General features: G+C 62.2%; 113 protein-coding genes, 1 tRNA gene and 1 pseudogene (1 of these 115 running past the window's edge). 60 read left to right on the plus strand and 55 right to left on the minus strand.

Going from position 1 to position 111,149, the window contains the following annotated elements; all coding sequences use genetic code 11:
* The 13 genes from AC1RNN_RS16590 to AC1RNN_RS16650 form a co-directional block, all read left to right on the plus strand.
* On the plus strand, positions 1–93 hold a 93-nt coding region (locus tag AC1RNN_RS16590; protein WP_020653549.1), incomplete at its 5' end, for an EF-Tu C-terminal domain-related protein.
* Between the two features lie 23 nt (positions 94–116).
* Positions 117–431 carry a 30S ribosomal protein S10 gene (gene rpsJ, locus AC1RNN_RS16595; protein WP_086919619.1) on the plus strand — a complete coding sequence of 105 codons (315 nt, stop codon included), beginning with the start codon at positions 117–119 and terminating at the stop codon, positions 429–431.
* A 195-nt stretch (positions 432–626) separates the two neighbouring features.
* Complete coding sequence (gene rplC, locus AC1RNN_RS16600) at positions 627–1,301, plus strand: 50S ribosomal protein L3 (protein ID WP_493090335.1); 675 nt, start codon at positions 627–629, stop codon at positions 1,299–1,301.
* Positions 1,301–1,921: a 50S ribosomal protein L4 gene (rplD, locus tag AC1RNN_RS16605; RefSeq protein ID WP_493090336.1), complete on the plus strand. Its 621-nt coding sequence runs from the start codon at positions 1,301–1,303 to the stop codon at positions 1,919–1,921. The genes rplC and rplD overlap by 1 nt, the downstream gene beginning before the upstream one ends.
* Positions 1,918–2,244 carry a 50S ribosomal protein L23 gene (gene rplW, locus AC1RNN_RS16610; protein WP_294770336.1) on the plus strand — a complete coding sequence of 109 codons (327 nt, stop codon included), beginning with the start codon at positions 1,918–1,920 and terminating at the stop codon, positions 2,242–2,244. Before rplD ends, rplW begins: the two co-directional genes overlap by 4 nt.
* A gap of 2 nt (positions 2,245–2,246) precedes the next feature.
* Complete coding sequence (gene rplB / locus AC1RNN_RS16615) at positions 2,247–3,071, plus strand: 50S ribosomal protein L2 (RefSeq protein WP_294770334.1); 825 nt, start codon at positions 2,247–2,249, stop codon at positions 3,069–3,071.
* An 11-nt stretch (positions 3,072–3,082) separates the two neighbouring features.
* Entirely contained in the window at positions 3,083–3,361 is a 279-nt protein-coding gene (gene rpsS, locus AC1RNN_RS16620; protein ID WP_294770333.1) for a 30S ribosomal protein S19, read from the plus strand.
* Between the two features lie 9 nt (positions 3,362–3,370).
* Positions 3,371–3,700, plus strand: a complete 330-nt coding sequence (gene rplV / locus AC1RNN_RS16625; RefSeq protein WP_075585605.1) for a 50S ribosomal protein L22 — start codon at positions 3,371–3,373, stop codon at positions 3,698–3,700.
* 16 nt (positions 3,701–3,716) lie between these two features.
* Positions 3,717–4,601 (plus strand): 30S ribosomal protein S3, encoded by an 885-nt coding sequence (rpsC, locus tag AC1RNN_RS16630; RefSeq protein ID WP_493090340.1) that lies wholly within the window; start codon positions 3,717–3,719, stop codon positions 4,599–4,601.
* 2 nt (positions 4,602–4,603) lie between these two features.
* Entirely contained in the window at positions 4,604–5,020 is a 417-nt protein-coding gene (gene rplP, locus AC1RNN_RS16635) for a 50S ribosomal protein L16 (protein WP_068836220.1), read from the plus strand.
* A gap of 16 nt (positions 5,021–5,036) precedes the next feature.
* Complete coding sequence (gene rpmC / locus AC1RNN_RS16640; RefSeq protein ID WP_294770322.1) at positions 5,037–5,246, plus strand: 50S ribosomal protein L29; 210 nt, start codon at positions 5,037–5,039, stop codon at positions 5,244–5,246.
* Between the two features lie 10 nt (positions 5,247–5,256).
* The gene (rpsQ, locus tag AC1RNN_RS16645) at positions 5,257–5,526 is read left to right on the plus strand and encodes a 30S ribosomal protein S17 (protein ID WP_493090342.1); all 270 of its coding nucleotides are present in this window, start codon (positions 5,257–5,259) and stop codon (positions 5,524–5,526) included.
* Between the two features lie 113 nt (positions 5,527–5,639).
* Complete coding sequence (locus AC1RNN_RS16650) at positions 5,640–6,146, plus strand: peroxiredoxin (RefSeq protein WP_493090344.1); 507 nt, start codon at positions 5,640–5,642, stop codon at positions 6,144–6,146.
* A 20-nt stretch (positions 6,147–6,166) separates the two neighbouring features.
* Here the strand turns inward: AC1RNN_RS16650 and AC1RNN_RS16655 are convergent, their stop codons facing one another.
* Positions 6,167–6,649, minus strand: coding sequence for a GNAT family N-acetyltransferase (locus tag AC1RNN_RS16655; RefSeq protein WP_493090346.1), 483 nt, complete (start codon positions 6,647–6,649; stop codon positions 6,167–6,169).
* Positions 6,650–6,673: 24 nt separating this feature from the next.
* The gene (locus AC1RNN_RS16660) at positions 6,674–7,336 is read right to left on the minus strand and encodes a cytochrome b/b6 domain-containing protein (protein WP_493090348.1); all 663 of its coding nucleotides are present in this window, start codon (positions 7,334–7,336) and stop codon (positions 6,674–6,676) included.
* Positions 7,337–7,513: 177 nt separating this feature from the next.
* Here AC1RNN_RS16660 and AC1RNN_RS16665 point away from each other — a divergent pair, with 177 nt between their 5' ends.
* Positions 7,514–7,966, plus strand: coding sequence for a c-type cytochrome (locus AC1RNN_RS16665; RefSeq protein WP_493090350.1), 453 nt, complete (start codon positions 7,514–7,516; stop codon positions 7,964–7,966).
* Positions 7,967–7,984: 18 nt separating this feature from the next.
* On the opposite strand, the gene AC1RNN_RS16670 is transcribed toward AC1RNN_RS16665, so the two are convergent.
* Positions 7,985–8,482 (minus strand): TlpA family protein disulfide reductase, encoded by a 498-nt coding sequence (locus AC1RNN_RS16670; RefSeq protein WP_493090351.1) that lies wholly within the window; start codon positions 8,480–8,482, stop codon positions 7,985–7,987.
* Positions 8,483–8,497: 15 nt separating this feature from the next.
* Here AC1RNN_RS16670 and AC1RNN_RS16675 point away from each other — a divergent pair, with 15 nt between their 5' ends.
* The 6 genes from AC1RNN_RS16675 to ptsP all read left to right on the plus strand — a co-directional run bounded on the left by AC1RNN_RS16675 (position 8,498) and on the right by ptsP (position 13,563).
* The gene (locus AC1RNN_RS16675) at positions 8,498–9,202 is read left to right on the plus strand and encodes a DUF4197 domain-containing protein (protein WP_493090353.1); all 705 of its coding nucleotides are present in this window, start codon (positions 8,498–8,500) and stop codon (positions 9,200–9,202) included.
* Positions 9,199–9,726: a hypothetical protein gene (locus AC1RNN_RS16680; protein WP_493090354.1), complete on the plus strand. Its 528-nt coding sequence runs from the start codon at positions 9,199–9,201 to the stop codon at positions 9,724–9,726. The genes AC1RNN_RS16675 and AC1RNN_RS16680 overlap by 4 nt, the downstream gene beginning before the upstream one ends.
* Positions 9,723–10,952, plus strand: a complete 1,230-nt coding sequence (locus AC1RNN_RS16685) for an MFS transporter (protein ID WP_493090356.1) — start codon at positions 9,723–9,725, stop codon at positions 10,950–10,952. The genes AC1RNN_RS16680 and AC1RNN_RS16685 overlap by 4 nt, the downstream gene beginning before the upstream one ends.
* A gap of 24 nt (positions 10,953–10,976) precedes the next feature.
* Entirely contained in the window at positions 10,977–11,423 is a 447-nt protein-coding gene (locus AC1RNN_RS16690; RefSeq protein WP_493090358.1) for a PTS sugar transporter subunit IIA, read from the plus strand.
* Positions 11,392–11,661 carry an HPr family phosphocarrier protein gene (locus AC1RNN_RS16695; protein ID WP_493090360.1) on the plus strand — a complete coding sequence of 90 codons (270 nt, stop codon included), beginning with the start codon at positions 11,392–11,394 and terminating at the stop codon, positions 11,659–11,661. Before AC1RNN_RS16690 ends, AC1RNN_RS16695 begins: the two co-directional genes overlap by 32 nt.
* Positions 11,662–11,775: 114 nt before the next feature.
* Positions 11,776–13,563: a phosphoenolpyruvate--protein phosphotransferase gene (gene ptsP, locus AC1RNN_RS16700; RefSeq protein ID WP_493090362.1), complete on the plus strand. Its 1,788-nt coding sequence runs from the start codon at positions 11,776–11,778 to the stop codon at positions 13,561–13,563.
* 59 nt (positions 13,564–13,622) lie between these two features.
* On the opposite strand, the gene AC1RNN_RS16705 is transcribed toward ptsP, so the two are convergent.
* The 29 genes and pseudogenes from AC1RNN_RS16705 to AC1RNN_RS16845 form a co-directional block, all read right to left on the minus strand.
* On the minus strand, positions 13,623–14,459 hold the full coding sequence (locus tag AC1RNN_RS16705; RefSeq protein ID WP_493090363.1) for a DMT family transporter: 837 nt from the start codon (positions 14,457–14,459) through the stop codon (positions 13,623–13,625).
* A 63-nt stretch (positions 14,460–14,522) separates the two neighbouring features.
* Positions 14,523–15,212: a helix-turn-helix domain-containing protein gene (locus AC1RNN_RS16710; RefSeq protein WP_493090365.1), complete on the minus strand. Its 690-nt coding sequence runs from the start codon at positions 15,210–15,212 to the stop codon at positions 14,523–14,525.
* A 13-nt stretch (positions 15,213–15,225) separates the two neighbouring features.
* A complete protein-coding gene (gene mgrA, locus AC1RNN_RS16715) occupies positions 15,226–16,272 on the minus strand; it encodes an L-glyceraldehyde 3-phosphate reductase (RefSeq protein WP_493090367.1) in 1,047 nt (348 codons plus the stop codon).
* Between the two features lie 78 nt (positions 16,273–16,350).
* A pseudogene (locus AC1RNN_RS16720) lies at positions 16,351–16,679 on the minus strand (DMT family transporter).
* 16 nt (positions 16,680–16,695) lie between these two features.
* A complete protein-coding gene (locus AC1RNN_RS16725; RefSeq protein ID WP_493090369.1) occupies positions 16,696–17,754 on the minus strand; it encodes an ABC transporter ATP-binding protein in 1,059 nt (352 codons plus the stop codon).
* Between the two features lie 19 nt (positions 17,755–17,773).
* Positions 17,774–18,571 carry an ABC transporter permease gene (locus AC1RNN_RS16730; protein WP_493090371.1) on the minus strand — a complete coding sequence of 266 codons (798 nt, stop codon included), beginning with the start codon at positions 18,569–18,571 and terminating at the stop codon, positions 17,774–17,776.
* Complete coding sequence (locus AC1RNN_RS16735; protein ID WP_493090373.1) at positions 18,568–19,461, minus strand: ABC transporter permease; 894 nt, start codon at positions 19,459–19,461, stop codon at positions 18,568–18,570. Before AC1RNN_RS16735 ends, AC1RNN_RS16730 begins: the two co-directional genes overlap by 4 nt.
* An 89-nt stretch (positions 19,462–19,550) precedes the next feature.
* A complete protein-coding gene (locus AC1RNN_RS16740; protein WP_493090375.1) occupies positions 19,551–20,663 on the minus strand; it encodes an ABC transporter substrate-binding protein in 1,113 nt (370 codons plus the stop codon).
* 174 nt (positions 20,664–20,837) lie between these two features.
* Positions 20,838–22,508: a choline dehydrogenase gene (gene betA / locus AC1RNN_RS16745; protein WP_493090377.1), complete on the minus strand. Its 1,671-nt coding sequence runs from the start codon at positions 22,506–22,508 to the stop codon at positions 20,838–20,840.
* Positions 22,509–22,529: 21 nt separating this feature from the next.
* Entirely contained in the window at positions 22,530–23,990 is a 1,461-nt protein-coding gene (betB, locus tag AC1RNN_RS16750) for a betaine-aldehyde dehydrogenase (RefSeq protein ID WP_493090379.1), read from the minus strand.
* A gap of 21 nt (positions 23,991–24,011) precedes the next feature.
* Entirely contained in the window at positions 24,012–24,872 is an 861-nt protein-coding gene (gene purU, locus AC1RNN_RS16755; protein WP_493090381.1) for a formyltetrahydrofolate deformylase, read from the minus strand.
* Between the two features lie 10 nt (positions 24,873–24,882).
* Positions 24,883–25,824, minus strand: a complete 942-nt coding sequence (locus AC1RNN_RS16760) for a choline ABC transporter substrate-binding protein (protein WP_493090383.1) — start codon at positions 25,822–25,824, stop codon at positions 24,883–24,885.
* 244 nt (positions 25,825–26,068) lie between these two features.
* The gene (locus AC1RNN_RS16765; RefSeq protein ID WP_493090385.1) at positions 26,069–27,157 is read right to left on the minus strand and encodes a GlxA family transcriptional regulator; all 1,089 of its coding nucleotides are present in this window, start codon (positions 27,155–27,157) and stop codon (positions 26,069–26,071) included.
* Between the two features lie 31 nt (positions 27,158–27,188).
* On the minus strand, positions 27,189–28,061 hold the full coding sequence (locus tag AC1RNN_RS16770) for an ABC transporter permease (RefSeq protein WP_493090387.1): 873 nt from the start codon (positions 28,059–28,061) through the stop codon (positions 27,189–27,191).
* Positions 28,054–29,091 (minus strand): quaternary amine ABC transporter ATP-binding protein, encoded by a 1,038-nt coding sequence (locus tag AC1RNN_RS16775; RefSeq protein WP_493090389.1) that lies wholly within the window; start codon positions 29,089–29,091, stop codon positions 28,054–28,056. Before AC1RNN_RS16775 ends, AC1RNN_RS16770 begins: the two co-directional genes overlap by 8 nt.
* A 211-nt stretch (positions 29,092–29,302) precedes the next feature.
* Positions 29,303–30,406: an FAD-binding oxidoreductase gene (locus tag AC1RNN_RS16780; protein ID WP_493090391.1), complete on the minus strand. Its 1,104-nt coding sequence runs from the start codon at positions 30,404–30,406 to the stop codon at positions 29,303–29,305.
* Positions 30,407–30,441: 35 nt separating this feature from the next.
* Positions 30,442–31,698 carry an aromatic ring-hydroxylating oxygenase subunit alpha gene (locus AC1RNN_RS16785; protein WP_493090393.1) on the minus strand — a complete coding sequence of 419 codons (1,257 nt, stop codon included), beginning with the start codon at positions 31,696–31,698 and terminating at the stop codon, positions 30,442–30,444.
* A 19-nt stretch (positions 31,699–31,717) separates the two neighbouring features.
* Positions 31,718–32,470: a hypothetical protein gene (locus AC1RNN_RS16790; protein WP_493090394.1), complete on the minus strand. Its 753-nt coding sequence runs from the start codon at positions 32,468–32,470 to the stop codon at positions 31,718–31,720.
* Positions 32,467–33,579 (minus strand): electron transfer flavoprotein subunit alpha/FixB family protein, encoded by a 1,113-nt coding sequence (locus AC1RNN_RS16795; RefSeq protein ID WP_493090395.1) that lies wholly within the window; start codon positions 33,577–33,579, stop codon positions 32,467–32,469. Before AC1RNN_RS16795 ends, AC1RNN_RS16790 begins: the two co-directional genes overlap by 4 nt.
* Positions 33,576–35,468, minus strand: a complete 1,893-nt coding sequence (locus tag AC1RNN_RS16800) for a DUF3483 domain-containing protein (RefSeq protein WP_493090397.1) — start codon at positions 35,466–35,468, stop codon at positions 33,576–33,578. Before AC1RNN_RS16800 ends, AC1RNN_RS16795 begins: the two co-directional genes overlap by 4 nt.
* A 1-nt stretch (position 35,469) precedes the next feature.
* Positions 35,470–37,530, minus strand: a complete 2,061-nt coding sequence (locus AC1RNN_RS16805) for an oxidoreductase (RefSeq protein ID WP_493090398.1) — start codon at positions 37,528–37,530, stop codon at positions 35,470–35,472.
* 24 nt (positions 37,531–37,554) lie between these two features.
* Complete coding sequence (locus AC1RNN_RS16810; protein WP_493090400.1) at positions 37,555–38,088, minus strand: DUF5943 domain-containing protein; 534 nt, start codon at positions 38,086–38,088, stop codon at positions 37,555–37,557.
* Positions 38,089–38,112: 24 nt separating this feature from the next.
* Positions 38,113–38,985: a glycine betaine ABC transporter substrate-binding protein gene (locus AC1RNN_RS16815; protein ID WP_493090402.1), complete on the minus strand. Its 873-nt coding sequence runs from the start codon at positions 38,983–38,985 to the stop codon at positions 38,113–38,115.
* A gap of 67 nt (positions 38,986–39,052) precedes the next feature.
* Positions 39,053–40,024 (minus strand): dipeptidase, encoded by a 972-nt coding sequence (locus tag AC1RNN_RS16820; RefSeq protein ID WP_493090404.1) that lies wholly within the window; start codon positions 40,022–40,024, stop codon positions 39,053–39,055.
* A gap of 12 nt (positions 40,025–40,036) precedes the next feature.
* Positions 40,037–41,305, minus strand: coding sequence for a serine hydroxymethyltransferase (gene glyA / locus AC1RNN_RS16825; protein WP_493090406.1), 1,269 nt, complete (start codon positions 41,303–41,305; stop codon positions 40,037–40,039).
* A gap of 15 nt (positions 41,306–41,320) precedes the next feature.
* Complete coding sequence (locus tag AC1RNN_RS16830) at positions 41,321–41,962, minus strand: sarcosine oxidase subunit gamma (protein WP_493090408.1); 642 nt, start codon at positions 41,960–41,962, stop codon at positions 41,321–41,323.
* Complete coding sequence (locus tag AC1RNN_RS16835; protein ID WP_493090409.1) at positions 41,955–44,957, minus strand: sarcosine oxidase subunit alpha family protein; 3,003 nt, start codon at positions 44,955–44,957, stop codon at positions 41,955–41,957. The genes AC1RNN_RS16830 and AC1RNN_RS16835 overlap by 8 nt, the downstream gene beginning before the upstream one ends.
* Positions 44,954–45,262, minus strand: a complete 309-nt coding sequence (locus AC1RNN_RS16840) for a sarcosine oxidase subunit delta (RefSeq protein ID WP_493090410.1) — start codon at positions 45,260–45,262, stop codon at positions 44,954–44,956. The genes AC1RNN_RS16835 and AC1RNN_RS16840 overlap by 4 nt, the downstream gene beginning before the upstream one ends.
* 14 nt (positions 45,263–45,276) lie before the next feature.
* A complete protein-coding gene (locus AC1RNN_RS16845; protein ID WP_493090411.1) occupies positions 45,277–46,536 on the minus strand; it encodes a sarcosine oxidase subunit beta family protein in 1,260 nt (419 codons plus the stop codon).
* Between the two features lie 205 nt (positions 46,537–46,741).
* On the opposite strand from AC1RNN_RS16845, the gene AC1RNN_RS16850 reads away from it, so the two are divergent.
* Entirely contained in the window at positions 46,742–47,218 is a 477-nt protein-coding gene (locus AC1RNN_RS16850; RefSeq protein ID WP_493090412.1) for a hypothetical protein, read from the plus strand.
* Positions 47,219–47,287: 69 nt separating this feature from the next.
* Here AC1RNN_RS16850 and lipA read toward each other — a convergent pair whose 3' ends face one another.
* Genes lipA through AC1RNN_RS16865 form a run of 3 tightly spaced genes read right to left on the minus strand, consistent with a single transcriptional unit; the run spans position 47,288 to position 49,331 of the window.
* The gene (gene lipA / locus AC1RNN_RS16855; protein WP_493090414.1) at positions 47,288–48,298 is read right to left on the minus strand and encodes a lipoyl synthase; all 1,011 of its coding nucleotides are present in this window, start codon (positions 48,296–48,298) and stop codon (positions 47,288–47,290) included.
* Positions 48,299–48,335: 37 nt separating this feature from the next.
* Entirely contained in the window at positions 48,336–49,034 is a 699-nt protein-coding gene (gene lipB, locus AC1RNN_RS16860; protein WP_493090415.1) for a lipoyl(octanoyl) transferase LipB, read from the minus strand.
* 3 nt (positions 49,035–49,037) lie between these two features.
* Entirely contained in the window at positions 49,038–49,331 is a 294-nt protein-coding gene (locus tag AC1RNN_RS16865) for a YbeD family protein (protein WP_493090417.1), read from the minus strand.
* Between the two features lie 133 nt (positions 49,332–49,464).
* On the opposite strand from AC1RNN_RS16865, the gene AC1RNN_RS16870 reads away from it, so the two are divergent.
* From AC1RNN_RS16870 to AC1RNN_RS16930, 13 genes are all read left to right on the plus strand, one after another.
* Positions 49,465–49,965, plus strand: coding sequence for an ATP synthase subunit I (locus AC1RNN_RS16870; protein ID WP_493090418.1), 501 nt, complete (start codon positions 49,465–49,467; stop codon positions 49,963–49,965).
* 13 nt (positions 49,966–49,978) lie between these two features.
* Positions 49,979–50,857: a F0F1 ATP synthase subunit A gene (atpB, locus tag AC1RNN_RS16875; protein ID WP_493090419.1), complete on the plus strand. Its 879-nt coding sequence runs from the start codon at positions 49,979–49,981 to the stop codon at positions 50,855–50,857.
* 57 nt (positions 50,858–50,914) lie between these two features.
* The gene (gene atpE / locus AC1RNN_RS16880) at positions 50,915–51,163 is read left to right on the plus strand and encodes a F0F1 ATP synthase subunit C (RefSeq protein ID WP_058933479.1); all 249 of its coding nucleotides are present in this window, start codon (positions 50,915–50,917) and stop codon (positions 51,161–51,163) included.
* Positions 51,164–51,198: 35 nt separating this feature from the next.
* Positions 51,199–51,669 carry a F0F1 ATP synthase subunit B gene (locus AC1RNN_RS16885; RefSeq protein ID WP_294770244.1) on the plus strand — a complete coding sequence of 157 codons (471 nt, stop codon included), beginning with the start codon at positions 51,199–51,201 and terminating at the stop codon, positions 51,667–51,669.
* A gap of 10 nt (positions 51,670–51,679) precedes the next feature.
* Positions 51,680–52,210: a F0F1 ATP synthase subunit delta gene (locus AC1RNN_RS16890; RefSeq protein WP_493090421.1), complete on the plus strand. Its 531-nt coding sequence runs from the start codon at positions 51,680–51,682 to the stop codon at positions 52,208–52,210.
* A gap of 50 nt (positions 52,211–52,260) precedes the next feature.
* On the plus strand, positions 52,261–53,814 hold the full coding sequence (atpA, locus tag AC1RNN_RS16895; protein ID WP_493090423.1) for a F0F1 ATP synthase subunit alpha: 1,554 nt from the start codon (positions 52,261–52,263) through the stop codon (positions 53,812–53,814).
* A 29-nt stretch (positions 53,815–53,843) separates the two neighbouring features.
* Positions 53,844–54,722: a F0F1 ATP synthase subunit gamma gene (gene atpG, locus AC1RNN_RS16900; RefSeq protein WP_493090425.1), complete on the plus strand. Its 879-nt coding sequence runs from the start codon at positions 53,844–53,846 to the stop codon at positions 54,720–54,722.
* A 47-nt stretch (positions 54,723–54,769) separates the two neighbouring features.
* Positions 54,770–56,185, plus strand: coding sequence for a F0F1 ATP synthase subunit beta (gene atpD / locus AC1RNN_RS16905; RefSeq protein ID WP_493090427.1), 1,416 nt, complete (start codon positions 54,770–54,772; stop codon positions 56,183–56,185).
* Between the two features lie 3 nt (positions 56,186–56,188).
* Positions 56,189–56,605 carry a F0F1 ATP synthase subunit epsilon gene (locus AC1RNN_RS16910; protein ID WP_294771829.1) on the plus strand — a complete coding sequence of 139 codons (417 nt, stop codon included), beginning with the start codon at positions 56,189–56,191 and terminating at the stop codon, positions 56,603–56,605.
* 72 nt (positions 56,606–56,677) lie between these two features.
* A complete protein-coding gene (locus AC1RNN_RS16915; RefSeq protein ID WP_493090429.1) occupies positions 56,678–57,418 on the plus strand; it encodes a hypothetical protein in 741 nt (246 codons plus the stop codon).
* A gap of 19 nt (positions 57,419–57,437) precedes the next feature.
* On the plus strand, positions 57,438–57,893 hold the full coding sequence (locus AC1RNN_RS16920) for a YybH family protein (protein ID WP_493090431.1): 456 nt from the start codon (positions 57,438–57,440) through the stop codon (positions 57,891–57,893).
* Between the two features lie 21 nt (positions 57,894–57,914).
* Positions 57,915–58,922, plus strand: coding sequence for a YheT family hydrolase (locus AC1RNN_RS16925; RefSeq protein WP_493137481.1), 1,008 nt, complete (start codon positions 57,915–57,917; stop codon positions 58,920–58,922).
* Between the two features lie 6 nt (positions 58,923–58,928).
* On the plus strand, positions 58,929–59,471 hold the full coding sequence (locus AC1RNN_RS16930) for a DUF2946 family protein (RefSeq protein ID WP_493090435.1): 543 nt from the start codon (positions 58,929–58,931) through the stop codon (positions 59,469–59,471).
* A gap of 104 nt (positions 59,472–59,575) precedes the next feature.
* Here the strand turns inward: AC1RNN_RS16930 and AC1RNN_RS16935 are convergent, their stop codons facing one another.
* Positions 59,576–60,109 (minus strand): c-type cytochrome, encoded by a 534-nt coding sequence (locus AC1RNN_RS16935; RefSeq protein ID WP_493090436.1) that lies wholly within the window; start codon positions 60,107–60,109, stop codon positions 59,576–59,578.
* A gap of 92 nt (positions 60,110–60,201) precedes the next feature.
* On the opposite strand from AC1RNN_RS16935, the gene AC1RNN_RS16940 reads away from it, so the two are divergent.
* Both AC1RNN_RS16940 and AC1RNN_RS16945 read left to right on the plus strand, forming a co-directional pair.
* Positions 60,202–60,277: transfer RNA gene (locus AC1RNN_RS16940), tRNA-Arg, on the plus strand.
* Positions 60,278–60,567: 290 nt separating this feature from the next.
* Complete coding sequence (locus tag AC1RNN_RS16945) at positions 60,568–62,319, plus strand: site-specific integrase (protein ID WP_493090438.1); 1,752 nt, start codon at positions 60,568–60,570, stop codon at positions 62,317–62,319.
* A gap of 26 nt (positions 62,320–62,345) precedes the next feature.
* On the opposite strand, the gene AC1RNN_RS16950 is transcribed toward AC1RNN_RS16945, so the two are convergent.
* Positions 62,346–63,086, minus strand: coding sequence for a hypothetical protein (locus tag AC1RNN_RS16950; RefSeq protein ID WP_493090440.1), 741 nt, complete (start codon positions 63,084–63,086; stop codon positions 62,346–62,348).
* Positions 63,087–63,196: 110 nt separating this feature from the next.
* On the opposite strand from AC1RNN_RS16950, the gene AC1RNN_RS16955 reads away from it, so the two are divergent.
* Entirely contained in the window at positions 63,197–63,574 is a 378-nt protein-coding gene (locus AC1RNN_RS16955) for a helix-turn-helix domain-containing protein (RefSeq protein WP_493090442.1), read from the plus strand.
* Between the two features lie 478 nt (positions 63,575–64,052).
* Here the strand turns inward: AC1RNN_RS16955 and AC1RNN_RS16960 are convergent, their stop codons facing one another.
* Entirely contained in the window at positions 64,053–64,949 is an 897-nt protein-coding gene (locus AC1RNN_RS16960) for a hypothetical protein (protein ID WP_493090444.1), read from the minus strand.
* Between the two features lie 158 nt (positions 64,950–65,107).
* On the opposite strand from AC1RNN_RS16960, the gene AC1RNN_RS16965 reads away from it, so the two are divergent.
* Positions 65,108–66,976, plus strand: coding sequence for an ATP-dependent nuclease (locus AC1RNN_RS16965; protein ID WP_493090446.1), 1,869 nt, complete (start codon positions 65,108–65,110; stop codon positions 66,974–66,976).
* Positions 66,973–68,691, plus strand: a complete 1,719-nt coding sequence (locus tag AC1RNN_RS16970) for a UvrD-helicase domain-containing protein (RefSeq protein WP_493090448.1) — start codon at positions 66,973–66,975, stop codon at positions 68,689–68,691. The genes AC1RNN_RS16965 and AC1RNN_RS16970 overlap by 4 nt, the downstream gene beginning before the upstream one ends.
* 183 nt (positions 68,692–68,874) lie before the next feature.
* Here the strand turns inward: AC1RNN_RS16970 and AC1RNN_RS16975 are convergent, their stop codons facing one another.
* Positions 68,875–69,429 (minus strand): AAA family ATPase, encoded by a 555-nt coding sequence (locus tag AC1RNN_RS16975; protein WP_493090450.1) that lies wholly within the window; start codon positions 69,427–69,429, stop codon positions 68,875–68,877.
* A 377-nt stretch (positions 69,430–69,806) separates the two neighbouring features.
* On the opposite strand from AC1RNN_RS16975, the gene AC1RNN_RS16980 reads away from it, so the two are divergent.
* Together AC1RNN_RS16980 and AC1RNN_RS16985 are read left to right on the plus strand one after the other, a co-directional pair.
* Entirely contained in the window at positions 69,807–70,847 is a 1,041-nt protein-coding gene (locus AC1RNN_RS16980) for a DUF4365 domain-containing protein (protein WP_493090451.1), read from the plus strand.
* A 222-nt stretch (positions 70,848–71,069) separates the two neighbouring features.
* A complete protein-coding gene (locus AC1RNN_RS16985) occupies positions 71,070–71,669 on the plus strand; it encodes an NUDIX hydrolase (RefSeq protein ID WP_493137482.1) in 600 nt (199 codons plus the stop codon).
* A gap of 13 nt (positions 71,670–71,682) precedes the next feature.
* On the opposite strand, the gene AC1RNN_RS16990 is transcribed toward AC1RNN_RS16985, so the two are convergent.
* From AC1RNN_RS16990 to AC1RNN_RS17000, 3 genes are read right to left on the minus strand one after another with little or no spacing between them, the layout of a single operon-like run.
* Positions 71,683–72,336: a DUF7002 family protein gene (locus tag AC1RNN_RS16990; RefSeq protein WP_493090455.1), complete on the minus strand. Its 654-nt coding sequence runs from the start codon at positions 72,334–72,336 to the stop codon at positions 71,683–71,685.
* A 17-nt stretch (positions 72,337–72,353) separates the two neighbouring features.
* Positions 72,354–73,967 carry an adenylosuccinate synthetase gene (locus AC1RNN_RS16995; protein ID WP_493090456.1) on the minus strand — a complete coding sequence of 538 codons (1,614 nt, stop codon included), beginning with the start codon at positions 73,965–73,967 and terminating at the stop codon, positions 72,354–72,356.
* Positions 73,968–73,995: 28 nt separating this feature from the next.
* Positions 73,996–75,306, minus strand: a complete 1,311-nt coding sequence (locus tag AC1RNN_RS17000; protein ID WP_493090457.1) for an ImmA/IrrE family metallo-endopeptidase — start codon at positions 75,304–75,306, stop codon at positions 73,996–73,998.
* A 482-nt stretch (positions 75,307–75,788) separates the two neighbouring features.
* On the opposite strand from AC1RNN_RS17000, the gene AC1RNN_RS17005 reads away from it, so the two are divergent.
* Positions 75,789–76,547, plus strand: a complete 759-nt coding sequence (locus AC1RNN_RS17005; RefSeq protein ID WP_493090458.1) for a PEP-CTERM sorting domain-containing protein — start codon at positions 75,789–75,791, stop codon at positions 76,545–76,547.
* A 52-nt stretch (positions 76,548–76,599) separates the two neighbouring features.
* On the opposite strand, the gene pobA is transcribed toward AC1RNN_RS17005, so the two are convergent.
* Complete coding sequence (pobA, locus tag AC1RNN_RS17010; protein ID WP_493090460.1) at positions 76,600–77,772, minus strand: 4-hydroxybenzoate 3-monooxygenase; 1,173 nt, start codon at positions 77,770–77,772, stop codon at positions 76,600–76,602.
* A 134-nt stretch (positions 77,773–77,906) separates the two neighbouring features.
* Here pobA and AC1RNN_RS17015 point away from each other — a divergent pair, with 134 nt between their 5' ends.
* The 11 genes from AC1RNN_RS17015 (at position 77,907) to AC1RNN_RS17065 (ending at position 89,486) form a co-directional block, all read left to right on the plus strand.
* The gene (locus tag AC1RNN_RS17015) at positions 77,907–78,713 is read left to right on the plus strand and encodes an IclR family transcriptional regulator domain-containing protein (protein ID WP_493090461.1); all 807 of its coding nucleotides are present in this window, start codon (positions 77,907–77,909) and stop codon (positions 78,711–78,713) included.
* Positions 78,714–78,736: 23 nt separating this feature from the next.
* Positions 78,737–79,372, plus strand: coding sequence for a PAQR family membrane homeostasis protein TrhA (trhA, locus tag AC1RNN_RS17020; RefSeq protein ID WP_493090463.1), 636 nt, complete (start codon positions 78,737–78,739; stop codon positions 79,370–79,372).
* A 72-nt stretch (positions 79,373–79,444) separates the two neighbouring features.
* On the plus strand, positions 79,445–80,683 hold the full coding sequence (locus AC1RNN_RS17025; protein ID WP_493090465.1) for a DEAD/DEAH box helicase: 1,239 nt from the start codon (positions 79,445–79,447) through the stop codon (positions 80,681–80,683).
* A gap of 79 nt (positions 80,684–80,762) precedes the next feature.
* On the plus strand, positions 80,763–81,254 hold the full coding sequence (locus AC1RNN_RS17030; RefSeq protein ID WP_493090466.1) for a low molecular weight protein-tyrosine-phosphatase: 492 nt from the start codon (positions 80,763–80,765) through the stop codon (positions 81,252–81,254).
* Positions 81,247–81,552 carry an ATPase with chaperone activity gene (locus tag AC1RNN_RS17035; RefSeq protein ID WP_493090467.1) on the plus strand — a complete coding sequence of 102 codons (306 nt, stop codon included), beginning with the start codon at positions 81,247–81,249 and terminating at the stop codon, positions 81,550–81,552. The genes AC1RNN_RS17030 and AC1RNN_RS17035 overlap by 8 nt, the downstream gene beginning before the upstream one ends.
* A gap of 196 nt (positions 81,553–81,748) precedes the next feature.
* Positions 81,749–82,753 (plus strand): ABC transporter ATP-binding protein, encoded by a 1,005-nt coding sequence (locus tag AC1RNN_RS17040; RefSeq protein ID WP_493090468.1) that lies wholly within the window; start codon positions 81,749–81,751, stop codon positions 82,751–82,753.
* A 62-nt stretch (positions 82,754–82,815) separates the two neighbouring features.
* On the plus strand, positions 82,816–84,117 hold the full coding sequence (locus tag AC1RNN_RS17045) for an ABC transporter substrate-binding protein (RefSeq protein ID WP_493090470.1): 1,302 nt from the start codon (positions 82,816–82,818) through the stop codon (positions 84,115–84,117).
* A gap of 113 nt (positions 84,118–84,230) precedes the next feature.
* The gene (locus tag AC1RNN_RS17050; protein WP_493090471.1) at positions 84,231–85,235 is read left to right on the plus strand and encodes a carbohydrate ABC transporter permease; all 1,005 of its coding nucleotides are present in this window, start codon (positions 84,231–84,233) and stop codon (positions 85,233–85,235) included.
* Positions 85,232–86,404 (plus strand): carbohydrate ABC transporter permease, encoded by a 1,173-nt coding sequence (locus tag AC1RNN_RS17055; RefSeq protein WP_493090472.1) that lies wholly within the window; start codon positions 85,232–85,234, stop codon positions 86,402–86,404. The genes AC1RNN_RS17050 and AC1RNN_RS17055 overlap by 4 nt, the downstream gene beginning before the upstream one ends.
* A gap of 18 nt (positions 86,405–86,422) precedes the next feature.
* Positions 86,423–88,075 (plus strand): alpha-glucosidase family protein, encoded by a 1,653-nt coding sequence (locus AC1RNN_RS17060; RefSeq protein ID WP_493090473.1) that lies wholly within the window; start codon positions 86,423–86,425, stop codon positions 88,073–88,075.
* A 58-nt stretch (positions 88,076–88,133) separates the two neighbouring features.
* Positions 88,134–89,486 (plus strand): MATE family efflux transporter, encoded by a 1,353-nt coding sequence (locus AC1RNN_RS17065; protein ID WP_493090474.1) that lies wholly within the window; start codon positions 88,134–88,136, stop codon positions 89,484–89,486.
* Positions 89,487–89,489: 3 nt separating this feature from the next.
* On the opposite strand, the gene AC1RNN_RS17070 is transcribed toward AC1RNN_RS17065, so the two are convergent.
* The 3 genes from AC1RNN_RS17070 to AC1RNN_RS17080 all read right to left on the minus strand — a co-directional run bounded on the left by AC1RNN_RS17070 (position 89,490) and on the right by AC1RNN_RS17080 (position 91,959).
* On the minus strand, positions 89,490–90,377 hold the full coding sequence (locus AC1RNN_RS17070; protein ID WP_493090475.1) for an SMP-30/gluconolactonase/LRE family protein: 888 nt from the start codon (positions 90,375–90,377) through the stop codon (positions 89,490–89,492).
* Positions 90,368–91,147, minus strand: coding sequence for an SDR family NAD(P)-dependent oxidoreductase (locus AC1RNN_RS17075; RefSeq protein WP_493090477.1), 780 nt, complete (start codon positions 91,145–91,147; stop codon positions 90,368–90,370). The genes AC1RNN_RS17070 and AC1RNN_RS17075 overlap by 10 nt, the downstream gene beginning before the upstream one ends.
* A gap of 77 nt (positions 91,148–91,224) precedes the next feature.
* Entirely contained in the window at positions 91,225–91,959 is a 735-nt protein-coding gene (locus tag AC1RNN_RS17080) for a FadR/GntR family transcriptional regulator (protein WP_493090478.1), read from the minus strand.
* Between the two features lie 72 nt (positions 91,960–92,031).
* Between AC1RNN_RS17080 and AC1RNN_RS17085 the strand changes: the two genes are divergently transcribed.
* Positions 92,032–92,952, plus strand: a complete 921-nt coding sequence (locus AC1RNN_RS17085) for a 2-dehydro-3-deoxygalactonokinase (protein WP_493090480.1) — start codon at positions 92,032–92,034, stop codon at positions 92,950–92,952.
* Positions 92,949–93,581: a 2-dehydro-3-deoxy-6-phosphogalactonate aldolase gene (locus AC1RNN_RS17090; protein WP_493090481.1), complete on the plus strand. Its 633-nt coding sequence runs from the start codon at positions 92,949–92,951 to the stop codon at positions 93,579–93,581. Before AC1RNN_RS17085 ends, AC1RNN_RS17090 begins: the two co-directional genes overlap by 4 nt.
* Here AC1RNN_RS17090 and rsmI read toward each other — a convergent pair.
* Positions 93,578–94,492, minus strand: a complete 915-nt coding sequence (gene rsmI, locus AC1RNN_RS17095; protein ID WP_493090483.1) for a 16S rRNA (cytidine(1402)-2'-O)-methyltransferase — start codon at positions 94,490–94,492, stop codon at positions 93,578–93,580. The two genes, AC1RNN_RS17090 and rsmI, sit on opposite strands and share 4 nt — an antisense overlap.
* Here rsmI and AC1RNN_RS17100 point away from each other — a divergent pair, their 5' ends adjacent.
* From AC1RNN_RS17100 to AC1RNN_RS17110, 3 genes are read left to right on the plus strand one after another with little or no spacing between them, the layout of a single operon-like run.
* Entirely contained in the window at positions 94,493–94,882 is a 390-nt protein-coding gene (locus AC1RNN_RS17100; RefSeq protein ID WP_493090484.1) for a YraN family protein, read from the plus strand. It abuts the gene before it with no gap.
* Between the two features lie 57 nt (positions 94,883–94,939).
* The gene (locus tag AC1RNN_RS17105) at positions 94,940–95,539 is read left to right on the plus strand and encodes a phosphoheptose isomerase (protein ID WP_493090486.1); all 600 of its coding nucleotides are present in this window, start codon (positions 94,940–94,942) and stop codon (positions 95,537–95,539) included.
* Entirely contained in the window at positions 95,536–96,180 is a 645-nt protein-coding gene (locus AC1RNN_RS17110; protein ID WP_493090487.1) for a BON domain-containing protein, read from the plus strand. Before AC1RNN_RS17105 ends, AC1RNN_RS17110 begins: the two co-directional genes overlap by 4 nt.
* 44 nt (positions 96,181–96,224) lie before the next feature.
* On the opposite strand, the gene AC1RNN_RS17115 is transcribed toward AC1RNN_RS17110, so the two are convergent.
* Genes AC1RNN_RS17115 through AC1RNN_RS17125 form a run of 3 tightly spaced genes read right to left on the minus strand, consistent with a single transcriptional unit; the run spans position 96,225 to position 99,357 of the window.
* Entirely contained in the window at positions 96,225–97,151 is a 927-nt protein-coding gene (locus AC1RNN_RS17115; protein ID WP_493090488.1) for an NAD(P)-dependent oxidoreductase, read from the minus strand.
* A gap of 2 nt (positions 97,152–97,153) precedes the next feature.
* A complete protein-coding gene (locus AC1RNN_RS17120) occupies positions 97,154–98,290 on the minus strand; it encodes a PilT/PilU family type 4a pilus ATPase (protein ID WP_493090490.1) in 1,137 nt (378 codons plus the stop codon).
* 23 nt (positions 98,291–98,313) lie between these two features.
* Positions 98,314–99,357: a type IV pilus twitching motility protein PilT gene (locus AC1RNN_RS17125; RefSeq protein ID WP_493090491.1), complete on the minus strand. Its 1,044-nt coding sequence runs from the start codon at positions 99,355–99,357 to the stop codon at positions 98,314–98,316.
* 54 nt (positions 99,358–99,411) lie between these two features.
* On the opposite strand from AC1RNN_RS17125, the gene AC1RNN_RS17130 reads away from it, so the two are divergent.
* Positions 99,412–100,107, plus strand: coding sequence for a YggS family pyridoxal phosphate-dependent enzyme (locus AC1RNN_RS17130; RefSeq protein ID WP_493090492.1), 696 nt, complete (start codon positions 99,412–99,414; stop codon positions 100,105–100,107).
* On the opposite strand, the gene AC1RNN_RS17135 is transcribed toward AC1RNN_RS17130, so the two are convergent.
* The 4 genes from AC1RNN_RS17135 to AC1RNN_RS17150 form a co-directional block, all read right to left on the minus strand.
* The gene (locus AC1RNN_RS17135; RefSeq protein WP_493090493.1) at positions 100,104–100,670 is read right to left on the minus strand and encodes a DUF3617 domain-containing protein; all 567 of its coding nucleotides are present in this window, start codon (positions 100,668–100,670) and stop codon (positions 100,104–100,106) included. The genes AC1RNN_RS17130 and AC1RNN_RS17135 overlap by 4 nt on opposite strands.
* A gap of 89 nt (positions 100,671–100,759) precedes the next feature.
* On the minus strand, positions 100,760–101,233 hold the full coding sequence (locus AC1RNN_RS17140; RefSeq protein WP_493090494.1) for an Lrp/AsnC ligand binding domain-containing protein: 474 nt from the start codon (positions 101,231–101,233) through the stop codon (positions 100,760–100,762).
* 6 nt (positions 101,234–101,239) lie between these two features.
* Positions 101,240–103,255, minus strand: a complete 2,016-nt coding sequence (locus tag AC1RNN_RS17145; protein WP_493090495.1) for a methyl-accepting chemotaxis protein — start codon at positions 103,253–103,255, stop codon at positions 101,240–101,242.
* A gap of 50 nt (positions 103,256–103,305) precedes the next feature.
* The gene (locus tag AC1RNN_RS17150; protein WP_493090496.1) at positions 103,306–105,897 is read right to left on the minus strand and encodes an EAL domain-containing protein; all 2,592 of its coding nucleotides are present in this window, start codon (positions 105,895–105,897) and stop codon (positions 103,306–103,308) included.
* 194 nt (positions 105,898–106,091) lie between these two features.
* On the opposite strand from AC1RNN_RS17150, the gene AC1RNN_RS17155 reads away from it, so the two are divergent.
* The gene (locus tag AC1RNN_RS17155) at positions 106,092–109,118 is read left to right on the plus strand and encodes an L-glutamate gamma-semialdehyde dehydrogenase (protein ID WP_493090497.1); all 3,027 of its coding nucleotides are present in this window, start codon (positions 106,092–106,094) and stop codon (positions 109,116–109,118) included.
* Between the two features lie 16 nt (positions 109,119–109,134).
* On the opposite strand, the gene AC1RNN_RS17160 is transcribed toward AC1RNN_RS17155, so the two are convergent.
* Positions 109,135–111,149, minus strand: the 3' portion of a protein-coding gene (locus AC1RNN_RS17160) for a putative bifunctional diguanylate cyclase/phosphodiesterase (protein ID WP_493090498.1). The gene runs 169 nt beyond the window's last position; only the last 2,015 of its 2,184 coding nucleotides appear in the window; its start codon lies beyond the right edge, outside the window; the stop codon is at positions 109,135–109,137.

Here is a 111,149-nt window from a genome sequence, read left to right on the forward strand (position 1 = left end):
AACCCCATCGCCATGGAAGAAGGTCTGCGCTTCGCTATCCGCGAAGGTGGTCGTACCGTGGGCGCTGGCGTGGTTGCCAAGATCATTGCGTAATTCGCGACACTGAAGGAATTACCATGGCTGCCAAGCAAAAAATCCGTATCCGCCTGAAGGCGTTCGACTACAAGCTGATCGACCAATCAGCTGCTGAAATCGTTGATACCGCCAAGCGTACCGGCGCGATCGTCAAGGGCCCCGTGCCCCTGCCGACCCGCATGAAGCGTTTCGACATTCTGCGTTCACCCCACGTGAACAAGTCCAGTCGCGACCAGTTTGAAATCCGTACGCACCAGCGTCTGATGGACATCGTCGACCCCACGGACAAAACTGTTGACGCTCTGATGAAGCTCGATCTGCCCGCTGGCGTGGACGTCGAAATCAAGCTGCAATAAGCACAAGAGACTCCGGCGCAAGCCGGAGTCCTTTTTTGACGGGTGGGTTGGGGCTTGTGTTCTTCACGGGCTCGCGGTATACTCGTCGGCTCCGCGTATGGCCTTTGGGTCGTGCATGGGGTTTTATTAACAGTCTTCCACGCAAAAACGCTGTTGCCAATTGAAGTTGCAGCGGTGGAAGTTACGGAGAAAACAATGAGTCTTAGCAATCACTTAGGGTTGCTGGGTCGCAAAGTTGGCATGATGCGTCTGTTCACGGACGATGGGGACGCAGTTCCCGTCACCGTGGTCGACGTGTCCAACAACCGTGTGACACAGGTCAAAACCCAAGAGAACGACGGCTATGTCGCCCTGCAGGTGACATTCGGTTCGCGCAAAGCTTCGCGCGTGACCAAGCCCGTCGCCGGCCACCTCGCCAAGGCGGGTGTTGAAGCCGGTGAAATCATTCAGGAATTCCGCGTGACCGCTGATGCCGCTGCCAAGTACGCAGCTGGCGCCACCGTGCCCGTGGGTGATGTGTTCGCCGTGGGCCAAAAAGTGGACGTGCAAGGCACCTCCATCGGTAAGGGCTACGCCGGTACCATCAAGCGCCACAACATGGCGTCGCAACGCGCCTCCCACGGTAATAGCCGCTCGCACAATGTGCCCGGCTCTATCGGTATGGCACAAGACCCCGGTCGCGTGTTCCCCGGCAAGCGCATGACAGGCCATCTGGGCGATGTCACCAAGACCACCCAAAACCTCGACGTGATCCGTATCGACGAAGCACGTCAACTGCTGCTGATCAAGGGTGCAATCCCCGGTGCAGCCGGCGGTTTTGTTTCGGTCCGTCCCGCCGTCAAGGCCAAAGCAGCAAAAGGAGCGAACTGATGCAGCTCGAACTCCTGAATGACCAAGGTCAGGCCGCTTCCAAGGTGGAAGCTCCCGATACCGTTTTCGGTCGTGAATACAACGAAGATCTGGTGCACCAGGTGGTCGTGGCCTTCCAGGCCAACGCCCGCCAAGGTACCCGTGCCCAAAAGGACCGTGAACAGGTCAAGCACAGCACCAAGAAGCCTTTCAAGCAAAAGGGCACCGGCCGCGCTCGCGCTGGTATGACCTCCTCGCCCCTGTGGCGTGGCGGCGGTCGCATCTTCCCGAACATGCCCGATGAAAACTTCGGTCAGAAGATCAACAAGAAGATGTACCGCGCCGGTATGGCTTCCATCCTGTCCCAGCTGGCCCGCGAAGGCCGCCTGGCGGTGGTGGAGTCCCTGACGGTTGAGTCCCCCAAGACCAAGGCTCTGGCTGCGAAGTTCAAGGCCATGAACTTGGAATCCGTGTTGGTGATCGCTGACGAAGTGGACGAGAACCTGTACCTGGCTTCCCGCAACCTGATGAACGTTCTGGTGGTGGAACCCCGTTATGCGGATCCCCTGTCGCTGGTCCACTACCGCAAGGTGCTGGTGACAAAGGCTGCCATGGACACACTCAAGGAGATGTTCGCATGAGCCACGGTCCCAATCTGACCAAATTTGACGAAGGTCGTCTGATGCAAGTGCTCGTCGCTCCCATCGTGTCCGAAAAGGCCACCCTGGTTGCCGAGAAGAGCAATGCCGTGACTTTCAAAGTGCTGCAAGACGCCACCAAGTACGAGATCAAGGCCGCTGTTGAACTGATGTTCAAGGTCGAGGTCAAGGGCGTTTCTGTGGTGAACACCAAAGGCAAGACCAAGCGTTTTGGCAAGTCCGTCGGCCGTCGCGACAACGTTCGCAAGGCCTATGTGACGCTGAAGCCCGGTCAAGAGCTGAACCTCGGTGGGGAGGCTGCGTAATCATGGCTGTCATTAAAATGAAACCCACTTCCCCAGGCCGTCGTGGCGTGGTGAAGGTCTCGCGTGACCACCTGTACAAGGGTGCGCCTCACGCCGCTCTGCTCGAACCCCAGTTCCAGCAAGCCGGTCGTAACAACAACGGCCACATCACCACCCGTCACAAGGGCGGTGGTCACAAGCACCACTACCGTGTGGTGGACTTCGTGCGCAACAAAGACGGCATCCCCGCCAAGGTTGAACGCATTGAGTACGACCCGAACCGTTCCGCGCACATCGCTCTGGTGTGCTACGCCGACGGCGAACGCAAGTACATCATTGCTCCCCGTGGTCTGGAAGTCGGCGCAACCATCCAGAATGGTTCCGAAGCCCCCATCCGCGTGGGCAACACGCTGCCTATCCGCAACATTCCCGTGGGTTCCATCATCCACTGCGTGGAATTGCAAGTGGGCAAGGGTGCGCAGATCATCCGCTCTGCCGGTACCTCTGCCACACTGCTGGCTCGTGAAGGCACATACGCTCAGGTGCGTGTGCGTTCTGGCGAAGTGCGCAAGATCCACATTGACTGCCGCGCCACCATTGGCCAGGTTGCCAACGAAGAACACAGCCTGCGCCAACTGGGCAAGGCCGGTGTGAAGCGTTGGATGGGTATTCGCCCGACCGTTCGCGGTGTGGTGATGAACCCGGTTGATCACCCCCACGGCGGTGGTGAAGGCAAGACCGGCGAAGGCCGTCATGCAGTCGATCCTTGGGGTAATCTGACCAAGGGTTACCGTACCCGTAACAACAAGCGCACGCAGGTCATGATCGTGTCGCGTCGCAAGAAGTAAGGGGTAGGTAAATGACTCGTTCACTGAAAAAAGGTCCCTTTGTAGACCACCACTTGGTTGCCAAGACCGAAAAGGCCGTGGCTACCAAGGACAAGAAGCCGATCAAGACCTGGTCGCGTCGCTCCATGATCCTGCCCGAGTTCATCGGTCTGACGATCGCCGTGCACAACGGCAAGCAGCACGTCCCTGTCTACATCACCGACCAAATGGTTGGCCACAAGTTGGGTGAGTTCGCTCTGACCCGTACTTTCAAGGGCCATCCTGCGGACAAAAAAGTCCAGAAGAAATAAGGAGGCACCATGGAAACTCGTGCAACCCTTCGTGGCGTCCGTCTGTCTGTTGACAAAGGCCGTCTGGTCGCGGATCTGATCCGCGGCAAAAAAGTTGACCAGGCTCTGAACATTCTCCAGTTCACGCAGAAAAAAGCTGCCGTGATCATCAAGAAGGTTCTGGAATCTGCCATTGCCAATGCTGAGCACAACGATGGTGCTGACATCGACGAACTGAAGGTCAAGACCATCTACGTCGAGCAAGGCGCTTCCCTGCGTCGCTTCACTGCCCGCGCCAAGGGCCGTGGCAACCAAATCCGCAAGCCCACGTGCCATGTGTACGTGACGGTCGGTAACTGATAGAGGCCAGGAAGATATGGGACAAAAAATCCACCCAACCGGCTTTCGCCTGGCGATCAGCCGTAACTGGTCTTCGCGCTGGTATGCCAGCAACCGCGATTTCGCGGGCATGTTGGCCGAAGACATCAAGGTGCGTGAATACCTGAAGACCAAGCTCAAGAGCGCTTCGGTTTCCCGCATCCTGATCGAGCGTCCTGCGAAGAACGCACGTATCACCATTTTCTCGGCTCGTCCGGGAGTGGTGATCGGCAAGAAGGGCGAAGACATCGAAAACCTCAAGCGTGACCTGGGCAAGCAACTGGGCGTGCCAGTGGCAGTGAACATCGAAGAAGTGCGCAAGCCCGAAATCGATGCCAAGCTGATCGCTGACAGCATCACCCAGCAGCTCGAAAAGCGCATCATGTTCCGCCGTGCCATGAAGCGCGCCATGCAAAACGCCATGCGTTTGGGCGCCCTGGGCATCAAGATCATGTCGTCTGGTCGTCTGAACGGTATTGAAATTGCTCGTACCGAGTGGTACCGCGAAGGCCGTGTGCCCCTGCACACCCTGCGCGCTGACATCGATTACGGTACTTCCGAAGCCAAGACCACATACGGTGTGATCGGCGTGAAGGTCTGGGTCTACAAGGGTGACACGCTGGGTCGTAACGACCTGCCGGCTGCTGTTGAGCCCCGTGCCGAAGAAGAGCGCCGCCCTCGCGGTCCCCGCCGTGATGGCCGCCCTGCTGGTGACCGTCCTGCGGCCCCCCGCGGTGCACGCCGTCCTGCCGGTGCCGCTGGCGCCCCCGCTGATGGCAGCGACAAACCCGCTGAAGCACTTGGTGCTGACGCTAAACCCGCCGTTAAGCGCGTTCGCAAAGTCGCCGCGCCAGCTGCAGCAGCTGACGGTAAAGGAGAATAACCATGTTGCAACCCGCTCGCCGGAAATACCGCAAAGAGCAAAAAGGCCGTAACACCGGCGTCGCTACCCGAGGCAGCTCGGTGGCGTTTGGTGATTTCGGTCTGAAGTGTACCGATCGCGGCCGCCTGACGGCTCGCCAGATCGAGGCTGCACGTCGTGCCATTTCCCGTCACGTCAAGCGTGGCGGCCGTATCTGGATCCGCGTGTTCCCCGACAAACCGATTTCCCAAAAGCCTGCTGAAGTGCGTATGGGTAACGGCAAGGGCAACCCCGAGTACTACGTGGCTGAAATTCAGCCCGGCAAGATCGTGTTCGAAATCGTCGGCGTGCCCGAAGAACTCGCTCGCGAAGCTTTCCGTCTGGCCGCTGCCAAGCTGCCGCTGCGTACGACCTTTGTCAGCCGCATGATCGGCCAGTAATTCAGGAGAAATCGATATGACGAAAGCTGCTGAACTGCGCCAAAAAGACGTTGCTGGCCTGCAAACCGAAGTCAAAGCGCTGCAAAAAGCCCACTTTGGCCTGCGTATGCAAAAAGCCACGCAACAACTCAATAACACCGCTACGCTGCGTACTGCTCGCCGCGATATTGCTCGCGCCAAGACCATTCTTGTCGAGAAGCAAAGCGCTGAAAAGTCCGCCAAATAAGGAGCGATAAATGACGGAAGCTAAAAAATCCCTCAAGCGCACCTTGATTGGCAAGGTGGTCAGCGACAAGCGTGCCAAGACAGTCACTGTGCTGATCGAACGCCGCGTTAAGCACGAGCTCTACGGCAAGATCGTTGCCAAGTCCAGCAAGTACCACGCCCATGACGAAAAGGGCGAGTACCACATGGGCGACATCATCGAAATCACCGAGAGCAAGCCGATTTCCAAGACCAAGAACTGGGTTGCGACCCGCTTGGTGGAAAAGGCTGCTGCAGTCTAAGCCTTTGCGCTTCGCGTACTGCACGTGACCCCAAAACGGCCCACAATGTGGGCCGTTTTCATTGGTGCCCACCCTTGCGGGGCAGCACTTTCTTTTCATTGATAGGAGCACACATGATCAAAGTCGGAGACACCCTGCCATCGGCCACTCTGATGGAATATTCGGAAGTGGAAGGCGAGGGTTGCAGCATCGGCCCCAATCCCGTGGATGTCAGCAAGGCCACAGCCGGCAAGACCATTGCGCTGTTCGCCCTGCCTGGCGCCTTCACTCCCACTTGCTCGGCCAAGCATGTGCCTGGCTATGTGGAACAAGCCGCCGCCTTTCAGGCTGCCGGTGTGGACGAAATCTGGTGTGTGAGCGTGAACGACGCTTTTGTGATGGGCGCCTGGGCACGTGACCAGAAGACCGCCGGCAAGGTGCGCATGCTGGCCGATGGCAGCGCTGCCTTTGCCCAGGCTACCGGTCTGACGCTGGACCTCACCAGCAAGGGCATGGGCCTGCGCAGCAACCGTTATTCCATGCTCGTCAAGGATGGCAAGGTGGTTTCCCTCAACGTGGAAGGCCCTGGCAAGTTCGAAGTGAGCGACGCTGGCACGCTGCTGGCCCAAGCCAAAGGCTAAGCACCCCGCGGGCGCCTACCTCAGAGCGTGGCTTTGAGGTAGTGCGCCCCGGCGATCGGGTTGAAGTAGTAGGGCGGTATTTCTTCAAAACCCAGCTCCTCATAGAGCGCCCGCGCGGCCTCCATATCGTCCAGCGTGTCGAGCAATACGCAGTCATAGCCGCCTTGACGTGCGGCATCCAGAATTCCTTCGGCCAGTAAACGGCCCAGTCCCAGTCCCCGGTAGGCTGGGCGGACATAAAGACGTTTCATCTCGGCCGCATTCGGATAGTCCGCTGTGTCCAGCGGGCGCAGCGCACAGCAGCCTGCAAATGCACCGTCCACGCACGCCAGCAGCAGGGCCCCGCGAGGGATGGCGTACTCCCCGGGCAGATCGCGCAACTCCTGCGCGAAGTTTTGAAAGCACAGATCCACGCCCAACTGGGCCGCATATTCCTGGAAGAGGGTGCGAACAGCATCCAGTTCGGCCGCAGACGCAGGGACGGACAGTTCGGGAGTCTCCATAAGGGGGGAAGCTGAATCCATGGTTCAGGCGGCCCATCGCAACAAAGCCGCCACGCTTCCGGCACAGCCCAGCAGCAGCACCAGTGCCAGCAGGCGCGTCCCTGCGGTGTCGCGTGCATGGGTAATGCCGGTTTCAGTTTGCTTGTCTCCATGGACCATGGGGGCCACGAGGTTCTGGCCCTTCTTTATCTTGTAGACCACGATGGCCACGATGTGCAGTATGACCAAGGCCAGCAAGATGAATTTGCCGACCTTGGTGTGGTAATCGGTGGCGCGGCTCACCCAGTCGCCACTGGCGAACTTGGAGAGTGGCCCGTTGTTGGCAATCTCGTCGTCGCTGAAGAGGCCTGCCGCAACCTGCAGCGCCGTAAAGCCTAGGAGCCCCAGCACGGAGAGAAAGCCCAGCGGGTTGTGGCCCACGCCATGCTCGGGTTTGCCTTCGCCCCGCAGGTAACGCCAGACGGTGACCGGGCTGTAAAAAAAAGTGGCAAAGCGCGACCAGTAGCCGCCCACAAAACCCCAAACCAAGCGGAACAACAGGAGGGTGAGCACGCTGTAGCCCAGGCGAAAGTGCCACTCCATCCAGCTGCCTCCGATCTGCCCCGTCAGTACCAGCCCGATCACTGCTGCTGCCAGCAGCCAGTGGAACAGGCGGGTGGGCAGGTCCCACACACGGGTTGTTTGCATTGCGCGCTCCTTGCGAAACCAGGCACCGCCGTGGCGGTGCGAACGCGCAATGTATCACCGAGCTGCGACAACAGGATGGGCTTGGTGTTTACCCTAGGCTCCGTCATCCGGCAGAACCAAAACCCTGCGGGGCGTTCAAACTACGGTCTGCCCTTACCAACCCAAAGAGGATGTCCCATGAAGAAAAGCATCTCCCTGATCCTGTGCAGTGCCGCCCTCACCGCTTCTTTGCCGGCCTTGGCCCAGTTTGCCAAGCCCGAAGACGCCATCAAATACCGCCAGAGCGCGCTGTTCGTGATGCAGCAGAACTTCGCCCGCGTTGCTACCATGGCGGCTGGTCGGGCGCCTTTCGATGCGAAGGTGGCTGCGGAAAGCGCCGAAGTGGCCGCCTACATGAGCAAGCTGCCCTGGGCCGCCTTTGGTGAGGGGACGGACAAGGGCGCGCCCACCAAGGCCAAGGCCGAGATTTGGGCTGACAAGGCTAAGTTCGGTGAGTACGCGGAAAAGATGCAGGCTGAAATGGCCAAGCTCAACGCCGCTGCCAAGACCGGCAATCTGGACAGCATCAAGGCTGCAGTGGGGGCAGTAGGCGGTGCCTGCAAGACCTGCCATGACGCCTTCCGCTCCTGAGGTACGGAGCACCCCTGCTCAGGATTCCTTGAGCAGGGTTTCGATGAGCTGGTGCAACTCCTGCAGATTGGGTTCGCCCACATAGCGCTTGACGATCTCGCCGCGCTTGTTCACCAAGTAGCTGGTCGGGGTGATGCCCACCTCGCCCCAGGCATTGGCCACGGCGCCAGTGTTGTCAATGGCCACCTCAAAGGGAAGCTTGCGGGTTTCGGCGAAGTTCACCACGTAGCTGGGCGGGTCGTAGGCCATGGCCACAGCGACAGTTCCGTAGCCTTGGGACTTGTACTTCTCGAAGGTGGAGACCAGCTTGGGCATCTCGGCAACACAGGTCACGCAGCTGGTGGCCCAGAAGTTCACCAGCGTGACCTTGCCCTTGAGCTCGGCGCTGGCCTTGCGGGTGCCGTCCAGCAGCACGAAGGTGGACTCGGGGGCCGCATTGCGCTGCGTCAGCAAGGCTGCGCCTGCGGCGAGCGCGACACCCGCTACGATGCTGGCAACGACAATGTGTTTTTTCATGAATAGGTATTCCCCATGGACCGCCGACAGTTTAATTCCTTCTCCATAACCGCTGCAGCCCTGTGGACTGCTGCATCCCTGCACCCCGCCCATGCGCTGAGCCTGGCCGACCTGAGCAACGCAGACGCCTCGAAGGGGCTGAAAACTGCGCTGGAGAAGGGCGCCTTGGCCGCAGTCGGGATTCTCGGTGTGCAGGATGGATTCCTCGGCAACGAAAAAGTTCGCATTCCTTTGCCCGGATATCTGGAAGATGCGGCCAAGCTGCTGCGCACCTTTGGCCAGGGGGCCAAGGTGGACGAGCTCATCACCTCCATGAACCGGGGCGCCGAAGCGGCTGTGCCCATGGCCAAGGATCTGCTGGTCAAGACGGTACAGGGCATGACGGTGAACGACGCCAAGACGATTCTGGGCGGCGGCGATACGGCGGTGACCCAGTTCTTTGCCGAAAAAACGCGCAGCCCGCTGGGCGTGAAGTTTCTACCCATCGTCACCAAAGCTACTGAAAAAGTGGGCCTGGCTGACAAGTACAACCAGCTCGCCGGCAAGGCGTCTGAAGTGGGGCTGATGAAAAAGGAAGACGCCAACATCCAGCAGTACGTCACCGGCAAGGCGCTGGATGGCCTGTTCTTCATGATTTCCGAAGAGGAAAAGAAGATCCGCCAGAACCCCGTGGCCTATGGCAGCTCCATCCTGACCAAGGTTTTCGGCGCGCTCAAGTGAGCGCACGCTACGCACTTATGCGCCTGATGGCGCTACTACTGCTTCTGACGGCCTGCAGCCCGGCGTTGAACTGGCGCCAGATAGCGCTGGGCGGACTGCGTTTTTCCCTCCCTTGCAAACCGGACAAGGCCCAGCGGGAGGTTACGCTGGCAGGCCGTGCCGTGGCGTTGGAAATGCAGGGCTGCGAGGCGGATAGTGCGCTGTTTGCCATCAGCCGCGCCCAGGTGGGCGATGCCACCGCCGTGCCGGGCGTGCTGGCGGCCTGGCGGGCGTCGGCGTTGGCCGCCTTGCAGGCCGCACCGGAAAGCACCCGCGCTTTGCCCGTGCCCACGCTTGCGGCGGCGCCCGGTGTGGCCACCGCCTCCTGGCTGGCTGCCAACGGGCAGCGCCCGCAAGGCGGGGTGGTGCAGGCCCATTTGGGCTGGCTGGTGCAGGGCAGCGATATCTACCACCTTGCGGTCTATGCCGACCAGCTGCGGCCGGAACAGATCGAGCCTTTCTTCAGCGACATCTCCCTTCCATGAGCCTGCTGCCTGCCCGCAAAGCGGTCCTCGTGTTCAGCGCCTTTGCGCTGGCCTACTTTCTGTCGGCCCTGATCCGCGCCATCACCGCGACGCTGGCGCCCACGCTGGTGCAGGAGTTCAGTCTGCATGCGCGCGATCTGGGCCTGCTGGCCGGTGGTTACTTTCTGGGCTTCTCGGCTACCCAGCTGCCGCTGGGGCGCTGGCTGGACCGCCTGGGCCCGAAGCGGGTGGAGCTGATGTTCCTGGCCGTGGCTCTGGTGGGCTGCCTGGCCTTTGCGCTGGCGCAGAGCTTCTGGGGCCTGCTGGCGGCGCGCGTGCTGTGTGGTGCCGGCGTGAGTGCCTGCCTCATGGCGCCCCTGACCGGTTACCGCCGTTGGTACGCGCCCGAGCAGCAGATGCGCGCCAACTCTTGGATGCTGATGGTGGGGGCGCTGGGCATGGTGGCGTCCACCCTGCCGGTGCAGTGGCTGATGCCGCTGGTGGGCTGGCGCGGAATTTTCGTGTTGCTGGGTGTGCTGGTAGCGGTGTCCATGTTTGCCATCGCCTGGCAGTCGCCAGCCTGGCACACCGATGCCGCCCCGGCGCAGGGGCCTGAGCAGGAAGGCGTGCTGGCCAGCTACCGCGAGGTCTGGTGCCACCCCTACTTCCGCAAGCTGGCGCCGTTGGGCTTCTTCAACTACGGCGGGCTGGTCGCCCTGCAAACGCTGTGGGCCGGGCCTTGGATGGTGAAGGTGGCGGGCTACACCTCGCTGCAGGCGGCCACGGGGTTGTTCTGGCTCAATGTGTCCATGCTGGTGGCCTACCTGCTGTGGGGATGGGCCAACCCCTGGCTGGCGCGCAAGGGCCATACCGCCACGCGCCTGATTGCGCTGGGCCTGCCCTTGAACTTCGTGCTGTTTGCTATTCTTTTGCTAGCTGGTGGCGCAATTTCCACGGGGGCTACAGTGCTATTTGCCTTGATTGCGGTGAGCTGCACGGTCTGTGCACTGGCGCAACCGGCGGTGGGCATGGCCTTCCCGTCCGCGCTGGCTGGGCGCGCGCTGTCGGCCTACAACCTGGTTATCTTCAGCGGCGTGTTTGCTGTGCAGTGGGGCATTGGCCTGCTGCTGGACGGCTTCCGGGCGCTGGGCCTGGCCGAGGTGCCGGCCTACCAGGCGGCATTTGGCGTCTATGGTCTGTGCTGTGTCGCGGCCTATCTGTATTTCCTGCGGGCAAAGGCGCCATAATCAAAGCCCACTTCGCTGTACCCCATGAACACCGGCATCCTCATCATTGCCCATGCACCGCTGGCCAGCGCCCTGCGCAGCGCCGCGTTGCATGTGTACCCGGATGCCGCGACAGGGGTGCTGGCTCTGGATGTGGCGGCCAATGAAAACCCCGAACTGACCCGCGCGGCTGCGCGTGCGCTGCTGACCCAGCTGGGCACGCCGCAGGCGCTGGTGCTGACGGATGTGTTCGGGGCCACGCCTTGCAATGTGGCGCAGAAGGTGGTGGATGGCATCAACACCAAGCTGGTGGCAGGGGTAAACCTGCCCATGCTGCTGCGTACCGTGAACTATCGCCATGAGGCCCTGGACATGCTGGTCCCCCGCGCGTTGGCGGGGGGCGCCCAGTGCATCATGCAGGTGGCCGTGACGGCACCTCAAAATCAACATCGAAAAGCCCATGATCAGCACCAACACGACCATAGTCAATAAGCTCGGCTTGCACGCCCGCGCCTCCGCCAAGCTCACCAAGCTGGCTGGCAGCTTTCCCTGCGAAGTCTGGATGGCGCGCGGCGACCGCCGCGTGAACGCCAAGAGCATCATGGGCGTCATGATGTTGGCTGCCGGCATTGGCTCGGAGGTGACGCTGGAGACCAGTGGCGACCGGGAGCAGGAAGCCATGGATGCGTTGCTCGCCCTGATCAGCGACAAGTTCGGCGAGGGCGAATAAGTTGTTGGCCCCCACGCTCCACCGCTGCGCGGGTCGCTGCCCCCCTGGGGGACCCTCGCGCCTTGGGGCGGCCCGGCGGCGCTCACGCCAGCAGGTCATGCAGGTGGTGCCCGCATGACCTTCTCGATCCACGGTTTGGCGGTCTCGCGCGGCATTGCCATCGGGCGTGCGGTGCTGGTGGCGTCCAGTCGCGTGGATGTGGCGCATTACTTCATCAAGCCGGATGAGGTGCTGGCCGAGATTGACCGGGTGCGTGCGGGGCGTGACGCGGTGGTGGAAGAGATTCACCGCCTGCAGGAGAGCATCACGCGCATGGGCCCCAAGGAGGCGCCACATGAACTCTCGGCCCTGCTCGATGTGCACTTGCTGCTGCTGCAGGACGAGGAGCTGGTGGCCGGCGTCAAGCACTGGATCACCGAGCGCCTCTACAACGCCGAGTGGGCGCTGACCACGCAGCTCGAAATCATTGCCCGCCATTTCGACGAAATGGAAGACGCCTACCTGCGCGAGCGCAAGGCGGACATGGAGCAGATCTGCGAGCGCATTCTGCGCGCCATGAAAGGCGCTGCCTCGCCCATGGTGCAGCCGGTGCAGCGCGGCGGGCGCAAAACCTCGCAGCAGGACCTGCTGCTGGACGACACGGTGGACGTGCCGCTGGTGCTGATCGCGCACGACCTCTCGCCGGCCGACATGCTGCAGTTCAAGCAAAGCGTGTTTGCGGGCTTCATCACCGATGTGGGCGGCAAGACCTCGCACACCGCCATCGTGGCGCGCAGCATGGACATCCCTGCCGTGGTGGGCGCGCGCACCTGCAGCCAGCTGGTGCGCCAGGACGACTGGGTCATCATCGACGGCGACGCCGGCGTGATCATCGTCGACCCCTCGCCCATCATCCTGGCCGAGTACGGTTTTAAGCAGCGCCAGGGCGAGCTGGAGCGCGGTCGCCTGCAGCGCCTCTTGCACACCCCTGCCATCACCATGGACGACCAGAAGGTGCAGCTGCTGGCCAATATCGAGTCGCCCGACGACGCGCCGGGCGCACTCAAGGCCGGTGCGCTGGGCGTGGGCCTGTTCCGCAGCGAGTTTCTCTTCATGGGTCGCCAGGGGCGTCTGCCGGATGAGGAAGAGCAGTACCAGGCCTACAAGCGGGCGGTGGAAGGCATGCAGGGCCTGCCCGTCACCATCCGCACGGTGGACGTGGGCGCCGACAAGCCACTGGACGATTCGGTGCGCGACAACGCCCACCTGAACCCCGCGCTGGGCCTGCGCGCCATCCGCTGGAGCCTGGCCGATCCGGCCATGTTCCTGACCCAGTTGCGTGCCATCCTGCGCGCCGCTGCGCACGGCAAGGTGCGCATGCTCATTCCCATGCTGGCGCACGCCAGTGAGATCAAGCAGACGATTGCGCACATCGAGAAGGCGCGTGCCCAGCTGGACCGCCGCGGCGTGGCCTACGGCCCCATCCAGCTCGGCGCGATGATCGAGATTCCGGCTGCGGCGCTGAGCTTGCGCCTCTTTCTCAAGTACTTCGATTTCCTCTCCATCGGCACCAACGACCTGATCCAGTACACGCTGGCGATCGACCGGGCCGACGAGTCGGTGGCGCATCTGTACGACCCCATGCATCCCGCCGTGCTGCGCCTGGTGGCCGACACCATTGCCGAGGGCCGCGCCCAGGGCAAGGACGTGAGCGTGTGCGGCGAGATGGCCGGCGACGTGAGCATGACGCGCCTGCTGCTGGGCCTGGGCCTGCGCAGCTTCTCCATGCACCCGGCGCAGATCCTTGCGGTGAAGCAGGAGATCTTGCGCGCCGACACCGGCAAGCTGGAGGCCTGGGCGCAGGGCGTGTGCGACGCCGAAGAGCCCGGCGAAGAACTCAGCAGTCGCCCCATGCCGCTATAAAAAACGGAGCTACTCGCGCACTGTCTGCGGGGGCTAGCACTTGGTTTCTTGTAAACTGGCTATTTGCCGGCGCGTGAACCCAGTACCGCCGCGCCAATGATCATGGCCGCCGCCAGCACCACCGACATGCTGGGCCACTCCCCGCGCAGCGACAGCAAGGCCAGCGTGGACAGCAGCGGCGTGAGGAAAGACAGCACACCGATCTGCCGCGCATCACCGCGCTTGAGCGCCGCGTCCCACAGGTAGAAGGCACCGCCCAGCGGGCCCAGACCCATGGCCACCAGCAGCGCCCAGTCGTGCGCATTCAGGTCCACCGGGCTTTCCAGCAGCGCGTGGCACAGCAGGGACAGCAGGCCCGACACCAGACCGAACAGGCCAATCGCCGCGCTGGGGAAGGCCGGCACGCGCCGCGTCAGCAGCGAATAGCTGGCCCAAATAAATGCAGAGCCCAGCGCGGGGATGTAGCCCCAGGCAAAGCCGCCCTGCAGATCACGTCCGCCCACGATGGCCAGCGCCGCGCCGGCAAAGCCAAGCAGGGCTGCAGCAATGTGCAGCCCATGCAGGCGCATGCCGGGCAGGAAGAGTGGCGCCATCAGCACAATGCCCAGCGGCCACAGGTAGTTCACCAGGTTGGCCTGCACGGGCGGTGCGTGGCGCAGCGCAATGAACAGAAGAAAGTGGAAGCCGAACAGCCCGTACACCCCCATTGCCAGCGTAGGGGCCGGCACCTTCCACTGTTGCAGCCGGCCCTTGGAAAGCACCAGCCCGATCAGACTGCCGATGAGCAGTCCGCAGCCGGTGAGCAGAAAGGGTGGCACATGGGCCAGCGAGACGCCCAGCGGGGCGAGGGAGCCCCACAGGGCAATGGCGGCGAGGGCGAGTAGGAGGGCTTGCATGGCCGCCAGCTTAGCCGCTGGCGATGGTGCGAAACGCCGGTGCGCTGTCGCGCAACCCCGGTTTCAGTGTGGCGCGTGCTGGCGCAGGGCCGCCGCCATGGCCGAGGCCGACTGGTAGCCGCAGCGCCGCGCAACTTCCGCCAGGCCCAGGCCTTGGGCGCGCAGGGCGCGGGCGCGCTGCAGGCGCAGGTCGCGCAGCCACTGCATGGGGCGCATGCCGGTTTCCTGCTGGCAGCGCACGGCGAATTGGGAACTGCTCAAAAACACCTGCTGCGCCAGATCGGCCACGGTCAGCGGCGTGTGCAACTGGCGTTCGCACCACTGGGTCAGGCCGTGCCAGTCAATGCGGCGCTGGCTGCGCGCGGGGGCAGATTGCGGCGTGCGCCAGCAGTCCAGCAACAGGAGCGGGCCGTAGTGCTGGGCCAGGCTGTCTTCGCGGGTCAGGGCCAGCTGCAGGTAGCGCGCCAAGGCCAAGGCGATGGCGGGTTGTACGGGTGCGCCCACTGCATCTGCCCAGTCGGCTTGCGCCGTGTCCAACACCAGGCAGCGGGCGCTGCCGTCGGCCTCGAAGTCATGCCGCTCGCCCGGCGCGATCACGCAGCCGCCGCCCGCGGCAATGCGCCGACCGCAGCCTTGCACCTCCAGCTCCAGCGTGCCGTCCAGGCCCAGCAGGATCTGGAAATGGTCGTGCGCATGGCTGCCCGGTGACGGGCCGTACTGGCGCAGCGACAGGGAGCCATGGGCGGCGTGCATGGTCGGCAGGGTCTCAGGCCAGGCGCTGGTCGGTGGAGGGGCGCTTCCACAAGTTGATGCCACCGTCCACGGCGTGGCCGTCGATGGTGTCCAGCTCGGCCTGGGTGAAGCTCAAGTTCTTCATCGCACCCACCAGGTCCACGATCTGCTCGGGCTTGCTCGCGCCGATCAGGGCGGAAGTGACGCGCGCGTCGCGCAGGACCCAGGCGGTGGCCATCTGCGCCAGACTCTGGCCGCGCGCCTGGGCGATCTCGTTGAGCGCGCGCACGTGCTTGAGGTTCTGCTCGCTCAGGTGGTCCTGCTTGAAGGAGCCGCCGCCGGGGCGGTTGATGCGGGCGTCGGCCGGCACGCCGTTGAGGTACTTGTTGGTGAGCAGACCCTGGGCCAGCGCGCTGAAGGCGATGCAGCCCATGCCAGTCTCATCCAAGGCGTCCAGCAGGTCTTCCTCGATCCAGCGGTTCATCAAGCTGTAGGAAGGCTGGTGGATCAGCATGGGCACGCCCATGCTCTTAAGGATGGCGGCGGCCTCGCGCGTCTTGGTGCCCGAGTAGCTGCTGATGCCGGCATACAGCGCCTTGCCTTGCTGCACGGCCGTGGCCAGCGCGCCCATGGTTTCTTCCAGCGGGGTGTCGGGGTCGAAGCGGTGGCTGTAGAAGATGTCCACGTAGTCCAGGCCCATGCGCTTCAAGCTCTGGTCCAGGCTGGCGAGCACGTATTTGCGCGAGCCACCGCCCTGTCCATAAGGGCCGGGCCACATGTCGTAGCCGGCCTTGCTGGAGATGATCAGCTCATCGCGGTAGGGCATGAAGTCGCGCTTCAGGTGCTCGCCAAAGTTGGTCTCGGCGCTGCCGTAGGGTGGGCCATAGTTGTTGGCCAGGTCGAAGTGGGTGATGCCCAGGTCAAAGGCGGTGCGCAACATGTCGCGCTGGGTCTGGAAGGGCGTGGCGTCGCCGAAGTTGTGCCACAGGCCCAGCGAGACAGCGGGGAGTTTGAGGCCGCTTTTACCGCAGGTGCGGTAGGGGACACGTCCATCGTAACGGTCAGAGGCAGCGTGGTACATGGTGCGCTTCACAAAAAAGGTGGAACAACAAAGTGCAGCATTGTGGCCTTTTTTGGGCGCGCCAGCAGGCGCAGGGTTTCAGTGCACCACCACCTTGGAAAACAGGTTGATGACCAGCACCCGGCCACGATGAGGCCGATACCAAGGATGGCGGCCGCATCGAGTGCCTGCTGGTACAGCAACCAGCCAGCGATGGACACCAACACCACGCCGGCCCCGGCCCAGATCGCATAGGCAATGCCCACCGGAATGCTGCGCAGCGTGAGGGACAGAAAGAAAAAGGCCAGCCCGTAGCCCACCACCACCAGTGCCGACGGTTGCCAACGTGTGAAGCCTTCCGTGGCCTTGAGGGCCGAGGTGGCCACCACCTCACAGGCGATCGCCATCGCCAGGTACAGCCAGTTCATGCAGGGCGCCCGCTGCTTACTGCAGCACCAGCAGATTCTCGTGCGCGAAGCTCAGGTTCACCGGCGTACCGCGTTGCGGCAGCTGGCGGTGGGGGTCATTGAACACATCGAGTGACACCACCTGGTCGCCGGTGCGCGTGCGGATGCGCACGATGGAGCCCAGAAAGCTCACGTCGTCTACCACCACCTGCAGGTTGTTCTTGCCGGCTTCGGGCGCCGCCAGACTCACGGCCTCGGGGCGCAGGGCCAGCATGCAGGACTGGCCCGCTTGCAAGCCGGTCAGGGGGTGGCTGCTGGTCAGGGTCTGTTCGCCCACGCGCAGGGTACCGGCCTGCACATCGGCCACGGTGGCGTGCACCTGGTTCAGCGTGCCGATGAACGAGGCCACAAAACGCGTGCGTGGGAAGTTGTAAATCTCTGATGGCGTACCGGTTTGCTCCACACCGCCTTCGTTGAGCACCACGATGCGGTCCGAAATGGACAAGGCCTCTTCCTGGTCATGCGTGACGAATACGGTGGTGATGTTGAGGGCCCGCTGCAGCGTGCGGATTTCTTCGCGCAGCGAGATGCGGATCTTGGCGTCCAGTGCCGACAGGGGTTCGTCGAGCAGCAGCACCTTGGGCTTGTTGGCAATCGCGCGGGCCAGGGCCACACGTTGTTGCTGGCCGCCCGACATCTGCCAGGGGTAGCGGTCCGCCAGCTTCTCCAGTTTGATAAGGGCCAGCATTTCTTGCACGCGCGCGTCGATCTGCTCCTGCGGCACCTTGGCCACTTTCAGGCCGAAGCCGATGTTCTGCGCCACGGTCATGTTGGGGAACAGCGCGTAGGACTGGAACACCATGCCCACATTGCGCTGGCTGGTGCGCAGCCGGGTCACGTCTTGTCCATCGAACACGATGCGCCCCTGGGAGGGCGACTCGAAGCCCGCCAGCATGCGCAGGATGGTGGTCTTGCCGCAGCCCGAGGGGCCCAGGAAGGTGATGAACTCGCCCTTCTCGATGGAGATGGAAAAGTCTTTGACGGCGGTTTGGGTGCCGAAGTGTTTTTGCAGCTGGGAGATTTCCAGGAAAGCCATGTCGGAGTTCTCGTAAAAATTATTTTTGGGTACGTGCTGCGGAATTGCGGCCGAAGACCTGGATCAGGCCCATGGAGGCCCAGGTCAGCAGGAAGGCAATCACGGCCAGCGCGGAGGGCTCATAGGCGCGGTTGGCGCCGATGAGCTGCAGGTAGGGGCCAAAGGCCGGGCGGTCCAGCAGGCTGGCCATGGTGAACTCGCCGATGACCACGGCAAAGGTGAGGAAGGCGCCGGACAGGATGGCCGAGGTGATGTTGGGAAAAATCACCTTGAACAGGATGGTGGCGGTGTTGGCGCCCAGCACTTCGGCGGCCTCGGTGAGCGTGCGGATGTCGATGGTGCGCAGCCCGGTGTCCACCGAGCGGTACATATACGGCAGTGCGAGCGTGACATAGCTGCACATCAGCAGAAAGTCAGTCGCCCGATCGCTGCCGGTGAGCGGGATGATGGAGCTGCTGTTGTACATGCGCAGGTAGCCGTAGACGATCACGATGGCCGGGATGACCAGGGGCAGCAGCGTGATGAATTCCACCAGCGGGCGCAGCTTGGGCATGCGCAGATGCACCCAGTAGGCCGTGGGCACCACCAGCAACACGCCCACCAGGATGGTGACGATGGCCATCATGACGGAGTAGCCAAAGGTGGTCTGGAACTGCGGGTCGGCAAACACCACGCGGTAGGCATCGAAGCTGTATTCGCCGCGCCGCATGCGCAGGCTGAATTCGAAGGTAGCAATGAGCGGGATCAGGAAGTAGCTGGCACCGATGGCCATGGCGATCCAGGCACCCAGACGGGACTGGTGGGACTGGCGGTTCATGCGCGGCTCCTTTCGGTCTTGCTGCGCAGGACCATGTAGCCGGCGTTGGCCAGACCGGTGATCACGATCATGCCCAGCGCCATGGCGTAGCCCAGGTTGGGGTTGTGCAGCACGTCACCGCGAATCTGCGCGTACAGGAGGATGGGCACGATGTTGAGCGAGCTGCCCGTAAGCGCGTAGGCCGTGGCAACTGCACCGAAAGCATTGGCGAACAGCAGCAGCATGGCGCCCACCATGCTGGGCCAGAGCACCGGCAAGGCCACGTAGCGCCAATAGTGGAAGGCCGTACCGCCCAGGCAGTCGCAGGCCTCACGCCACTCCTTCTTCAGGCCTTCCAGGGCCGGGGTCACGATCAGCACCATGAGCGGAATCTGGAAGTAGAGGTAGGTGATGGCCAGCCCGACAAAGCTGAGGATGCTGAAGCCGGTGGCGTAGAGGTTGATGTCAAAGTAGGTGCGCAGCAGTACCGTGACCAGTCCCATGCGCCCCAGCGTGGACAGAAAGGCAAAGGCCAGTGGCACGCCCGCAAAGTTGGATGCCACGCCGGAAAACGTCATCAGGGTTGGGCGTATCCATGTGGGCAGCTTGCCCATCACGGCGGCCCAGGCCAGCACAAAACCCAGCAGGCCACCACCCAAGGCGGACGTTGCGCTGATCTTGAAGCTGATCCAGTAGGCCTCCAGCACATTGGGCTCCATCAGCCCACGCACGTTGGCGAGGGTGAAGTGGCCCTGGGCGTCCTGGAAGGCGCCGATCATCAGGTAGGCCGTGGGCAGGATGAGGAACAGCAGCGCAAACAGCATGAAGGGCAGCACGCCCAGCAGGTTGAACGAGGCCAGTTTGGCGGCGGCCGCAGGCGGCGCTTGGGTGGCAGGTGGGGCGACAGGCATGGGCAGATCCGACAGAAGCGTTACCAAACAAAATCGGGCAGGACCGCGGCGTGCGGTCTTGCCCGATTAGCAATGTTCAAGCCAAAGGTTTACTTGACGGTGGCTCCCACCACTTGGTCCCATTGCTTGGTGATGGTTTCCTTGGCGGCGTTCTGTTGCTCCAAGGTGGGGAATGCCGCCTTGGCGTAGGCCGCTGCAGGTGGCAGCTTGTCCAGGGACGCTTTGGTGAACTTGTTCTTGGACACCATGTCGTTGAAACGGATGGGGTGGCAGTAGCCGTTCAGCAGGCCTTGCTGGCCTTCGTCGGAGTACAGGTATTCCATCCACAGCTTGGCGGCGTTGGGGTGGGGCGCGTAGGCGCTGATCGCCTGCACATACACGCCGGCCACTACACCGGTCTTGGGCACGACCACGTCGACCTTGGGATTGCCCTTGAGCGTGTCACGGTCGGCCAACGCGTTGTAGTCCCAGCGGACGATGATGGGTGTGGTGCCCTGGGTGAAGGAGGCTGCTTTGCCGATCACGGGCACAAAATTACCCGCCTTGTTCAGGTCCGAGAAGAACTTCAGGCCGCTGGCGGCGGCTTTGGCAGCATCACCACCCGACAGGCCCAGGCCTGCGGCGTAAATGCCTTGGATGGCCTGGTTGGCGCTGCGGGGGTCACCTGCCAGTGCGACCGCATTTTTGTACTCGGGCTTGAGCAGGTCGGCCCAGTCGGTGGGGACCTTGGAGACCAGGTCGGTGTTCACCTGGAAGGTCAGCACGCCGTAGTAGTCGCCGTACCAGTAGCCTTCGGGGTCCTTGGCGGAGTCGGGAATGGTGGCCCAGGTGGCAACCTTGTAGGGCTGGATCAGGCCGGCGGCCTTGGCAGCGGGGCCGAAGGACAGGCCCACGTCAATCGTGTCAGGAGCCTGGGGGCCCTTGTTGTCCTTGTTGGCCTTGATGGCCTCGATTTCGTCGCCGGAGCCGGCGTCGGGGTTCAGCTCATTGACCTTGATGCCGTACTTGGCCTTGAACGCATCAATGATGGGACCGTAGCCGCACCAGTTGCGTGCCAGGGCGATCACCGTCAGCTGGCCTTCGGCCTTGGCCGCAGCAATCAGTTCGGCAGACTGGGCATGGGCGGCAGGGGCTGCGCAGACAGCCAGAACGGCGGTAGTCAAGGCGCTGAGCGCGGGGCGAACAGAAAAACGAGTTGACATAAAGTTCCCTATAAAAAAGAAAGCGTCGCCAGTGTTCAGGTTCCAAATGACAGTCCTGTGACGTGTGCATGACGGTCATGGCATCTTCCCTCTGAACGCCTGCGTAGCGCAATTGCGCATGTCGCAAGCGGACCAGAAATTGACGCTTTTCTTTTACTTGCGCCCGGTGGCGCTTCAGCGCTGTTGCGTTTCGTACGCAGGGTGTATGAAAAACGGCGCTTGCGAGCGCGGCAGAGGCGCTTTGTTGCGGATGGTGTCGGCCATTTTTTCGGCCAGCATGATGGTGGGGGCGTTCAGGTTGCCGCTCACCACGTCGGGCATGATGGACGCGTCCACCACACGCAGGCCGCTGACCCCATGCACGCGGCCGCTGCCGTCGGTCACCGCCATGTCATCACTTCCCATGCGGCAGGTGCAGGAAGGATGCAGCGCGCTCTCGGCATGTTCGCGGATGTGGGCGTCAATCTCGGCATCGGTTTGCACATCGTTCTTGGGCGAGATGGCCTCGCCCCGAAAGCGGTCAAAGGCCTTTTGGCTGAAGATCTCGCGGGTCAGGCGGATGCCGGCGCGCATCTCCTTGCGGTCCTGTTCGGTGGACATGTAATTGAACAGGATGCGCGGCGCTTCCTTGGGGCTGGCGCTCTTGATCTTGACGAAGCCGCGGCTGGTCGGGCGCATGGGCCCCACGTGCGCCTGGAAGCCATGGAAGCTGGCCGGCGCGCTGCCGTCGTAGCTGATCGCCATGGGCAGAAAGTGGTACTGCAGGTCCGGGTGCTTGACGCCGGCCTCGCTGCGGATAAAGCCGCCGGCCTCGAAGTGGTTGGTCGCCCCCAGGCCCGTGCCCTTGAGCATCCACTCCAGGCCGATCTTCACCTTGGCGATGGGGTTCATCGCGCTGTACAGCGTGATGGGTTCCTTGCAGGCGTACTGCACATAGGTTTCCAGGTGGTCCTGCAGGTTCTCGCCGACCCCGCGCAGCGGGGCCACCACGCGGATGCCCAGCCCGCGCAGCGCATCCGGATTGCCAATGCCCGAGAGCTGCAGCAGCTGCGGCGAGTTGATCGCGCCGCCGCACAGGATCACTTCACGACTGGCCTGGATGCGGTCGGTGCGGTGGCCGTTGACCACCTCCACGCCCGTGGCCTGGGGCGGGCTGGTGTCGGGTGCAAAGGTGACACGGGCCACCAGTGCACGGGTGCGCACCTGCAGGTTGGGGCGCTTCAGCGCGGGGCGCAGGTAGGCCATGGCGGTGCTCCAGCGGCGGCCCTGGTGCACCGTCATGTCCATGGGGCCCAGGCCCTCCTGGCGGTAGCCGTTCATGTCCTCGGTGCGCGCATAGCCGGCCTGCTGGCCGGCTTCGATGAAGGCGTTGTACAGCGGGTTCTTGCAGGCCCCGGTGGACACATGCAAGGGGCCGCTGTCGCCCCGGTAATCGTCCCCGCCTTTGGCCCGCGTTTCAGCCTTGCGGAAGTAGGGCAGGCAGTCGGCATACGACCAATTCTCCAGCCCGGCGTGGGACGCCCAGCCTTCGTAGTCCATGGCATGGCCGCGGATGTACACCATGCCGTTGATGGACGATGAGCCGCCCAGTACCCGTCCGCGTGGGCAGTACATGGCACGGCCGTTCATATACGGGTCGGGCTCGGAGTGGTAGTACCAGTTGTACTTGTCGTTGGCCAGCGGGTAGGCAAAGGCCGATGGCATGTGAATGAAGATGCTCTTGTCGCCAGGGCCGGCTTCGAGCAGCAGCACCGACACGTCCGGGTCTTCGGTCAGGCGGTTGGCCAGCACACAGCCGGCCGAGCCGGCGCCCACGATGATGTAGTCAAAAGTTTCTGGGCGCATGTGGCAAGGCGTGGCGAAGAGTTAGCGGTAGCCGCAGGCCACCTGGCCGAGTTCGACGTAGACCGTTTTGAGCTGGGTGTAGTGCTCTAGCGCGACCATGCTGTTCTCATGGCCGATGCCGGATTCACGCGCACCACCAAACGGCATTTCGATCGGCGTGATGTTGTAGTTGTTGATCCAGCAGATGCCGGCTTTCAGGCCGGCCGCCATGCGGTGGCCGCGCGCGCTGTCGCGCGTGAATACGCCAGCGGCCAGGCCAAAGCGGGTGTCATTGGCGCGGCGCAGCACTTCGGCCTCGTCATCAAATGCCAGGATGGACATCACCGGTCCGAAGATCTCTTCCTGCACGATGCGCATCTGGTCGGTGCAGTCCGCAAAGATGGTGGGGGCCACAAAGTAGCCGCCCTCCATGCCGGGCACGGCCACGGTGCTGCCGCCACAGACCAGTGTGGCACCTTCGTCCTTGCCGATCTGGATGTAGCCCATCACCTTGTCGCGGTGGGCGGCCGAAATCAGTGCGCCGACCTCGGTATCGGGGTGCATGGGGTCGCCGATGCGCAGGAGTGCGGTGCGTTCTTTCAGGCGCGCGATGAAGCGCGGCAGGATGCTGCGTTGCACGAAGACACGGGTTCCGTTGGTGCAGATCTCGCCCTGGGTGTAGAAATTGGCCATCATGGCGGCGGTAACGGCCTGTTCGAAGTCGGCGTCTTCAAACACCACGAGTGCCGACTTGCCGCCCAGCTCCATGGTCACACGCTTGAGCGTGTCGGCGGCGCTGGCCATCACACGTTTGCCCGTGGGCACCGAGCCGGTGACGGAGACCTTGGCCACATCCGGATGCGCGGCCAGCAGGGCGCCGGTGTTGCCACGGCCCTGCAGTACCTGGAATACGCCCGGCGGCACACCGGCCTCCAGGTACACCTCGGCCAGCTTGAGCGCGGTCATTGGTGTCAACTCCGAGGGTTTGAAAATCATGGCGTTGCCCGCGGCCAGTGCAGGGCCGGATTTCCAGCAGGCAATCTGGATGGGGTAGTTCCAGGCGCCAATGCCCACGCACACGCCCAAGGGCTCGCGCCGCGTGTAGGCAAAGGCGTTTTTGAGTGGGTACTGGGCCCCGGCCAGGGTGGCGGCCGCACCGGCAAAGTATTCGATGCAGTCCGCACCGCTGGCCACGTCCACCACCTGGGCCTCCTGCCAGGGTTTGCCGGTGTCCTGCACCTCCAGCGCTGCCAGTTCGTCATTGCGTTCGCGCAGGATCTGCACGGCGCGCTGCAGGATGCGGCCGCGCTCGGTGCCGCTCAGGGCCGACCAGACCGCAAAGCCGCGCTGGGCGGCGGCCACCGCGTACTCGACCTCGGCCTGCGTGCAGTCGTGTACGCCTGCGACCACCTGCCCCGTGGCCGGGTTCAGGGTCTCAAAGCGCGCGCCGGTGCCATGCACGGCGCGACCATCGATAAAACTGGGAATGACAAGATCCGTCACAAGCGTCCTTCGGGCTGCGGCTCAGCGCAGCACCACCGTTTTCTTACCGTTGATAAACACCCGCCGGTCCAGCACAAAGCGCATGGCACGCGAGAGCACCAGGCTCTCGACCAGCCGGCCGGCCTGGGCCAGGTTCTGGGGCGTGTCTGCGTGGTCTACGCGCTCGACGGATTGTTCGATGATAGGACCCTCGTCCAGATCGGTGGTGGCAAAGTGGGCCGTGGCGCCTATGAGTTTGACGCCCCGCTCGAAGGCCTGCAGGTAGGGCTTGCCGCCCTTGAAGCCGGGCAGAAAGGAGTGGTGGATGTTGATGACACGGCCATGTAGGCGGTGGCACAGGTCTTCGCTGAGCACCTGCATGTAACGGGCCAGCACCACGAATTCGGCGCCACTCTCGGTGATGATCTGTTCCAGCTGCGCTTCCTGTTGCGGCTTGGTGTCGGCGCTGATGGGCAGGTGGTGGAAAGGCAGGCCTTCGGCCTGGGCGATGCTGGCCAGGTCGGCATGGTTGGAGGCGATGCCGACGATGTCCATGGTCAGCTCGCCACGGCGCCACTGCGCAATCAGCTCGCGCAGGCAGTGGTCGAACTTGGAAACCATGATCAGCACCTTGGTGGGAACGGCCAAGTCGTGCACCTTCCACTGCGCCTCCGGAAAGGTGCTGGCCAGCGCTGTCAGGGCGGACTCCAGCACCTGCACCGGGCTGCGCAGGCTGAAGACACCGCGCACAAAAAACCGCTCCGTGGTGTGGTCGTCAAAGACGGAGAACTGCTCGATGTAGGCGCCATGTTCGTTCAGCAGGTTCGAGATGGCGGCCACCTGGCCGCGGGCACTCCCGCAGGCCAGATTGAGGCAGTAGTGGGTGGCGCTGTCCAGGCTCATGCAGTCCGGCTCACTTCAGGGACGCCATGACGGCGGGCAGGCCATCCTTGCCATCAAAGGTCTTCACGCCCTTGAGCCAGGTTTCCAGCACGGCAGGGTTCTTTTTCAGATAGTCCTTGGCCGCAGCATTGGGCTTGGTCTTGCCCATGATGGAGAGCATCACGCTGTTTTCCATGTCGGTGCTGAACTGCAGGTTCTTCAGCAGGCTGGCCACGTTGGGGCAGCGGGTCTCGTAGGCCGGCGGGATGGCGGTGAACACCTTGGCCTCGCCCAGGTTGGGGCCAAACACGGCGTCGCCACCTTCCAAGTATTTCATCTTCACCTGCACGTTCATGGGGTGGGGTTCCCAGCCCAGGAAGACGATGGGCTTGCCACTCTTGGCCGAGCGCATCACCTCGGCCAGCATGCCGGCTTCTGAGGACTCCACGATCTTGAAGCCCTTGAGGTTGAAGTCGTTCTTCTTGATCATGTCGATGATCAGCGCGTTGCCGTCGTTGCCGGGTTCAATGCCGTAGATCTTGCCGTCCAGCTCTTTCTGGAACTTGGAGATATCGGCAAAGGTTTTCAGGCCCTTGTCGTACAGGCTGGCGGGCACGGCCAGGGTGTACTTGGCGCCCACCAGGTTGGGCTGGTCCAGCACCTTGATCTGACCGGCTTTCACAAAGGGCTCGATCATGGGGGTCATGCTGGGATTCCAGTAGCCCAGGAAGGCGTCAATCTGCTTGGACTTGATGCCCGCAAAGGTGATGGGCACCGAGGCGATGGTCACCGTGGGCTTGTAGCCCAGGCCCTCCAGTACCACCGAGGCCAGGCCGGTGGTGGCGGCGATGTCGCTCCAGCCCACATCGGCAAAACGCACGGCCTTGCAACTGGCGTCTTCTGCCTGGGCCAGCGGGGCGGTGAGGGAAAGTACAGCGGCTGCGCAAGCCAGCATCGAGTGAGTGAGCTTCATGACCAGGTCCAATCGTGTGAGGTGAGGGGAGTTTCAAACAAAACACCCTGTGACTTTGGCAGGTTGGGCGTGCCCAACTTTGCTCAGAACGACGTGAAATGGCTCCGGTGCGGCATGGGTCTTGAGTGAAAAAAATCAAGGAAAAAGTATCAGTAGCCCCCGCAAATAGTGAGCGAGCAGCTATGAAATAAATAGCAAATGAGCAGACGCAAGAATGCCTGACGTCGGCAGGCTAGTGCCGGTCTCAGGCGTGTGCGCTGGCTTCGAAGCTGCGGGTGCTGGTGCGGCGGCTGGGGGAGGCGTTGCGGGCCTCGGGGGCGGCGGCCTGGTTGCGGCGCTCTTCGCTGGGGGAGTGGCCAAACAGGCTGCGGTAAGCCTTGCAGAAATGCGATGCGGACTGGAAGCCGCAGGCCACGGTGACCTGCATGATGGGCATGCTGCTGTGGGTCAGCAACTCCTGTGCGCGGCGCAGGCGCAGGTTCATGTAGTACTGCGCCGGGTTCATGCTGAAGTAGCGGTGGAACAGGCGCTCCAGCTGGCGCAGCGACACGTGGATGACGGCGGCCAGTTCGGCCAGCGGCAACGGGTCTTCAATATTGGCCGCCATGATCTCGGCAGCCTCGGTCAGGTGCTGGTAGCCCGGGCCTATGCACTCCGGCTGGGGGATGCGCTGGCGGTCATTGCTGGCACGCAGGCGCTCCACAATGAACTGTTCGGAAATGTCCATCACCAGCTTGGCGCCGTGGTGGGCGCGTACCAGGTGCAGCATCAGGTGCAGGGGCGCAGTGCCCCCCGAACAGGTGTAGCGGTCGCGGTCCAGCACAAACACTTCGGTGGAGAACTGCACGCGGGGGAACTCTTCGCTGATGGCAGCCAGGTTCTCCCAGTGGATGGCGCATTTGTAGCCGTCGAGCAAACCGGCACTGGCCAGCGCAAACGAACCGGTACACAGGGAACCCATGGCCACCCCGCTGGCTGCACACTGCTGCAGCAGCTGGCGGACTTTGTCGTCGGTATTGGCGCGAATGTTCACGCCGCCACACACAAACACCATGTCGCAGTCCGACAGTGCCCCGGCGCCACAGCCCGAGGCCATGCACAGCCCGTTGCTGGCCACGGCACCGGCTTGGTCGGTGCTGACCACCGACCAGCGGTACAGGGTGCTGCGGCTGATGTAGTTGGCCATGCGCAGGGTTTCGATGGCGTTGGCGAACGCGATCATCGAGTAGTCCGGTAGCAGGATGAAGCCGACGTGGGTGGGCGCACCATCTACGCGCGATGCGTTCGCGCTCTGGGCCGCGGCCGGGTTCATGTCCTGGGATGTCCGTTGCACGTGATGCTCCTGCTCCTGGTCCGCTTTTGTTTTAGCTGTCGTGGCTCTGGCGTGCCACACCGAAGCTCTCGGTGATGCGGTCCAGAATAATAGCCAGCAAAACTACGGCGAGACCACTCTCAAACCCTAGGCCAATGTCCAGCCGCTGGATGCTGGCCAGCACGTCGTTGCCCAGCCCGCCGGCCCCGACCATGGAGGCGATGATCACCATGGACAGCGCCATCATGATGGTCTGGTTCACGCCGGCCATGATGGTCGGCAGGGCAATCGGCAGCTGCACCTTGAACAGCAGCTGGGCCGAGGTGCAGCCAAAGGCGTTGCCGGCCTCCACCTGCTCGGAACTCACCTGGCGGATGCCCAGGCTGGTCAGGCGCACCACGGGGGGCATGGCGAAGATCACGGTGGCAATCGTGCCCGGCACGCGTCCCAGCCCGAACAGCATGGCTGCGGGAATCAGGTACACAAAAGCGGGCATGGTTTGCATGAAGTCCAAAACAGGGCGAACGCTCGCGTTGATATGGTTGTTGCGGGCACACCAGATGCCCAGCGGAATCCCGAACAGCAGGCTGATCAGGGTGGCGGACAGGGTCAGCGCCAGGGTCACCATGGTCTGGGGCCAGAAGCCGGTCACCACAATCAGCATCAAAGCCAAAGCAACAAACACGCCAAAACCCCAGCCCAGCCGTTTGATGCCCACAAAAGTGGCTACGGCGATGACCAGCCAGAAGGGAATCGCCAGCAAACCCTGCTCGATGGACTGGGCAAAGCCCTCCACCACGACCCCCACGGAGTCGAACACCGATGCACCGTTATCGAGCAGAACCTTCACACCGGCATTCACCCACTGCCCCAAAGGCAGCATGTCGTGCGAGGCTTCGGTCACCGTGGTCAAGAGATCAGACATGGCGGGCTTCCTGAGACATTTTGACAAGCAGGCTGCGCGCGGAGATACAGCCCAGTAGGTGGTCCGCGGCGTCAAACACGCCCACGGGTTCGTCCAGACCCATGACGATCTTCATGGCATCTGGCAAGGGTGTGGACCAGGACAGGCGTGGCCCGCCGTGGTACGAGTGGCCGTTGAGGCTGCTGTCGAGCAGGTCGGCGGCGGTGAGGTAGCGCGAGGTGTCCACGCCTTCAAAGAACCTGCGCACATAGGCGTTGGCAGGCTGCGTGATGATCTGGTGCGCCGAGCCTTCCTGCACCAGCTGGCCGCCTTCCATGATGGCGATGCGGTTGCCGATGCGCAGGGCCTCTTCCAGGTCGTGCGAGACAAACAGGATGGTGCGTTTCTGCTCGCGCTGCAACTCCAGCATCAGGGTCTGCATCTCCACGCGCTTGAGGGGGTCCAGGGCCGAGAAGGCTTCGTCCATCAGCAGGATGTCGGGGTCCACCGCCAGCGCGCGGGCCAGGCCCACCCGCTGCTGCATGCCGCCCGAGAGCTGGTGCGGGTACTTGGCGGCATAGGTGTGCAGGCCGACCTGGGCCAGCACCTCCATGGCGCGCTTCTCGCGTTCCTTGCGGTCGGTGCCCGCCATCTCCAGGCCGAAGGCCGCGTTGTCCAGCACGCTGCGGTGCGGCATGAGGGCGAAGGACTGGAACACCATGGCTACGCGCTTGCGGCGCCACTTCACCAGCTCGGGCTGCGGCAGCTTGGTGATGTTTTGTCCGTCGATGATGATCATGCCGTCGGTGGGCTCGACCAGGCGGTTGATGAGCCGTATCAGCGTGGATTTGCCAGACCCCGACAGCCCCATCAGCACATAGATCTCGCCCTGGTTGACATCGAAGCTGACGCGGTTGACGCCGACGACATGCCCGGTTTTGGCGAACACCTCATCCTTGCTGAAACCTTCGTTGAGCATGTTCAGCGCCGCCGCAGTGTTGTTGCCGAAGATTTTGTAGAGGTTTTTGACACTGATTTTCAGATCCGACATGGAGGTCTCCAAAGTTCATCGCGTGATGACAAAAAGCGCTGCTGAGGTAAGCAAGGGGCGAGCCAGTTGGGCTTGGATTTGAGAGGTGTTTTTCGGGCGCGAAGCCGCGCGCAGCAAGGCTTTTGCACCCTGCACGGCGCAAAGAAAGTGGCGGGAAAAAGGGAGTGCATGGGGCGGTTCATCGACGGTGGGGACATGCACTCCGTAGGGGTCAGCGGTCCAGCGTGACGTCGCTCAAGGGTTTCGAGCAGCAGGGCAGCATCCAGCCCTGGTCGATTTCCCGTTGGCGGATGCCACCTGCGTGCTGCATCTGCACCTTGCCGGCCAGGCTCAGCGATTTGCAGGTACCGCAGGCACCGCTGCTGCATGACGATGGCAGGCGCACACCGGCTGCAAATGCGGCTTGCAGAATGGTCTGGTCGTCTGCGCAGGTAAAGCTCTGTGCGGTCTTCTTCAGGGTGATGGTGTGCAGCACCGCACCGCTGGTGGCGGCTTGCGCCGACTCTGTGGCGGCGGCTGCCGGTGCCACTGTTTCTTCAAACGAGAAACTTTCCTGGCGGTAGCGCGCCATGTCGAAGCCGGCCTGGCCCAGCAAGGTGCGTACCGCGCCCATGAATGGTGCCGGTCCGCAGGTGTAGACATCGCGCTGCATGAAGTCAGGCGCAATGTGCGCCAGGCGTGCAGCATCCATGCGGCCCAGGTGGCCTGCGTAGCTGCTGCCCGCGGTGTGGTGTTCGCACACGACGGCCACGCGGAACTTCGGCATGTTGCGCGCCATCAGTGCCAGCTCTTCGGCAAACAGCACATCGGCCGGTGTGCGTGCGCAGTGCACAAACACCACATCGGCATCGCTGCCCAGATCGTGCAGTGCGCGGGCCATGGACATCAGCGGGGTGATGCCGCTGCCACCGGACATGAGCAGGTAGTGCTTGGTACTTGTGGGGAAGCAGCTGAAGTCGCCAGACGGGCCCATCACGCCCAGTGCCATGCCCACCTGCAGGTGGTCGTGCAACCAGTTGGACACTGCACCGCCGGGCACGCGCTTGACCGTGATGCTGACCACGTCCGGCCGTGTGGGGGACGAGGACAGCGTGTAGCAGCGGTTGATTTTTTGCCCTGCAATCACCAGCTCCAGAGTGATGAACTGGCCCGGCAGGTAGCGGAAGCTGCGTGGTGCATCGGCCGCCAGCACAAAGGTTTTGACGTCGTGCGTTTCCTGGCGAATGTGGATACAGCGCAGGGTCTCGTCCCGGTCCGAAGACCAGGGCTGGGACGGCGCGCCGGCAAAGTCAGGAAAGTGGGCGGGAAGGCTCATGCGGAGGTGGGCAATCGTTCAGTGAGGGGGAAGGGTCAGCGGGTCAGCTCGCGCATGCGGCCCACGTACCAGTTGCAAAACTTCTCGACCAGCCCTTCGGTAAAGGGCGAGTACGGGCCGGGCTCGTAGGCACCGTTGGCAATGCCGATCTGCGACTCTTCCACCAGACGGCGGTCTTGCGCGTTCGTAGCATTCCATACGGCGGTGAGGTTGTCTACGGTGTAATCCACGCCCTCCACCGCATCCTTGTGCACACACCAGGTGGTGCGCACCAGTGTCTTGCCGGCCGAGATGGGCAGCACCGAGAAACTCACGATGTGGTCGCTCATGAAGTGGTGCCATGAGTTGGGTTGAGTCCAGAACGACAGGCCGCCCAGTGCCGGATCCACAAAATTGGCCAGCAGTTTTTTGGAGGCGACTTCGGTGTTCATGGTCTGAGACTGGCCGGTGCGGTCAATCGGCAGGCGCTGGGTGCGAAAGCCGGTCACGCGGTCATCCAGGGTGTCGATCTCCGCCGAGGGCAGGCCCATGCTCTCCCAGCGTGCATGGTTGGCCGCGGTGATGTCCTGAAAGCGCTGCAGGCCCGCGGCGTTGTGTGCGTCGGGTTGGTAGCCAAAGCCGTATTCGTAGAGGGAGATGGTCAGCTCCGGGTGGTTGCCGACACAGTGGTAGCACTCCCGGTTGTTCTCCATGGTGAGCTTCCAGTTGCAGTCTTCGATGATGTCCACCTGGGCCGCCACCTTGCAATCGGCCAGGCCGTGGGGTGCGATATAGGGCGTCATCTCCTTGGCCATCTGCTGAAAGTCGTCCGGCGGGGTCTCGGCCAGGCAGATGAAGATCAGTCCGCCCATGCTGCGCACGTGCACTGGCTTGAGGCCGGAGCCCGAGGGATCAAAGTCATCGCCCATGTGCTTGGCGTGGATCAGCTTGCCGCTCAGGTCATAGGTCCACTGGTGGTAGGGGCAGACGATGTTGCCCACCGAGCCCTGCTGGCTGGCGCACAGGCGCGAGCCGCGGTGGCGGCACACGTTGTGGAAGGCTTTGACCTGCATGTCGTCATCGCGCACGATGAGGATGGAGTGCTTGCCAAAGTCCACCGTGATGTAGTCGCCCGCTTCGCGGATCTGCGGCTCCACCGCGACAAAAATCCAGTGCTTGCCAAAGATGTGCTCCATGTCGGCCGCCAGGATGGTCTCGCTCAGGTAGAAGGGGGCCTCCAGGCTGTAGCCGGGGCGGCGGCGCGCCAGCAACTCGCGGGTCAACAGGGTTTGGGCGGAAATGGTGGGGTGCATGGTGTCTCTTGTACCTTCCCTAAAAATTGACAAGTGCATGGCGGCGCAGGTAGTCCAGCAGGACCTGCGCTTTGTGTTCGGGGGTGCCGGTGCTAACCACGGTGCCGCCGCCGGCGAGCGAGTCGATCGCACCCAGCATGCGGGCATGGCCACTCTGCGCTACCTTGGCTTGCAGCACGGCGCGACGTTTGCCGCGGGGGACCAGTGTGCTGGTAGGGGCGGTGGGTGCTACGGGCACGACCGGTGTGGTCCGGAAAATGCGGCCCGCCGTTTTGTCTGCCAGCGCATAGCGCACGGTGGCCGGTGCCGTCTCGCTGATCGCCAGCACCGCAGGAGCGGTGACCTTCAGGCGGCGGCGCGCACCTTTGGGCAGGGCCTGGGTCACGATCCAGTGGGGGCCATGGTCTTCCATCGCCACCACCTGGGTGATCACCGGACGGCCCAAGGCGGTGCCCAGCTGGAAGGGAAGCAGGTTGCCACCGGCCTCCTCGGCGCTGCGGGTGCCGGTCAGCACCCAAGGCACCTCTTGCAGGGGCACCAGCAGAGCGGTGCACACGTCCGCATTGGTGGCGATCACTTCGATGGACCGCGCACCCTGGGCCAGATAGTCGCGTGCCACATCATCCGTCAGGTTGCCGGCGCTGAGCAGTTGCACATCGCCACCTGGCATGGCCAGCGCCATGGCGACTGCTTTAGCGTCGGCCGGACTGCGGGCGGGTTTGCCACTCACAGGGTGCTGTCTGGCGGCTACCAACACGGTGATGCGGCTCATGCGGACTCCTTGCCTTGGCGCACCAGGTGCAGCAGGGCCCGCATCAGCGCGGCGCTGTCTTCGACCAGGGTAAGGTCGGCGCGTTTGGTCATGGGGGCGGAGGCATCGGTGTTCACGGCAATCACATGGCGGCAATCCTTGATGCCTTGCAAGTGTTGTACCGCCCCCGAAATACCCAGCGCGAGGTAGATCGACGCGCTCACCGTTTTGCCGGTGGCCCCCACCTGCTGTGCGCGGGTGAAGCGGCCATCGTCCACCGCCACACGCGATGCGCCTACGGCCGCACCCAGGCTGCGGGCCAGGTCGTGGAACAGGGCCACGTTCTGCACACCGTTGCCGGCTGCGGCAATGAAGTCCGCTTCTTCCAGCGCCAGAGACTGGGGGTCGCCGGCCTGCACGCCCAGGTCTTCGACTTGGGGGTGGGGCACGTTCACCCATGCCGGGGCTGTCGCCGCCAGGCCCAGGCCCACAAAAGGCAGTTGGGTCGAGGCGATTCCCTTGCCCAGCAGCAGGACGGCCGTGTGGGGTTGCACGTGGTCGTGGGTGGGGCTTGCCGGCGTGCGTGTGCCCTGGGCAGTGATTTCCGCCACGCCGCAGCTGGCGGGCAAGCCAGTGATCGCAGCGAAGCGGCGGCCCAGCTCGCCATCGGCGGCGTGGTCCGCAAAGAACCAGTGGCGTACTGCCATCTGGTTGTGAAGGGTCTGTAGCCAGGCCACGGCTGCCTCTGGCTGGTAGGGACTGGCGTCAAAGCCTGCAGCGCACAGCACGCGGTCGGCACCCAGCGCAGCGGCATCGTCCTTGCAGGGACCCAGGGCCAACAGCACCACTTCGGTGGCGGTATCGGCCAGGATGGCAGCTGCAGCCAGTGCCTGGCGGGCACCATCGCCCAGGGCGCCGCGTTCGGTGTGGGTGACCACCACGTGGGCATGGTTGAAGGGACCTTGGCTGCGCACAGGCTTGGGGGCGTCGTGGGCGGCGTGCAGGCGCGCAGCACCGCGTTCGCCTTCGGTGCTGCCCAACACAATGCGGCGCAGCCCCTGGGGCGTGAGGATGGCGGGGCGGCGTGGGTCGACCCGGCGTATGGCTTGCGCAGATGATGCGGTGTTCATACGGCCTCCACGGCGTGGGCCACGAGTTCGGCAATGTCGCGAACCTCGGGGCGTGGACCCACCACGCCTTCGAGCATGGCGGTGCATTGCGGGCAGGCCACGGCCACGACGGCGGCGCCGGTGGCTTTGGCATCGGCCATGCGGATGTCGGGAATGCGGGTGCTGCCCGGAATGTCGGTGAATGGCGCACCGCCGCCGCCACCACAGCAGCGTCCGCGCACGCCGTGGCGCTCCATTTCCACTACACGGATTCCTATGCCCTTGAGCACAGCGCGGGGAGCGTCCACTTCCTGGCCGTAGCGGCCCAGGTAGCAGGGGTCGTGGTAGGTCAGGCTCTCCACGTCTGCGCTGCGGGTCGCTTTCAAACGGCCCTGGGCCATGAGGTCCGCCAGCAGCTGGGTGTGATGCTGCACCGTGAAGTGGCCGCCCAGCGCGGGGTATTCGTTCTTGAGCAGGTGAAACAGATGCGGGTCTGCAGTCACGATGCCTTTGAAATTGCGCGTCTGCAGCGTGGCCATGAGCTGCCGGGCCAGACGCTGGAAGCCGGCCTCATCGCCCAGACGGCGAGCCAGGTCGCCCCCGTCGGTCTCTGCCGCGCCTAGCAGGGCGATCTTTACACCGGCTTTTTGCAACGTCTTGATGAGGGCGCGCAACGTGCGCTGGTAGCGCATGTCAAACCCGCCTTCACCTACGAGCACCAGCCAGTCGGTCGATTCACCGGCGGCCAGCACCGGTACATTCAGGTCCGCCGCCCAGTGGTGGCGGGCGCTCAGGGGAAAGCCGCCCACGGTGTCGGTGTCGCGCAGGTTGTCCAGCGCTTCGTTGCCCTTGTTGGGTACCACACCGCCTACCAGGGTCATGTGGCGGCGCATGTCGATGATGCTGTCCACATGCTCGATCAGCATGGGGCATTCCTGCACGCAGGCGCGGCAGGTGGTGCAGGACCACAGGGTGTCGCTGCTGATCAGGCCACCCACGATGGGCAGCTGGGGTGCGCCGCGGTGTTGACCAACGGGTTGGCCGGGGTAGGGGCTGCCGGCGTAGGCGGCATCCGACGTGCCACTCATGCCCACCACCAGGTCCTGGATCAGCTTTTTGGGGTTAAGCGGCTGGCCCGCGGCGAAGGCGGGGCAGGCGGCCTCGCACTTGCCGCACTGCACACAGGCATCAAACGACAGCAGCTTGTTCCAGGCAAAGTCGGCGGGCTTGCCCACACCCATGTCATCGGCCGTCAGGGTGAGCGGGCGAAGGGCGGTGGCAAAGCGCTTTTCCGCCGGCGTGCCAAAGCGCTCTGGCCGTGGGTGCAAGCCCAGGTGCAGCAGGCCGGCCACCGCGTGTTTCATGGGGCCGCCCAGGCCGATGCCTAGTGCCAGCTCAGCGGCGCCTGCGGCAAACGCCAGGCTGATGAGGCCAGCCAGCCACGGGGCGAGCGCGGTGCCGGTGAGGGCCACTGCGGAGGTAAGGCTGACGGCCAGAGCAAACAGCAGCAGGCTGAACGGCAGGCGGCTCCAGGGGCCGCGCGAGAGGCGGGCCGGCGCGGCGCGGCGGCGCCAGGCCATGGCGCTGGCGCCCGCCACCATCAGCACACCGGCGAACAGCAGCGCACCATCGAGTACGCGCAGGTACAGGCCCAGGCCGTAGTTCAAGGCGATGAGCGCCAGCGCCAGGATGGCGCCGCCGGCCACACCCACGTGAGCCCGGGCAACGAAGGGTTCACGCGCCACGACATCGTGCAGGTCGACAAAGTAACGCTTCGGAATTTGTAGTAGCCCGCGCATATCTACCGGGGGCTTGCGGCCTTTTTTCCATAAAAGTGCGCGGCGCGCCAGGCCCCAGCCCAGCGCCAGGACTGCCAACCAGAAAACTGCGCTAACGAGCTGGGGCAGCATCTCAGAAGTCCTTGCACAGACGCAGCGCGTCGTAAATGGCGGCGTGGATGTTGTGCATGGAAATGCAGTCGCCCACGCGGTACAGCAGGAACTGGCCGTTGCCGGTGGGCTGGCTCAGTGCTGGTTGGGGCTGGGCGTCAAACAGCGCGTCCAGGTCGGTCTGCCCCTTGTTCAGGGACAAAGGCTTGAGTTGCCAGTACAGGCCGTCGTTCGGCAAGATGCCGTTTTCCACCACGACCTGGTCCACCGCGCGCTCTTCCAGCACCTCGGTGTATTCGTTCTTCAGCACCGCAATCAGCTTGTCGCCTTCGCGGTAGACCTTTTCCAGCCAGTGGTTGGGGGTCTGGATCACGCCGTTGGCATAGAGCTGGCGGTAGAAGATGGGAAAGGTGGTGCCGCCAGTGTCGTCGGCCACTTTCACATCGGGGGTGACGATTTCCACCTGCTTGCCGCGCGCGGCAATGAAGTCGGCCACACCGGTGCCGGCGTGGGTGCTGATGCTGTCGTACACCAGTACGTTCTCGCCGGGTTGCACGGCGCCGCTCAGGATGTCCCAGCCGCTCACGCACAGGCCTTCGGCGGCGCCCCAGGCCGGTGTCTGCCCCGTGTGGGGCACGCCACCGGTGGCCAGCACCACGATGTCGGGGGCTTCGGCCTGGATCATCTCGGCCGTGGCCGCCACACCCAGGCGGCGGTCTACACCCAGGCGCACGGTCTCCATGTCAAACCAGCGGATGATGCCGGCCATCTGTTCGCGCTTGGGGGGCTTGGCGGCCAGGTTGACTTGCCCGCCCACGAGCGTGTTTTTCTCAAACAGCACCACGTCGTGGCCGCGCTCGCGGGCCACGCGGGCCGCTTCCAACCCGGCCGGGCCAGCGCCCACCACCACCACCTTGCGGCGTGGGCCGGTGGTCTTGGCGATGACGTGGGGCATGGTTTGCTCACGGCTGGTGGCGGCGTTTTGCACGCACAGCACGTCCAGGCCGTTGTACTGGCGGTCGATGCAGTAGTTGGCGCCCACGCATTGCTTAATCTGGTCTTCCTTGCCATCGCGGATCTTGATGACCATGTGTGGGTCGGCAATTTGTGCGCGGGTCATGCCCACCATGTCCACCATGCCGGTGGCCAGGATGCGCTCGGCCTGCGAGGCATCGCGGATGCTTTGCGCATGCATCACCGGCACTTTGGACACCGACTTGATGCCGGCGGCCAGGTGCACAAAGGGCTCGGGTGGCAGCGCCATGGGCGGCATGCAGTTGGCCAGGGTGTTGTGCGTGTCGGCGCCCGAGCCGACCACGCTCAGGAAGTCGATCAGGCCGGACTCGCTCATGCCCTGGGCGATGTCTTTGGCCATGTCGTGGCTGATACCGTCTTCATGGAACTCATCGCCGCACATGCGCATGCCCACGCAAAAGTCGCCGCCCACCTGCTCGCGGATGGATTGCAGCACCTCCATGCCGAAGCGCATGCGGTTTTCCAGGCTGCCGCCGTATTCGTCGGTGCGGTGGTTGACGCGGGGGCTCCAAAATTGGTCGATCAGCTGCTGGTGGGCGGCCGAGATTTCAATGCCGTCCATGCCGGCGTCTTTCACGCGTTTGGCGGCGCGGCCATAGTCGGCCACGATGCGGCGAATTTCTTCGATTTCGATGGTTTTGGCATTGCCGCGGTGCACGGGCTCGCGGATGCCCGAGGGGCTGACCAGGTGCGGCCAGTCAAAGCCGTGCCAGGCGTTGCGTCGGCCCATGTGGGTGGCCTGGATCATGATCTTGGCGCCATGCCTGTGCATGGTCTCGGCCAGCTTGGCCAGCGAATCGACCACCGAGCTGTTGGCCAAGTTGATGGAGCTCCACCACGACCAGGGGCTGTCGCGCGACACCGGGCTGGAGCCGCCGCAGATGGCCAGACCCACGCCGCCCTTGGCTTTTTCTTCGTAGTAGCGGATGTAGCGCTCCGACACGTGGCCGCCCTCGGCATACACCTCGGCATGCGCGGTGCTGACGATGCGGTTGCGCACCAGGACCTGGTTCAGACGGATGGGCTCAAACAAGTGCGGGTAACGCATGGCGGGGTGCCTGGCTAGGTGGGTTTAGAGAGGGCGAACGGTGAACACGCAGTGCGCATGGCCTTCAGCGGCACACTGGGTTTCTTCGCTGGTGGTGCGAATGCTGGATCCGCTGGTTTCCAGCACCCAGTCCATGGCGCCGGAGAACCAGCCGGCAAACAGGTAGCAGACCTTGCTGTGGTTGACCGGCACACCGGCAATGCCCTGGGCCAGCACAAACACCGAGTGTTCCAGCTTGACCGTCGCGTGGCCTGTGGTGGCATCTGCCGATGTGAAGGAGAACAGGCCCCAGCCGCGCTGGGACAGGCGCTTGAGGTAATGCTCGTACACCGCCATGCCGGAGAGGCCATGGGTGGCAGCCTCTTTTTGGCACCAGAAGTAAGCCGAGCGGTAGCCGGCCTTGTAGAGCGCTGGGGCATACACCTCCCGACCCACCACGGCTTCGGTTTCCACATGGTTGTTGACGAAGAAGTGCCGCGGCACATAAATCATCGGCAAACCGTCGGTGGTCCAGACGCCGGTGTCTGCGTTGACTTCAATAGGGAGTTGGGGGTGCATGGGCTTACCTCAATCGCTTGCTGCTTACAACCAGCCGGAGACGCGGGCTGCGTTGTCGTTCATCCATTTCTCGGCGGCTTCGGCCGGCTTGGCGCCGCCTTCGACGGCCAGCATCACGGCACCGATTTCTTCCGGCTTCCAGGAGAACTTTTTCAGGAAGGCCACCACCGCAGGCGCCTTGGTGTTCAGACCGGGGTTGATGACGCTGTCCACATGCTCTTCGGCGCCGTAGATGGTCTTGGGGTCAGCGAGGAAGCGCAGCTTGTACTTGGCGAACATCCAGTGCGGGATCCAACCGGTCACGGCAATCGACTTGTTGGCGCGGTAGGCGCGGTCCAGTTCGGCGGCCATGGCGGGGCCGGAGCTGGGTTGCAGGCGCATCTCCAGGCCGTAGGCCTTGATGGCCTCTTCCGTCTTCTTCATCACGCCCGCACCGGCATCGATGCCAACGATGCGGTTGTCAAAGTCGGCACGGTGGGCATTCAGGTCGGCCAGGCTGGTGGCCTTGACGTAGTCGGGCACGATCAGACCGATCTTGGCGCCGGGGTAGTTGGCGCCGACGATCTGCACCTTGTCCTTGAAGTTGGCCAGGTAGGCCTCGTGCGTGACGGGCAGCCAGGCGGAGAGCGTCATGTCGATGTCGCCACGGGCCACGCCTTGCCACATGATGCCGGCCGCCAGAGGCACCAGTTCCACGTTCACGCCCAGCTTGCTGCGCATGATGGCGGCGGCCAGATGGGTGGTGGCCACGCTGTCGGACCAGCCGTCGACAAAGCCGATCTTCAGGGTGGGCTTGGCCTGCGCGAGGGCGGCGGTGCCCGACATGGCCAGGGCGGACAGTCCCAGGGTCTGGGTGAGGAACTCACGTCGTTTGCGGGGAGAGAACGAAACGGTCATAGCGGCTAACTCCTGGTGGGGGTGGACGGGAAGAATGGGGGCGGAACGAGAGATGGGGTGGCCGGGCTTAGGTGCCCCAGACCTGGTCGAAGAACTTCATCCAGTTGGCGCCCAGCACCTTGGCGATGCGGGCATCGGACCAGCCGGATTGCTGCATCGTGGCTGTCAGGTTGGGGAAGTCGCCTATGGTGCGAATGCCTTCGGGATTGATCACCTCACCGAAGTTGGTCAGGCGGCGCCAGCGGCCTTTGTCATGCGTCAGCATGTCGAAGAACTCATGGCCGTGGCCTTGGGTGAAGTCAGAGCCCAGGCCCACGCAGTCTTCGCCCACAATGTTGATGACGTAGTTGATCGCCTCGACGTAGTCGTGCACGGTCGATGCATTGCCGCGCTTGAGGAAAGGCGAGAACATGGTCACGCCGATGAAGCCACCGTGGTCGGCGATGAACTTCAGCTCTGCGTCACTCTTGTTGCGCGGGTGGTCCTTCAGGCCCAGGGGCAGGCAGTGGGTGTAGGCCACGGGTTTGGTGGAGGCCAGGATCGCTTCTTCGGATGTCTTGCTGCCCACGTGCGACAGGTCGACCATGATGCCTACGCGGTTCATTTCTGCGATGACCTCGCGGCCATAGCCGGACAGCCCACCATCGCGCTCGTAGCAGCCGGTGCCCACGAGGTTCTGTGTGTTGTAGCAAAGCTGGACTACGCGCACCCCCATGTCGTGGAAGGCCTCGATGTAGCCGAGGTTGTCCTCAAAGGCATGGGCATTCTGGAAGCCCAGGACGATGCCGGTCTTGCCATCGGCCTTCGCTTGGACGATATCCGCTGTATTGCGCGCCAGGGTCACGAGGTCGCTGTTGTCGCGGATCAGTTGCTTGAGCTGGGCGATGTTGTCCACCGTCTTGGGAAAATCCTCCCACACGGAGACGGTGCAGTTGGCAGCGGCCAGACCGCCTTTTTTCATGTCCTCAAAGACGCTGCGGTCCAGCTTGGCGATGATGAGGCCGTCGATGACGATGGAGTCTTGGTGCAGGGTGCTCATGGTGCGTGTCCTTTATGCGTACAGAGGAAAGCGGGCAGTCAGGGCTTTGACGCGGGCGTAGACCGATGCCTCCAGAGCAGCGTCACCTTCCGGTTTGGTTTTCAGGCTGTTGAACACTTCCAGCATCAGGCGGCCCACTTCTTCAAACTCGGCCACGCCGAAGCCACGCGTGGTGCCCGCAGCGGTACCGACACGGATGCCCGAGGTGATGGTGGGCTTTTCGTCGTCAAACGGAATGCCGTTCTTGTTGCAGGTGATGCCGGCGCGTTCCAGCGCCACTTCGGTGGTGTTGCCCTTGAGGCCCAGCGGGCGCAGGTCCACCAGCAGCAGGTGGTTGTCGGTACCGCCAGTCACCAGGTCCAGGCCGCCGGCCTTGAGTACCGCGCCCAGGGCCTTGGCGTTGGCTACCACTTGCTGGGTATAGGTTTTGAAGGCGGGTTGCAGCGCTTCGCCGAAAGCGACGGCCTTGGCGGCAATCACGTGCATTAACGGGCCGCCCTGGGCGCCGGGGAAGACGGCAGAGTTAATCTTCTTGGCGATCTCGGCGTCGTTGGTCAGGATCACACCACCACGGGGGCCGCGCAGGGTTTTGTGGGTGGTGGAGGTGGTGACATGGGCATGCGGCACGGGGCTGGGGTAGACGCCGGTGGCCACCAGGCCGGCCACGTGGGCCATGTCCACCATGAACAGCGCGCCCACCTTGTCCGCAATGGCGCGGAAGCGCGCCCAGTCGATGGTGCGAGGGTAGGCCGAGAAGCCGGCGATGATGAGCTTGGGTTGGTGCTCAACGGCCAGGGCCTCGACTTCGTCGTAGTCGATCAGCGAGTCTTCGCGGCGCACGCCGTACTGCACGGCCTTGAACCATTTGCCAGACAGCGCCGGCTTGGCGCCGTGGGTCAGGTGGCCGCCAGCGGACAGGGCCATGCCCAGCACGGTGTCGCCAGGTTGTACCAGCGCCAGCATGACGGCGGTGTTGGCTTGTGCGCCAGAGTGTGGCTGCACGTTCGCGAACTCGGCACCGAACAGCTTGCTCAGGCGCTCAATGGCCAGTGCTTCCACCACGTCCACATGCTCGCAGCCGCCGTAGTAGCGCTTGCCGGGGTAGCCCTCGGCGTACTTGTTGGTCAGCACCGAGCCTTGGGCATCGAGCACCGCCCGGGAGACGATGTTCTCGGAGGCGATGAGTTCGATCTGGTCACGCTGGCGTTGCAGTTCGTGGCCCATAGCGGCGGAGACAGCAGGGTCAGACTCCGCGACGCCGGTGGAGAAAAAGTGGTTCATGGGCGTGTCTCGTTCTTATGCGATGAGCAGGGGGGTGAACACCGGATCGGCCACTGCAGTGGGCGCGGCGATGCAGGGGTGGTAGGGCTTGGCGGTGCGCTCGATAAGGCGCCACAGGTAGTCGGCAAAGCTGCGGCGGAACACCAACAGCACGCCCGCGGCATCGGTACGCACCACGGTGACCGAGGTCTTGGACATCACGGTGCTGGCCAGCGTGCCGGTGGCCTGACCCTCGAAGTCGTAAGGGCCGAGTTGGCGCAGCAGCGTCAGATGGTCGGGGCCAGCCAGGCGCAGCGTGGTGAAGCCGCCGCTGTTGTCCACTACCTGCGCGAACAACTCTTGCAGTGCGGCCCTCAGCGCGGCCATCAGGGCGTCGCGCCGGTTGCGGGGGCAGACCAGCAGCCATTCGTCAGGCGAGAGCCAGAGCACCGCACCCTCGGCGGTCTGCAGCACCTGACGGGGCTGCACCGGGACCGTTTGTCCGAGTACTGATGCGACGCCTTGCATAAAGGCCGGGTCATCGGTCTGGCCGCGCAGCACGATGTAGCCCAGATGGGGCAGCTCGCTGAAGATCACGCGGTTCAGGGCCGAAGGAGAGACCGCCTGCGCATCAAGCCCGAAAGCGTGCAGCGGGGATTGCAGGGGGGGCTTAGACATTTTGACGGTCACCTTTCACATCCACAAACACGCTGCCCGACACCTTGACCGGCGTGACCTTGCCGTGGGCATGCACATGCAGGGTCTGGTCCTTGCGCTCCAGTCCACCGGCCACCACCGCCATGGCGATGGAGCGGCCCAGAAAGGCGCTGTAGTAGCTCGATGTCACATGGCCCAGCATCTGGTTCTTGCCATCGGGCTGCGCCACGGCGCTTTCCATGATTTGTGCGCCTTCGATGAGGACCGTGTTGGGGTCATCTGGCAGCAGGCCGACCAGTTGCTTGCGTCCGGCGCGGGCCGTGTCGCTACGCGCCAGCGAGCGCTTGCCCAGGAAGCTGAAAGGCTTCTTCATGCCCACGGCCCAGGCCATGTCCAGGTCCAGCGGGCTCATGGAACCATCGGTGTCCTGGCCGACGATGATGAAACCCTTCTCGGCCCGCAGCACGTGCATGGTTTCGGTGCCGTAGGGGGTGATGTCGAACTCGGCACCGGCGGCCATCACGGCTTCCCACAGGGCCTGGCCGTAGCCGGATTCGACGTTGAGCTCGTAGGACAGCTCGCCCGAGAAGCTGATGCGGAACACGCGGGCCGGCAGGCCGCAGACCGTGCCCGCGCGCCAGTCCATGAATTTGAAGTTCTCGGGCGACAGGTCAATGTCCGGGCACAGCTTGGCCAGCACCGCGCGGGCCTTGGGGCCGACCAAAGCCACGGTGGACCAGTGGTCGGTGACGGAGGTCATCCATACCTTGAGTTCAGGCCATTCGGTCTGGTGCCAGCGCTCCAGCCAGTTCAGCACGCGGGCGGCACCGCCGGTGGTGGTGGTCATGTAGAACTGGTTCTGCTCAATGCAGGCGGTGACACCGTCGTCCATCACCATGCCGTTCTCGTCCAGCATCAGGCCATAGCGGCACTTGCCCACTCCCAGCTGGCTCCAGGCATTGGAGTAGATGCGGTTCAGGAACTCGCGCGCATCCGGACCGTCGATCTGGATTTTTCCCAGGGTAGAGGCGTCCATCACGGCCACGCCGTTGCGTGCGGCCAAGCATTCGCGGTTCACCGCAGCGTGCATATCTTCACCGGGTTTGGGGAAGTACCAGGGGCGCAGCCATTGGCCCACGGGCTCCAGCGCGGCCTGGCGTGCCACATGCGATGCATGGATGGCTGTGTAGCGGCTGGGGTCGAAGCACTCTTCACGCATGGTGCCGGCCAGGGCGCCCAGGCTCACGGGGGTGTAGGCCGGGCGGTAGGTGGTGGTGCCCACCTCGGACACAGGGCGTTTGAGGGCCCGGGCCGTGATGACAAAACCGTTGACGTTGGAGAGCTTGCCCTGGTCGGTGCCAAAGCCCAACGCGGTGTAACGCTTGACGTGTTCGATGGAGTGGTAGTTCTCGCGTACGGCCAGTTCAATGTCGGCCGCGCTGACGTCGTTCTGGTAATCCACAAAGGCCTTGGCGCCTGCACCTTCCGCCTTGCCATCGGGCAGGCGGAACATGGGGCGGGCCGCCAGGCGCAGCGGGGTCGCGCAGGCAGGCACGGTCAGCGTGGCTGACTTGCCCAGCGTGGTCAGCACACTTTGCATTGCTTCGGTGGTTTGGGCGAGTGCATCGGCCAGCTCGAAGGTGCCGGTCACAGCGCCCACACAGGCCACACCCTTGCGGCCGGTGCGCGGCACCACGAAGGCGGCGACGGACTCGTCCCACACGGGGCGACCACCGTCATGGCAGAACAGATGCACCGTGGGCGAAAGACCGCCCGAGCTGAGTACGGTATCGCAGGCCAGTGTGGTGCCGGGGCCGGTGGCTTCGTCACGCTCGGCATGCAGCGGTACCAGACGCACGCTGCGCACTTCATCCCGGCCCAAGGCTTCGGCGATGCCGTGGCCGGCCATCACGGCGTAACGGTTGCTGCGGGCCTTGGCACTGGGGCGTACATCGGCCACCGTGACATGGGCACCGGCGCCGGCCAGCAGTTCGGCGGCGTCGTGCACCAGATCGCTGGTGCCGCACAGCACAATGTTTTTCCCCACCAACACGCCGTAGCGCTGCAGGAAGGTCTGTCCGGCGGACACCGTCATCACGCCAGGCAGGTCGTTGTTGCCGAACACCAGGGGGCGTTCGATGGCGCCCGTGGCCAGCACCACATGGCTGGCGCGGATCTTGTGCAGCCGGTGGCGCGGCATGTCCGCATTGCGTTGGGTGGGGGCCAGGTGGTCTTGCACCAACTCCACCGCTTGCACCAGGTTCTGCTCGTACATGCCGAAGGCCGTGGTACGGGTCAGCACGGTCACATGCGGCATGTCCAGCAGCGCTGTGTGCACTGCGCGTATGTAGGCCTCGCTGTTGCGGCCATCAATCTGCGCTCCGGCGTCCGACAGCAGCCAGCCGCCCAGCTCGCTTTGCTCATCCAGCAGCAGGGTCTTGAGCCCGGCCTGGCCGGCTTGCAAGGCCGCAAGCAGGCCGCAGGCTCCGCCGCCCACGACCAGTACATCCACATGGTGGTGCAGGTGGTCGTAGCGTTCCGGGTCGGCCTCCGTAGGGGCGCTGCCGAAACCGGCGAACTTGCGGATCACGGTTTCATACAGCGGCCAGAGCTTGCGCGGCCACTTGAAGGTCTTGCTGTAAAAACCGGCGGGCATGAAGCGCGAACCCTGGCCCAGCACGGATTTCAGGTCGAAGTCCAACGAAGGCCAGCCCGAGGTGGGGTTAGCGACCAGGCCGTCGTAGAGCTCGGCCTGGGTGGCCTTGATGTTGGGCACAGTAAGGGCGCCGGTACCCAGTTGCACCAGGGCATTGGGTTCTTCGGCGCCGGCGCCGATGATGCCGCGCGGGCGGCCGTACTTGAAGCTGCGGGCCATGCGGCGCACGCCGTTGGCGAGCAGGGCGGAGGCCAGCGTATCGCCGGGGTGGCCGTTGTAGTGGCGGCCGTCGAAGCTGAAGCGGATGGTGTGTGCAGTGTCGATGCGCGTGCCAGCCAGGGAGACGCGGGTGCCGCTCATGACTTCACCTCGCGGGCCATGTCGGCCAGGTACAGGGGCTTGGCCTCGGCCAGGGTCCAGGTACCGGCAATCTCGTAAGTGGCTGTGTTGCGCTTCACAGCCAGCACCTTGCGGCAGGCGGCCGTGTGCTGCCATTGCTCCCAGAACCAGCCTTTGGGGTTTTTGCGGAAGAACACGTAATCGCCCCAGGTGGCGTCGTCCACTGCTTCGGGTTGGGCAGGGCGGGGGATGTAGGCTTCACCGGCGTAGCTGAACTCTTCTTCGTCCCGCAATTCGCCGCAGTGGGGGCAATGCATTAGAAACATGGTGGTCCTGGGGATTAGTGGGCAACGCCGGCAGCGCCGTGCTCGTCAATGAGGTGGCCGGTGTGAAAGCGGTCCACCGAGAAGGCTTTGGACAGCGGACCTGGTTCCCCCTGGGCGAGCATGTCGGCGAACACATGGCCCGAGCCGGGCGTGGCCTTGAAGCCGCCGGTGCCCCAACCGCAGTTGAAGAACAGGCCCTGCACCGCAGTTTTGGAAATGATGGGACAGGCATCCGGCGTCACATCCACAATGCCGCCCCACTGGCGGTTCATGCGCACGCGGGAGAACTGGGGGAACATTTCAATGATGGCCGCCGCGGTGTGTTCGATGACGTGCGGGCTGCCGCGCTGGCCGTAGCCGAGGTAGCTGTCGATGCCGGCGCCGATGACCAGCTCGCCCTTGTCGGACTGGCTCAGGTAGCCGTGCACGGCGTTGGACATGATGACGGTGTCAATCACGCGCTGCATGGATTCGGACACAAAGGCCTGCAGCGGATGGCTCTCCAGCGGCATGCGCAGCCCGGCCATTTTTGCCAGCACCGAGGAGTGGCCCGCGGCAACGCAGCCTACGCGACCGGTCTTCACGTAGCCCAGATTGGTTTGCAGGCCGCGAATGTGTCCGCCCTCAATATCCATGCCGCTCACCTCGCAGCCTTCGATCAGGTCCACCCCCAGACGGCTGGCGGCGCGGGCAAAGCCGCGGGCCACCGCATCGTGGTGAGCTACACCGGCGCGGGGCTGCCAGCTGGCGCCCAGTACGGGGTAGCGGCGGCTGGCGCTGCAATCGAGTTGGGGGATTTTTTCCTGTACCTCTTTGGCATTGAGCACATGGGCGTCAATGCCTTGCAGCGCGTTGGCATTCACGCGGCGCTCGATGTCGCGCATGTCCTGCAGGGTGTGGCCCAGATTGAAAACGCCACGCTGGCTGAACATCACGTTGAAGTTCAGGTCTTCGGTCAGGCTTTCCCACAGTTTGAGGGAGTGTTCATAAATGGCGGCAGCGTCATCCCACAGGTAGTTGGAGCGCACGATGGTGGTGTTGCGGGCCGTATTGCCGCCACCCAGGTAGCCTTTTTCCAGCACGGCGATCTTGCCGATGCCGGGGTGGTTCTTGGCGAGGTAGTAGGCCGTGGCCAGGCCGTGCCCGCCACCGCCCACGACAACCACGTCATACGCGGGCTTCAGGGCCACCCGTTCCCAGGCGGGTTCCCAGGTGGTGTGGTTTTTGAAGCCGTGCTTGAGCAGGCTCCAGAGGGAATAGTGTTGGCCGCGCATGAAGTTTGTGGTCGTCCAGGGAAACTGTCTTGGCGCTATTGTTTTGCTTCAGGTCAATACAACCTTGCGCTTGAAGGACGGACATTTGTCCAAATCCGACATCGCACTTTTGTCGTGCGCAGGCCCAAAATGGCGCATTGCAGCAGTGCACCATCGTGGGCGTTCTGCTGAAAACGCAAGCGCGTGTGCCTGCATACTCTCTGCCATGAACTTGAACGAATCCGACAAGAAAATACAGGAGCCCCGGCTCTGGAGCGGTGACGGCTGGACTGCCGAGGTGGTGAAGAATGAAGATGACGACGGATGGGCGGTGGCCATGACCGCGGATGGCGCTTCCGAGCCGGCACTGGTAGGTCCGTGGACCATGGGGCGCGACAAAAAGAACCCCAAACCCCTGGACCAGAGTGCGTTTTTGACGCTGGTGAAAACCGCCAGTGAATTTGTGCGCCGCAGCGAACAGCAGCTGCACGCCACCCTGCATCAAAGTATCGAGGTCGGGACGGCCCAAGGGCGGGTCACGGTGTTTCTGGACATTGAGCCGGACGAAGATCATCCGAGCGCCATGCTCAGTGCCCGGGATGCAGGGGATGACTTGCTGGCGCAGGTGCGGGTCTCGCCAGGGTTCAAGCTGAACCGGGCCAGCGCGGTCGCCTGGGTCGAGGGCGGCTACGCCAACCCTTGATGCAAAAATAGCCGCCAGCCCACAAGGGGTATGCACGAGCAGCTATCTAATTAATAGCAATTTGGATGTTTAGCCGGCCGGGGTATTCAGCGCGTGCCCGGCTTGCACATCGGCGTGGTACGAGCTGCGCACCATGGCGCCCACGGCAGCGTGCTTGAAGCCCATCTTGTAGGCCTCTTCCTCAAACATCTTGAAGGTGTCGGGGTGCACATAGCGGCGCACGGGCAGGTGGCTGGTGGAGGGGGCGAGGTACTGGCCGATGGTCAGCATCTCGATGTTGTGCGCGCGCATGTCGCGCATGACGTCCAGAATCTCTTCGTCGGTCTCGCCCAGGCCCACCATGAGGCCGCTCTTGGTCGGCACGTCGGGGAACAGGGCCTTGAACTTCTTCAGCAGGTTCAAGGAGAAGTGGTAGTCCGATCCCGGGCGCGCTTCCTTGTAGAGGCGCGGGATGGTTTCCAGGTTGTGGTTCATCACGTCCGGCGGCGCGGCCTTCAGGATTTCCAACGCGCGGTCATCGCGGCCGCGGAAGTCGGGCACCAGCACCTCGATCTGGGTGTGGGGCGAGAGTTCGCGCGTCTTCTTGATGCACTCGACAAAGTGGCCGGCGCCGCCGTCACGCAGGTCGTCACGGTCCACGCTGGTGATGACCACATAGTTGAGCTTGAGCTGGGCGATGGTCTTGGCCAGATTGTCGGGCTCGTTGACGTCCAGCGGGTCGGGGCGGCCGTGGCCCACATCGCAGAAGGGGCAGCGGCGTGTGCACTTGTCGCCCATGATCATGAAAGTGGCCGTGCCCTTGCCAAAGCATTCGCCGATGTTTGGGCAACTGGCCTCTTCGCAGACGGTGACCAGCTTGTTGGCGCGCAGCACGTCCTTGATTTCGTAGAAGCGGGTGCTGGGACTGCCGGCCTTGACGCGGATCCAGTCGGGCTTTTTCAGCACTTCACCTGCTTCCACTTTGATCGGGATGCGCGAGAGCTTGGCCGCCGCCTTTTGTTTTACCAGCGGGTTGTACTCGGCAGCGGACTGCACTTCGCGCACGGTGGGGTTGCTGGTGGTGTGGTCGCTATGGCTCATGGTGTGCGTCGGTTCGGCGGGCGGTGGCCCGTTGCGCCTAGGGCGCGAGGTAGGTGGCGAGCTTGTGGCCCAAAACATCGGCAGCATCCTGCCAGCCGACTTGGACCCCCATTGTAGAAAGGTCCACGGTTTGCAGCTTGGCGTAGCCGCAAGGGTTGATGCGCGAGAAGGGTTCCAGGTCCATGGCCGCATTGAGGGCCACGCCGTGGTAGGTGCAGTGCCGGCTGACCTTGATGCCCAGCGCGGCAATCTTGCCCAAGCCAGTGAAATCGGGGTCGGCCCTGCTGGCGGCGCCCAGCTGCGGGCGCTGGGCCAGTGGGGCGTGGCTGGTGGGGTCGTCCAGGCGCACATAAATACCGGGGGCGCCAGCCACCCGGTGGCCGGTTACGCCAAAGTGGGCCAGGGTCTTGATGACGGCCTCTTCAATGCGGTAGACGTATTCTTTGACGAAGTAGCCTGCCCGCTGCAGGTCAATCAGCGGGTAGCCCACCACCTGGCCGGGTCCGTGGTAGGTCACCTGGCCGCCGCGGTTGCTCTGCACCACGGGAATGTCGCCGGGCAGGAAGATGTGTTCCGGCTTGCCCGCCAGGCCCTGGGTGAAGACCGGTGGATGCTCACAAATCCATAGCTGGTCGCGCACATCCGAAGAGGGCCCGACGGATCTTTGGCTCGTAAACTCCTGCATCGCCGCATAGGTCGGCGCATAGTCCACGCGGCCCAGTTGCCGAATGTCCATGGTTTAGAGGACCACCTTGACCATGGGGTGGGTGGACAGCGTGCGGTACAGCTCGTCGAGTTGCTCGCGGCTGGTGGCGGTGATCGTGATGGTCACGCCCAGGTAGTTGCCGCCCTTGCTTTCGCGCAACTCCACCGTCGACGCGTCAAAGTCCGGGTCGAACTGCTTGGCAATCGTGGTGATGGCGTGGACCAGGCCCTCCACTTTGCTGCCCATGACCTTGATCGGGAACCGCGAGGGGTACTCGATCAGGGAGTCGGTGCGCGGGTTTTCCGGGGGCTGGGTGGTGGTGCTCATGGCTTAATTATCGCAGTCGGGCGCGGACGGGCTTGGCCCTTCCATACGTGTGGTTTGGGAGGTGCCTTCTTTCTACGTATAATCGTAGGCTGTGCATTGAACAGCGGCAGTAACTTGGGCGTAATTTTCAGACATGACAATCACGCCTCAGTCCTACCCGCCCACTGACGCAGAGAACCCACATGGGATCTTTGACGAAGAGTTCAAGCCCCTGACGGCAGAAGAAGCCCAGCAGTGGCGCAGTGCCAATCCCGCAATCTCTCCCTGGTGGGTTGTTGCGTGGCAGCTGATGGCTGGCGTGGTGCTGGCTGGTGTGGCTGCCCTCTGGGGTGGCAAGGTGGCCGCAGTGTCTGCAGCCTATGGTGCCCTGGCGGTGATTGTTCCCGCAGCACTGATGGTGCGGGGGCTGCAGCGCCAGCGCGGTTTGGCCCAGCCCGGTGCCGCCATGCTGGGGTTTGTGATTTGGGAGTCGGTGAAAGTTGCCCTGACGGTTGCCATGTTGCTGGCAGCCCCCAAGGTGGTTTCCCCGATCAACTGGTTGGCCCTGGTGGCCAGCTTTGTGGTGACGATGAAGGTGTACTGGGTGGCCGCGTGGTTGCACTCGCGACGTCGGCGTCTCAACGGTTCGATTTGATATTTGGTGACCTATGTCTGCAGAAAACACTGGAACACATGCCCCCTCCGCTGGTGAATACATCCAGCATCACTTGCAGCATCTGCAGAAGGACTTTTCCTTCCAGAGCGTCAAGCAGACCAGCATTGTCGACTTCAGCCTGTTCAACTTCGACTCGCTGCTGTTCTCTGTGATTCTGGGCGTGATCGGCTGCTTCGTACTCTGGAGTGCTGCCCGCAAGGCCACCTCCGGCGTGCCCGGCCGCTTCCAGGCTGCCGTCGAAATCCTCTCCGAAATGGTGGAGAACCAGGCCAAGGGCGTGATCCACAACGCCAAGAGCCGCAAGCTGATCTCCCCCCTGGCGCTGACCGTGTTTGTCTGGATCTTCCTGATGAACGCCATGGACATGCTGCCCGTGGACCTGATTCCCCAGTTCTGGCACAGCGCCGGCCCCGCGCTGGGCTTCAAGGACTACATGCGCGTGGTCCCCACGGCCGACCTGTCCACCACGCTGGGTCTGTCCTGCTCCGTGCTGTTTGTCTGCCTGGTCTACAACATCAAGATTAAGGGTCTGGGCGGCTGGGCACACGAGCTGATCGCGGCACCGTTTGGTGACCACTGGGCGCTGTACCCCATCAATTTCCTGATGCAGATGATTGAATATCTTGCCAAGACCGTGTCGCATGGCATGCGGTTGTTCGGCAACATGTTTGCAGGTGAGCTGGTGTTCATGCTGATTGCCCTGATGGGTGGCGGCTGGGCCCTGTCCGCCACGGGCGTTGGCTTGGCTATCGGCCACGTCATCGCCGGAACCGTGTGGACCCTGTTCCACATCCTGGTGATTACCTTGCAAGCCTTCATCTTTATGATGTTGACGCTGATCTACACCGGTCAAGCGCACGACGCACATTGATGTAACCGTTTCCCCTTAGTTTCTTTTTCTTTTTCCACTAACTTTTAGGAGCATTTCATGGAAAACATTCTCGGCCTCGTGGCACTGGCTTGCGGCATCATCGTTGGTCTGGGCGCTATCGGCGCCTCTATCGGCATCGCGCTGATGGGTGGCAAGTTCCTGGAATCTTCCGCTCGTCAACCCGAGCTGATGAACGAACTGCAAACCAAGATGTTCATCTTGGCTGGTCTGATCGACGCTGCCTTCCTGATCGGTGTTGCTATCGCCCTGCTGTTCGCATTCGCCAATCCCTTCGTTCTGCGCTAAATAACGGCCCTTCACGTTAGAGAAGGAATCAAACCGTGAACATCAACGCAACCCTGTTCCTGCAGGCTATCGTTTTTGCGATCTTGGTGTGGTTCACGATGAAATTCGTGTGGCCCCCGATCACGAAGGCGCTGGACGAGCGGGCACAGAAGATCGCCGACGGCCTCGCTGCCGCCGACAAGGCCAAGGCCGAACTGGCTTCTGCCAACAAGAAGGTGGAGGCTGAACTGGCTTCTTCTCGCAATGAGACTGCCAGCCTGCTGGCTGACGCCGAGCGTCGCGCGCAGTCCATCGTGGAAGAGTCCAAGGCCCGCGCTACGGAAGAAGGCAACCGCATCATTGCAGCTGCCAAGGCCGAAGCCGAGCAACAGTCCGTCAAGGCTCGCGAAGCCCTGCGCGAACAGGTCGCTGCCCTCGCTGTCAAAGGCGCTGAGCAGATCCTGCGCAAGGAAGTCAATGCCGGTGTGCATGCCGACTTGCTGTCGCGTCTGAAGACTGAGCTGTAAGGGAAGCACCATGGCTGAACTTGCCACCATTGCCCGGCCTTACGCCGAAGCCTTGTTCAAGGCCGCCCAGGCGGATCTGAATGCTGCCTCCGTGTGGCTGGACGAGCTTGCTGAAATTGCCAAGAACGGTCAATTGCAGCAGTTCGCCGGCAACCCCACCGTCACCAACCAGCAGGTCTTCGACCTGATTGCCGGTGTGGTGAAGGCAGCCCTGCCAGAGCAAGGCAAGAACTTCCTGCGCACGGTCATCGACAACGGACGCCTGGAAGTCCTGCCCGAAATCGCAGCACTCTTCCGCGCCCTCAAGAACGCCAAGAGCGGCTTGTCGGACGCCGTTGTGTACAGCGCTTTTCCGATCGACGCAGCCGCGTTGGCCGAAGTTGCTGCCTCGCTCGAAAAGCGTTTTGGCCGCAAGCTCAACGTCACCGTAGAGCTCGACGCCGAGCTGATTGGCGGTATCCGTGTGGTGGTGGGTGACGAGGTACTCGATACCTCCGTCAAGGCCCGTCTGGAACAAATGAAAGTGGCTCTCACCGCTTGAGGCGCAAGCCTCTTGCCGTGAAGCCCAACTAAAGAAAGAAGGAAAGAGTCATGCAACTCAATCCCGCAGAAATTTCTGAATTGATCAAGAGCCGTATCGACGGCCTGTCCGTCAGCGCAGACATCCGCAACCAGGGTACTGTGGTCTCCGTGACCGACGGTATCTGCCGCATCCACGGCCTTTCCGACGTGATGCAGGGCGAAATGCTGGAATTCCCCGCAGGTTCCGACGGCTTGCCCACCTATGGTCTGGCACTGAACCTCGAGCGCGACTCGGTTGGCGCCGTGATCTTGGGTGAGTACGAGCACATCTCCGAAGGCAACACGGTCAAGTGCACCGGTCGCATTCTGGAAGTGCCTGTGGGCCCCGAGCTGCGTGGCCGTGTGGTCAACGCGCTGGGCCAGCCGATCGACGGCAAGGGTCCTATCAACGCCAAGATGACTGACGTGATCGAAAAGGTGGCACCTGGTGTGATCGCCCGCGAATCCGTGAGCCAGCCCATGCAGACCGGCCTGAAATCCATTGACTCCATGGTGCCCGTCGGCCGCGGCCAGCGCGAACTGATCATTGGTGACCGTCAGACCGGCAAGACTGCCGTGGCCATCGACGCCATCATCAACCAGAAGGGTCAGAACATGACCTGCGTGTACGTCGCGATCGGTCAGAAGGCTTCTTCTGTCAAGAACGTGGTGCGCGCCCTGGAACAAGCCGGCGCGATGGAATACACCATCGTGGTGGCGGCTACCGCTTCTGAATCTGCTGCCATGCAGTACGTGTCTGCGTACTCCGGTTGCACCATGGGCGAGTACTTCCGCGACCGCGGCGAAGACGCCCTGATCGTGTACGACGACCTGTCCAAGCAAGCCGTTGCCTACCGTCAAGTGTCCCTGCTGCTGCGCCGCCCCCCGGGCCGCGAAGCCTACCCTGGCGACGTGTTCTATCTGCACAGCCGTCTGCTCGAGCGCGCAGCCCGCGTGAACGCCGACTACGTTGAAGCCTTCACCAAGGGCGCCGTGAAGGGCAAGACCGGTTCTTTGACCGCTCTGCCCATCATCGAAACCCAGGCTGGTGACGTGTCTGCCTTCGTGCCGACCAACGTGATCTCCATCACCGACGGCCAGATCTTCCTGGAAACCTCGCTGTTCAACGCCGGTATCCGTCCCGCGATCAACGCCGGTATCTCGGTGTCCCGCGTGGGTGGTGCTGCCCAGACCAAGCTGGTGAAGAACCTGTCCGGCGGTATCCGTACCGACTTGGCCCAGTACCGTGAACTGGCTGCCTTCGCGCAGTTCGCTTCCGACCTGGACGAAGCCACCCGCAAGCAGCTCGACCGCGGTGCCCGCGTGACCGAACTGCTCAAGCAGGCCCAGTACAGTCCCCTGACGGTCAGCGCCATGGGTGCCACCCTGTTCGCCGTGAACAAGGGCTTCATGGACGACATCGAAGTCAAGAAGGTTCTGGCCTTCGAGCACGGTCTGCACGCCTTCCTGAAGGACAAGCACGCTGCGCTGATGGCCAAGCTGGAAGCCTCCAAGGCCATGGACAAGGATGCCGAAGCCGAATTGAATGCTGCCATCGCAGCTTTCAAGAAGACCTTCGCCTAAGGCCTACCTGACAACGCAAGGAGCCCTCGATGGCAGCAGGTAAGGAAATACGCGGCAAGATCAAATCGGTGGAAAACACCAAGAAGATCACCAAAGCCATGGAAATGGTGGCCGCATCCAAAATGCGCAAGGCGCAGGACCGGATGCGTGCTGCCCGGCCATATAGCGAGAAGGTTCGCAATATTGCTGCCAATCTTGGCAAGGCCCATCCCGAGTACACGCATGCCTTCATGCAAACCAACGACGCGAAAACGTCGGGGTTCATCGTCGTCACGACCGACAAGGGTCTGTGCGGCGGCATGAACACCAACGTGCTGCGTGCCGTGACTGGCAAGCTGCGCGATTTGCAGGCTGCCGGCATGTCGGCACAGGCCGTGGCCATTGGCAACAAGGGCCTGGGTTTTCTGAACCGCGTGGGTGCCAAGGTGGTCTCGCATGCCACCCAGTTGGGTGATACGCCCCACCTGGATAAGCTCATCGGCCCCGTCAAGGTGCTGCTGGACGCCTACGTCAAGGGTGAAGTGAATGCCGTGTACCTGTGCTACACGAAGTTCATCAACACGATGAAGCAGGAACCCGTGGTGCAGCAGCTTTTGCCCCTGTCTGCCGCGCAGATGGAAGCCGAAGCGCAGGCTAGCGGCAGTAACCATGCGTGGGACTACATCTACGAACCTGATGCACAGGCCGTGATCGATGACCTGCTGACACGTTATGTGGAAGCCCTGGTGTACCAGGCGGTGGCAGAAAACATGGCGTCCGAGCAATCGGCCCGCATGGTGGCCATGAAGGCCGCGACCGACAACGCCGGTAGCGTGATTGGTGAACTGAAGTTGGTCTACAACAAGACCCGCCAGGCCGCCATCACCAAGGAGTTGTCCGAGATCGTGGCTGGTGCCGCCGCGGTGTAAGCGGTGCAGCAGAGTTTTTGTTAAAGATTTAATTTTTGGAGCGAAAAATGGCTCAAGCTAACTCCCAAGTTCAGGGAAAAATTGTTCAGTGTATTGGCGCGGTGGTGGACGTCGAGTTTCCCCGTGACCAGATGCCCGGCATTTATGACGCGCTGAAGATGGATGGTTCCACCCTGACGCTGGAAGTTCAGCAGCAGCTGGGTGACGGCGTGGTCCGTACCATCGCCCTGGGTTCTTCCGACGGCCTGCGCCGCGGCATGACCGTGTTCAACACCGAGAAGCCCATCATGGTGCCCGTGGGTCAAGCGACCCTGGGCCGCATCATGGACGTGCTCGGTGCGCCCATCGACGAGCGTGGTCCCGTCGCCGCGGAACTGACTGCCTCCATCCACCGCAAGGCCCCCACCTATGACGAACTCAGCCCCTCGCAAGAGCTGCTGGAAACCGGCATCAAGGTGATCGACTTGGTCTGCCCGTTCGCCAAGGGCGGCAAGGTGGGTCTGTTCGGTGGTGCCGGTGTGGGCAAGACCGTGAACATGATGGAACTCATCAACAATATCGCCAAGGCGCACAGCGGTCTGTCCGTGTTCGCCGGCGTGGGTGAGCGTACCCGTGAAGGTAACGACTTCTATCACGAAATGGCTGACTCCGGCGTGGTGAACCTCGAAGACCTGCCCAAGTCCAAAGTGGCCATGGTGTACGGCCAGATGAACGAGCCCCCGGGCAACCGTCTGCGCGTGGCCCTGACCGGTCTGACCATCGCTGAGTCCTTCCGTGACGAAGGCCGTGACGTGCTGTTCTTCGTGGACAACATCTACCGCTACACCCTGGCCGGTACCGAAGTGTCCGCGCTGCTGGGCCGTATGCCTTCCGCCGTGGGTTACCAACCTACCCTGGCCGAAGAAATGGGCCGCCTGCAAGAGCGTATTACGTCCACCAAGGTGGGTTCCATCACGTCCATCCAGGCCGTGTACGTGCCAGCCGATGACTTGACCGACCCCTCTCCCGCGACCACCTTCGCCCACTTGGACTCCACCGTGGTGCTGTCCCGTGACATCGCTTCGCTGGGTATCTACCCTGCCGTGGATCCCCTGGACTCCACCAGCCGCCAGTTGGACCCCAACGTGGTGGGCGAAGAGCACTACAACACGGCACGCGCCGTGCAAGGTACGCTGCAACGCTACAAGGAACTGCGCGACATCATCGCCATTCTGGGCATGGACGAACTGGCTCCCGAAGACAAGCTGACTGTGGCCCGCGCCCGCAAGATCCAGCGTTTCCTGAGCCAGCCCTTCCACGTGGCTGAAGTGTTCACCGGTTCCCCCGGCAAGTACGTGACCCTGGCCGAAACCATCCGTGGTTTCAAGATGATTGTGAACGGCGAGTGCGATCACCTGCCCGAACAAGCGTTCTACATGGTCGGTACCATCGACGAAGCCTTCGAAAAAGCCAAGAAGGTTTAAGCCATGAACACCATCCACGTTGATGTGGTCAGTGCAGAAGAGTCCATCTTCTCCGGTGAAGCCGTCTTCGTGGCGCTTCCTGGTGAGGCTGGCGAGCTGGGCATCAAGCCCCGCCACACGCCCCTGATCACACGCATCAAGCCCGGCTCGGTGCGCATCCAGAAGGCCGACGGCAGCGAAGAGTTTGTCTTCGTTGCTGGCGGCATCCTGGAAGTGCAGCCCGACTGCGTGACTGTGCTGTCCGACACCGCCATCCGCGGCAAGGATCTGGATGACGAGAAAGCCAACGCTGCCAAGGCCGCTGCGGAAGAAGCCATCAAGAATGCCAAGAGTGATCTGGATCTGGCCAAGGCCCAATCTGAACTGGCCGTCATGGCTGCCCAGATTGCCGCCCTGCGCAAGTTCCGCCAAAAGAAGTAAGCAGCTCCCTGCTTGCAGTGCAAAACCGCCTTTGGGCGGTTTTGTCGTTTCTGGGCCGTACCATCTACTCCCATGACCGTCATCCATGCCCTGCAAGCCGCCCAGCGAGGCCCTGCGCCCGCACCGGCCCAACCTGTAGCCCTGCTGGCAGGGGCGGCCGGTACCTTGGGCGCCGAGGTACTTCGCCGTCTGGCCGGCGGCCACCATTACCGGGCGCTGCATGTGCTGGCGCAGGAAGAGATCATGCCGGCCCTGGCGCGGGTGCATATGTTGGCCGTGCCGGCGGGCGACCCGCAGCACTGGCCCGTGCAGTCGGCGCAGGTGGGTGTGATCGTGTTCGATGCTCCGCGCCTGTACAACGAACGCGAACGGGCGCTCTGGACGCCACAGCCTGCCCAGTTGCAGGCGCTGGCGGGTTGGATGCATCGCTGTGGCGTGCGCACGCTGGCCGTGGTGGTGCCACATGACCAAGGGCGCCTGCCCGAAGCCTTGAAGGCCGGTCTGGCTACGCTGGATGAGCATGCCGTGGCGACCATGGGATTTGAGCGCCTGCTGCTGGTGCGACCTGCTGCGGTGCCGCTGGCGCGGCGCCATGCGCATGTGCTGGAGTGGCTGGCGCACCGCATGCTCTCCATCTTTGCCTACATGATCCCCAATAGCGAGCTGCCGCCGCGCCCCGCAGATCTGGCGGCGCTGGTGGACGTGGCGCTGCGTGAGATTCCACCCGGCGTGCACATCGCGCCGCCCGAGCTGGCCCGCAAAACGCAGGCATCCACGGTGCAGGACAGCGTGCGCGCCTGGCTGGCCCGCTGACTTCGGGGAGAATCGGGTCATGCCCCGACACAAAGCCACCCTGCATGCCGCCCTGGGCGGAACCCCCGACGATGTGGAAGCCGCGTTCTATGAAGCGCTGCAGACCGGTGACATCGAAAAACTGATGGCCTGCTGGGCCGACGAAGACGACATCGCCTGCATCCATCCCGGTGGCCCGCGCCTGCTCGGCGTGCGCGCCATCCGTGCAGCCTTTGAGACCCTGTTTTCCCACGGCGGTGCCGTGCGTGTGCAGCCCGAGCAAATACGCCGCGTGGACTCCCTGGCCAGCGCGGTCCACCATGTGCTCGAAAGCGTGGAGCTGATGGGCGCACAGGGCCTGGCCAAAGCACATGTGCTGGCCACCAACGTGTACCACAAGACCCCGCAGGGCTGGCGTCTGGTGGTCCACCATGCCAGCCCGGGCACGGCCGAAGATGCGGCCCATGTCAGCCAGGGTGCGCAGGTCCTGCACTGAATAAATAGAGCTCCAGCCCTCATGAAATCTGCGCAAGCAGCTATGAATTATGTAGCGCCCCGCTGGCTGCCGGGTGGCAACCTGCAAACCATCTGGCCCGCGCTGTACTCGCGCCGCGTGTTCGGCCCCCACCCCCAGTACCGGCGTGAGCGCTGGGCCACGCCCGATGCCGACTTCATCGATGTGGACTGGTTGCAGGATGAGGCCGCATCGGCGCCCACCGTGGCAGAGCGCCCCTTGCTGGTTCTCTTTCATGGCCTGGAAGGCAGCTCGCGCAGCCACTACGCCGAGGCCTTTGCCGACTTTGCGCACAGCCAGGGCATGGCCTACGCCGTGCCGCACTTCCGCGGTTGCGGCGGCGAACTGAACCACGCGCCGCGCGCCTACCACTCGGGTGACTTTGCGGAGGTCGGCTGGATGCTGCAGCAGTTCCGCGCGCAGCACCGTGGGCCCATCATCGCGGTGGGGGTGTCACTGGGCGGCAACGCGCTCTTGCGCTGGGCGCAGGAGGCGGGCGATAGCGCAGCGCAGACCGTGCGCGGAGTGGCGGCCGTCAGCTCGCCCATCGACCTGGCTGCGGGCGGCTACGCCATCGGCCGTGGCTTCAACCGCCTGGTCTATACGCGCATGTTTCTCAACACCATGGTGCCCAAGGCGCTGCAAAAGTTGAAACAGCACCCCGGCCTGTTCGATGGCGAGGCACTCAAGGCTGCGCGCGACCTTTACGAGTTCGACAACATCTTCACCGCGCCGCTGCACGGCTTCAGTAGCACCGAAGACTATTGGGCCCGTGCATCGGCCAAGCCGCATCTGGCCGCCATCCGCGTGCCTGCGCTGGTGGTCAACGCGCGCAACGACCCCTTTGTGCCTGCCTGGTGCCTGCCTTCGCAGGCCGAGGTGGGGGCGCACGTCACTCTGTGGCAGCCCGCGCATGGCGGCCACGTGGGCTTCCCGCACGGGCCGGTGCCCGGGCACGTACGCACCATGCCCGAAGCAGTGGGCAACTGGCTCGCCCGCCATCTGGACTGAGCGCTCATGGACGACATCGTCAAGCAAGCCATGGCCAAGTGGCCCAATGTGCCGGATTGCTACGGCTGGCTGGGCTTGGATGCGCGCGGCCAATGGTTCATGCGCGACGACGCGGCCCAGGCGTCCGGTGCCTTCGCCAGCGGACGCCCCGGCGCCAGGGGCAGCCGCCTGCAGCACGAAAAGCTGATCGCCTTCATCGAACGCAACTACGCTGCCGACGCGCAGGGACGCTGGTTCTTCCAGAACGGCCCGCAACGCGTATTTGTGGAGCTGGAAGCGACGCCCTGGGTCTGGCGCGTGGCGGACGACGGACAGGTCAGCGCGCACAGTGGCGTGCCCGTGCAAGTGCAGGCAGCATTGCTGGACGAGCAGGGCTGGCTCTATCTGCACACGAACCTGGGCCTGGGCCTGGTGCACACCCAGGACATGGCGCGTGCGGCGCAGGTGCTGGAGCAGGGCGTCTGGCAGTTGCAGGACGTCGTGCGCGCGGAGCTGCCTTTGCGCTTCGCGTATGTGCCCAGCCCACAAGCCTCTGTACTATCAAAATAGTAGCTACTGACGCAAATGCCACGCGGGCTAGGGGTATTTTTGACGCTGATGCAGGCGTAAAAAAGCCGACCCTGGGGTCGGCTTCTTGAAGGGGGCGAAACGGCTTACTTGGCAGCTTCGGGGGCAGCAGCTTTCTTCACGGGTTCGGCAAACTTGCCGCCGCCGTTGTTCGCCATGTAGACCACCGCGCGGGCGACTTCGAAGTCATCCAGATCGCCACCACCCTGGGCACCCATGGCGCCCTTGCCCTTGAGGGCGGAATTCAGCAGCGCGTCGAAGCCGGACTTGATGCGCGGGCCCCAGGCAGACGCGTCACCAAACTTGGGGGCGCCAGCGGCGCCAGTGGCGTGGCAGGCAGAGCACTGGGCCTTGAAGACCTGTTCGCCAGTCTTCATTTCGCGGTTGGCATCGCGGATCTCAACCATGCCGACCTTCTGGATGCGCTCGGCCGTGGCCTTTTCCACATTCACCGAGCCGGCAGCGGGCTTGTTGGCGGAGGTGACGTAATACACCAAGCCGATGATCACGAAGATGGGGATCACAAATGAGAAGAACGCCGCCAGCAGCAATTGCTTGGGAGTCTTGATGGGACCAGTGTGTGCCTCATCGTGCGCGTTCGCGTGGCTGGAGTCGCTCATGGGGATCCTCAAAAATGTCGGGGGCTTCGAAACAGCTGCGGATTATAACGGGGCCCCTCTGTGAAAACACCTACAATGCGCCTTCCCTGAATGCGGCTGTAGCTCAGTGGATAGAGTATTGGCCTCCGAAGCCAAGGGTCGTGGGTTCGATCCCCGCCAGCCGCACCACATCTCAGGAAGTCCTTGATCCAGTTGGATTTTCTCGGCTAAATCGCCTCTGCTGCATCACCCTATAGCAAAAGGGCGATATGCAGAACTTAGAACGGCGTCCCAGCGGCATCTACGTCGCACGGCTTACTATTCCAGTCAGATTGCGCGCTGTGGTGGGGGCTAGGGCCTTTGTAGCAAGCACCGGGTCACGTAGCTTGGCGGTAGCTAAGCTTGTCGCCTCAGAGCAGATAGCGCGCTGGCGTCGTCATCTATTCGACTTGGAACGGCTTTGTCTATACGGATCCTCGATGAACCACGAGAACATTCTCAAAATCGCTGATGGTCATCCGTTGCTCCATACGGGAGGGTTCCTCCCTCTCAGCCAAGCCTCGGCGATTCTTGGACTGACGCCGCATGATCTCTTACGCCAAGCGGCAGAAGGGCGGTTGGTGCTGTACTGCCGTTTGCAGGGGGTCCTAGGCTACAAGGCGCCGTTTTCGTCTTTCGAGCCAGACGATCCAGAGCTTGGAACGGTACTTGTGCCGCGAACTCGCTACAGACCAGTGGGCTCGAAAATCCACCGGGCGTTTGGCATCTTCCACGTTCCGCACGACGAAACCTCTGCTGTGGCAAATCTGCTGTTGACCAAGGGCTCTGCGACAATTTTGGCGCTTGAGGAGCATGGTGCGAGCGATGATGGCTTGGCATTCGTGCCCGAGGAAATATTGGAGCTCACGGATCAGCTTGTGGAATTGTCGGCAAGCGAGGTCGATGTGTTGCGCCGTCAGATGGCCGATGCCATTGCGCCTTCTGCGCTAGTGGCTGCTCGCCAGTCGTTCAAGAGTACGGCCGCTGATGCCGCTACCGCCGCCAAGTCGTCGCTTCTGCTCTCGAATTGCATTGACGAATACACAAAGTCGCATTTGCCGCAGTCCATCAGTTCACCTAAGGAGATCACGAGAATTCGAAATGGACTGCTATTGCTTGCCGAGTTCGAGGGGGACTTGCCAATCCGAGAGTTCAGTCCTGATGTTTTGCGTAACTTCAGAGACGCACATCTCGCCCGGATGCCGGCCAAGGAAAATCAGGTGCGCCAGCAATTTGGCACCAAATCTATGGCGGAATCCATCCGTGCGCTTGACGGCGAGGATTGGCCTCGCATGTCTTCGGGGGAACGTGAGCTCAGGATGCAGTGGCTTTCTCGCATGTTTCGGTGGCTTCATGCGCAAAAATGGATCGTAGATGATCCTTGCACGGGCTTGCGTGGCGAGTCTGTTCTGACCAAGGTCGAGCGCAAGCAGGTTGCTTCAAGTCGTAAGGCCCGACAGGAATTTGCCAAGGACGAGATAACCCGTATCTTCACTGCGCCGGTCTATCAGGTTGAGTCCTGGAAAGCGACTAAGGCAGGGACTTTCAGGACCTTTCAGCCGTTTCACTATTGGCTGCCGTTGCTCGGACAGTTCACAGGAGCGCGCATCGGCGAACTCTGCCAGCTCTATTTAGACGATGTGCGCTGCGAGGATGGTGTCTGGTTCATTGACATTAACGAGCGCACACCTGATAAAAGCCTGAAGAACGCGTGGTCGGCACGGCGCGTGCCTTTGCACCCCAGACTTGTAGAGCTCGGCTTGGTGCAGTGGTGTGAGCAGTTGCGTCAAGAGGGATTCCGCCGTCTTTTTCCAGAGCTCTCGTGGAACGAGACGAACCGATATGCCAAAGAGCCGATTCGTGCGATGTCGCAGTTCTTTGTGAAGCTTGGCATGCCCCGTGATGGAACCAAGGTATTTCATTCCTTCCGACATGGGGTGAACAATCGATTGCAAAAGTATTCGGGAATGCCAGACATCATGAGAAAGCGCATGATGGGACACGAGCCGGGCGAGGGCGTCAATGAGCGCCACTACTTGAGCGATGCCAAGCCAAGCGAGATGCTGGTATTCATTAGTGATCTTGATGCAGGGTTGCCAGCCTTAAGTCCCTTTGATATCGGCGTTGGCTCCATCGCTGTGCGAGACGCACTTCGACGCAAAAAAGCTGGGCGAGGCGCAGACGAGGCATAGAGCTCAGCCCAATAGGCGTCCGCCAACTAGTTTTGCAACAAGCGCGTTCGGGTCCACCCGATGCCTCCTCTCGCATCCGAAATTTTGCCCGCCCAGATTATCTGGACGTACCCTTGCAGATAGCTGTTGATGTATTGCTCGCCGGTATTCGGTTGGACTACACGGACTCGAATTCGAGTGCTTGTCTTTTCGCAGGCGCGCGTCATCAGGAGGATATCGGCATTCGGGTTTAAGAGTGCTCCAGGTGATTTGCACACGATCGATCCCTCCGGGAGGAAGACAGGCAGACTCAGATCCGGCAAATCAGGCAGTGGTTGTCGAGTCATCCAGGCTTGAATAGCCGCATCCCGCTGACGCGTATTCGCGATCTTTTCCGCTGTCGGTGCAGGCTCCTTCTTGTACTTCAGGTCCATATCGCTGGCGGCACTTCGGATCTTGCCTTCGCAGGCATAGGGGCCGGTGCCGCCGTGCCGAGGGTCAAGCTCATTTTCACATTGGCGCAACCAGATGCGAAATTCGGTTCGGCATTCTTGGCCCATGATTGACCACGCATCCGGATATTTCTTGATATCGAACTGGCTGCGAACACAGTCTTGGAGGGGCGCGAATTGGGACGGAGCCGGAAAAGGCTCGTGCGAAGCGAAGACAGAAGAGATTGTGCAGCTCAACAGCAGCACGCCATAGCTGACCTTGGGCACGCGCCTGAGCACGAGCCGCATGCTCGCAAGCACAGTCAAGATCACGAAAGAAAGAATTGGTGCATTCACGGGGGGCTCCTTCTCAGGGGTTGAGGTTGATTGAATTATCAGATCGATTGGATTTTCCGATATTCGATAACTCGATCACTAATGGAGTCCCTTATTCCTTTGCACCGTAATTGCCTTCAAAGACTGATCTCCGCAAAAAGCTGGGAGCGACTCTCGCGCTTCGCCGGCGGGCCAAGTATCGGGGGCAGCGCGAGTTCGCAGCTGAGCTGCAAAGGCCGCAGTCCTACATTTCAAACGTGGAGTCGGGGAGTAAGGAGATTGACCTCTTCGAATTCCTCGCATGGATGCATGCTGCTGGCGCATCGGACGACGAAGTACTGGCTGTAGTGCAGGACTTGGCCTCTTCGTTGCGCAACAAGCGAGTGCTTGATGCCACATTCGGTCGGCGAGGAAGTGGGGTGCAAGATAGTGCGCCTAGCGATAAGCCTGCAAGTCGGCGCGTCCGTGTTGCTGAGGCCACTCCCAAGAGGGTCAGGCTCGCGAAGTAGCCGGAAGCCTTAAATCGGGAATGCACGTCCTGCGCAAGAGGCTAGGTAGAGCCCAGGTTTTGGCAGTAAAAAACCCATCCCAAGCCTTTGTCAACGAGCACGAGCGCATACAAGGGCCTACTAGGAAATGTGCCGAGAATGACTATTGCGAATTTCTAGTGTCCGCCATCCTGGCATTGGAGATAGCTAGGTAGAGTGGCTGGAATTGATTTCTAATCAATCCGCGGGTCAATTGCAAATCGGCTACGGAGCAGCGCCAGAGTTCGATCGGGAGAGATTCTGGGCACTTTCTTCTCGCGAATAACAGTATTTATTTATTCGATCACCCTAGGCAATGGTCTTGCTTACGTGCCAATACAGACTTGAACCAGAGCATAGTTTGACTATTAGAGGTGCTTTCTCTGTAGGCATCTAGCAGCTCGTGGAAAAGTGCTCGGACAATTAACTGGCCATAGCGCTACCATTCCTTCGGGAGGGGCTACGTAGCCGTCTTTCCGGGACAGGCTTCAGTTAGGCGGATGCGGCGAATCTGGGGCGAGCCCTCCTCGTCGCTCCACATGAAGTTGCGAGATGGAGGAAGAGCCCATTCATGGGTGACTCTACTAAATAAACGTGCCGTACGCGTTCCGAATGTAGTCTCCGCGGCCTTCAAGGCCAACGACAGCATATATGCGTTTACTGCACCGCGCGCATTTCCAACACGTCGAATGGTCATGGCCGCGCGATGCTGGTTGGCCGGAGTGCCGAGCGAATTGATAGTCCTAGAGCCTGACATGCCGTTTGCGGCTCTGGACAGTGCATTTTGATCAGGCGATATCCAAAAAGCTAAATGCTGGTTCCAAAAATGACGGTGATCCATCGTGCGCACGGCCGCAACTGTAGATATCTCCGATTTTTCTAAAGCCTTTTTGCCACGCACTCGGTATTCCAAATGAGCGCAAGTGCGGCCATACCAGGGTTTTGATGTGCGGTCCGAATACAGCGCGATCTCAATTCCCTGCCGGATTTTTCGGTTGTAGTAGATCGTATCGTGCTCCGCGGTTATTGTTCTCTTAGATCGCCCCTTAGGCAGCAAGTGTGACTCTAGGTGATCGTGTAGTTGGTCCGCCAAAAGTCCACTTGAGGCGAGTAGATCAAGCGCCACATGGGCTTCAACTAGCGATACCCAGCCCATGCGTTCAAATTTCTCCAGTAGCGCGAAAGCCCCCAGCTGAGGTTGATGAATTATCACGCGAGTGGTGAATCCACCGGGGTACTTAGTGCATTGCTTGATGTATCTCCCATCCCCTAAGAATTTGGCGCCGATCTGCGCGCGGAGTGCTTCAAAGTCTTTTTTAGGAATTAGCTTCTTGAGGTGAACAATAATTGTGTCCACATATGAATATGAGCCAAGGTGCTCGGGTGGGGTAGTGTTCTCCCCATCATGCTTTGGTCTACCGGCTGCCATTGTTAATCTCCGAGGATTGGATTCATAGATATACGGTGGTTTCAAGAAAACAAACGACGAACCCTGCGGATAGGGAGATAACAACAATGCATCTGACCAAACTGGTCATAAAGAACTTCCGCAAGCTCAAGCATGCGGAACTGTCATTTAAAGCCGGCCTAAACGTCCTGGTCGGTGGCAACAACGTAGGCAAGACGGCCGTCGTCGACGCCTTGCGCGCGCTGCTGGCCGGGCACGATGAGCCTTATCCGCGCCTCGGCGAAGAGGATGTACACCGCCCTAAGGGTGGCGCCCCTTCCGGCGATATCGTCTTTGAGTACGTTTTCAGCGGGCTAGACGAGGACGATGAGGCGGACTTCTTGGCTGCTCTGGTGCCCGACGCATCGGGCAAGCTCGAGGCGCACATCAAGATCCGCTACTCTGAAGCCGACAAAGGCGGGCGCCTACGCGCGAAGCGGTGGTGCGGTGAGCACGAAGACGTTGGCCTGACTGCGGACATTATGGAAAATCTGCGTGGCGTCTACTTGCCTCCGCTGCGTGACGCCTCGCAAGGGCTGAAGCCTGGCCGCGCCAGTCAGCTTGCCCGGCTGCTACAACTGCTGGCCGACGATGTCGGCATCGAAGGTATCAACAAGGTACTGCAGAAACTTGATGGCGAGCTGAAGGCGCACCTGCCCATAGTTCACACCCACGAGGCCATCAACACCCGGCATAAGACGATGCTGGGCCCGCAACTCGCACAGATGCTTGAGGTGGGCCTCAGCGCCAGTGACTTCAAGAGCCTGAAATCCAGGCTTTCGCTGGTGGTGGACGACTTCGAGATCGAGCAGAACGGATTGGGCTTCAACAACCTGATCTACATGGCGGTCGTACTGAGCGAGCTAGCCAAGAACCCTGATTCCTGTTACCGCGGCCTGATCGTTGAGGAACCTGAGGCGCATTTGCATCCGCAGCTTCAGGCCGTGCTGCTTCAGTACCTGCAGTCCATCCAGGACGTCAATGGCGAGAAACCCGTCCAACTCTTCGTGACCAGCCATTCACCAAACTTCGCGAGCATTGCCGACCTGGACAGCCTGGTGTGCCTGGTTGACACCGGCGCCGCAGTCGAAACCTTCCTTCCACGCAGCATTACTTTCAAGAAAGGCAAGCGTGAGAAGCTCGAGCGATACCTCGATGTCACGCGCGCCGAGCTCTTCTTCGCTCGTCGGGTCATCTTCGTCGAGGGCGCGGCCGAGCTCATGATGGTCGATGCGCTGGCCAAGCGTATGGGTTACGACTTGCGCCAGCACGGCGTGAGTCTGATTAGCGTTGAGGGACTGAACTTCGATTCTTTCCTCCCCCTCTTCGGGGACCAGGCGCTGAAGATCCCGGTCGCTGTCCTGACCGACGCGGATCCCGTGGCGCGCAAGGTCGATCCCGCGGCCGCCGCTGGAGCCCCCTCGCTAATGGCGGCCTCGGCACCGGCGAATGCTTCCGCCCCGATCGTCGCGCCTGCTGAAGCCGTAAACGATCCTGAAGACGACGAAGAGGACGAGGATGCGGAACCCGTCTATCCAGCGCCAGGAGACACCATCATCATCTCGGCCAACACTGCCAAGATGAAGAAGAACGAAGATAGCCACGTTAAGGTGTTTCATGGCCTCAAGACCTTCGAGTACGACCTGGCTTTGGATTCGGACAACCGCACAGCCATGCTCAAGGCGCTCAAGGAGATGCGGCCGAGGATCGCCAAATCCCTAACGACCACCGTCGCAGCCGAAGTTGGTGATGCAGCGCAGGCCAAAGCGCTGTTCTGCGGAATGTTCGAGCGCAAGCAGAACAACGTCCAGAAAGGCAGTTTTGCCCAATCGCTGGCGCAGGTCATTTCAGACGGCACGGTGGCCTTCAAGGTCCCGGCCTATATCCAAGACGCCATCAAGCACGTTTGCCAAGTGTCAGCGCCCCCCATTCCATGAGCGCGCTTACACCCGAGCAGCAGGACGTCGTCAACGCGCCGATGGTTCCGTTGTGCGTCATCGCTTGCGCAGGTAGCGGCAAGACCAAGACGGCCGTGCACCGCCTTGTCCGCATGCGCCGCAATCTCGGCGAGGCGCGAGGCCGCGTGGCGCTGCTTTCGTTCTCCAATGTGGCTGTCGACACCTTCCGCAAGGCCTATGACGATCTGGCGAGCAGCCTGCCATCGAGCGCCGGCAGGTCTCGGGTTGAGATCGACACGCTGGATGGCTTCATTACCACCAACATCATTCGGTCGCACGGCCATCGGACCATGAAGTCGCCGCGTGCAACGTTCCTGGTGACAGGCAACGAAAGCTTCCTGGACGGCTTCAAATTTTCGACTGCGGCGTTTCCACAATCCATCACAGCGCTGAAGCTGGCGTTCGTGAATGGTGCCGAGCTTTTTTACCACTCCTTTAACGACCAGGTCGAGCAGGTCGACACGGCTATCGCCCGCAATTTGATCACAAAGCTGGGCCGAACCGGTGCGTATACCCATGACCTGGGCCGCTATTGGACCTACCGCGTCCTGAAGGAGAGGCCCGAGCTGCTCGCCACTCTAGCTCGCCGGTACCCGTACATCCTGATCGACGAAGCTCAGGATATTGGTTCGGTGCACCAAGCGATCCTCGAACTGCTCATCGGTGCCGGCGTTTGCGTGACGCTAATCGGTGATCCCAACCAGGGCATCTTCGACTTCGCTGGTGCCAATGGGGAGTTTCTCAGCAGCTACCACCAGCGCGCAGGCGTCAAACAGTATTCGCTGAAGCGAAATTTCCGGTCGGCCCCCAGCATCGTAGACCTTGCTAACGGCCTCTGCGGTCGCGCCGATGTCGCCGAACGGGCTGCGCCCAACATGCCACACGGTGCCTTCTTCACCACCTACAAGAAGGACCAACACCCGCAGCTCATCACCGCGTTCCAGGGGGCAATGTCTGCCGCTGGGTCCGACATCAATCGCTCCGCCATCCTGTGCCGATCCAACGGGTTAGCGCAGACATTGCGAGGCGACAAAGTGTCGGCCGGCCAAGGCTTGGTCAAAGCGTTCGCGGCAGCAGCGCTGCTGCGTGACAGGCGCAAGGATCTATTGAAGTCGTTCCAGCGAGTGACCGTCGCGGTGGTCGCGTTACTAGACAACGCACCCAATGGCCTGGAGAGCCTGATCGCACAACCCAAGGGCGATCCAGTGGTTCGGGAACTGCGCAAAACTATTTGGTCTTTCACCCGCGACGCTGACATCGGCCTTCCATCTTCGACACTCGTTGCCGACACGCATTGGCATCCACAACTCTTGGCACGCGTCAAAGTGCTGCTGGCCAACTTGGAAACGAAATTCGGATTGAAGCCGACTGACAACATCGGACGCAAGCTAGCCAAGACGGCTTTGCCGAACTCGCCACTGGCAAGCGCAGAGGATCTGGCGGACAGCGAAGCAACTGCTCTTCGCGTTGATACCGTGCACAAGGCCAAGGGAGAAAGCCTAGATTCCGTCCTATACATAACCACCAGAGAGCATGCGCAGGCTCTGCTGGACGGCGTCACAACGGAGGTTGGCCGCATCGGCTACGTCGCTGCGACACGTGCCCGGGACCTACTGTGGGTGGCTGTGCCGCATAGTGCCGTGAAGGAGTTGCGGCCCGCGCTGCTGGCTAAAGGTTTCAAGGAAGTTGGATAGCGAATCGAACTCAAGCCACGCGATGTCGGCTTGAGCGTAGAGAATTCAGAGTGGCGAAAATCCGATCTGCGTCGAGAGTGATTGTTTAGCTTGCGCTAGCGCCCTAAATAGCGGTGGTGGTTTCGGGATGCGAACGGCTGGTGGAATTCATGCGAATACTCAAATTGCCCCTATGGAAGCAACTTATGCTTGCGTAGCTGTCACGATGGTTTTTGCAAGTTCTCGAGGCGTTAATGCACTTGCGTCAAGTACAAGATCTGCGACGTGTATGAGGTTTCGAGAGGCTGCTTCATTCGCATGGTTGATGGCAATTTGGTATGGTGTGACATCACTGTTGGCGCTCAGTCTCAATTCATATCGCTGTTGCAAGACGCTTTCAGGTGCGTTAAGGTGAACGTGAAGCACTCTGGGGCCATACGCAATCCGAAAGTGCTCAATCTGGCGCTTCTTTCTGACCGCGTCAACGAGCCAAAGCTTTTGGTCTGGCGATGCAGCAAAACCTGGCTGAGCGACTTGATCCAACACCCACCGGTAGTCAGTTTCTAAATCAAGCTTGTCACCCAAATTCTGAAGGCTCACTCTTTGATCATCTTGCCCATGCTTGTCGGCGATTGCTTTTAAGTAAGCACTGGAGCGAACGTAGTCAAAGCCATGGGCAGTGATCAGCTCTTGTCGAACGCTGGTTTTACCTACCGCAATTGGTCCGCTCAGAAGTACAAGTGCTTCAATTTCCAGCAATTGACAATCCTCCTAGACATATATCTTGCCGGGTGACAGATTCTTATCGAAGCTATTCGATAGGTGCATACTGATGCGCTACCTATCAATAATTGGCTTTCAGCGAATTATGAGGTGTATTCCGACTCCACTTGCCACCAATTCCGGGAAATATTGATCGGTTCAAGCTGTCAGTTCTGGGCTAGTGGCGGGTATAGGCGACAATGGTGAAAGCAGACACCGAAGCGACGTTTGCTTGTTATTGTTATGACCATTGGAACTTTTCCCCAGGTCAAATAACCTTTTAACTCCAAACCGGATTTCGTGTGTTCGTCGTACTTTTTCCGTTTGTCAGGCTTGTTAGTTTGACGTCTATGTCAAGTTAGACCTCACAACCGATGGCTCATCGCGCCCTATCCCAAAAGATCGGCTCACGCGGCCACAAGTGGCTACTCTCGCACGTTGAGAAGCATCCAGACTGGCTTACGCGCGATCTTGGGGAAGACTTTGGTGTGGACATGGAGTTCGAGTTAGCGAGCCCAGAGCTTCTTGGCGAGATTTTGAAAGTCCAAGTCAAGTCCACGACAAAAGCTTTACGCAAGGATGGCAAGGTCCAGTTCCACATTGATCGAAAATACGTTGAATACGCTGCTTCTTGTCGCTACCCGGTTATCTTTGCTCTGGTCGATATCGAGGGTGAAAACGCTTGGTATTTATGGCTTCAAGAGTGGCTCTTGTCCCGTCGAAGCGAGGCGAGTCCATTACGGGTTGACCAAGAATCCTGGGTGGAATGGATACCCGAGACGCGAACTATTCAACATGGTCTGAACGGGGAACTAAAGTCAATTGCGAAATGGGAAGGCCAAACGCAGCTTGTCTTAAGCCTACTAGACGCATTGCACGCAGGGATCGCAACCCAAGATCGAAATATTATCGATGCCCTCACTACGAGCATCGAAAAAGCGTCAACCCAACTCGGAGATGCTGCGCTGAATGTATTGATCGACAAAGCTATTGCACTGGGCAATCGTATGCGCGGCACTTTGGAGGGGAATGCCATTGCCGACCAGTTGTTTTCCCTGGTTAGAAAGCTGGGAAGTCGCGTCTCAATTGACACAGTGGCTGCCTTAGTGCTTCGAGGTGACTCTTACTCACGTGTGGGGCTTTCGGCACTTGCAATTCTCTATGATGAATGGCCTGATCACATCAAGTCACTTGGACTGCCGCCGTTCTTTTCACCACTAGAGCCGCGAGTAGCTTATTATTGTGCGTTCCGAGAAGCCTTCCCTGAAGAGCACTCGTCCAATGTCTTCGCCGATCTCACGGCGTTTACATATGCGGGGCTCAAATACGTTCAGCCGGATAGACATTGGGACAAATATGCCAATAGAGGCCCTTCTGCATTGCTCGACTACTTGGTATTCAAAGACGAGGTCTGACCCTGCAATGCACCGAACACATCTCAGCAAGCCGCGCCGAGCTGGTGATTCTGAGAGTTGAGCGTGTGTTTACTCTACGGCGAGCGGCAGCTATGGGGCGATAGCTACCATGGTCGAGCTGATCTTCACCTATTGGCACTGGTCAGCACAAGCATATTGGTCAGCCTTTGCCGGAATTTCGGTCAGTGTTTTTTGTGATCGCGAGTTTGCGACCGTAATATCATGATGCATATCCGCCAGTACACGCAGGATATTTTTTTACGCTATCTGCGCCATTTTCGAAGTGAGTCTGATCGGTACATGTTGCTGGAGAAGCAACTCAAGTCTGATCAAGACCTTTTTGTCCGTTCAAATATGGACGGACACATTACGTCGAGCGCGGCTGTTCTAAAAGAACACAGCTCGGAAATATTACTTATCCAGCATGCATTTTTGGAGAAGTGGCTGACACCGGGCGGTCATTACGAAGGGCCTGGCAATCTTTTTGATTCGGCTCTCCGGGAAGTCGCAGAGGAAACGGGTGTTGTCAATGCTAGAGCGCATCCATGGACGAGGGCCAATGACATCCCGCTTGATATTGATAGCCACGAGGTCCCTGTTCGCCCGGCAAAGGGAGAGGGACGGCATGTGCACCACGACTTTCTTTTTCTTGCCACGGCACCTGCCAATGTCCGATTGCAGGCCCAACTTTCAGAGGTTCATGAAGTGGCGTGGGTTCCTGTTGAAAATTTGGCTAAGTCTTCAGACAGACGTGTCCGGCGGCTATACGAGAAGCTGTTGACAATTGGCGCGTTGTCTAAAGGTGCCGAGCACCGGAGCTGAGGCTTCTAGACACTCATATGGGTAAGTTTCCGAGCACCTCCTTGCCTTTCATTCGCCGGACTTCGATGACGTGCTTTGCAATGTCAGGGATGGAATAGTCGACCACAACTTCCACAACCTCCTTCAGAGGCGCTCCAGAGGATTTCTTGGTTGGGTAAGCTGAGATACGTTGAAAGTCATTCATTCCGCGTGGATGGGGTACTGGCCACGTGTTTCCCGAGTTCATGCGACAGAGCCAGGCCCTGCTGCTGTATGTTGACATCAGCGCTTCTGTGTCAATGGTCAGTACATCGTGTTCTAGGTTCCGGTAGTGGCGCGCACCGAGGAGTCCGAATAGACGCAATTCCTTCGCCCACATAAAGACCCGACCATTCAAAAATTGGTACCACTGTGCCGGCGTAGTTCCGTCGATGAGTGCGTCTGCGATACGCGACGGAGGCATTGGCTTTTGGTCGCGGATGATGACGCCACTGTCTGCTGAACCGATCAGCATCTTTTCAGGGCGATGGCCCGCCTCAATGCTGACCCGTTTTGCACCATTTACTTTGTATTTATCTAAAATGGCCGTAGTACTGAGTAAGCCATGCGCCTTAATGGACGGCCATGTGTCTTTCTCCGCCATGTGATAGAGCCGTGGATAGCGCGCTATGAGGTCTTTAACTTCCATGCTATTCCTTATGCCGATCACCACATGCGTCGGTCAATGATGTTTCGCTCACTGAAATCAGTGGAAATGAGGGAAACGGGGACACCGCTGACTTTCTCCATTTCTTCAATGAATCGCAAGGTATCGTCCGTCAATTGCTCGTAACGGTAGGCCTTCCGATTCTCTACACCGAAATAGTCAGCAAACGTCAAGGCGATATCAGTGCCGCCATTCAAAAGTAGCGAGCGACGCAGTTGAGCCCAATCGAACTCGGCCACTCGGCGCCTCCTTCCAGAAACGGACCCCACCTCCTTGTTTACCAAGGTGTCCTGCGCAATACCAGACCGTCGCGCAATTTCTTCAAATGAGATCTCCTGGCTCATGTAACCGGAAGTCTTGCCTTCAACCGAGTCGCCCACACGTATCGGATAGGTGCGGCAGACCATCATCACGCGCCGGACGTGTCTGGCAGCCAGGCCGGCTTCGGCCAAGCAACCGGCAGCTGTGGTCGTCCGGGATGTGACGTGCGGATAGTGCCCATGGTGAATGCTGAGAGATGTTCCTTGCGTGCCCTCGAGCATTATTTTCTTGCCCCGCGAAAGGCAATTGGCGAAATACTCGACGGTATCGCCGAGATATCGCCTCAATTCGGGCATATCTTTGGCAAGTTGCACTTCTGAATCTGGACGGCGATAGAGAATCTTGCGGGCTGTCGCGGCACCAGTTCCTTGAGCGGTTGAGCCAATGGCTCCCTTCAAAGTACCGGTCTCCCAAGTCACATCGCTTGGGTCAATGATCATCGCCTGCGGGTCGACAATGAGCTTATCGTATTGAATCGATAGCTCACCGATTTCCCGGAGCAGTACGTCAAGACTGATGACAGCTCCCGCACCAATTACAAGCGTTGCATCCTTGTTTCCGAGATGCCCAGATGGGAGCTGTCGGAAGGTGTAGGGCTTTTCGCCCTTCCCTACGAACACCTGATGGCCGGCGTTGGGACCTCCCACACGAACCAGTACGTCATACTCGGGGGCTAGGTAGTGGGCGATATTGCCCTTCCCCTCGCTGCCGTACTGGCCTCCTATAAGGATGTCGATGTTCGGTTGCGCAATAACTGGACGAGGCTGTAGCCTTGCTACCACTCGAGCAAATACGTCCTCAGCACTACAGCGGTCGGTGTCAATGACAACATCAGCCAACTTGGCCAGTTCTTGGACATGATGCTGAGGCCAACCTTTCGAAGCTTCAGCAAGAGTTGCGTATTTGCTAGTAGGGCCAAGACTTTGATGACGTTTGTTCAAAGCCTCCGTGCCGGCGTCAAGATGGACATGGGTGACAGCCCAGCCACTTTGTCGAAGAAAATGAACCTGTGCAGCAATGCGGACAGCGTCAATGACCAAAAAGTCAAACTTCTCGTCATTCATGAGACGCCGATTCAACGCGTCGGCCAACCACCGACCGCCAGTATCACGGTCGAGTCTCTGGGCTGTACTGTGCGCCAGCTGTTTGCTCATACCGGCAGCTGATAGCTGCTCGGCAATCAGGTCCTTCGACTTGAGAAGCGTTGCTCCTGCTTTCTGCTGGAGTTGTATCGCTAACGTCGACTTACCTGCACAAATCCTTCCTGATAGAACTACCGCTCTTGGTTTCATTTGCTCCCTAAGGCTGTTTTACTTGCTCCTACCCAGGCCAGCGGTAGACGGTTGTTGATACCCCTTTGTCTACCAACTCTTCTGCTATTAGTTCCTTCACGATGTCCCAGTTCGCCCCGCCGTGCCCCGTTCCTACGCGAGGCATATGAACAGATGCACCGAGTTCCTCAGCCTTTTCGCGCACAACAGTCAGGCATTGGGCCAGCGCCGCATACCTTAGGCGTTGAGTTAGCGACGTTCCAATGCCGTGTTGCGCCACCATGTGCGCGACACATATGTCATCAGTCATCGAGCCAATAAACACCTCACCCAATTTCGGTTGACGATGATTAGCAATCGTTTCAGTCCTGAAGCGAGTCCATACCTCGGGGAAACGACGGCGCATCTGCGATGCAAAGCCATTCCCACCCCAGACTGAATTCGTGTCTGGAATGATGTGGGCAACCAGTCGCGGACCGGTTCCTCTAGGTTGCAGCGCGTCACCGTCAATTTCCATGATTTCAGGTGCGTTATAGACAGTATCTTCGGCTGCGATGAGCAAGCCGACAACCCTTGGGGCAAGTCCTCCTGGATAGGGTGCCAGGCCAACGCATTCCACACGCAACGGCTTGCCCTTAATCCACTCTTCCGTGCCGACTGCGGTAAAGCCAATCGCATTAGCTTCGACAACAGCACTGTTTTGGGGAACACGCTGGCCGACAGAGATAGGGCAGTCATAGCCCAGGGCTGGGATGACATAGTCGATCTTGTAACCCTCATTTTGGTGTTTAGAAGCACAAAATGCGGCGCAAGGGGTTCTGGCTAACTTAATGAGACGGATAAGACATGCTTCAACAGACACGTCATATTGCTTACGGATGTCCATTACTCGCTGAATGGAAAGGCTCTGATCAGCTAATTGGGTGAAGCTACCGGATGGCATCAACAACTCTGCTGCACCTATGTTGCAAAGTACTTCAAGTTGCCAGTTGTCGTGCGTTTCAGCTGCGTGACCACCGCGGTTTCGAACCTGGGCAGCGCAGTCATCAAATAGCGTGTGCGCAATCTCGTGCGCAATCGAAAATCGCAGTCTTCCGCGAGGCCGAGTTGGGTTGTACTCCAATGTAAGTAGACTGTTGTCAGTCGGTATTAGGCGCGCGTCAGGGATGTCACCGCGCGCCTCAAGGCGTAGACCGAGGCGCTGTGCAAGGGCAAGTGGATCAAAAGGTGGACCATTCCAGCCGTCGTCCATAGCACCCAGCGCGAGCGCACGTGCACGCGTTTCCATGGTCGCGACGGGGTCGGCACCGCTTGCAAAGCCAAGTACGGACTGATTTGTCCACTGATAATTCTTCGGCATGCAAAACGTCTGTTTCTGTCTGTTCAGCGTCCCGCTGTTTGGGGCGCGGGGGAGTAGATTGGGTGGATTTTCCTCTAGCATACCTGACGGTCGCGTACCTGTCTGCCAGTGCCTGCTTGCTCCGTAGCAGGTAGGTATGAATTTGCTGGCAACCAAAGGTGCATCAGATTTAATGGACCATGGCCCTCGGATATGAGGTGCCCCCCACGCGATGCGCTATGGTGAATAATCGAGCTAACACCATATAAAATGGCTATTGCAAACTCGTGATGCAAAAGGGGGCTTCAGGTGGAGCCTCCGCAGAGGGCGCGAGAGTTGGGGTCAATCCCCGCCAGCCGCACCATCTCTCTTGGTTCGCAAATCCAATCCGGTTCACCGCGAACAGCAACTCCCCGTAATGTTGGTCTGCCAAGTGTTGGCGGATTGCGACGCTGCTATTGCGCCGTGCCCACTAGAATCAGCACGCTTAAAAGGGAGTCCATATGAAAATCAAAACCGCACTGGCGGTGGCTACGCTCGCCCTGGGTGCAGCTGGCGCACACGCTGCAATCAGCAACTATTCGTTCTCGGCCACCATCTATTCGCCGGTTGCCTTTGGCAATACCAGCATGATCGATTTCTTTGGCGTTGGGTCCAAGGTTTCCGGAAGTTTTCAATATGACAGCGCGGGTACCTATGCCGGCAGATCCGGTCCGATGGGGTACGAGGGCGGATTTTCCGTCTACTACCCTGAGAACGCTGGAACCTACGCCTTCAAAAATCTGCAAGGTACGGTTGCTGGCTATCGCTTCAGCGATGCTGGCGGTTTTGCATCGATGAATGACAACCAGTATAGCGGCGGTGATGTCGTGTCGCTTGCGGCGGATCCCTTGCTCAAGCTGGGAATGAATGCCCTGGATGCGGACAATCCCCTGCGGAACATCCAAGGCTTTAATGCCAATGGCTACAAGCTGGTTAACGTCCGCTTGTTCTGGATAGACCCGACCGGCCAAATGCTGCCGAGTCGCAGCCTCCCGGGTCAATTGCCCGCCGGCCAAGGCCGTTTGGCTTTGGACTTTATCAATCTCAGTGATCCGGCCAACACCTCCAACTTGAACTTCTGGAATAACACGGTGTTCGTTGACGGTTTGACCGTGTCGGTGACTGCTGTGCCGGAACCTTCTTCCATGGCGATGTTGCTGGCCGGCGTGGGCCTTATTGGCGCTGTGGCGCGCCGTCGCCAGGCCGCCAAGCAGGTTTAAGCGGCTTCTTCCCGATGCTCCGCCCCCTGGCGGGGCATCGTGGCATCTCCTCTCACAGCGCCAATCCCACGTAGTTCTCCGCAAGCACGGTCGAGGCGGCCTGGGACTGGACCAGGTAAGCCAGTTCGGCTTCCTGCAGCTTCTGTCCGATCGCACCCTCTTCGGGGAAGCGGTGCATCAGGCTGGTGAACCACCAGGAGAAGCGCTCCCCCTTCCAGACCCGCTGCAGGCAGCGTTGGGAGTAGTGATCGATACCTGCGCGTGAGCGTTCCATGTAAAACTCGATGAAGGCGGTGGAGAGGTATTTCACGTCGGTGGCGGCCAAATTCAGGCCCTTGGCGCCGGTGGGCGGCACGATGTGGGCGGCGTCGCCGGCCAGGAACATGCGGCCAAAGCGCATGGGTTCGGTGACAAAGCTGCGCAGGGGGGCGACGCTCTTCTCCAGCGATGGGCCGGTCACCAGAGCTTCGCGTGCTTCCGGGTCCAGGCGCAGGCGCAATTCCTGCCAGAAGGCCTGGTCACTCCAGTTTTCTGCCTTGTCCGTCAGCGGCACCTGCAGGTAGTAGCGGCTGCGCGTGGCGCTGCGTTGCGAGCACAGGGCGAAGCCGCGGCTGCTGTTGGCGTAGACCAGTTCGTGGTGCACCGGTGGCGTGTCGGCCAGCAGGCCCAGCCAGCCAAAGGGGTAGACCTTCTCGTACTCGGTGATAGCGCCCTCGGGCACGCTGGCACGGCATACGCCGTGGAAACCGTCGCAGCCGGCGATGAAGTCGCAGTCCAGACGTTGCGCCTGGCCATCCTGTTCGAACAGCACATAGGGGTGCTCGGTGTCGAAGTCATGCACGCTGACCTTGTCCGCCTTGTAGAGGGTACGCAGGCCTGCGGCTTCGCGCGCGGCCATGAGGTCGCGGGTGACCTCCGTCTGGCCATAGACCATGACCTGCTTGCCGCCTGTGAGGGCGTGCAGGTTGATGCGGTGGCGCTGTTCCTGGAAGAGCATGTCAAAGCCGCTGTGCACCAGGCCTTCGGCGTGCATGCGCGCGCCCACGCCGGCCTCGTCCAGCAGATCGGCTGTGACCTGCTCCAGCACGCCGGCGCGAATGCGTGAGAGCACGTAGTCGCAGCTCTGGCGCTCGAGGATGACGGCGTCGACGCCGGCCTTGTGGAGCAACTGGCCGAGCAGCAGCCCCGAAGGGCCTGCGCCAATGATGGCGACTTGTGTACGCATGGTGTGTGCCTTGTGCAATGGATGGCTCAAGCTTAGGTTTGGGCGGCCAGCATTACCAATGTCCGACAAGGTATTTGCGCGATGATTGGAGCGGCTGCGCGATAATCGCGCAACTTCATGCAAATGCACTCTTCATGCGCAGCACCTCGAAACCGCCCGGCATCGCCGCTGCCGACCTGATTGCCGGCATGGCCAAAGGCATGGCTGTGCTGGAGAGTTTTGACACCGAACGCCAGCGCCTCAACGCCACACTGGCCGCGCAACGCGCCGGACTCACGCGGGCGGCGGCGCGTCGTCACCTGCTCACGCTGGCCTATCTGGGCTACCTGGAGACCGATGGCAGCTACTACTGGCTTTCAAGCAAGGTGCTGCGTTTTTCCGGGAGCTACCTTGCCTCGGCGCGCATGCCGCGTGTGCTGCAGCCGACGCTGAACCGGCTGGCGGCGCAGACGCAAGAGTCGTTTTCGGCGGTGGTGCTGGACGGGCACGAGGTGGTCATCGTGGCCCGCAGCGGCAACGACTGGCGCAGCTCGCCCTCGGGCAAGGCCCAGGTGCTGGCTTATGGTCTGCACCTCGGTGCGCGTCTGCCTGCGCACGCCACGTCCACCGGGCGCTTGCTGCTGGCGGCCCTGCCCAAGCCGGCGCTCACGACCTGGATCAAGGCGCAACCCCTGCGCCGCCTGACCGCCCACACGGTGACCGACACCAAGGCCCTGCGCCAGAGCATTGACGCTGCGCGCCGGCAGGACTTCTTTCTGGCCAGCGAAGAGCATGAGCTTGGCGTGCTGGCGCTGGCTGTGCCGCTACGCAACGCCGAGGGCCACACGGTGGCCGCACTCAATGTGGTGGCGGCGCCGCACCGCTGGACGGCGGAGTCCCTGCAGGCCGAGTTGCTGCCCGTGTTGCTGGATGCGGCACGCGAGCTGCGCCCCCTCTTGTGAACCCAAGCTGCCACAATCGGGGCATGACCGTACGACTCCAAAGCCTGGGTGAGGAAATCGCCAACAGTGTCAGCCACGGGCTGGGGCTGCTGGCTGCCATCGGTGCGACGCCTTTTGTGATTGCAGCCGCGCGCGATCTTGGCGCGGCCAGCCAGGTCGGGGCCATCGTGTTTGCCGTCACCATGGTGTTGCTGTACTTCACCTCCACGCTGTACCACGCGCTGCCCAATGGGCGCGCCAAGCAGGTTTTCCTCAAGCTGGATTACTGCGCCATCTTCCTGTTCATCGCCGGCAGCTACACCCCGTTTGCGCTGGGGGCGTTGTATGGCGCCTGGGGCTGGACCCTGTTTGGCCTGGTCTGGGCGCTAGCCGTGGTTGGCGTCGTTCTCAAGTCCACCGACAAGCTCTCGCATCCCTGGGTATCCACCGGGCTGTACCTGGGCATGGGCTGGCTGGTGCTGATTGCTGCCGTGCCGCTGGTGGACAACGTGCCAACGGCGGGGCTGCTCTGGCTGGTGGCCGGTGGTTTGGCCTACACCCTGGGGGTGGTCTTCTTTGTGCTCGATTCGCGCATTCGCTACGCGCACGCCATCTGGCACGGCTTTGTGGTGGCCGGTACCGGCTGCCACTGTGTGGCTGTGATGGGGTACGCCGGCTGAGTTCCGTGCTGGCCGGCCTGCGCCTGACCTGTTTTTCTTCTTCCGCTTACTGCCCCCCGGGTTTCCAACGCCATGCCATTTTCTGATCTCGGTATTTCTCCCGCACTTGCGCACGCCATGGTGTTGCAGGGCTTTGTGCAGCCCACGCCCGTACAGAGCGAAACCGTTCCCGTGGCGCTGGGGGGGCAGGACCTGCTGGCCTGCGCCCAGACCGGTTCGGGCAAAACCGCGGCCTACGCCCTGGTGCTGCTGAGCCAGCTGGCCCAACGCGCACCGCGCAAGCCGCGCCAGGCCGCCGCCTTGGTGGTGGTGCCCACGCGCGAGCTGGCCAGCCAGGTGGGCGAGACCCTGCGCACGCTGGCGCAGCACGCCGGGCAGGCGGCGCGCATCACCGTGCTGTTCGGCGGCGTCTCCATCAACCCGCAGCTCATGGGCCTGCGTGGCGGTACCGACATCGTGGTGGCCACGCCCGGCCGCCTGCTCGATGTGATCGACCACCGTGCCCTGACGCTGGCCAGTGTGCAGACCCTGGTGCTGGACGAGGCGGACCGGCTGCTGGACCTGGGCTTTGCGCAGGAGCTGGAGCGCATTCGCGGCTTGTTGCCGGAGCGCCACCAGAGTCTGCTGTATTCCGCCACCTTTGCCCCGGCCGTGCGGGCCATGGCGCAGGCCAGCCTGCAGTCGCCGGTGGAGGTGACGGTGCAGTCCGAGCCAGAGGCGCAGCCCGAGATCACCCAGCGTGCCATCCAGGTGGACGCGCCGCAGCGCAACACCCTGCTGCGCCACCTGATTGCCAGCGAGGGCTGGGAGCGCGTGCTGGTCTTTGTGGCGACCAAATACGCCGCGGAAATGGTGGCGGACAAGCTGCGCCGCGCGGGCCTGCAGGCCGAACCTTTTCACGCTCAGCTCAGCCAGGGCAAGCGCAGCCAGGTGTTGGCGGATTTCAAGACCAGCACCATCCAGGTGATGGTGGCGACCGATGTGGCCGCCCGGGGCCTGGACATCAGCGCGCTGCCGGTGGTGGTGAACTACGACCTGCCGCGCTCGGCCAGCGACTACACCCACCGCATCGGCCGCACCGCGCGCGCCGGCGCCAGCGGCCTGGCGGTGAGCTTTGTCAGCGCGGACACGGAGTCCCACTTCCGGCTCATTGAGAAGCGCCAGCACATTGCCGTGGTGCGCGAACAAGTGGCTGGCTTCATGCCCACGGCTACGGTGCCTGCTGCAACGGCGGGTGGCGGCATCAAGGGCCACCGCCCCAGCAAGAAAGACAAGCTGCGGGCCGCGGGGCTGCTGCCACCGCTGGTGTAATTTTGCTATCGAATTGATAGCTGCTTGCGCAATTTTCACGAAGGCTGGAGCCCTGTTTTTCATGTAATCGAGGAAGGCGATGGCGCACTACACCGTTTTGTTTGTCTGCATGGGCAATATCTGCCGCAGCCCCACGGCCCACGGCGTGATGCGCCACAAGGTGCAGGCGCGTGGCTGGGCAGACCGCCTGCGTGTGGATTCGGCCGGCACCCACAACTACCACCCCGGCGAGCCGCCGGACGCGCGCTCCCAGGTGCACGCCGCCCAGCGCGGCTATGCGCTGGCCGATCTGCGCGCGCGGGCCCTGCGGTCGGCCGACTTTGACAGCGCCGACCTGATTCTGGTGATGGATTGGGACAACCTGGCCCTGGTGCAGCAGCGTTGCCCGCCGCAGCACCAGGCCAAGGTACGCCGCCTGACCGAGTTTTGCCAGTCGCATGACAGCACCGTGGTGCCCGACCCTTACTACGGCGGGGCGGACGGTTTTGAGGGCGTGCTGGACCTGGTGGAAGACGCCTGCGAAGGGTTGCTGGCGCACTTGGAGCGGGAAGGGGTGTTGCGCCATGTCTGAGGGTTACCAGATCGAGATTCCGCAGAGCTTTCTGGCCTTGTACACCGATGTCCGGCGCCAGCGCCTGAACGCGCCCTGGCAGGAGGTGGCGCAGCGTTACGAGCTATGCGAAGACCTGGCCAACCTGCTGACCAGCACCGCCAAGGACATGGAGTTCAGCCTGGGGATCACGCCGTCGGACGTGCTTTCGCGCTGCCACCAAGGCTTGTTGGGCGACGCGGCGGTGGTCAGCCCGGACGAGGCGCAGTGGGTTGTGTGCCGTCTGGCAGAGTTGCTGGGATGGGACTTGCCGCTGTAACCTGTATGTAATCTCATTACTTTTTGGGTCACCTCGACGGCACTTTTCCAAATTTCCTCTTCATTGGACAAAACCGATTTTGAAAAACGCATTTTGAAACGATTTTCAAGGGTTTTCCCTTAATCATTGGTTTTGTAATCTGGTTACATTCTCCTGCGTAACGGGGCACGGCCGTCCCAACGTCAGGAGCATGCATATGAGTCAGTCCGATGTCCGCCTGCGCGGAATCGTCAAAAACTACGGCAAGGCGGATGTCATTCACGGCGTCGATCTGGACATCGAGCCCGGCGAATTTGCCGTGTTTGTGGGCCCCTCGGGCTGCGGTAAGACCACCCTGTTGCGCATGATTGCCGGCCTGGAAGACATCACCGGCGGCGAGCTCAACATCGGCGGTGTGCGGGTGAATGAACTGGGCCCGTCCGAACGCGGTGTGGCCATGGTGTTCCAGAGTTACGCGCTCTACCCGCACAAGACCGTGTTCGACAACATGGCCTTCGCGCTCAAGATTGCCAAGACGCCCAAGGCCGAGATCGAGCGCCGTGTGCGCGAGGCCTCCGACATCCTGCAGCTCACCGAATACCTGGACCGCCTGCCCAAGGCGCTCTCGGGTGGCCAGCGCCAGCGCGTGGCCATTGGCCGTGCCATCGTGCGCGACCCCAAGGTGTTCCTGTTTGACGAACCACTCTCCAACCTGGACGCCGCGCTGCGCACCAAGATGCGCGTGGAGCTGGCCACGCTGCACCGCCGCCTGGGCGCGACCATGATCTACGTGACGCATGACCAGGTCGAAGCCATGACGCTGGCCGACAAGATCGTGGTGCTCAACAAGGGGCGGGTGGAGCAGGTCGGCCGCCCGCTGGACCTCTACAACAAGCCTGCCAGCCTGTTTGTGGCCGGGTTCATTGGCTCGCCGCAGATGAACTTCCTGGGCGGGGAGCTCGCTGCGCGCCATGGCGTGGCCACCATCGGTCTGCGCCCTGAGCACCTCAAGGTGCAGGCCGACGGCCCCGTGCAGGGCACGCTCAAGCACTGCGAGCAGCTGGGCAACGAGACCTTTGCCTATGTACAGGCCGGCGCGCTGGGCGAGGTGACGGCCCGCATGGATGGCACGCTGGCGCTGGAGCCCGGCAGCCAGATCGGGCTGGGCTTTGCCGAGCAGCATTTGTACAAGTTCAACGCCGAAGGCAAGCGCGTCGACTGACGCGGGCCGATTCAGTTTTAAGTGCAACGGATGGGCCGTTGCACACCAAGAGGAGAGAGACGATGTTCAAGCAAACGATGATTGCCGGCGCTTCGGCGGTGGCATTGGGCACCCTGGTCAGCCCGGCCATGGCGGTGGATTACAAGGGGCCGGACCTGAAGGGTGAAGTGGTCACCATCACCTGCCCCTGGACCGGTGCCGAAGAAGGCATGTTCAAGAAGGTGATTGCCAACTTTGAGAAAGCCACAGGCGCCACCGTGAAGCACTCCTGCTCGCAAAGCTCCGAGCAGCAGATCGTGATTGACATTAAGGCGGGTTCGCCCTCTAACATCTCCGTCTTTCCCCAGCCTGGTCTGGCCGCCAACATGGCCGCCATTGACGGCCTGAAGCCCCTGGGTGCCAAGGCCCAGGAATGGGTGAAGAAGAACTACGCCGCCGGCAGCTCCTGGGCCGATCTGGGCACCTACGCCAACAAGGCGGGCAAGAAAGACTTCTACGGTTTCTTCTACAACGTGAACGTGAAGAGCCTGGTCTGGTACGTGCCCGAGAACTTCAAGGAAAAGGGCTACAAAGTACCCAAGACCATGGAAGAGCTGCAAGCCCTGACCAAGAAGATCGCTGCCGACGGTGGCAAGCCCTGGTGTATCGGCCTGGGTTCGGATGCTGCCACAGGCTGGCCCGCCACCGACTGGGTGGAAGACTTCATGCTGCGCACCCAATCCCCCGAGGTGTATGACGGCTGGGTGAGCAACAAGGTCAAGTTCAACGACAAACGCGTGGTCGAAGCCATTGAGGCCTACGGCTGGTTTGCCAAGAACGACGCCTATGTGGACGGCGGCGCCAAGGCCGTGGCCACCGTGAGCTTCAAGGACAGCCCCAAGGGCCTGTTCGGTTCTCCGCCCAAGTGCTATATGCACCGCCAAGCGTCCTTCATCCCCGCCTTCTTCCCCGATGGCAAGCAGGACGAGGCTGACTTCTTCTACTTCCCGTCCTTTGCCAGCAAGAAGCTGGGCAACCCGGTTCTGGGCGGCGGCACCATCCTCACCATCACCAAGGACAGCAAGGGCGCTCGCGCCTTCATGGAGTACCTGCAACATCCCCAGTCGCATGAGATCTGGATGGCCGAGGGTGGCTTCCTGACCCCGCACAAGGGTGTGGACCTGGCCAAGTACAAGACCGCCTCGCTGCGCAAGCAAGGCGAGATCCTGCAGAACGCGACCACTTTCCGCTTTGACGGTTCCGACCTGATGCCCGGCGCCGTGGGTGCCGGCAGCTTCTGGAAGGGCATGGTCAATTACTCCGGTGGTCAGACGGCCCAACAGGTGGCGGACGAAATCCAGAAGAGCTGGGACGCCATCAAGTAAGCCTCTCCTCTGACAGCGCCGTGGGGCGCGTCTTCCGGCCGGCGGCCTGTGGCTGCCGGCCCTTTTGAATCTCTCTTGAATTCTTCATCACGCGACGCACAAGAGTGGGCACCATGACCGATCCAATCCTCCAGACCCTGCTTGCGGTGGTGGTCAGCATTGCGTTTTGCCTGCTGTACTTCGCCGGCTCCAACTTCCTGCTCGACCAGATCGTTCATCTGCCCGTAGGCAGCAAGAGCGGGCGAGAACAACTGCGCAGCCAGGTGCGCCCCTGGCTGTTTCTGGCCCCGGCCTTGCTGTTGCTGGGCATCTATCTGCTCTATCCCCTGTTCGAGACCTTCCGCCTGAGCTTCTTTGATGCCACGGGCGAGCAGTTTGTGGGGCTGGCCAACTACCAGTGGGTGCTGGTGGACCAGAACTTCCTCATCACCATCCGCAACAACTTCATGTGGCTGCTGGTGGTGCCTGCCGCTGCCACGGCGCTGGGCTTGGTGGTGGCTGTGCTGGCAGACCGCGTCTGGTGGGGCGGCTTTGCCAAGTCCATGGTCTTCATGCCCATGGCCATCAGCTTTGTGGGCGCCAGCGTGATCTGGAAGTTCGTTTATGACTTCCGCGGCCCCGATGTGGAGCAGATCGGCATCCTCAACGCACTGGTCATGGGCATGGGCTTCCAGCCGCAGGCCTGGGTGACCTTGCCCTTCTGGAACAACTTCTTCCTCATGGCCATCCTGATCTGGATTCAGACCGGCTTTGCCATGGTCATTCTGTCCGCCGCATTGCGTGGTGTGCCGCACGAGACGATTGAGGCAGCGCGCATTGACGGCGCCAGCGAGCTGCAGATCTTTTTCGAGATCATGGTGCCGCAGGTCATGTCCACCGTGCTCGTGGTCTGGACCACCATCACCATCACCGTGCTCAAGGTGTTCGACATCGTCATGGCCATGACCGGCGGCCAGTGGGACACCAGCGTGCTGGCCAACCTCATGTACGACTGGATGTTCCGCGGTGGCGGCGACTACGGGCGCAGCTCCACGCTGGCCATGGTGCTCATGTTCGCGGTCATCCCCGTCATGGCCTTCAACATCCGCCGGTTCCGCACCGAGGAGGCACAACGATGAAAAAGTATTTCAGCCTGCAGTCACTGGCGGCCCAGGCCCTGCTACTGGCCATCGTGGTGGTCTGGGTGTTCCCTACCTTCGGCCTGTTCGTCTCCAGTTTCCGCGACAAGCAGCAGCTCGCCTCCAGCGGCTGGTGGACATCCTTGTCCACCCAGACGCGTTCGGATATGCGCCGCACGGGCGGTAGCCAAAGCATGGTGCAGGAGGGTGACAAGTATGTGATCCAGGGCAAGCTCTTTGGCGAGCAGTCGGGTGTGCGCATCAAGCAGTTTTCGCTCAAATCTTCCAACCCCAAAGAGTTTGCGGTGGGCAGCGTCGCCGAAGTGGCGGACGGCCAGATCTTTGATGACGAGGATGGCAAGCCCGATGGCACGCTGACCGTGGCGGTCGATGGCAGCTACCGGTTGGAGCTCACTGCGCCCTACGACAAGGACCGCGGCATCCGCATCTTCTATGTGGCCGAGTCGCCCCCGGTCTTCCTCACACAGAATTACGAGAAGGTGGTTGCTTCCGAAGGCGTGGGCCAGGCCTTTCTCAACACCTTCAAGGTCACCATCCCGGCCACCTTCATTCCGATCCTGATCGCGGCCTTTGCGGCTTACGCCTTCAGCTGGATGGAGTTTCCGGGGCGGCGCTGGTTGTTCGTGGTGGTGGTGGGCCTGCTGGTTGTGCCGCTGCAGATGTCGCTGATTCCGCTCTTGCGCCTCTACAACCAGGTGGGCGAAGCCTTTGGCACGGAGTCCAAGTCCTACCTCGGGGTGTGGCTCGCGCACTCGGCTTTTGGCCTCCCGCTGGCTATCTATTTGCTGCGCAACTACATTGCTTCGCTGCCGCGCGACATCATCGAGAGCGCGCGCATGGACGGTGCTTCGCACTTCCAGATCTTCACGGGCATCGTGTTGCCGTTGTCCATCCCTGCGCTGGCCAGCTTTGCCATCTTCCAGTTCCTCTGGGTGTGGAACGACTTTCTCATCGCGCTGGTCTTCCTGGGCAAGGCGCCCGACCAGATCGTGCTGACCATCAAGCTCAACGACCTGCTGGGTTCGCGCGGCGAGAGCTGGGAAATCCTCACCGCCAGCGCTTTTGTCTCCATTGCCGTGCCGGTGGCCGTATTCTTTTCACTCCAGCGTTTCTTTGTGCGGGGCCTGCTCTCGGGCTCGGTCAAGTAAACCTTTCTCTCCACCCTTATGACCAAAGCAACAAACGACAACTGGTGGCGCGGCGGCGTCATCTACCAAATCTACCCCCGCAGCTACGCCGACTCCAATGGCGATGGCATCGGTGACCTCAATGGCATCACCGCCAAGCTGGACTACGTGGCCGCGCTGGGTGCCGACGGCATCTGGCTCTCGCCCTTCTTCAAGAGCCCGATGAAGGACTTTGGCTACGACGTCAGCGACTATTGCGATGTGGACCCCATGTTCGGCAACGTGGCCGACTTCCGCAAACTGGTGGACCGCGCCCACGCGCTGGGTCTCAAGGTCATGATCGACCAGGTGCTCTCGCACAGCTCCGACCAGCACCCCTGGTTTGTGGAGAGCCGCTCCAGTCTGAACAACCCCAAGGCCGATTGGTATGTCTGGGCCGATGCCAAGAGCGACGGCACGCCGCCCAACAACTGGCTCTCCATCTTCGGAGGCAGCGCCTGGCAGTGGGACACGCGCCGCTGCCAGTACTACATGCACAACTTCCTGACCAGCCAGCCCGACCTGAACTTCCACAACCCCGAAGTGCAGAACGCCTTGCTGGAGACAGTGAAGTTCTGGCTGGACCTGGGCGTGGACGGCTACCGCCTGGACACGGCCAACTTCTACTTCCACGATGCGCAGTTGCGCGACAACCCGGCGCGCGGCCGTCCGGATGGGGAAGACCCTGCGGTCAACGCCGTCAACCCCTACGGCTGGCAGTGGCACAAGCACGACAAGAGCCAGCCCGAGAACCTGGCTTTTCTGCGCCGTCTGCGCGCCCTGCTGGACCAATACCCCAACACCACCATGGTGGGCGAAATTGGTGACGACGACGGCCTGGGCCGCGTGGCCGAGTACACCAGCGGCGGCGACAAGCTGCACATGGCCTACTGCTTTGACCTCTTGGGCACGGCCCACAGCGCAGCGCACTTTCGTGGCTTTGTGCAACGCTTTGAAGAAGTGGCTCCCGGGGGCTGGCCTTGCTGGGCACTCTCCAACCACGATGTGGTGCGCGTGGCCAGCCGTTGGGGCCAGGGCACACAGCCGGCCCATCCCGATCTGTTGCGCCTGGGCGCGGCCCTGCAGATGAGCCTGCGTGGCTCTCCCTGCATCTACCAGGGCGACGAACTGGGCCTGCCCGAAGCCGACATTGCGTTTGAGGATTTGCAAGACCCCTACGGCATCACCATGTGGCCGGAGTTCAAGGGCCGCGACGGCTGCCGCACCGCCCATCCGTGGGCCAGGGACGCGGCCGATCTGGGTTTCTCCAGTGCGGCCCAACCCGCGGCACCATGGTTGCCCGTGATCGAGCCCCACCGCGCACTGGCCGTGGATGTGCAGGAGCGGGATGCTAACTCGCTGCTTCACTTCTACCGTGGCCTGCTGCGTTGGCGCAAAGCCCAGCCGGCGCTGGTCCATGGCACGCTGAATGTGTTGCCTGCGCATTCGCAGGTACTGGCCTTCGTGCGTGCCTTCGAAGGCACGCAAGTGCTGTGCGTATTCAACTTCAGCGATACGGTGGCGCAGTGGGACATCCCAGCTACCTTTGCCGCAGCGACGGGGGTGTCCGGCAGCGGTCTGGCCGATGTGCCGCGCGCCGGCAACACCCTGCAGCTGCCTGCGTGGGGTGGGGCTTACTACCAACTGGGTTAAGCGTTACGCTTAGGGGGCAGCACTTTATTGAAAGTGTTGTTCCCCTGAAATCTTCCTGATGTCTCCCGTCAACCGCCCGCGCCTCAACACCATTGCAGGCCCCCTGCTGGGCGAGTTCCTGCTGCTCATGAGTGTTGCCATGGGCGGGCTGTGGCTGGCCTCGCATACCTCGGATGCGGCCGCAGGCGCATTCGGTCTGGTCAACCAGATTCTCGAAACCCTGCTGGTGGTCTTTCGTGTGCTGGCGATTGGGCTGGGCGTCGTGGTCACGCAATATCTGGGCGGGCGTCAGAATGCTGCAGCACGGCGTGCCGCCCTGCTATCGCTGGGCGCCAGCACCTGGGCGGGTGTGCTCGTGGTGTGCATCGTGGTGGCTGGCAATGACCAGATCCTTGAGTGGTTGAACGCGCCCGATGCCATCGAGGCGCTGGCGGCTCCCTATTTGCAATGGTTTGCACCAGCCCTTCTGCTGGAGGCCTACAACCTCAGCATGGCCTCGGTGCTGCGGGCCCATTTGCATTCCAAGGACTCGCTCAAAGTCATGATCGTGATGCACAGCAGCCACTTGGCGCTGGCGGCCTTGCTCATGCGCGGCTGGGGCGAATGGGACGGCCTGGGGCTGGAAGGCTATGCGGTAGCCATGCTGATCAGCCGCGCCATTGGCCTGGCCATGCACCTCTGGTTCTGGCGCATCCGCATGCAGCTGGTGCCGCAGGCGCGTGACTGGTGGGTTGCGCCGTGGAAAGATCTGGGTCCCGTGCTCCGCGTGGGGCTGCCCGGTGCTGGCGTGGAAGTCGCCTACCGCGGCGCCTTCATGGTGTCGGTGGCGGCCACGGCGCGTCTGGGTGTTACGGCGCTGGCCACCCACTCCTACACGCTGCAACTGCTCAAGTACGTGTTGCTCACCAGCATGGCCATTGGCTGGGCCTGCGAGATCATGGTCGGGCGTTTGGTGGGGGCGGGTGATTTGCGCGTGGCGAATGGCCTGGTCCGCAAGGCGGTGCGCAACGGTTTGCTGGCTTCGGGTTCGCTGGCGCTGCTGGCCGCGCTGGGCGCGCCGTGGCTCATGCGCATGTTCACCAAGGACCCCGCAGTCATTCACGCGGCTCAAACGCTGCTCTGGATTTCACTGGCACTGGAAACCGGGCGCGTGTTTAACCTCATTCTCAATGGCGCCTTGCGGGCGACAGGGGACGCCATTTACCCGGCAGCTTCCAGCGTTGCCTCGCTGGTGTTGGTGTTGGGCGTGGGCTCGTTCTGGCTGGGCCGCCTGTTTGGCCTGCCTGGGGTATGGATGGCCTATGCCATCGACGAGTGGATCCGAGGCCTGCTGCTGCTGGCGCGCTGGCTTTGGCGCGGTTGGTTGCCCAACGCGCGCGACAGCCGCCGGCGCCTGCGCGCCGGGGGCTAGGTTCTAGCCAAAGCTGCAGGGCAGCACGCCATGCACGCCGGGTTCCAGCACAAAAATGCTGCCGGCCAGCGGATAGTGTGCCAGCGTGGCTTCGTCCAGGCCTACGCGCGCGCTGGTTACCAGCAGCAGGTCCAGGTTTGGTCCGCCAAAGGCCATGCTGGTGATTTGCGGCGCGGGCAGTTCTATGGTGCGCAGTAGCCCGCCAGCCGGCGTGAATTGGCGTATGCACGCGCCGCCCCAGAAGGCCACCCACACATTGCCATCGCGGTCCAGCGTCATGCCGTCGGGCGAACCCTGTTCACCGCCAAAGACGTTCCACACGGTTTTGTTGGACAGTGTGCCCTCGGGCGACAGGTCGTAGCGGTAGACCGTCTCCAGAAAGGAGTCGGTATGCAGCATCCAGCTCGCGTCATGCGCGATGGCGGGACCATTGGCGATATAGATGCCGCTTTCCACCACGTCGAACGCACCGCTGGGCTGCAGCCTTGTGAGGCGGCCGCGTTGCAGGCTGGCGTCATCGTTGTGCATGGAGCCGGCCCAGATGCGGCCATGGAGGTCCGCCTTGGCGTCGTTGAGGCGCACCAGCGGTTCGTCCGGGTGCGGGCTACCGACGGGTTCGATGCGCAGTTCCGGTTCCAGCCACAGGCGCACAAAGCCCGATTGCAGGCCGGCCATGAAGCCATCGCCATCGGCGCGCGGTAACAGCCAGCAAATGCGTTCCGGCAGCGCCCAGCTCTGGCGTGCATCCGTGGCCGGTGCCCAGCTGTGCAGGGCTTTGCCATGGATGTCGACGAAGAAGAAACGTTCGCTGGCGGCATGCCACAGCGGGCCTTCACCCAGCAGCAGTTCCGCAGGCCAGACGCTGCGGATCGCGGGTGTGCTCAGGTCCATCCGGCGTCCACCACAAAGTCCTGCGCCGTCACCATGCGGCTGTCATCGGCGGAAAGAAACAAGGCCATGTTCGCCACGTCGCTGCCCACAATGCGACCGGGCAGACACTGGTTCTCGTCCATGGCTTTTTCACCGGCTTCGTCCACCCACATGGTGAGCTGCTTCTCGGTCATGATCCAGCCGGGCGATAGCGTGTTCACGCGGATGTTGAGCTTGCCCAGGTCACGCGCCAGGCTGCGAGAGAGACCCACAGTGGCCGATTTGCAGGTGGCGTACACGGGGTAACCGGCGCCCTTGATCATCCAGCTGATGGAGCCCAGGTTGACAATGGCTCCGCCGCCCAGGCGCTTCATGCCCTCGACAACGGCTTGTGCCGCAAAGAAGGCTGGGCGCAGGTTGATCGCCACGCGCCAGTCGAAATCTTCCTGCGTCACATCGGCCAGGTTGTGGCGCTGGTCATTGGCCACGTTGTTCACCAGCACGCTGATGTCGCCAAAGCGCTCGGCGGTGGTGGCGATGGCGCTCTTGAGGGCGGCCACATCGGCGGCATCGCTTTGCAGGAACAGCGGCGTGGGGCCCAGGGCGGAGGCGGCTTCCACCACTTTGGCGGCGGCTTCTGTGTTGCGGCCGGTAAAGCCCACCTTGGCACCCTGGCGGGCATAGGCGATCACGATGTCAGCACCGATGCCGGAGCTGCCACCCGTGACGAACACCGTGCGCCCGGCCAGGCTGGGGTAGGTGGCGTAGTCGGAAAGGGAGGGGGGTTGCATAGACGAAAGAGGTAGTTGCCGCGAAATTGTAGCGGTTAACGCTCAATTCATCATACAAATAAACCCGGACCCGCGCGTCAGTCTTTGGGGGGGATCACCGCGCGCTTCATCAGCGCGCGGGTGTCCGAGAGCATGCCGGCCATGCGGTGCAGCGCGCTCTGGGCGTCGCGCGCCTGGATCGCCTCGAACACCTTCTGGTGGTCGGGCAGGGCCTGCTTGAAGTTGTCCGAGGTGCGCGCGCTCACCGCCAGCAGCGATTCCAGCGCGCTGCCAATGATGGCGGCCAGCGGCATCAGCAGGGGGTTGTTGGTGGCCTTGAGTACGGCGGTATGAAAGGCCAGGTCCGCCTGCACCCACTCGCTGATCTGGCTGGCGTCCTGCATGGCCTGCAGGGCGGCGGCAATGTCGGCGAGCTGCTCGGCGCGGTGGCTGGTGGCGGCCAGTGCGGCGGCGGAGGGCTCCACGATCTCGCGCAGCTCGGTGAGGTGCTGCAGGAATTCGGCATCGGCGCCGGTGGCACAGCGCCAGGCCAGGATGTCGGGGTCCAGCAGGTTCCATTGCTCGGTAGCACGCACGCGCGTGCCGATGCGCGGGCGTGGCTCCAGCAGGCCCTTGGCGGCCAGCACCTTGACGGCTTCGCGCAGCGCCGTGCGGCTCACGGCCAGCTCGGTGCAGAGCTGGTCCTCATTGGGCAGCAGGGCGCCGGCCGGGTAGACGCCGCCGACCACGCGGCGGCCGAGCTCGTGCACTACCTGGCCGTGCAGATTGCGCCCGGCATAGGTGGCGTGGCTGGATGCGGAGGCGTGCGTCATGGGGCGGGGCAAAATGCGGTCTTAATCATCATATGTTTAAATTCAACTCCAGAACTACCCAAAATTCCAGAAATGAGCACGCATTCTGAAGCTTCCATTGTCGGTGTGGACTGGGGTACCACCCACCGGCGCGCCTATGCCATCAACGCGCAGGGGCAGCTGCTGCGCGAGATTTCCGACGCCGATGGCGCCCTGGCCTGCAAGGGCCGCTTCCCGGCCGCGCTGGACGCCGCCCTGCACGCGCTCGACACCCGGCCTCAGGGGGTTGTGCTGGCCGGCATGGTCGGCAGCGCGCTGGGCTGGCATGAGGTGCCATATGTGGACAGCAGCGTGCCGGTGCAGGCCTTGGCCGCGCATGCGTTTCGGGTACCCGACACCGGTAGCGACGTTCCCGCCATCATCCTGCCCGGCTACTGCGTGCGCAACACGGCGGGCCTGCCCGATGTGATGCGGGGTGAAGAGACCCAGTTGCTGGGGGCCTGGGCGCTGGGTCACCGCAGCGGCTGGTTTGTGCTGCCGGGCACGCATAGCAAATGGGTGCAGCTCGAAGCAGGCCGCGTGATGCAGCTGCGCACTTATATGACGGGCGAACTGTTTGATTTGCTGCGTCGCCATGGCACCGTGGCCGCAGCGGCCGGTACGGCCGAACCGGTCTGGGACGCGACCGCCTTTGCGGCCGGCGTGCAGGCTGCGGGCGAGCACGCGCTGAGCCACCAGCTTTTCAGCGCACGCGCACGCGTGGTTTGCAAGGACATGCCAGCCACCAGTACCACCGCCTATCTGAGCGGCTTGCTCATAGGCACCGAACTCAAGGACGTGTTGCACGACAGCGCAGGCCCGCTGGGCACCTTCAAACTGCTCGGTTCGCCCCAGCTTGCGGCCCACTACCAGAGCGCAGCCCAACTGCTGGGTCTGTCCTTTGACATCCTCGACGCACAGGCTGCCTTTGTTGCGGCCATGCAGCACATTCATCTGAACTGGAAACCCCTATGAGCACTTCCCAAGAACTGATGGCGCGGGCGCGCCAGATGCCCCTGGTTGCCATCCTGCGCGGCCTGGTGCCAGCGGAGGCTGAGGCGGTGGGCGCGGCCCTGGTCGAGAGCGGCTTTCGCACGCTGGAAGTGCCGCTGAACCGCCCCGGCGCGCTGGAGTGCATTGCCATCCTGGCGCGCACCTTGCCGGCGGACGCTATCGTGGGCGGAGGCACCATGCTGACCGTGGCCGACGTGGAGGCGGTGCATGCTGCTGGTGGCCGCCTGATGGTCTCGCCCAACTGCGATACGGTCGTGATCCACCGCGCGGTGGAGTTGGGCATGCTGGCCGCACCCGGCGTAGCCACTCCCACTGAAGCCTTTGTCGCGCTGCAGGCTGGCGCCCATGCACTCAAGCTGTTCCCGGCCGAGATGGTGGGTCATGGTGGGCTCAAGGCCTTGAAGTCGGTGTTGCCTGCAAGTAGCGAGTTCTGGCCCGTGGGCGGTATCACGCCCGAGAGCATGGGCCCCTGGAAAAAGGCCGGCGCCACCGGTTTTGGCATTGGCAGCCAGCTGTTTGCGCCCGGCACCTCGGCCGAGCAGGTGCTGCAGCGTGGCCGCGCTTACGTGCAGGCCTGGCAGCAGGCTTAATCCGCTTGCTTTAGGGCCAGTGCGCGCTCGTAGAGCGCGTTGCGCGCCTCACCCGTGATGTCAGCGGCCAGCCTGACCGCCGTCTTCAGGGGCAGTTCGGCCAGCAGCAGCTTGAGTACGCGATCATCTGGTGCTGATCCGGTGCTGGCCGGTGCAGGATGCAACACCAGTGCGAACTCGCCGCGCGAACGGTTTGCGTCGGCGGCCAGCCAGGCAGTCAATTCTTCAGCCGCCACGGTGGCAATTTCTTCAAATTGCTTGGTCAGCTCACGCCCCACGGTGACCAGGCGCGGGCCCAGCGATGCGAGTGCCTGGGCCAGGGCCTCGATGCGGTGCGGGGCTTCAAGCAGTACCACGGCGCGCTGCTCGTCGGCCAGGGTCTGCACGGCCTGGGTACGCTCGGTGGCCTTGCTCGGCAGAAAACCGCGAAACACAAAACCACTGGCCGCATCTCCGCTCTCCATGACGCCGGCCGCGCACAGCACGGTGGTCACACTGCTGGCGCCGGGAAGGGGAATGCTGCGCAGGCCGGCTGTCCGAACCTGGGCTGCCAGGCGCGCGCCGGGGTCACTGATGCCGGGTGTACCGGCGTCGCTCACATAGGCCACACGCTGGTCCTGGCGCAGACGGTCCACCACAGTCTGGGCGGCCTGGGCCTCGTTGTGCTGGTGCACGGCCAGCAGTTGGCCTGCGCTCTTGTCGACGCCATAGGCGCGCAGCAGTTGCTGGGTGTGGCGCGTATCTTCGCAGGCAATGGTGTCGGCCAGCGCCAGCACATGCAGCGCGCGCAGGCTGATATCGGCCAGGTTGCCGATGGGTGTGGCCACTAGGTACAGCGCGCCCTGCGGATAATGCTGCGCACCAGCTGCCTCGCGGGCGGCACTCAGGGCAGGAACAAAAGACGCACTCATATGGGATTCTTTCCAACACGACCGCCGCCGTCTGCAACCACCAAACAACTGGGGGATGCGGGCGAGACCCGGGCGCTGCAGTATTTGCAGGCACATGGCTTGCGGCTGATTGAGCGCAATTATCGAACCCCGGGGCGGGGTGGTGGAGAAATCGACCTGATCATGCGGGACCAGGACGGTACGCTGGTGTTTGTGGAGGTGCGCAGGCGGGCCTCCACCGGACATGGAGGTGGTGCGGCCAGCGTGAGTGCGACCAAGCAGCGGCGCATCATCTTTGCCGCCCAGCACTACCTTCTGAGGTTGCGCACGCTGCCGCCGTGCCGTTTCGACGTGCTGGTGATTGATGCAGACGAGGTGCAGTGGTTGCGGGCCGCCTTTGATGCATCCTGAAACATCCGTTGACGTCCTGACATCAAGGGTTTTCGAGCACGCGGTATCATCGAATCAATGCTTGAACAACGAATTCAACAACACTTCATTGATAGTGCTGACCTCAAATACCAGTCGGCCCAGGCACTGAGCAAGCCCATTGCCGATGCCGTGCAGGCCATCTTGGCCTGTGTGACCAGCGGGGGCAAGGTCTTGGCCTGTGGCAATGGCGGCTCTGCAGCAGACGCCCAGCATTTTGCGGCCGAGTTTGTAGGCCGTTTCGAACGAGAACGCCCCGAGCTGGGTGCCATTGCGCTGACGACCGACTCCTCCATCCTGACGGCAATTGCCAACGACTACGACTACAACGTGGTGTTCTCGCGCCAGGTGCGCGCGCTGGGCTCTCCCGGCGATGTGCTGCTCGCCATTTCCACCAGCGGTAACTCGGCCAATGTGCTGGCTGCCATTGAAGCGGCCCATGCGCGCGAGATGGTGGTGGTCGGTTTGACCGGGCGTGGCGGCGGCAAGATGGCCCAGGTGCTGCGCGATACCGACGTGCACATCTGTGTACCCCATGAGCGCACGGCCCGTATTCAGGAAGTGCACATTTTGGCCTTGCATTGCATATGCGACGCCGTCGATGCCCAGCTATTGGGCGAACAGGAGACCCATCCATGACATTGAATTTCCAACGAACCGCACTGATCGCGACGCTGCTCGCCTCCCTAGCTGGGCTGACGGCCTGCTTCCCCCTGATGCTGGGTGGTGCCGTGGGCGGCATGCTGGTAGCGACAGATCGCCGGACCTCGGGTTCCGTGGTGGAAGACGAAGGTATTGAGTTGCGCGCTTCCAGCCGCATCCGCGAGACCCTGGGCGACCGCGCCCACATCAATGTGACCAGCTACAACCGCCAGGTGCTGTTGACCGGGGAAGTGCCCACTGCGCAGGACAAGCAATTGGTGGAGCAGGTGGTGTCGCGTGTGGACAACGTGCGCAGCATCGTCAACGAACTGGCCGTGATGGGCAATGCCTCGCTGACGCAACGTTCCTCCGACTCGCTGGTGACCGGCCGCGTCAAGGCCGCCCTGGTCGATGCCAAGGACCTGTATGCCAATGCCTTCAAGGTCGTGACGGAACGTGGTACCACTTACGTCATGGGCCGGGTGACCGAGCGCGAAGCCAAGCGTGCGACCGAGGTCATTAGCTCCACTTCCGGTGTGCAGCGTGTGGTGCGCATTCTGGAAACCATTTCAGAAGATGAGCTGGCGCGCTTGCAGCCACCACAGCAGACACCCTCCGAAGACAACAAGAAGAAATAAACAAAAACGGCCCCTGGGGCCGTTTTTGTTTTGGGGTGTAGGGCTTACTTCAGTCGCTTGATCAGGCTGCTGGTGTCCCAGCGGTTGCCGCCCATTTGCTGCACGTCGGCGTAAAACTGGTCCACCAGGGCCGTGACTGGCAGGCGGGCGCCGTTACGCTTGGCTTCGTCCAGCACTAGGCCCAGGTCCTTGCGCATCCAGTCCACGGCAAAGCCGAAGTCGAACTTGTCGGCCACCATGGTCTTGCCGCGGTTGTCCATCTGCCAGCTCTGGGCGGCGCCCTTGCCGATCACGTCCAGCACCTGGCCCATGTCCAGTCCGGCCTTCTGGCCGAATGCCACGGCTTCAGACAGACCTTGCACCAGGCCGGCGATGCAAATCTGGTTGACCATCTTGGCGAGCTGGCCGGCGCCGCTGTCACCCAGCAGGGTGCAGGCGCGCGAGAAGGCCATGGTGACGGGCTTGACCGTTTCGAACGCGTCTGCGTTGCCGCCGCACATCACGGTCAGCAGGCCATTTTGTGCGCCGGCCTGCCCGCCGGAGACGGGGGCGTCGATGAACTGCAAGCCCTTGGCCTGGGCAGCGGCGCTCAGCTCGCGTGCAATGTCGGCCGAGGCGGTGGTGTGGTCCACAAAGATGGCGCCGGGCTTCATGCCGGCAAAGGCGCCGTCCGCGCCCAGGGTCACGCTGCGCAGGTCATCGTCATTGCCCACACAGCAGAAGATGATGTCCGCCTTCTGGGCAGCTTCGTGCGGTGTGGCGGCATGGGAATGCGCACCCAATTGGCTGCTGGCCCCCGAGAATTCTGCGCACCAAGCTATGGATTTGGTAGCGGTCCGGTTGTAGACCGTGACCTGGTGACCGGCACGCGCCAGGTGCCCGGCCATGGGGTAGCCCATGACGCCCAGGCCCAGAAAGGCGACGGAGTAGGCGGGCGAGGGGTCGTAGGTTTTGTCGTTGATGTTAGGCATGGTCACATGATGGCGAAGTTTTCCGTACCTGCAGAGAGGTCGTTGGACTTGCCACGCTGGCTGTTGAGCTTGATCTGCAGGCGCAGGTCGTTGAGGGAGTCGGCGTTGCGCAGCGCGTCTTCGTAGGTGATGGCGTTGCCTTCGTAGAGGTCGAACAGCGCCTGGTCGAAGGTTTGCATGCCGGCTTGGCGGCTCTTCTTCATGATCTCCTTCACCTCGGAGACTTCACCCTTGAAGATGAGGTCGGAGATCAGCGGTGAGTTGATCATGATTTCCACGGCGGCCACGCGGCCCTTGCCGTCCTGCTTGGGAATGAGGCGCTGCGAGACCAAGGCCTTGAGGTTCAGCGAGAGATCCATCAGCAGCTGGCCGCGGCGCTCTTCGGGGAAGAAGTTGATGATGCGGTCCAGCGCCTGGTTGGCGCTGTTGGCGTGGAGGGTGGCCAGGCACAAGTGGCCGGTTTCGGCAAAGGCCACAGCGTGTTCCATGGTCTCGCGGTCGCGGATTTCGCCCATGAGGATGACGTCGGGCGCCTGGCGCAGCGTGTTCTTGAGTGCGGCCTCCCAGCTGTCGGTGTCCAGGCCCACTTCGCGCTGCGTGACCACGCAGTTCTTGTGCGCGTGCACGAATTCCACCGGGTCTTCAATGGTGATGATGTGGCCGAAGGACTTCTCGTTGCGCCAGTCCACCATGGCGGCCAGCGTGGTGGATTTGCCCGAGCCGGTGGCGCCCACCATGATGCACAGGCCGCGCTTGGCCAGCACCACTTCCTTGAGCACCTGGGGCACGCCCAGGCCGTCAATGGTGGGCAGCACCTGCGGAATCACCCGCAGCACCAGCCCGACCTTGCCCTGCTGGATGAAGGCATTGGCACGGAAGCGGCCGATGCCGGAGGGGGAGATGGCGAAGTTGCTTTCTTTGGTGCGCTCGAATTCGGCCACCTGCTTGTCGTTCATGATGGATCGGGCCAACGCCATGGTGTGCGCCGCGTTCAGCGGCTGCGGCGAGACCTTGGTGACCTTGCCGTCAACCTTGATGGCGGGCGGAAAGTCGGCCGTGATGAACAGGTCACTGCCATTGCGGCTGACCATGAGCTTGAGCAGGTCGTTGATGAATTTGGTTGCCTGGTCGCGTTCCATGAGAACACCTCCTTTTGATTAAGTCAGCCTGGGAAGTTCTCAGGAATCTTCGCCTTGCCACGGGCCTCGCTGGCGCTGATGACATTGCGCTTGACCAGATCGGTGAGATTCTGGTCCAGGGTCTGCATGCCCACGCTGTTGCCGGTCTGGATGGCGGAGTACATCTGCGCGATCTTGGCTTCGCGGATCAGGTTGCGGATGGCGCTGGTGCCCAGCATGATTTCGTGGGCGGCCACGCGGCCCTGGCCGTCCTTGGTCTTGCACAGGGTCTGCGAGATCACGGCCTGCAACGATTCGGACAGCATGGCGCGGACCATTTCCTTTTCTTCGGCGGGGAACACGTCGATGATCCGGTCAATCGTCTTGGCGGCGCTGGAGGTGTGCAGGGTGCCGAACACCAAGTGGCCCGTTTCCGCGGCCGTCATGGCCAGGCGGATGGTTTCCAGGTCGCGCATTTCGCCCACCAGAATCGCGTCCGGGTCTTCCCGCAGCGCGGACTTCAGAGCAGCGGCAAAGCTCAGCGTGTGCGGTCCCACTTCGCGCTGGTTGACCAGGCACTTCTTGGACTCGTGCACGAATTCGATCGGGTCTTCCACGGTCAGGATGTGGCCGAATTCGGTTTCGTTGAGGAAGTTGACCATGGCCGCCAGCGTGGTGGACTTGCCCGAGCCCGTGGGGCCGGTCACCAGCACCAAGCCGCGCGGCTTCAAGGCCAGGTCGGCAAAGATCTTGGGCGCGTTGAGCTGTTCCAGCGAGAGGATCTTGCTCGGGATGGTCCGGAACACGGCGCCCGCGCCACGGTTGTGGTTGAAGGCGTTGACGCGGAAGCGGGCCAGGCCGTCAATCTCGAACGAGAAGTCGATTTCCAGAAACTCTTCGTACATCTTGCGCTGGGTGTCGTTCATGATGTCGTACACCATGGCATGCACCTGCTTGTGGTCCAGCGGCTCCACGTTGATGCGGCGCACGTCACCGTGCACGCGGATCATGGGAGGAAGACCGGCAGAGAGGTGCAAGTCGGAAGCCTTGTTTTTGACGCTGAACGCCAGCAGCTGGGTAATGTCCACGGAATCCTCTTTCGCTGAGATGGGCTGGGAAGGGTTTGGTACGCTTGGCAGATTATGACGATGATTGCCGACAATCTCCATGCGGTACACGCCCGTATCCAGCAGGCCTGCGCAGACGCCGGCCGGCCGGCCGATGCGGTGCAGTTGCTGGCGGTCTCCAAGACCTTTGGCCCCGAGGTGGTGCAGGCGGCTTTTGACGCCGGCCAGCGCGCCTTTGGCGAGAACTACATCCAGGAAGCGGTGGAAAAGATCGCCATCCTGTCCGGCTTGCCGATCGAATGGCACTGCATCGGCCCCATCCAGAGCAACAAGACCCGCCTCGTGGCCGAGCACTTCCATTGGGCCCACACAGTGGACCGTCTCAAGATCGCCCAGCGCCTGAGTGAGCAGCGCCCTGAACACCTGCCGCCGCTGCAGGTGTGTATCCAGGTGAATGTGGATGGCGGCGCCACCAAATCCGGCGTGCTGCCCGCCGAGGCGCTGGAACTGGCCCGGGCCGTGGCGCAGTTGCCGCGCCTGCAACTGCGCGGGCTCATGTGCATTCCAGAGCCTGCTCCTGATTTCGTAGCTGCTTGCGCAGTTTTCACGAGGGCTAGGGCCCTGTTTGATGCCTTGCGCAAGGAAGGACTGTCGCTGGACACTCTCTCCATGGGCATGAGCGCAGACCTGGATGCCGCAGTTGCATCCGGCAGCACCCTCGTGCGCGTCGGGACCGCCATCTTCGGCGGACGGAACTACGCGCCCGCCTAGCCTTTGGGCATCGCCGGCGGTTTCACGGCGCCGCAATCACTCGCCAGCCACTTGCCGTTGGCTTTCATGTCCAGCGTCTCTTCCTGCCCCTTGAGGGTGGTGACAGTTTTCATGGTCATGCTGTAGGCCTCGGGGCTGGTGTAGGTGACCTCGCCCTCGCCGCGGCTGGGGGGCTGGGTGCAGACAAAGCTGAATTTCTGCGTGCTGCCGGTGCGTGCGCCGGCCGTGTGGGTGCAGCTGCCGCTCTGGCGTGGCGCCACGTCGTTGCGCGCCGCCATCTCGGGGCTGACGCAGACCTTGACCGCCATGCCGCCGCCCGGCGCTGCGCCGATCTGCACGCCCTTCTTGGCCATCATGTCTTCGAGCATCTTGCGCTGCTCGGGCGTCATGGCGGCCATCTGCTTTTGCATCTGGGCCATGGCGGCGTCGGTCTTGCTGCCGGGCGCGCCCTGCATCTGGTTGGTGATTTCCCACAGGCCCGGCTTTACGGTCTGGGCGCTGGCGGCCGCGGTGACCAGCAGCAGGGCACAGACCGGCACAAGGTAGCGGGGGGCACGGGGCATGGCAGTCTCCGGTGGGCAAAAGAGAAGCCGATTGTGGGCGCGCCAGCCCGGTTTGCAAAGGGGCCGGACGACCCGCGCCCCGGGGCGTCTCAGCCCAGCGGCAACTGGGTACTGTTCTTCACCTCTTCCATCACCGGGTAGGTGCGCGTCTCGCGCACACCGGGCAACTGCCACAGCACGGTGCCGGCAAAGTCGCGGTAGGCGGCCATGTCAGCCATGCGCGTCTTGAGCAGGTAGTCAAAGCCGCCGGCCACCATGTGGCATTCCATGATTTCAGGGCGCACTTGCACGGCGGCCTTGAATGCCTCGAACACATTGGGTGTGGTGCGGTCCAGCAGCACTTCCACGAATACCGCCATGCCTGCCCCCAGTTTGAGCGGGTTGAGCCGCGCTTCGTAACCGAGGATGTAGCCGTCCTTGGTCAGACGTTGCACGCGTGCGAGCACCGCCGTGGGGGAGAGGCCAACTGTTTCTGCCAGTTTGAGATTTGAGATCCGACCGTCTTGCTGCAGGCAGGTCAATATTCGCAGGTCCAGACGGTCCAGTTCCGGCAGATCGGCCATGGGCTCCTATTTGAGTTTGAAGAAGGAAACCTCTTCCGCCAGGCGGGCTGCTTGGTCAGAGAGGGCCGACGCTGCGGCCGCGGTTTCTTCTACCAGGGCCGCATTTTGCTGGGTATTTTGATCGAGATCGTGGACCGCAGAACCCACCTGGCTGACGCCTGCCGCCTGCTCTTTGGTGGCATTGGCAATCTCAGACATGAGTTGGTCGATCCGGGTGGCGTTGTTGACGATGGCATTCATGGCTTCGCCGGCTTCGCCCACCACGCGGGACCCCAGTTCCACTTGCTCGATGCTGGCGTTGATCAGGGACTTGATTTCCTTGGCCGCTTCCGCACTGCGGCCCGCCAGGGTACGCACTTCGCTCGCCACCACCGCAAAGCCGCGGCCTTGTTCGCCTGCACGGGCGGCTTCTACGGCAGCATTTAGCGCCAGGATGTTGGTCTGGAAGGCAATGCCGTCAATGACGCTGATGATGTCAGCGATCTTTGCCGAAGAGGCATTGATGCCTTGCATGGTGCTGACCACCTGCGAGATCACCTCGCCACCGCGCTTTGCGGATTGGGCGTTGGAGCGGACGATGTCGGCAGCGCCCTCGACCGTGGCGGAGGTGCGTTGCACGGTTTCCGAAATCTGGGTCATGGTGGCCGCGGTCTGTTCCAGCGCGGCGGCGCTGGCCTCGGTGCGGCGCGACAGGTCTTGCGAGGCGTGGGCAATTTCCTCGCTGGCGGTGTTCACATTGCCTGCACCGTCCAGCGTGTTGCGCACGATGACACGCAGGCTGCCTTCCATGTCACGCAGGGTGATCATCAGGTGGGCTGCCTCGTCTTTGCCCCAGGGGGTGGGCGCGGTGACCAGGTTGCCTTGGGTGATCTGCTCCAGATGGCCTGTGACTTCGCGCAGACCACCTAACATTACCTTGTAAAACGCGAACAACATGTAGAACGCGATGCCTACAAAGAGCACGGCAATGTCAAGGCGCTTCCAAAAACTCCATTCCAAATCCGCAATGCGATCGCCCAAGCGCAGCTCTAGCTGTGCCAGCATTTTTTCGTTGAGCAGCCGCTCGGCGTCTAGGGATGCAGAACCCAGCTTGAGGTAGGCATCGGCATCACCTTCGACCTTGTCGCCGAGCAACTGCTTTTTGCTGGCCTCCTGGAAGGCATCGTAGGCATCGTCATTGGCCTTCATGCCGTACTTGGCATCAGCCTCGGGAGTACCGCCTGTGCTTTTGATATAGGCGTTCTCTACGATGCTGTCTACAAAACGCAGAATGCCAAAATCCTGTTGGATGCGTTCGTTGAGGAACTCCGAAGTTTGACCTGCTTTGAGGGCCGCCCACCCCATTACGGATAGCTCCGACACATTTTCCATCTGCTGCGGGCCATAGAGAACGGCGTAGTTCATCAGGTAATAGGTCTCCAACTGGGGATCCAACGCCAGTTCGGAGGTGTCCGCAACATGCTCGCCCAGTTTCAGCAGGCCGTCGATGTATTCGTTATGGAGATCAAAAGTCGCTTGCTCATCCTTGCCCGTAGGATTGGCCATAACAGCCTGATGCAGCTTCTCTGCTTTACTCAGTTGCTCGGCTGTATTGAGGTCTTTGCCCAAGGCCTTGTCTACTGCCTGGAGTTTGCTGAAAGCCTGGGAGACTGCGGTTTGACTGGCAGCGAGGTTTGTTGATTGGGTGATGGCATGGAGCCTGCGTAGCTGTGCCTGGCGAATCAGTTCGTGCAGGGTTTTGACGTAGGTAACACCTTGCAGTTCATGCTCCGTGGTGGCGACTTGCACGCGTGTGTTGTTCCAAGTGTCTGCAATCAGCAGAACGATGGGAATCAAGAACATCACCGCAATCCATGTCGACTTGGCTGGAAAGTTGAGCTTACGGAACAACCGCACGCCGGGTGACAGCCATCCGTGGTAACGGAAGAAAGAACCAAAACCGGCGTCGCCGGAAAGTACGGTAGTGCTCAACGTCTGTCCTTCGTTTGCTTGAATCCGTGAGACAGTGCCCCACGCTAACAACAATGTAAATTAACTTTATATATTGGCGCTTACGCTGTTTTTGACTTAAGTCAAGAAACCGCGATGGTGGTCTCTGTCACTGGCATGGGCGCTGGCGGTCCAAACAGGTAACCCTGGAAATGTGTACAGCCCAAACCCAGCAACGCCTGGTGCTGGGCGTCGGTCTCCACCCCTTCGGCAATCACCTGCAAGCCGAGGCTGTCTCCCAGCGTGATGATGGCGCGCACGATGCTGGCGCTGGAGTTTTCCTGCGGCAGATCCTGGACAAAGGACTTGTCGATCTTGAGCTGGTCCAGCGGCAGGCGCTTGAGCACATTGAGCGAGGAGTAACCGGTACCAAAGTCATCCAGTGAAAATTGCAGCCCCAGTGCCTTGAGGGCATCCATCTTCAGGATCACACCGCTCAGGTCATCCAGCAGCTGGCTCTCGGTCAGCTCCAGTTCCAGCTGCTGCGGGTTGGCCCCTGTCGCCTGCAGGATGCTGATGATTTCTGAGACAAAACCGCTTTGCCTGAACTGGCGTGCGCTGATGTTGACGGCAATCGAACGCTCTCTGGTATTCGGGTGGTCGGCCCACGCCACCAGCTGGCGGCAGGCGGTCTCCACAATCCAGCGCCCCAGGGGCAGGATCAGTCCCGAGGCTTCTGCCACCGGAATGAACTCCGCCGGCGACACCAGACCGCGTTGCGGGTGTTGCCAGCGCACCAGGGCTTCGGCCCCCAGGGTGTGGCCATCTGCATCCACCTGGGGCTGGTAATACAGCACAAACTGCTGCTCTTGCAGTGCCCGGTGCAGATCGGCCTCCAGTGCGGTGCGGGCGTTTACCCGGGCCTGCATCTGAGGGTTGAAGAAGCGCACGGTGTTGCGGCCATCGGCCTTGGCCTGGTACATGGCCAGGTCGGCCCGTTGCAGCAGCTCGTCCTGGCTTTGCTGGTTGTCACTGAACAGCACCACGCCAATGCTCACCGTCGTCTGGTAGGGGTGCTCGCCCAGGGTGTAGGGCTGGCGCAGGGTGCGCAGAATTTTGTCGGCCACATGCTGGGCGTGGACCGAGGCCTCTTCAAGGCTCGGCCCCAGCCCCTCCAGGATAGCCACGAACTCGTCACCTCCCTGGCGCGCCAGCGTATCCTGCGCACGCGTGCAGGAGGCCAGGCGGGTTGCCATTTCCGACAGCAACAGGTCACCTACGCTGTGCCCTAGCGTGTCGTTGAGGTCCTTGAAGTTGTCGATGTCGATGAATAGCAAGGCCCCGCATTCGCCGCTGCGCTGTCGGGCCGCCAAGGCTTGGTGCAGGCGTTCCATGAGCAGGCGGCGGTTGGGCAGGCGGGTGAGCGGGTCGTAAAAGGCCAACTGGTGGATGGCACGCTCCGATTGCTTTTGCCGGGTAATGTCGGTAGAGATGCCGCACAGGGCGTAAATGCTGCCATCAGGACGATGCAGGGGGAGCTTGACCGACAGGTAGGTGTGCTCCTCATCGTTGTGTGCATTGCGGTTGTGCTCTTCGGCCTCTACGCGTTCGCCGTCCCGCACCACACGCAGGTCGTTGGCGCGTAGCAGGTCCACAGTCTGCGCGTCAAAAAACAGCTCATCGGTCTGTCCCAGCACGTCTTTCTGCTCGCGGCCGAACAGTTCGCAGACCTTGCGGTTGGCGTATTGGTAACGCAGCTCCGTGTCCTTGATGTAAATGTAGGCATCCACGCTGTCCAGGATGGTGTTGAGCCGGTCTTCGCTCGCCTGCAGCTTGCGGGTTTTTTCTGCCACCTCGCGCCGCAGCAGCCACCAGGCGCCCAGCACCAGGGCCAGTACCCCGCACAGGCCTCCCAGCAGCCACCAGACTTCAGCGGGAATGGCGAATTCCGGGTTGGCCGTCATCCAGCGCTTGACGATGGTGTAGTAGTACGAATTGGGTTCGGCCTGCCATGCGCGCATGTGCTGTTCCACCGCAGCGAGCAGGTCGGCGTTGCGGTCCTTGCCCGTGGCAAAAAACAACTGCGCGGGCTGGAACAGCACCGGCGTGGGCGTGAGCCGGTAGCGCGGGGCATTGAGGTCGCCGTAAAAGCGGTTGGCCACTGCGGCATCGACCTCGCCGCGGCTGGCCAGGGCCATGGCCTGTTCCAGGTTCTGCACGGGCACCAGGGTGGCACTGAGTCCGAAGCCGGAGAGCAGGCTGCGCAGGTAGTCTTGCTGTACCGAGCCTTGCAGCACTGCAATGCGCAGTCCGTTGAGGTCCAGCGCGGAGCGCACGGTGATGCCCGGGCGCGCATAGATCTGGGACCAGCTCAGCAACGCAGGCGTGGCATGGAAGTCAAAGATGTCAGACCGCTCGGGGGTGTAAGCCACGTCCGGCATCAGGTCGATGCTGCCGTTCTGCAGCCCGTCCAGACAGGCCTGCCAGGTGCAGGGTACCACCGTCAGCGTCCAGTCCTCCTGCTTGGCCAGCGCACGCGCCAAGTCGCCAAAAATGCCCGAGGGTTGCTGGGTGGCTGTGTCCAGAAAGATTTTGGGTTCGTTCTGGTACACGCCCAGCCGCACTTCGCGGGGGGCGGCCCCTAGCAGGCAGTGGAGCAGCAGGAGCGCCAGGGCCGCTATCCCGTTTCGCCAGGCGGCAGACGGTCGCAACAGGGAAAGGAGGGATGGTGGCATGGGCGGTGCTCCTGCAGGCATTGTGCGCCGCATTGCGGGAGTGGACTTGATCCGAATCAATCCGGCTGGGGTGCAGTTGAGACGTCGAAAGAAGTTTGGATGGTAAATATTTAACTATGTTTCGATATTAATTTGGTGAAAAAAACTAGATAAATAGCAAAACAATAGATCCAAATTTGCATTTGGAGCCAACCATGACTGCTGTATCCACCCCCGCCCGTCTTCCCAACCCTTACCGCCCCGAGGGCGAGATCGTCTCCGCGCGCCTGCAGGCGCTGGAGTCCGCGCTGGACTGGGCTGCTGCCGCCCGTGTGGCCGCCCCCTGGGTGCAGGCGGTGCGCGACAACCCGCCGCCTTTTTGGGCCATGGAAAGCCTGCTTAAGGAATATCCCATCTCCAGCGCCGAAGGCCTGGCCCTGATGCGCCTGGCCGAAGCGCTGTTGCGTGTGCCCGACGCGGAAACCGCCATCGCCCTCACGGCCGATCAACTGGGCCGTGCCGACTTTGATGGCTCGGGTGACAAAGTGCTGGCCCGCCTCTCCAGCACCGCCATCGCCATGAGCAAGCATTTCCTTCCCGGCGCCACCGAAGGCAGCGGCATCATGGGCAAGCTGGGTGCCAAGACGGTGGTGGCCGCCACGCTGCGCGCCGTGCAGCTGCTGGGCCGCCAGTTCGTGCTGGGCCAGACCATGGCCGAGGCCATGAAGGAGGCCGACGTCGCGCGCAAGAAGGCGCATGTGTGCTTCAGCTACGACATGCTGGGTGAGGGCGCCCGCACAGACAAGGACGCGCTGCGCTACCTGCAAAGCTATGCAAACGCTATTGAATTCATAGCTACTCGCGCAAGCAAGACGGTGGCTCTGGGCGAAAACGACGGTATTTCCATCAAGCTCAGCGCACTCTTCCCGCGCTATGAGGACGCGCACCGCGAGCAGGTGCTTTTCACCCTGGTGCCCCGTGTGTGGACGCTGTGCCAAGCGGCAGCGGCGGCGAATATCAACCTCACGATTGACGCCGAAGAGGTGGACCGCCTGGAGCTGTCGCTGGAGGTGCTGGAGGCCTTGCTGGTCCGCGTACAGGTGCATTGCCCGCAGTGGACTGGCCTGGGCCTGGCCATGCAGGCCTACCAGACGCGCGCGCTGGAACTGATCGAACATCTCACCGCGCTGGCCCGCAAGTACGGCGTCAAGCTCATGTGCCGCCTGGTCAAGGGCGCCTACTGGGATGGCGAGATCAAGCGCGCCCAGGAGCTGGCCCTGCCGCATTACCCGGTGTTCACCCACAAGCACCACACCGATGTGTCTTACCTGGCCTGCGCGCGTGCGCTGCTGGCCGTGCCCGATGCGATCTTCCCCCAGTTTGCGGGCCACAACGCCGGCACCATTGCCGCCATCCTGCAAATGGCCGCCAAGACAGGTGCACCTTTTGAGCTGCAGCGCCTGCACGGCATGGGCGAGGGCGTGTTCCGCGAGGTGCTGAAGAACCCGCTGATCCGTTGCCGCGTCTACGCCCCTGTGGGCGCCCACCGCGACCTGCTGGCCTACTTGGTGCGCCGCCTGCTGGAGAACGGCGCCAACTCCAGCTTTGTGCACCAGCTGGCGGACGAGTCGGTGGGCATGGACACTCTGCTCACCTCGCCCCTGCGCCTGGAGCCCGAGCCTGGCCTGCCGCTGCCGGCCCAGCTGTTTGGCCACCACCCCGGCGCGCGCGCCAACAGCACCGGCCTGGACCTGACCGTGCCCAGCCACCGCGATCCGCTGCTGGCCGCGCTGCACAGCACACCCGTGCCTGTGGTGCCCGAGGCGGATGTCAAAACCATCGCCAGCGCTTATCAAACGTGCGCTAGCAGCTATCAAATCTGGAGCAAGGTACCGGTGGAAGAGCGCGCCCTGGTGCTGCGCCGCGCGGCCGACGCGCTGCAGGCCGCCATGCCGCAGTTCTGCGCGCTGCTGGTGAAAGAAGCCTTCAAGACCTGGGGCGATGCGGTGAGTGAGGTGCGCGAGGCGGTGGACTTCTTGCGCTACTACGCCGACGAGGCGCAGCGCATCATGCAGCCCATCGCCTGCCCGGTCGTCACCAACGCGCAGGCCGGCTACCAGTACGGCGTCACCGGCGAGACCAACACCTTGCGTTTGACCGCACGCGGCGTCTGGGTCTGCATCAGCCCCTGGAACTTCCCGCTGGCTATCTTCATGGGCCAGGTGGCCGCGGCTCTGGCCACGGGCAACACCGTGCTGGCCAAGCCGGCCGAGCAGACGCCCGGCGTGGCGCGCGCGGCGGTGGACCTGATGCGGGCGGCGGGCGTGCCGGCGGACGCATTGCAACTGCTGCACGGTGCGGGCGAGACCGTGGGCGCGGCCCTGGTGGCGCAGCCCGGCGTGGCCGGTGTGGTGTTCACCGGCTCCACCCAGGTGGCCAAAATCATCCAGCGCGCGCTGGCCGCCAAAGATGGCCCCATCGTCCCGCTGATTGCCGAGACCGGTGGCATCAACGCCATGCTGGTAGACAGCAGCGCGCTGCCCGAGCAGGTGGTGGACGCGGTGGTGCAGAGTGCCTTCCGTTCCGCCGGCCAGCGCTGCTCTGCGCTGCGCCTGCTGGTGGTGCACTCGGCCATTGCCGATGGCGTGATCGAGATGCTGCAAGGTGCTGCGAAGGAGCTGCAGGCTGGCAACCCGGCCGATCTGGCCACCGACCTCGGGCCGGTGATTGACCGCGAGGCCTTTGACAACATCCAGCGCCACATCCAACGCCTGAAAAAAGAGTCAAAAGTGCTTCTAGCCCCCGTGGAATCTGCGCAAGCAGCTACGCAAACCATAGCAAACCTGATTGCCCCGCATGCCTTTGAAGTCGGCAGCATTGCCCAGGTGCAGGCCGAAATCTTCGGCCCTGTGCTGCAGGTGGTGCGCTGGGATGGTGAGCCGGCCGAGGTGATTGCCCAGATCAACGCGCTGGGCTACGGCCTCACGCTGGGCATCCAGACCCGCATTGACAGCCGCGCCCAGGCTCTGGCCGCCGCTGCCCATGTGGGCAATGTCTACATCAACCGCAACATGATTGGCGCGGTGGTGGGCGTGCAGCCCTTTGGCGGCGAAGGCCTCTCCGGCACCGGCCCCAAGGCCGGCGGCCCGCACTACCTGTACCGCTTCTGCGCGGAACAGACCGTGACGGTGAACACCACGGCCGCTGGCGGCAACGCCGCGCTGCTGGCCAGCCTGCACTGAGGCACGGCGTCCCGGTTCAGGCCGGGACCTGCTGCGCAGCCCAGACGGACAGGGCCTCGGCCGCCATGGGGCGGGCGAAGAAATAGCCCTGCGCGTAGTCGCAACCGGCCTCGTGCAGCAGGTCGCGCTGCTGCGCGGTCTCCACGCCTTCGGCCACCACTTTCAGGCCCAGCGCATGCGCCATGGCGACCATGGCCTTGCACAGCGTGAAGTTGGTGGCGGCGGGCTGCAGGTCGCGCACAAAGGACTGGTCGATCTTGATGAAGTCGATATCGAACTTCTGCAGGTAGGACAGCGAGGAGTAGCCGGTGCCAAAGTCGTCCAGCGCCACCTGGATGCCCGCATCGCGCCACTCCAGCAACTTGGCGGTGACGCCCGTATTGCTGTCGAGCAGCACGCCCTCCGTGATCTCCACGGACAGGCTGTCGCCGGGCAGGCCCATGGCCTCCAGACGCCGCACCCAGTTGGCCTCGGGTGCATGCGCGTGCTGGAACTGTACGGGCGAGGTGTTGATGCTGATCTGGAAGTTGGGCTGCAGGCCGTTGCGCCAGGTCCGCACCTGCCGTGCCGCGTGCTCGAACACCCACTCGCCAATCTCCACGATCAGGCCGCTGCTCTCGGCGATGGGGATAAAGGCGGCCGGGCTGATGAGCCCGCGCTCCGGGTGCTGCCAGCGCAAGAGCGCCTCGGCCTTGCACACGGCGCCGCTTTCCAGCGACACGATGGGCTGGTAGAGCAGCTGCAGCTGCTGCTGGGCCATGGCGTGGCGCAGATCGTTGGTCAGGCGCGCACGCGTGAGCGCGGCCTCCTGCAGGGCCGGGGTGAAGAAGCTGAAGCGGTTGCGCCCTGCGCCCTTGGCGGCGTAGAGCGCCTGGTCGGCGTTCTTGTAGAGCGTTTCGACCTCGGTGCCATCGCTGGGGTAGAGGGTCACGCCCACACTGGCAGAGACGAAGACCTGCTCGTCCCCCAGCTGGAAGACCTGGGCCATGGTTTGCAGCAACTTGTTCAGCAGGGTGTCCAGGTGGGTGCCGGGCGTGAGCTCCGTCAGCAGTACCGTGAATTCGTCGCCGCCCATGCGGGCGACGGTGTCGCATTCACGTACGCATTGGCGCAGGCGGCGCGCCGCTTCCACCAGCAGCAGGTCACCCTTGTCGTGGCCCAGCGTGTCGTTGACTTCCTTGAACTGGTCCAGGTCGATGAACAGGATGGCCAGGGTCAGGTCGTCGCGCCGGCTGCGGCGGATTTCCTGCTCCAGCCGGTCGCGCAGCATGCGGCGGTTGGGCAGGCCGGTGAGTGGGTCGAAATAGGCCTGCTGGCGGACCAGCGCCTCCGCGGTCTTGCGCACCGTGATGTCGGTGTGCGTGCCAATCATGCGCAGGGGCAGGCCCTGCGCGTCGCGGCTGATGACCATGCCGCGCGTGTGCACCCATTTCCAGCTGCCGTCCTTGCACTGCACGCGGTGTTCGTTGGAGTAGGTGGGGGTCGCGCCATCAAAGTGCGCCTGGCGGTCGCGCTCCATGTTCGCCAGGTCGTCAGGGTGGGTGCGGCTGTCCAGCGCGGAGGGGTCGTTGGCCAGCTCATCTTCGGAGAAGCCATACATCTCCAGCAGGCGCCGGGAGTAGAACTCGCGCCCGCTGCTGATGTGCCAGTCCCACACGCCATCACCCGTACTTTCCAGCGCCAGCTTCCAGCGTTCCTCGCTGTCGCGCAGGGCGGTTTCGGCGTTCTTGCGGTCGGTGATGTCGGTGTGCGTCCCGATCATGCGCAGGGGCTGGCCCAGCGCGTTGTGGCTGACGATGGTGCCGCGCGTGTGGATCCACTTCCAACTGCCGTCCTTGCAGCGCAGGCGCAGGTCGGTGGCATAGCTGTCGGTGTGCCCGGCCAGGTAGCTGGTGAAGGCCGCACTCACGCGGGGCAGGTCTTCGGGGTGTACGCGGGTGACGAATTCGTGGTTGGCGTCGGCAATCTCGCCGGCCTCGTAGCCCAGCATCTCCTGCCAGCGGCGCGAGTGGATCTGTTCGCCGGTCAGCA

It is taken from the genome of Rhodoferax sp. GW822-FHT02D07 (assembly GCF_058802405.1).

Bases quoted from the DNA above. Each gene is read 5' to 3' on its own strand.
- AC1RNN_RS17060 (WP_493090473.1), top strand. From the start codon at position 86,423: ATGACCAAAGCAACAAACGACAACTGGTGGCGCGGCGGCGTCATCTAC.
- rplW (WP_294770336.1), top strand. From the start codon at position 1,918: ATGAGCCACGGTCCCAATCTGACCAAATTTGACGAAGGTCGTCTGATG.
- mgrA (WP_493090367.1), bottom strand. From the start codon at position 16,272: ATGTACCACGCTGCCTCTGACCGTTACGATGGACGTGTCCCCTACCGC.
- AC1RNN_RS17050 (WP_493090471.1), top strand. From the start codon at position 84,231: ATGACCGATCCAATCCTCCAGACCCTGCTTGCGGTGGTGGTCAGCATT.
- AC1RNN_RS16735 (WP_493090373.1), bottom strand. From the start codon at position 19,461: ATGCCTGTCGCCCCACCTGCCACCCAAGCGCCGCCTGCGGCCGCCGCC.
- AC1RNN_RS16785 (WP_493090393.1), bottom strand. From the start codon at position 31,698: ATGCACCCCACCATTTCCGCCCAAACCCTGTTGACCCGCGAGTTGCTG.
- AC1RNN_RS17030 (WP_493090466.1), top strand. From the start codon at position 80,763: ATGGCGCACTACACCGTTTTGTTTGTCTGCATGGGCAATATCTGCCGC.
- rpsQ (WP_493090342.1), top strand. From the start codon at position 5,257: ATGACGGAAGCTAAAAAATCCCTCAAGCGCACCTTGATTGGCAAGGTG.
- AC1RNN_RS16790 (WP_493090394.1), bottom strand. From the start codon at position 32,470: ATGAGCCGCATCACCGTGTTGGTAGCCGCCAGACAGCACCCTGTGAGT.
- glyA (WP_493090406.1), bottom strand. From the start codon at position 41,305: ATGAACCACTTTTTCTCCACCGGCGTCGCGGAGTCTGACCCTGCTGTC.
- AC1RNN_RS16985 (WP_493137482.1), top strand. From the start codon at position 71,070: ATGATGCATATCCGCCAGTACACGCAGGATATTTTTTTACGCTATCTG.
- AC1RNN_RS16935 (WP_493090436.1), bottom strand. From the start codon at position 60,109: ATGAGCGACTCCAGCCACGCGAACGCGCACGATGAGGCACACACTGGT.
- AC1RNN_RS16990 (WP_493090455.1), bottom strand. From the start codon at position 72,336: ATGGAAGTTAAAGACCTCATAGCGCGCTATCCACGGCTCTATCACATG.
- rpsC (WP_493090340.1), top strand. From the start codon at position 3,717: ATGGGACAAAAAATCCACCCAACCGGCTTTCGCCTGGCGATCAGCCGT.
- AC1RNN_RS16800 (WP_493090397.1), bottom strand. From the start codon at position 35,468: ATGCTGCCCCAGCTCGTTAGCGCAGTTTTCTGGTTGGCAGTCCTGGCG.
- AC1RNN_RS16705 (WP_493090363.1), bottom strand. From the start codon at position 14,459: ATGCAAGCCCTCCTACTCGCCCTCGCCGCCATTGCCCTGTGGGGCTCC.
- AC1RNN_RS17105 (WP_493090486.1), top strand. From the start codon at position 94,940: ATGCTTGAACAACGAATTCAACAACACTTCATTGATAGTGCTGACCTC.
- ptsP (WP_493090362.1), top strand. From the start codon at position 11,776: ATGACCTTCTCGATCCACGGTTTGGCGGTCTCGCGCGGCATTGCCATC.
- AC1RNN_RS16775 (WP_493090389.1), bottom strand. From the start codon at position 29,091: ATGTCGGATCTGAAAATCAGTGTCAAAAACCTCTACAAAATCTTCGGC.
- atpG (WP_493090425.1), top strand. From the start codon at position 53,844: ATGGCAGCAGGTAAGGAAATACGCGGCAAGATCAAATCGGTGGAAAAC.
- AC1RNN_RS17130 (WP_493090492.1), top strand. From the start codon at position 99,412: ATGACGATGATTGCCGACAATCTCCATGCGGTACACGCCCGTATCCAG.
- AC1RNN_RS17140 (WP_493090494.1), bottom strand. From the start codon at position 101,233: ATGGCCGATCTGCCGGAACTGGACCGTCTGGACCTGCGAATATTGACC.
- AC1RNN_RS17115 (WP_493090488.1), bottom strand. From the start codon at position 97,151: ATGCCTAACATCAACGACAAAACCTACGACCCCTCGCCCGCCTACTCC.
- AC1RNN_RS16970 (WP_493090448.1), top strand. From the start codon at position 66,973: ATGAGCGCGCTTACACCCGAGCAGCAGGACGTCGTCAACGCGCCGATG.
- AC1RNN_RS16710 (WP_493090365.1), bottom strand. From the start codon at position 15,212: ATGCACGCCGCCCATGGCTCCCTGTCGCTGCGCCAGTACGGCCCGTCA.
- AC1RNN_RS17135 (WP_493090493.1), bottom strand. From the start codon at position 100,670: ATGCCCCGTGCCCCCCGCTACCTTGTGCCGGTCTGTGCCCTGCTGCTG.
- AC1RNN_RS17015 (WP_493090461.1), top strand. From the start codon at position 77,907: ATGCGCAGCACCTCGAAACCGCCCGGCATCGCCGCTGCCGACCTGATT.
- AC1RNN_RS16805 (WP_493090398.1), bottom strand. From the start codon at position 37,530: ATGCGTTACCCGCACTTGTTTGAGCCCATCCGTCTGAACCAGGTCCTG.
- AC1RNN_RS16725 (WP_493090369.1), bottom strand. From the start codon at position 17,754: ATGGCTTTCCTGGAAATCTCCCAGCTGCAAAAACACTTCGGCACCCAA.
- rplD (WP_493090336.1), top strand. From the start codon at position 1,301: ATGCAGCTCGAACTCCTGAATGACCAAGGTCAGGCCGCTTCCAAGGTG.
- AC1RNN_RS17075 (WP_493090477.1), bottom strand. From the start codon at position 91,147: ATGCAACCCCCCTCCCTTTCCGACTACGCCACCTACCCCAGCCTGGCC.
- AC1RNN_RS17025 (WP_493090465.1), top strand. From the start codon at position 79,445: ATGCCATTTTCTGATCTCGGTATTTCTCCCGCACTTGCGCACGCCATG.
- AC1RNN_RS16730 (WP_493090371.1), bottom strand. From the start codon at position 18,571: ATGAACCGCCAGTCCCACCAGTCCCGTCTGGGTGCCTGGATCGCCATG.
- lipB (WP_493090415.1), bottom strand. From the start codon at position 49,034: ATGGACATTCGGCAACTGGGCCGCGTGGACTATGCGCCGACCTATGCG.
- AC1RNN_RS16795 (WP_493090395.1), bottom strand. From the start codon at position 33,579: ATGAACACCGCATCATCTGCGCAAGCCATACGCCGGGTCGACCCACGC.
- atpB (WP_493090419.1), top strand. From the start codon at position 49,979: ATGTCTGCAGAAAACACTGGAACACATGCCCCCTCCGCTGGTGAATAC.
- AC1RNN_RS16865 (WP_493090417.1), bottom strand. From the start codon at position 49,331: ATGAGCACCACCACCCAGCCCCCGGAAAACCCGCGCACCGACTCCCTG.
- lipA (WP_493090414.1), bottom strand. From the start codon at position 48,298: ATGAGCCATAGCGACCACACCACCAGCAACCCCACCGTGCGCGAAGTG.
- rpmC (WP_294770322.1), top strand. From the start codon at position 5,037: ATGACGAAAGCTGCTGAACTGCGCCAAAAAGACGTTGCTGGCCTGCAA.
- AC1RNN_RS17000 (WP_493090457.1), bottom strand. From the start codon at position 75,306: ATGCCGAAGAATTATCAGTGGACAAATCAGTCCGTACTTGGCTTTGCA.
- AC1RNN_RS16685 (WP_493090356.1), top strand. From the start codon at position 9,723: ATGAGCCTGCTGCCTGCCCGCAAAGCGGTCCTCGTGTTCAGCGCCTTT.
- AC1RNN_RS16780 (WP_493090391.1), bottom strand. From the start codon at position 30,406: ATGAGCCTTCCCGCCCACTTTCCTGACTTTGCCGGCGCGCCGTCCCAG.
- rplV (WP_075585605.1), top strand. From the start codon at position 3,371: ATGGAAACTCGTGCAACCCTTCGTGGCGTCCGTCTGTCTGTTGACAAA.
- AC1RNN_RS16815 (WP_493090402.1), bottom strand. From the start codon at position 38,985: ATGACCGTTTCGTTCTCTCCCCGCAAACGACGTGAGTTCCTCACCCAG.
- AC1RNN_RS17040 (WP_493090468.1), top strand. From the start codon at position 81,749: ATGAGTCAGTCCGATGTCCGCCTGCGCGGAATCGTCAAAAACTACGGC.
- AC1RNN_RS16870 (WP_493090418.1), top strand. From the start codon at position 49,465: ATGACAATCACGCCTCAGTCCTACCCGCCCACTGACGCAGAGAACCCA.
- AC1RNN_RS16995 (WP_493090456.1), bottom strand. From the start codon at position 73,967: ATGAAACCAAGAGCGGTAGTTCTATCAGGAAGGATTTGTGCAGGTAAG.
- atpA (WP_493090423.1), top strand. From the start codon at position 52,261: ATGCAACTCAATCCCGCAGAAATTTCTGAATTGATCAAGAGCCGTATC.
- AC1RNN_RS17005 (WP_493090458.1), top strand. From the start codon at position 75,789: ATGAAAATCAAAACCGCACTGGCGGTGGCTACGCTCGCCCTGGGTGCA.
- AC1RNN_RS17090 (WP_493090481.1), top strand. From the start codon at position 92,949: ATGAGCACTTCCCAAGAACTGATGGCGCGGGCGCGCCAGATGCCCCTG.
- atpD (WP_493090427.1), top strand. From the start codon at position 54,770: ATGGCTCAAGCTAACTCCCAAGTTCAGGGAAAAATTGTTCAGTGTATT.
- AC1RNN_RS17150 (WP_493090496.1), bottom strand. From the start codon at position 105,897: ATGCCACCATCCCTCCTTTCCCTGTTGCGACCGTCTGCCGCCTGGCGA.
- AC1RNN_RS16820 (WP_493090404.1), bottom strand. From the start codon at position 40,024: ATGAGCACCCTGCACCAAGACTCCATCGTCATCGACGGCCTCATCATC.
- rpsJ (WP_086919619.1), top strand. From the start codon at position 117: ATGGCTGCCAAGCAAAAAATCCGTATCCGCCTGAAGGCGTTCGACTAC.
- purU (WP_493090381.1), bottom strand. From the start codon at position 24,872: ATGAGCCTGGACAGCGCCACCCACTACTGCCTCAATCTGGCCTGCGGG.
- AC1RNN_RS16920 (WP_493090431.1), top strand. From the start codon at position 57,438: ATGCCCCGACACAAAGCCACCCTGCATGCCGCCCTGGGCGGAACCCCC.
- AC1RNN_RS16770 (WP_493090387.1), bottom strand. From the start codon at position 28,061: ATGTCTGATCTCTTGACCACGGTGACCGAAGCCTCGCACGACATGCTG.
- AC1RNN_RS16925 (WP_493137481.1), top strand. From the start codon at position 57,915: ATGAAATCTGCGCAAGCAGCTATGAATTATGTAGCGCCCCGCTGGCTG.
- AC1RNN_RS16660 (WP_493090348.1), bottom strand. From the start codon at position 7,336: ATGCAAACAACCCGTGTGTGGGACCTGCCCACCCGCCTGTTCCACTGG.
- rsmI (WP_493090483.1), bottom strand. From the start codon at position 94,492: ATGAGTGCGTCTTTTGTTCCTGCCCTGAGTGCCGCCCGCGAGGCAGCT.
- AC1RNN_RS16850 (WP_493090412.1), top strand. From the start codon at position 46,742: ATGAACTTGAACGAATCCGACAAGAAAATACAGGAGCCCCGGCTCTGG.
- AC1RNN_RS16915 (WP_493090429.1), top strand. From the start codon at position 56,678: ATGACCGTCATCCATGCCCTGCAAGCCGCCCAGCGAGGCCCTGCGCCC.
- rplB (WP_294770334.1), top strand. From the start codon at position 2,247: ATGGCTGTCATTAAAATGAAACCCACTTCCCCAGGCCGTCGTGGCGTG.
- AC1RNN_RS17070 (WP_493090475.1), bottom strand. From the start codon at position 90,377: ATGGACCTGAGCACACCCGCGATCCGCAGCGTCTGGCCTGCGGAACTG.
- AC1RNN_RS16690 (WP_493090358.1), top strand. From the start codon at position 10,977: ATGAACACCGGCATCCTCATCATTGCCCATGCACCGCTGGCCAGCGCC.
- rplC (WP_493090335.1), top strand. From the start codon at position 627: ATGAGTCTTAGCAATCACTTAGGGTTGCTGGGTCGCAAAGTTGGCATG.
- AC1RNN_RS16835 (WP_493090409.1), bottom strand. From the start codon at position 44,957: ATGAGCGGCACCCGCGTCTCCCTGGCTGGCACGCGCATCGACACTGCA.
- rpsS (WP_294770333.1), top strand. From the start codon at position 3,083: ATGACTCGTTCACTGAAAAAAGGTCCCTTTGTAGACCACCACTTGGTT.
- AC1RNN_RS16890 (WP_493090421.1), top strand. From the start codon at position 51,680: ATGGCTGAACTTGCCACCATTGCCCGGCCTTACGCCGAAGCCTTGTTC.
- AC1RNN_RS17100 (WP_493090484.1), top strand. From the start codon at position 94,493: ATGGGATTCTTTCCAACACGACCGCCGCCGTCTGCAACCACCAAACAA.
- AC1RNN_RS17035 (WP_493090467.1), top strand. From the start codon at position 81,247: ATGTCTGAGGGTTACCAGATCGAGATTCCGCAGAGCTTTCTGGCCTTG.
- AC1RNN_RS16845 (WP_493090411.1), bottom strand. From the start codon at position 46,536: ATGCGCGGCCAACACTATTCCCTCTGGAGCCTGCTCAAGCACGGCTTC.
- AC1RNN_RS16675 (WP_493090353.1), top strand. From the start codon at position 8,498: ATGGACCGCCGACAGTTTAATTCCTTCTCCATAACCGCTGCAGCCCTG.
- AC1RNN_RS16910 (WP_294771829.1), top strand. From the start codon at position 56,189: ATGAACACCATCCACGTTGATGTGGTCAGTGCAGAAGAGTCCATCTTC.
- AC1RNN_RS17120 (WP_493090490.1), bottom strand. From the start codon at position 98,290: ATGGAACGCGACCAGGCAACCAAATTCATCAACGACCTGCTCAAGCTC.
- AC1RNN_RS17055 (WP_493090472.1), top strand. From the start codon at position 85,232: ATGAAAAAGTATTTCAGCCTGCAGTCACTGGCGGCCCAGGCCCTGCTA.
- AC1RNN_RS16810 (WP_493090400.1), bottom strand. From the start codon at position 38,088: ATGCACCCCCAACTCCCTATTGAAGTCAACGCAGACACCGGCGTCTGG.
- AC1RNN_RS16830 (WP_493090408.1), bottom strand. From the start codon at position 41,962: ATGTCTAAGCCCCCCCTGCAATCCCCGCTGCACGCTTTCGGGCTTGAT.
- AC1RNN_RS17110 (WP_493090487.1), top strand. From the start codon at position 95,536: ATGACATTGAATTTCCAACGAACCGCACTGATCGCGACGCTGCTCGCC.
- trhA (WP_493090463.1), top strand. From the start codon at position 78,737: ATGACCGTACGACTCCAAAGCCTGGGTGAGGAAATCGCCAACAGTGTC.
- rplP (WP_068836220.1), top strand. From the start codon at position 4,604: ATGTTGCAACCCGCTCGCCGGAAATACCGCAAAGAGCAAAAAGGCCGT.
- AC1RNN_RS16840 (WP_493090410.1), bottom strand. From the start codon at position 45,262: ATGTTTCTAATGCATTGCCCCCACTGCGGCGAATTGCGGGACGAAGAA.
- AC1RNN_RS16655 (WP_493090346.1), bottom strand. From the start codon at position 6,649: ATGGAGACTCCCGAACTGTCCGTCCCTGCGTCTGCGGCCGAACTGGAT.
- AC1RNN_RS17155 (WP_493090497.1), top strand. From the start codon at position 106,092: ATGACTGCTGTATCCACCCCCGCCCGTCTTCCCAACCCTTACCGCCCC.
- AC1RNN_RS16945 (WP_493090438.1), top strand. From the start codon at position 60,568: ATGAACCACGAGAACATTCTCAAAATCGCTGATGGTCATCCGTTGCTC.
- AC1RNN_RS17065 (WP_493090474.1), top strand. From the start codon at position 88,134: ATGTCTCCCGTCAACCGCCCGCGCCTCAACACCATTGCAGGCCCCCTG.
- atpE (WP_058933479.1), top strand. From the start codon at position 50,915: ATGGAAAACATTCTCGGCCTCGTGGCACTGGCTTGCGGCATCATCGTT.
- betA (WP_493090377.1), bottom strand. From the start codon at position 22,508: ATGCGCCCAGAAACTTTTGACTACATCATCGTGGGCGCCGGCTCGGCC.
- AC1RNN_RS16650 (WP_493090344.1), top strand. From the start codon at position 5,640: ATGATCAAAGTCGGAGACACCCTGCCATCGGCCACTCTGATGGAATAT.
- AC1RNN_RS17080 (WP_493090478.1), bottom strand. From the start codon at position 91,959: ATGACGCACGCCTCCGCATCCAGCCACGCCACCTATGCCGGGCGCAAT.
- AC1RNN_RS16965 (WP_493090446.1), top strand. From the start codon at position 65,108: ATGCATCTGACCAAACTGGTCATAAAGAACTTCCGCAAGCTCAAGCAT.
- AC1RNN_RS16760 (WP_493090383.1), bottom strand. From the start codon at position 25,824: ATGAAGCTCACTCACTCGATGCTGGCTTGCGCAGCCGCTGTACTTTCC.
- AC1RNN_RS16670 (WP_493090351.1), bottom strand. From the start codon at position 8,482: ATGAAAAAACACATTGTCGTTGCCAGCATCGTAGCGGGTGTCGCGCTC.
- AC1RNN_RS16930 (WP_493090435.1), top strand. From the start codon at position 58,929: ATGGACGACATCGTCAAGCAAGCCATGGCCAAGTGGCCCAATGTGCCG.
- AC1RNN_RS16740 (WP_493090375.1), bottom strand. From the start codon at position 20,663: ATGTCAACTCGTTTTTCTGTTCGCCCCGCGCTCAGCGCCTTGACTACC.
- AC1RNN_RS16695 (WP_493090360.1), top strand. From the start codon at position 11,392: ATGATCAGCACCAACACGACCATAGTCAATAAGCTCGGCTTGCACGCC.
- AC1RNN_RS17045 (WP_493090470.1), top strand. From the start codon at position 82,816: ATGTTCAAGCAAACGATGATTGCCGGCGCTTCGGCGGTGGCATTGGGC.
- AC1RNN_RS16665 (WP_493090350.1), top strand. From the start codon at position 7,514: ATGAAGAAAAGCATCTCCCTGATCCTGTGCAGTGCCGCCCTCACCGCT.
- AC1RNN_RS17085 (WP_493090480.1), top strand. From the start codon at position 92,032: ATGAGCACGCATTCTGAAGCTTCCATTGTCGGTGTGGACTGGGGTACC.
- AC1RNN_RS16980 (WP_493090451.1), top strand. From the start codon at position 69,807: ATGGCTCATCGCGCCCTATCCCAAAAGATCGGCTCACGCGGCCACAAG.
- pobA (WP_493090460.1), bottom strand. From the start codon at position 77,772: ATGCGTACACAAGTCGCCATCATTGGCGCAGGCCCTTCGGGGCTGCTG.